Genomic DNA, 115343 nt, shown 5'->3' with positions numbered 1-115343 from the left:
CGCGTCAGCAGTATGTTCTCCTGATTGTGTGTTTGGTGGCACTGGCTACGCTTATTCTGCTTGGCTTAGGGAGCTATACTACTGCTTTCCTGGGCGCGGGCATTCTGTTTGTGGTGTTTCGGCCGTGGTTCAATGCCCTTGTGCACCGCCGCCGCTGGAACCGCCAGGTAGTATCTATCGGGCTGCTCGTTTTTGCTTTTGTAGTTATCATCCTCCCCTTCTCGGCGCTCAGCCTGATGCTCGTAGACCGCATTCGGCACTACGGGCAGGACACCAGCCAGATCATGGCCGTTCTGCACACCATTGAGCAAAAAACCGGCTACCGGTTCTCCACTGAGCCCAATGTGCGGTCGTTGTTGCAGCAGAGCGTAAGCTGGATCAGTCAGCGGCTTCCTTCGCTGGCCAGTGGCCTCCTGCATTTTACCGTAGTTATTGGCCTGATGCTGTTTACCCTGTACTTCATGTTCACGCAGGAAGCGGGTTTCCTGCGCGGGCTGCGGCGCTACCTGCCGTTCCGCACCAATACCCTGCATGAGCTAGGCGAGTCGCTGAGAAACACGGTGAATGCCAATGTGCTGGGGCAGGCGCTTATTTCACTGGTGCAGGCCACCCTCACCGGCTTGGCCCTCTGGTTTTTTCAGGTTCCCGATGCGCTGTTTTGGGGCGTAGTGGCTTTTTTCATGGCCTTTATTCCCGTGCTTGGTACGCCCCTGGTTTGGGGACCGGCAGCCATTATCAAGCTCACCCAGGGGCACACGGGCCAGGGTGTGGGCATCCTCATTGTGGGCCTGGTAGTTATCATGAATATTGACAATCTCCTGCGCATTGTGCTGGCCAGGCGCATCGGCAATATCCACCCCCTCATTACTCTGGCCGGCGTAGTGCTGGGCGTGGAAATATTCGGCATTCTAGGCCTTGTGCTAGGCCCCCTGCTGCTCTCCTACTTCATTGTACTAATGCAGGTGTTTGAACGCGAAAACCGCCTGCACCCCAAACTCAAGGCCAAACGCACCCATACCCTACCCCACACTGACCCCGCCGCCGACGAGAATACGGCCGCACCCGCTGCTACCTAGTCATTTAGTGCCATCAAACAGCAGCACCAGACAAGTCTGGCGCTGCTGTTTGATGGCACTAAAACGCACTGCATGGCCTAGGTTTCCGTCAGCACGGTTTTGAAACCTGCCAGCTGGCCATCCTCGGTTTTGCCCAAGGCCAGCACGGGTACCTGCGGGCCGCTGCCGAAGCGGTATACCTGCACGTCTTCCAGCTCCTGCTTCAGAAACATTTGGAGCGCCTTGAAGCGGTTTGCCAACGCCGGGTCGCCGAGCACGCCGTTGTCGGCGGTGTGGTTGCGCAGGAAGTAGGTCAGTTCCTGCTTTTCAACTTTTGTATCTGCGGGTTGCCCGGCTAAGTTGGCCAGCGCCTCATCCGTCAGGTTACCGTCAGGCGCGGGAAAGCTCACGGCCTCCAGCGGCGCATCTGCCTCACTCATAAAATACAGGCCCTTGGTCATTTGCTGCAACTGGCCTAGAGCTGCTCCTTGGTCCTGGGTGGTTGCTGCGGTGGCAGCTGGCTTGTTAGCTTCCTGCGTTTCGCGGCCACCTTTGGTATCCAGCGCCGCAATAGGCGCCTCCGTTGCGCCGCCGGGCACCTGGGCGCTAATAGCGGCGGCCAGTTCTTTCATGCGCGCTTCGGCCACCTTAATCTTGGGGTTGGCGAAGTTCATGTCCGACACATTATTCATCGGAATGAGGTGGATGTGCGCGTGCGGCACCTCCAGGCCTATCACGGCCACCCCAATGCGCCGGCACGTTACGGCGGCCTTCACGCCTTTGGCCACCCGCTGGGCAAACTGGTGCAGCGCGGCCAGCTCGGCGGGGGGAAGATCAAAAATGTAATCTACTTCCTTCTTTGGAATTACCAGCGTATGGCCCTCTACCAATGGCGTAATGTCCAGGAAAGCCAAATGGTGCTCGTCCTCGGCCACTTTAAAGGCGGGCAGCTCGCCGGAAACTATACGGGAGAAAATAGAAGGCATAAGGTGAATTTGTGAAGTGGTGAAAGGGTGAGCTTCGCTTAGCTAGGCCACCAGCTTACGCTGAAGTACGCCAGTAACTGGCCTGACGGAGGGAAAGCCAGCGCTCCAAAGTACGAGGCAAAACGCAAAAGGGCGAAGCCGGTGGCTTCGCCCTTTTGCGTACTACAAGTCAGTGGAACGGTTAACTCACCATTTCACCACTTTGCAACTTCACCGTTACCGGCTGATTTCCAGAATCTGGAACTGCAGCTTGCCCGCAGGCACCGTGATTTCGGCCGTATCGCCGGCCGATAGGCCCAGCAGGCCCTTGCCGATTGGCGACTTCACTGAGATTTTACCGGCAGCCAGGTTGGCCTCCTCTTCGGCTACGAGGGTGTAGTCGAGGACCATGTTATTCTTCAGGTTCTTCAGCTTCACCTTGCTCATAATGAGCACCTTGGTGAGGTCCAGGTTCGTTTCGTCGAGGATGCGGGCATTGCCCACGATTTCTTCCAGCTTGGAAATCTTGAGTTCCAGCAAACCCTGCGCTTCCTTGGCCGCGTCGTACTCCGCATTTTCGCTCAGGTCGCCTTTGTCGCGGGCTTCGCGCAGATCCTCGGCAGCCTTGGCGCGGCCGCGGATTTTGAGGTCCTGCAGCTCATCCTTCAGCTTCTGAAGACCTTCCGGAGTGTAGTAGTTGATAGTAGACATGGTGGGGTGATGGTAAGCTCAAAAAACAAGGAGAACGGCCAGCATGGCTGGCCGTTCTCCCCGAACAGGTTTAGGCAAATATACGAAACGTGGTTGGATTTGTCTAGTGCTTACTTGGGCTACACAAGGTGAGAGGCCCTTCTTTTCCTGGCTTTTTACTGAGAATTACGGTTTTCATGCTGCTCACCGTAGTCACTGGCGCCATGCCTAATCAGCGACTGGCCTAGGCAAGTAAGCGCTTGAGCAAGGGGCATCTGCCGCGGCATTGCTTCAGGCCAGGCCACCTTGCTAGTCGCGCACTACGGTGCCCGTAATGTAGCCGAAGGGGGCATCGGTGGCCACGAAGATTTCATTCTTGTTCTCCAGCCCAAACTGCTCCAGATTGAAGGGAATATGGTGCTTGTTAGGCATGATCATACTAACGTCTTTCACTACCTCATGCTCCTGCAGAATCTTCTCGCCTATAGCGTATAGAGTGTGCTGCAGGGAGAGGCTTTTGTGCTCCGAGAAAGTGCGAAGCAGGGAGGTCCGGATTTGCTGGTACAGAGCCTCAAAATCCAGGGCAGTGGCCGTGTATTCCCAGCTGGCTTCGCATTGGGTCGCCAGTATCCGGTCCGCAGTTTCCTGCAGCACCGTGTATTCATCCTTGAGGAAGTTTTCGAAGCCGGAATCTGTGGTTTTGAGCAGCAGCAGGTCTTTGAGGCCCGATACCACCACCGGACCATCAGCATCCTGGGTAACTACCGTGGTGCGCTTTTCGGTGCTGCCGCCCGTGAAGGCGTGGGTGTGCGGCTGCCCATTGAAGCTCATGCGCTGCCAGCTGTGCTCCTCAATGGCAATGCGCGCCTTACTGATCTGGGGGTTACGGGTCACGAAGTAATGCGCCAAGTACAGCCCGAACTCTTCAATGCTGCCCGTGAAGTGCTCTTTGGCCAGCACATACACCGTATTTTTCTGGGTATCGGTAGGCAGAATCTGAGAGTTGTCGCCGTGGGTATGGGCCGTATCAAAGTCGCCGGTTAGCAGCACGCTCACCGACACTTGCCGAAATTCGTGATGGTCGGCATGTCGGATAATTTTGGATAGATTAACTGCATTTTTGCCGTACGCATTGATTCCTAATTTCATACTATCTCGCTTGTTTTTTTGTGAAAGATATTGAATTTGGCAGAAAATACCGGCGGCAAATGCTCGATTTAGCGATAAAAAGTAAGAATATCATAATTGACAAAAGCAACTATAACGGCCTGCTCCTGGTGCAAGATGGGCGCATCGCCGACGTGGTACCTGCCGATACTGCCGTTGCGTGCCCGGTTCTGGAAGTGGGCGACCGAGCCGTGCTGCCTGGCGTAATTGACCCTCACGTGCACATCAATGAGCCCGGCCGCACCGAGTGGGAAGGCTTCGATACGGCTACCCGGGCGGCGTTGTCGGGGGGAGTTACCACGCTGGTAGACATGCCCTTAAACTCGGCCCCCGTTACCACCACCGTAGCTAACTTCGAGCAGAAGCTGCGGGCTACGGAAAGCCAGCTGCACACCAACTGTGGGTTCTGGGGTGGTATCATTCCCGGCAATAGAAGTGAGATAGAAGGCCTCATTGCGCGCGGGATAATGGGGTTCAAGGCCTTCCTGACGCATTCCGGCATTGATGATTTTCCGAATGCTACCGAGGCCGATTTGCGTCAGGCCATGCCCATTCTGGCCCGCCACGGCCTGCCCCTGCTGGTGCATTGTGAGCTGACTACCAATGACGATGCCTGGAAGCAGCACGACAAACGCTCTTACGCCAATTACCTGGCCTCCAGGCCTAAAAGCTGGGAAGACAAGGCCGTAGCGCTCATGATTAGGCTGTGCGAGGAAACCGGCTGCCGCACCCACATCGTGCACCTGTCTTCGGCCGATTCACTTCCGCAGATTGCCGCGGCCAAGCGGCGGGGGCTTCCTCTTACAGTAGAAACCGGACAGCACTACCTGCACTTTGCCGCCGAAGATATTGCCGATGGCCAGACCCAGTTTAAATGCGCGCCGCCGATCCGGGAGCGGGCCAACAACGAGCGGCTCTGGCAGGCCCTGCAAGCCGGCATCATCGATTTTGTTGCCACTGACCACTCCCCCGCCCCCCCCGTCCTCAAGCAGATTGCTTCCGGCGACTTCACCACCGCCTGGGGCGGCATTGCCTCGCTGCAGCTGGCCTTGCCCGTGCTCTGGACGGCTGCCCAGCGGCGCGGCGCCACCCTCCCCGACCTCGTGCGCTGGCTGAGCACCAACCCGGCTCAGCTGATAGGCCTAGGCCACCGCAAGGGCAGAATTGCCAAAGGGTATGATGCTGACTTGCTGGTGCTGGACGCCGAAAACACCTTCCGCGTGACGGAGAGTGGCCTACACCACCGCCACAAGGTGTCGCCGTACGTGGGGCTGGAGCTGCGCGGCGTGGTGGAGCAAACCTTTCTGGCGGGCCGGCTCGTGTACCAGCGCCCGGAGTTTCTGCAGCTGAATCAAGGCCAACTTTTAACCCGCTAACTGGGTGGAACACTACACTACACGTGCCGCCCGCATCATGCGGCGCATTGAAGAACTGGCCGCCATCAGCGAAGATACTGAAGGGGTTACGCGCACCTTCGGCACACCGGCCTTTCTGGCGGGCAGCGCCCTGGTGCGCTCCTGGATGGAAAATAGCGGTCTGGAAACCCGCCTCGACAACATCGGCAACGTGCGCGGGCGGCTGGTGAGCCACAACCCCAACGCCAAAACCTTCGTGCTGGCCTCGCACATTGATACGGTGGTGAATGCCGGCAAATACGACGGTCCGCTGGGCGTGCTGCTGGGTCTGGATATGCTGGAGCAACTGATTGCGCAACAAGTAGAGCTGCCATTTCACATTGAGCTCATTGCCTTCAGCGACGAGGAAGGCGTACGCTTTCACACTACCTACCTGGGCAGCAAAGTGGTAGCGGGCAGTTTCGATCCGGGCCTGTTAGCGAAGCAAGACGACAACGGCCTCACCCTGGCCGATGCCATTAGCATGATGGGCGGCCACCTAGGCCACCTCGCCGCCGACGCCATTCCGGCCCCCAACTGGCTGGGCTACTTTGAAGTGCACATTGAGCAGGGCCCGGTGCTGTGGGAGCGCCAGATTCCGGTAGCGCTGGTCACGGCCATTGCCGGACAGCAGCGCATAGAGCTTACCTGGTGCGGCATGGCCGGCCACGCTGGCACCGTACCCATGGGCATGCGCCGCGATGCGCTGGCCGGCGTCGCCGAGTTTGTGCTGCTGGTGGAAGAGTTCGGGCGGAAGCACCAGCACGAGCTGGTAGCCACCGTGGGCAAGCTCGACGTGCGCCATGCGGCCAGCAACGTGATTCCCGGCGAAGTGGTATGCAGCCTGGACCTGCGCAGCGCCGATGCAGCCCGCCTGCAGGTGGCCTACGAGGAGCTGCGCGCCCTAACGGAAGCCCTGGCCGCCCGCCGGGGGCTGGAGCTGCACTGGCACCTGATTCAGTACACGCCCCCAGTGGCCTGCGATGCCGGAATGAATACCTTGCTAGCCCAGGCTATTGCTGACTCGGGGCATGAAGTGGTGGCTCTGGTCAGCGGCGCGGGCCACGACGCCGTACCTATTTCGGCCGTGGCACCCGCTACCATGTTGTTTGTGCGGTGCTTTGAGGGCATCAGCCACAACCCGCTGGAGCGGGTAGAGCTGGCTGACCTGGCCGCTACACTGCCGGTAACTGACCGGTTTCTTTCATTACTTATCGCTTCGCATTAAACTGTCATTCCGACTGTAAAGAGGGATCTAGGTTACCCTCCTCACGACTTGACCCAGATTCCTCCCTAGAGCCGGAATGACAACTACATCACCACACTCCATGGAAATATCTGCCCTCACCCGCTCCGTTGTAAAGCGCAACCACGCCATTATTGCCCCCGATGGCTACATCAACAGCAACGTACCGGGCTGGACGAACTGCACCGTCAACGTTATTATCAATGAGCAGATGGGGGCCCGCCTGTGTCAAACCCTTGTAACGATGCGAGCAGAGGGGCGCCTGGATGGGCAGACGCTGGCTTCCCAGATTTTCTTTTACGTAGTAGAGGGTGAAGTGCGCGCCACAGTGGGCGGTGAGACCCGCACGCTGTGCACCAATCAGTTTGTGTACGTGCCCATTGGGCAGGCCTACGTATTTGAGCAGGCAACCGAAGGCACCCAACTGCTCACCTTCCATAAGGTATATGAGCCGCAGGTTAGCTACGCTACTCCCGGCGTACTGTTTGGGGAGAAAGACGACAGCAAGGCCCCCATCTATATGAACGATGAGGCCCTGCGCATCCAGGAGCTGCTCCCGAATGACCTGAGCTTCGATATGGCCGTGAACATTTTCACCTATGACCCCGGTGGGCACCTACCCATGGTAGAAACTCACATCATGGAACACGGCCTGCTCTACCTGCAAGGCCAGGCCATTTATATGCTTGACCAGGAGTGGTACCCGGTCAAGAAAGGCGACGCCATCTGGATGGCCCCCTACTGCCAGCAGTGGGCCACCACCATGGGCAAAGAACCGTCGGTATACATCTACTACAAGAACGTAAACCGCTTCCCCACGGTAATTTAATCAGCTACCTACTGCCGGGGTAGAGCCCTACACTGGTGCCTGCTCGTTGCTAACGTTGTTTTCCAAGGCTGCTCCAGGCCAGTTGTTGGCGCCACCGAAATGTCGTTTGACTACGAGACATTCCCCATCAGCACCCTAAGCCCTCAGCACTATCAACCTCCTCAGCAATGACCATAGCCGAACTAAACCACCTCCCCCCAACTGGCCTAGCGGATGCCCTGCAGAAATGCTGTGGCTCCTCGGCTTGGGTGGAAGCCATGCGCGGCATCTTTCCGGTGGCTGATGCTGAAGCGCTGTTGCAAAAAGCCACTACTATCTGGAACAGCCTCTCGGAAGCTGACTGGCGCGAGGCCTTCACGCACCATCCCAAAATTGGCGACGTCAACTCTCTGAAGCAGAAGTTTGCCAGCACCAGCGCCTGGGCCGCCGGTGAGCAAGGTGCCGTGAAAGAAGCGCCACAACAGGTATTGGAAGCACTGGCCGCCGGCAATGAGGCCTACGAGCAGAAATTCGGCTACATTTTCATTGTGTGTGCCACTGGCAAATCGGCGGAGGAAATGCTGGCTCTACTGCAGGCCCGCCTGCCAAACCCACCGCAGCAGGAAATCCTGATAGCCAGGGCCGAGCAGGATAAAATCACCCGTATTCGTCTGGAAAAGCTCTTAGCCGCATGAGTCAGCTCACTACCCACATTCTGGATACCACGCGGGGCAAGCCCGCCGCGGGCGTATCCATCACCCTTTACCGCCAACAGGCCCAAAGCTGGACGACACTAGCCACCGGCACTACCAACTCCGACGGCCGTATCAGTGATCTGCTGCCCAAAGATGAGGTCCTGCCTTCGGGCACCTATAAACTAAAGTTTCTGACCCAGGAGTACTTCGATCAGCAAGGCGTCGTGACGTTCTATCCCTTCGTGGAGATTGTCTTCGCGATTACTACTTCCGAGCATTACCACGTGCCGCTGCTACTAAACCCATTTGGGTATTCTACTTACCGCGGCTCGTGAATTACACATTCATGGCCGTCCTGCTGAGCGGGGTCGAAGCATTTCTACCGCTTCGTTGAATTAGCATTTCAACATCAGCACGCGAGATGTTTCAACTCCGCTCAGCAGGACATGTACTTTGGCAACGTAAGCACGATGGGGTTTATTAATATTGGCCCATCCCACTCCCACTTCTCCACTCCCTCGCATGAAGCTCAGCCTCCAGGATTCCGATAAAGCCCAACTCTTAGACCAGCTCGGCGAGGCCAACCGCCGCTTCCAGCACACCTATCCCGGCGACAAGCCCGACCGCCAGCCCGTGCACACGGTGTATGGCGGTGCTAACCTGTTTAAGGCCGACACCTGCGTGCGGATGGGCGATATTGCCCTCAACAACCTGCACACGTACGCTCCAAACTTCGTGGAGCTGGCCCGGGTGCTGCAGCTCAAGGGGCACGAGCATTTACCCACGCTGGCCCAGGATATCAAGGCGCTAACGGCCCGGCTGGAGGGTATGTCGGCGGAGGAGCGCAAGCACGAGCACGCTTGGCTGGCCTACTCCGTGTACAACAAGATGGTGCGGAAGCTGCAAACGGAGGCCGTGGAGGATTTCCGCATCGACTTTGAAGATGGCTTTGGCAACCGGCCTGATGCCGAAGAGGACGCCACCGCCGTGCAGGCCGCCACTGAACTGGCGCTGGGCATGCAAAAAGGCACCGTGTCGCCGTTTATTGGCATCCGCATCAAGCCATTCACGGAGGACATGAAGGCCCGCGGCATCCGCACACTGGACATATTCCTGACGACGCTTCTGGAGAAAACCGGCGGCAAACTGCCCGACAATTTCGTGGTGATGCTGCCCAAAGTGACCATCCCGGAGCAGATGACTACCATGGTGCGCTTTTTTGAGCTGCTGGAGAAGGCTAATGGCCTGGAGCCCGGCACCCTGAAAATGGAAACGATGGTAGAGGCCACCCAGATTATTATGGATGAGGAAGGCCGCAACCCGCTCATGCGCATCATCAGGGCCAGCGAGGGCCGGTGCGTAGCGGCTCACTTCGGCACCTACGACTATACCGCCTCGGCGGGTATCACGGCCAAGTATCAGACCATGGCTCACCCCGTCTGCGACTTCGCCCACCACATGACCAAAGTAGCGCTGGGCGGCACCGGCATCTTCCTCTCCGACGGCGCCACCAACGTGATGCCCATTGGCCCGCACCGCGGCGAAAACCTCTCGTATGAGCAGCTCCGCGAGAACCGCGAATCGGTGCATAATGCCTGGCGGCAGGGTTTCCAGCATACCACCCACTCGCTCATCAACGGTCTCTACCAGGGCTGGGACCTGAACCCTGCCCAACTGCCCATGCGGTACGCGGCCACCTACAACTTTTTCCTCAGCAGCTACGACGACGCAGTCCATCGCCTGAAAACCTTCGTGGAGCGCGCCGCCATCTCTACCCTCACCGGCGACATTTTCGACGATGCCGCCACCGGTCAGGGCCTGCTCAACTTCTTCCTGAAAGCCCTGAACTGCGGCGCCATTACGGAAGAGGAAATCAAAGCCACCGGCCTCACCACCGCCGAAATTCACACTCGCTCCTTTTTCCGCATCCTGGAAGGCCGCCGCGCCCAGAAAGCCTAGGCCACTTGCTTTACAATCAGCCCATTCTTTTATAGCAAGCCCGTCATGCTGAGCGGAGGCGCAGCCGCAGTCGAAGCATCTCTACCTCTGGCTAATCAAGTGGCCTAGGCCTCTGCAACGAAACAATAGAGATGCTTCGACTCCGCTCAGCATGACGTACAAATGTGGTAGCCGTCACGCAGTTAATTTCAGCTGTTTGCTCAGCTATTGGCTCCTTCTGACACTGTATCAACCGCCCCAAGCCCGACCGCACTAGACCAGTCAAATCCAAAGAATTACCTTTTTAAATCAATAATAGATAGCAGCTTAGAAATCGTAGAACTGGCCTGGCGCGGTATAGACGCTTGGTGGAGGGAAATATCTTGCTAATTCGGCCTAGTACGCCGAGGTGAATTCCTCTTTAACCACGACGCCACACTCCGATGACACCTGACAACCCGCAGGGCCTCTACCGCCCCGAGTTTGAACATGATGCTTGTGGTACTGGGTTTATAGCCTACCTCAACGGCCGCAAATCGCACCAGATTATTACCGATGCTCTGACCATGCTCGAAAACATGGAGCACCGCGGCGCCTGTGGCTGCGACTCCGATTCGGGCGATGGGGCCGGTCTGCTGCTGCAATTGCCCCACTGGTTTTTCCTGGAAGAGTGCACCGCGCTCAACATCCGCCTGCCAGAGCCCGGCTACTATGGCGTGGGCATGCTGTTTCTGCCTAAAGACACGGCTGCACAAGCCGCTTGTCGGGCCGTAATTAAGGCCGCCGGAGATAAGCTTGGCCTCTCGGTGCTGGGCTACCGGCCGGTGCCGGTTAACCCGGCGGGCATCGGCCCTACGGCGCTGGCGGCGGAGCCCGGCATAGAACAGGTGTTTGTGGCGCGCCCCACTGACCTAGCCACTGCCGAAGACTTCGAGCGGAAGCTGTACGTGCTGCGGCGCTACATCACCAAGCTGGTGCAGGAGCAAGTACCCGCCGCCGCTGAGGACTTCTACTTCACCTCGCTCTCCTGCAAAGTCATTGTATACAAAGGCCAGCTGACCACCTATCAGGTGCGCGGCTACTTCCCCGATCTGTCGGATGAGCGCGTGACCTCGACGTTTGGGATGGTGCACTCACGCTTCTCTACCAATACGTTTCCGTCGTGGCGCCTGGCCCAGCCCTTCCGGCTGCTGGCCCACAACGGCGAGATCAACACGCTACGGGGCAATTTGAACTGGTTTTACGCCGGGGTGCGCAGCTATATGTCGCCGTACTTCTCGGCGGAGGAGATGGACATGCTGCTGCCCGTCATCGACAGCCACCAGTCGGATTCAGCTTGCCTCGACAACATTGTGGAGATTCTGCTGCACTCGGGCCGCTCCCTGCCGCACGTGATGATGATGCTGGTGCCAGAGGCCTGGGACGGCAACACGCAGATGGACCCACTGAAAAAGGCCTTCTACGAGTTCCACGCCACCTTTATGGCTCCCTGGGACGGCCCGGCGGCGCTGCTGTTTACTGACGGCCAGATGCTGGGGGCCATGCTCGACCGCAATGGTCTGCGGCCCCTACGCTACATCGTGACCAATGATGGCCGCGTGATGGTGGCCTCCGAAACCGGCGTGCTTACCATCCCCGATTCCATCGTGGAGAGGAAAGGCCGCCTGCAGCCCGGCAAAATGCTTCTCCTGGATACCGTGGCCGGCCAGATTATCACCGATGAGGAGCTAAAGGCACAGGCTGCCGCCCGGCAGCCCTACGGTCAGTGGCTCGATGAGTATCAGATCCGGCTGGAGGAGCTGCCTGAGCCCCGCCAGGTATTCTCCGACCTGGCCGCCGACGCCGTGTTCAAGTACCATCAGGTATTCGGCTACACCCGCGAGGATATTGACACGCTGATTACGCCCATGGCGCTGGAAGGCAAGGAGCCCATCGGCTCGATGGGGGTAGATGTGCCCCTGGCCGTGCTTTCCGACCAGCCCCAGCACCTGAGCAGCTACTTCAAGCAGTTCTTCGCGCAGGTAACCAACCCGCCCATCGACCCCATTCGGGAGCGGCTGGTGATGAGCCTGGCCACGTTCATTGGCAACAACGGCAACATCCTCGATGAGGACAAAATGCACTGCCACTGCGTAGCCTTGCATCAGCCCATTCTCACCAACCACGAGTTGGAAAAGCTGCGCAGCATTGATACGGGCATGTTCAACGCCAAAACGCTGCTTTCCTACTTCAAAGCCGACGGCAAACCCGGCTCCATGGCCGCTGGCCTCAACCGCCTCTGCCGCTACGCCGAAGATGCCGTGAACGATGGGTTTGAGGTGCTGATTTTGTCGGACCGTGGCCTAGACTCCAAGCACGCGCCCATCCCGTCTTTGCTGGCGGTGTCGGCTGTGCACCACCACCTCATTCGGAAAGGTTACCGTGGCTCCGTAGGCCTGGTAGTAGAAGCCGGCGACGTGTGGGAAGTACACCATTTTGCCTGCTTGCTGGCCTTTGGCGCCACAGCCATTAACCCCTACCTAGCGCTTTCCACGGTGCAGACCATGCACGCCGGCGGCCAGTTCAACACTTCCCACGACTATCCGCAGCTCGCCAAAAACTACATCAAAGCGGTGTGTGATGGGCTGCTGAAGATCTTCTCCAAGATGGGTATCTCCACACTGCAGTCATACCACGGCGCGCAGGTGTTCGAGATTCTGGGCATCAACCAGGAGGTAGTCGACAAGTACTTCACCGGAGCCGTGACCCGTATTGGTGGCCTAGGGCTCGATGAAATTGCCCGCGAAACGCTGTATAAGCAATTTCAGGGCTTTAAGAGTAGCACCCTGGAAGAGCAGCAGCTCCTGCCAGAAGGTGGTGTGTACCAGTGGCGACGCCGCGGTGAAGCCCACATGTTCAACCCCGAAACGGTACACTTGCTTCAGCACGCTACGCGCACGGGCAACTACGAGGTGTATCAGCGCTACGCTCGCCTGCTGAATGAGCAGCCGGAGCGCATGTTCACCCTGCGCGGACTATTGGACTTTGCCCATCACCGCCCGGCCATTGCGCTGGAAGAGGTGGAGCCCGCCGAAAGCATCATGAAGCGGTTTGCTACCGGGGCTATGTCGTTTGGCTCGATTTCGCACGAGGCGCACAGCACCCTGGCCATTGCCATGAACCGCATTGGGGGCAAGAGCAACACCGGTGAGGGCGGCGAGGACCCCATGCGCTACGAGCACCTGCCCAACGGCGACTCCATGCGCTCAGCCATCAAGCAGATTGCCTCGGCCCGCTTTGGCGTTACGGCCCACTACCTAACCAATGCCGACGAGCTGCAAATCAAGATGGCCCAGGGCGCCAAGCCTGGCGAGGGCGGCCAGCTCCCTGGCCACAAGGTAGATGAGTGGATTGCGAAGGTGCGCCACGCCACGCCCGGCGTAGGCCTCATTTCGCCCCCACCCCACCACGATATCTATTCCATTGAAGACCTGGCCCAACTCATCTTTGACCTGAAAAACGCCAACCGCGCCGCCCGCATCAACGTGAAGCTGGTGAGCAAAGCCGGCGTGGGTACCATTGCCGCCGGCGTTGCCAAAGCCCACGCCGATGTTATCCTGATTGCTGGCTACGACGGCGGCACCGGCGCTTCGCCCATGAGCTCCATCAAGCACGCGGGCCTGCCCTGGGAGCTAGGCCTCTCGGAGGCCCACCAGACGCTGGTGCGCAACCAGCTGCGCAGCCGCGTAGTGCTGCAGGCCGATGGCCAAATTAAAACCGGCCGCGACTTAGCCGTAGCGGCGCTGCTGGGTGCCGAAGAATGGGGCGTGGCCACCGCGGCCCTCATTGCGGGCGGCTGCATTCTGATGCGCAAATGCCACCTGAATACCTGCCCGGTAGGCGTAGCTACCCAAGACCCGGAGCTGCGCAAGCTGTTCACGGGCCAGCCGGAGCACATCGTGAACCTGTTCCGCTTTCTGGCCGAAGAATTGCGCGAGATTATGGCTGAGCTAGGCTTCCGGACGGTAAACGAAATGGTAGGCCGCACGCAGTTCCTGAAGGTGCGGGAAGGCATCACGCACTGGAAAGCCCGCACCCTCGACCTCTCTGACTTGCTACAAGCCGTAGCCAACCCCTCCAAGGGCACCTTATACAACAGCGAGCAGCAGGACCACGGCTTGGCGAACATTCTGGATTGGCAACTACTCCACCACGCCCAACCGGCGCTGGAGGAGCGTATTCCGGTGTTTGCTTCCTTCGAGGTGCACAACACTGACCGCACCATCGGGACGCTGCTCTCCAATGAAATAGCCAAGCGCTACCACGGGCCCGGCCTCCCCGACAATACCATTAACTATACCTTCCGTGGCTCAGCGGGCCAGAGCTTCGGCGCTTTCAGCGCAAAGGGGCTTTCGTTTGGGCTGGAAGGAGAGGCCAACGACTACGTGGGCAAGGGCCTCTCGGGCGCCCAGATAGCCATCTACCCATCTCCTGACGGCCAGTTTGTGCCGGAGCAGAACATCATTATCGGCAACGTAGCTCTATACGGCGCCACATCTGGTGAGCTGTTTGTGCGGGGGCAGGCCGGCGAGCGGTTCGCGGTGCGCAACTCCGGAGCCACGGCCGTGGTGGAAGGCGTAGGCGACCATGGATGCGAGTACATGACCGGTGGCCGTGCCCTCATTCTGGGCAACACCGGCCGCAACTTCGCCGCCGGTATGAGCGGGGGCATTGCTTGGGTTTACGACCCCGAAGGCAACTTCCGCGACAACTGCAACACCGAAATGGTGGAGCTGGACCCACTGGATATCGACGACGAAGACCAGATTCAAACGCTTCTCCGCAAGCACCAGCAGCTCACCGGCAGCCAGCTAGCGGCTTACCTGTTAGGTAACTGGAATGAAGAAGCCGGCCGCTTCGTGAAGGTCTTCCCTTCCGAATACAAAAAGGTGCTGCAAGCCGCCCAATACGAGCCAGCCGAACGATAGTGGCCTAGAATAACCAAATCAGAACGTCCTGCTTGATCTGGCGTCCGCGCAGCCGAAGCATCTCTCCCGCTGGCTAACCAACTGGCCTAGCACAGTAATGAAGCGGTAGAGATGCTTTAACTCCGCTCAGCATGACAGATAGCACCACAATAGTAGCAAGCGAGATGCTTCGGCAAGCTCAGCATGATGCCCACACGAAATTGACTACCACGCATGGGACATATCACCGGATTCAAAGAATTTGAGCGCGAGCTGCCGGCTAAAGCGGCCCCACAAGAGCGCGTGGCGCACAACCGCGAGTTTGTAGGCCTATATTCCGAAGACCAGCTCACCAAGCAGGCGGCGCGCTGTATGGATTGCGGTATTCCGTTTTGCCACTCCGGCTGTCCCTTGGGCAACATCATCCCAGAGTTCAACGACGCCGTGTACCAGCAGGACTGGGAAGAGGCCTACCGCATTCTATCCTCCACAAACAACTTTCCCGAGTTCACGGGCCGTATTTGTCCGGCTCCCTGCGAGTCGGCTTGCGTGCTGAGCATCAACCGGGCGCCGGTGGCCATTGAGGAAATCGAAAAGCACATCATTGAAATTGCCTTCTCCAAAGGCTACGTGCAGCCCACGGCACCGGTCCTGAAGTCGGGCAAAACGGTGGCCGTGGTGGGCTCGGGGCCGGCTGGACTGGCCGCCGCAGCGCAGCTCACGAAAGCCGGCCACTCAGTTACGGTGTTTGAGCGCGACGACCTGCCGGGTGGCCTACTGCGCTACGGCGTGCCCGATTTTAAGCTGGAGAAATGGGTAATCGACCGGCGTATTCAGCTGCTGGAGGAAGATGGCGTAGTATTCCGATGCAATACCGAGATAGGCAAGGATCTGTCGGCTGATGTTTTAAAGAACTCCTTCGATGCGGTAGTACTTTCAGGCGGCGCCACGGTGCCGCGCGACTTGCCTATTCCCGGCCGGGAGCTCAGCGGAATTCACTTCGCCATGCCATACCTCACCCAGCACAACCGCCGGGTGAGCAGCCTGCCCCTCACGGAGGCTGAGGTGCTAGCGACTGGCCTGGACGTAGTGGTAATTGGGAGTGGCGACACTGGCTCCGACTGCGTGGGCACGGCCAACCGTCAGCAGGCACGCTCCGTCACGCAGTTTGCCATGATGCACCAGCCCGGCACGGAACGGCCCGCGCACACGCCCTGGCCGCAGGAGCCGGCCATCTTCCGCACTAGCACCTCCCACGAAGAAGGCTGCCACCGCTACTGGGGTATCCACACCAAAGCCTTCCTCGGTGATGAGCAAGGCCAGGTGCGCGCCCTGCTGGTCACCGACGTAACCTGGGAAACCGATGTACTGGGCCGCCGCCTGCGCTTCGAAGAAATTGCCGAGTCCGAGCGCGAAATCCCCTGCCAGCTAGTGCTGCTGGCAGTAGGCTTTGCTTCGCCTCAATACGCGGGCTTGCTGGAGCAACTAGGCGTGACGGTAGATGAGCGCGGCAACGTGTGCGCTGCAGACAGCTCCTACCAGACAAGCGTACCCAACGTGTTTGTAGCCGGCGACATGCGCCGTGGTCAGTCGTTGGTGGTGTGGGCTATTTCGGAGGGCCGCGAAGCCGCCCGTAACGTTGATCTGTTCTTGACCGGAAAAACCGCGCTGCCCAGTAAGAATGCGGTGGGCATGTTTACCTAAAACTGGGTAAGCGTTCAGAATAGCAGGCCACTCTCCATAACGTCATGCTTGATCTGGCGTCCGCGCAGCCGAAGCATCTCTACCTCTGGCTAATCTACTAGCCTAGAAAGTCAGCAACAAAGCGGTAGAGATGCTTCGGCTCCGCGGACGCCAGATCAAGCACGACGTTCAACAGGTACCAACGAACACACGCCTAGGCTACTTCCTGGGCACCTAAAAATGCTTTTAGCTTCCGGGCCAGCACCTCATTAATCCGCCGATACGACTGGAAACTCCAGCCACCGATGTGGGGCGACAGAAGTACACTAGGCGCTGAAGACAAATAGTCGAAGCGCGCTTGCTGCTCAGGGTTTAGGGTTCCAAGCTTCTCATTCTCCAACACATCCAGGGCCGCTCCCCTAATCTGCCCATCCCGCAGGCCCTGTACCAGCGCTGCGTGGTCGAGTACTTCGCCGCGGGCCGTGTTGAGCAGCCACAGCGGGTTTTTGAAAGCCCGCAGGAAATCTTCGTTTACGAAATGATGATTGGCCGCTGAATACGGAATGTGCAGGCTCAGCACCTCGGCCCGGGCCTGTAGCTCCGGTAGGCTCACGAGCGTGGCGTGGTGGTTGGCTTCGCAGTTCGGGTCATGGTCGTAGGCCAGTACGGTGCAGTCGAAAGCCTGCAGGCGGCGGGCAAAGGCCTTGCCCATGTGTCCGTAGCCTACCAGTCCAATGGTCTTTCCTCCTATTTCCTCGCCTCGGTTGGCTTCGCGCCGCCACTGTCCCGCGTGCACTTCCTGATCGGCCCGCACAATGTTGCGAAACAGCGCCAGTAACAGGCCTACGGTATACTCACCCACCGCATCACGGTTGCCTTCGGGGGCATTCAGCAGCGTGACGCCCGCGGCAGCCAGCGCTTCCTCGTCAATATTATCGACCCCGGCTCCGGCCCGGCACACGTAGCGCAACTGTGGCCCGTAGGCCAGCAACTCGGCCGTGATGCGCAGCTTCGAGCGCACCATCAGGCCATCATACGGGTGAGCAGCCAGCGCGGCAGGCACCTCCGCGGCTTTCAGATCAGGACGGTAGTGCAGCTGCACCCCAATTTCCTGCATGTAGTCGGGCAGGCTCGGGTGCATATCGTCGATGACGAGGCAGAGGGACATGGTTGTGGAGGGGAGAGATGGGTTAGAATACAGGGAGCACCGCAAAAGCTAGGCCACCACTCTGTTCTGCTCTACTCGATTAGTCAACCCCACAAAGTCAGCCACGCTTAGCTGCTCGGCTCGCTTATCGAAGATGGGGTCTGTGGTGGTTTCAGCGGGCATTCCGAAGGGCTTCAGGGCATTGCGCAGCGTTTTGCGGCGGGTTTGGAAGGCCTGCTTGACTACTTTAAAGAATAGCTTCTCGTCGCAGGCCAGCTTCTCCGTGTTGTTGCGCGTCAGGCGGATAACGGCCGACTGCACTTTGGGCGGCGGGTTGAAGACGTGCGGAGGCACCGTGAACAGATACTCAATGGTGTAAAATGCCTGCAGCAGCACGCTTAGAATGCCGTAGGTTTTGGTGCCGGGCCCCTCAGCGAGGCGGTCGGCTACCTCCTTTTGAATCATGCCCACGCACTCACGAACCTGCTGGCGGTGAGCCAGCACCTGGAAGTAAATCTGGCTGCTGATGTTGTAAGGAAAGTTGCCGATGATGGTCAGGGGCTGATTATCGTACAGCTTGCCCAGATCCATCTTCAGGAAGTCCTGGGAATAAATCCGGTCTTCCAGAGCCGGAAAATGCTTTTGCAGATACGCCACCGACTCCCGGTCAATTTCAACCACCGAGGTCCGGTACTCCGGGTGCTGGAGTAGCGTTTCAGTAAGTACGCCCATGCCGGGCCCAATCTCCAACACTTCCGTTACGCCATCGGGCAGTCGCAGGGCCTCCACAATGTTGCGAGCAATGTTCGGATCAGCCAGAAAGTGCTGCCCGAGGTGTTTTTTGGCTTTAACGGAATCCATGGTCTGCAGGTAAGGGCGAGGGAAGATACAATCCACATGCAGCCAGTGGCTCAGGTAAGCATCACTGACCTTGAATACGCACCGAACTTCTCGGTTAGCTGTATTCGCTTCTACAAAAGGACTACCTTCACGCCCAAAGATACGCCAGCGGCTGCCGTTTCTCCGCCTCCCGCCCCTGAAGCAGGAGCAGCCACTGGCCTAACGGACCCGTCTTATGCCCCTATCCCTCGCCTACTCCGCCGATTTTCCCTCGTTTGCGGATACCGTATTTATTTTACCCGCCGGCACCCTGGAACTTCCCATTAGCGCCGCCGCCGACCTGCCTCAGCCCATTCGTCAATACGTCAGCGACCAGCTTGCCGCGGGCGAAAAGCTGATCTGCGTCAACCAATACACCCACCACCATTACTACGTAGTGGCGGAGGAGAAGAAAACCGCCGACTTGCAGGCCGAGTCGCTGCGCCGAGCGGGCCATAAGCTTCACGCTCAGCTGAAAGCCGATAAGGTTCCGGAGCTATTCATCAACGACCTGACGCCGAACGGCGCTCTGGCACTTGCCGAAGGAATTGCTCTCACCGCTTATCAGTTTGAAGGCTACAAAACAGACGAGAAGTCGAAAAAACAGCCCGACCTACAGCTCCTCACGCTGGTTGGCCCTGAGCTTAGCACCGAGAAAGTACAGGAGCTGAATGGCGTGCTGCAAGGCGTATACCTGGCCCGCAACCTGGTAAATATGCCTTATAGCCACCTCAACGCTACCCAGCTGGCTAACCAGATAGAAGCTGCGGGCGCAGAGGCTGGTTTTAACACCGAAATCCTAGATTTTGTGCGTATTGAGGCCTTGCGTATGGGTGGCCTACTGGCCGTGAACCAAGGCAGCCCCGAGCCACCTACATTCACCATCATGGAGTACAAACCGGAGGGTGCCACTAACGCCAAGCCCTACGTGCTGGTGGGGAAAGGGGTGGTGTTCGATACCGGTGGACTCAGCCTGAAGCCCACGCCCAACAGCATGGACCTGATGAAGTGCGACATGGCTGGCGCCGCCGTAGTAACCGGTGTGCTTACGGCCCTGGCCAAAAACAAGGTTCCGCTGCACGTAATTGGCCTCGTGCCTGCTACTGATAACCGCCCCGGCGGCCCCGCCCTAGCGCCCAGCGACGTCATTACCATGTACAGCGGCCTGACCGTGGAAGTGCTGAATACCGATGCTGAGGGCCGCCTGATTCTGGCTGACGCGCTGGCTTTCGCCAAAAAGTATGACCCCGAGTTGGTGCTGGACTACGCCACGCTAACGGGCTCCGCCGCCCGCGCCATTGGTATAGAGGGCATTGTGTGCATGGGCACCGCTGATGAGCAAGTGCTGACGGAACTTAAGCAAGCCGGCAACCGCACGCATGAGCGCCTGGTAGAGTTTCCGCTCTGGGATGAATACGCCGACCATATCAAGAGCAGCGTAGCCGATATCACCAATCTGGGCAAAGCCGAAGCCGGCGCTATATCGGCGGGCAAATTCCTGGAGCGCTTCATTGAAGGCTACCCTTGGGTGCACTTTGATATTGCTGGCCCGGCCTTCCTCACCGCCCCCGACTCGTACCGGGGCAAGGGTGGTACCGGCACTGCCGTGCGCCTCACCTACGATTTCCTGAAGCGTAAAGCCTAACTCCTGCCGGAAAAAGCCGTGGCCTAGCCGTGTAGTTAGCTCGGTTAGGCCACGGCTTTCCCCTACGCAGCAGCGCATTTGCTTATCCATTCATCAGCACGCACTAGAATGCTTCCACGCATTGGTATATCCGTCGGCGACCTGGCCGGCATCGGCCCGGAAATCATCTACAAAACTTTCCTTGATCAGCGGCTGCTCAAGTTTTGTACGCCCGTGGTCTACGGCACCGCCACCGTACTCTTTGATGAGTTTCCGGTTGACCCGCAGGCGGAGCCCCTTACCTTCCGGCAGGTACGTGAAGCCGCAGACATTGCCCCCGGCAAGCACAACGCCGTAACCTGCTGGGACGATGACTTCCACCTCACGCCCGGCCAGCCTACCCAGGCCAGCGGCACCGCGGCCCGCCAGAGTCTGCTCGCCGCCGCCCGCGACCTGAAAGCCGGATTGCTCGACGCCCTCGTTACGGCCCCCATCAGCAAAGAGAATACGCAGGCTGATGACTTCCGCTACCCTGGCCACACCGAGTTTCTGACCACTTTCTTCGAGGCCCCCGAAAGCCTCATGCTCCTGGCCACCGAAGACCTGCGCGTAGCTACCGTCACGGGCCATATTCCCCTCAAGGAGGTGCCTACTCGCCTCACGCAGGAGCTGCTTACCACTAAACTGCGCATCCTGATTAACTCCCTGAAGCAGGATTTTGGCATTGAGAAGCCGCGCGTAGCCGTGCTGGGCCTCAACCCGCACGCCGGCGAAAATGGCCTGCTGGGCAGTGAAGAAGCCGACGTAGTAACGCCCGTGCTTCAGCAGTTTCAGCAGGAAGGTCATCTGGCCTACGGGCCATTCCCGGCCGATGGCTACTTTGGCACCCGCCAGTTCCGCCAGTTCGATGCTACGCTGTCGCTCTATCATGACCAGGGCCTGATTCCCTTCAAAACCATTGCCTTTGAGCGCGGCGTGAACTTCACGGCGGGCTTGCCGGTAATTCGCACCTCGCCTGATCATGGCACAGCCTACGGTATAGCGGGCCAGTACAAAGCTGATCCCACTTCCTTCCGTGAAGCCCTCTACATGGCCTGTGAGATGGTAAAGCAGCGGAAAGCACTAGCCGAAATCAAGCCCTTGATTCCGGGTCCGGCACCCCGTAGCAGTCGCTACGAGTAAGCCGCTGATTAACCAGAATTCGTTTTTTAAATACAATGGCTAACCATCTTTTTTTTTAAGGTCAGCCGTTGTGTTTAAGCTAGTTATAGATTCAACGCTGACCGTAGCCATTATAACCATAAACAAAACATTGTTTCCAAAAACGAAACTTTGTTTGCGGTTTTAAAACATACGCAGTAAGTTTGCACCCTCTTACTTCATAGTGCCTCTCTCAATCCAGACTTTCTCACCTCCTTTAATGACGCTGCACACTCCCGCTGACTACCGCACTGCCTTGCGCCGACTTGACGCACTGGTAGCTGCTGGCTTCGAGGGTAATGCGGTATTGGAGGCAGAATTTCAGGAATTGGTGGTGGCTCTTGATACCTATGAGGGCAAGCTAGGCCTATTGCCTATTCCGAACCTGCCCACCTCTCTGGCAGAGATGATTGAGCTGAAGCGCCAGCAAATGCGCCTCAAGCAGAAGGAGCTAGCCCAGTTGTTAGAAGTGCCTGCGGGTCGGCTTTCGCAGATTTTGAGCGGCAAACGCCGTGTGACGTTGGACTTAGCGAAACGGCTGTATGAGCGGCTTGGTATTCCGCCAGATTTCATTCTGAAGAACGCCTAACCCCTCCCTCAACCGTTTAGCTGCTTTTATATAACGGGGAAAACTTTCTACTTTTGCCCCCTGCTACAAACTCACCCTGTGAAAAAGGATTCTCAATACGACCTCAATATCGCCAAGCTGGCTGATAAAACGCACCATTTTGCGTTTGAGCTCGACCGTGCCTTTTTTGAGCAGTTTGACCAGGAGCTCATTCCGGATGGCAAAGTACATGCGGATGTAACGCTCACTAAAACGGACCGTTTGCTGACCCTGGACTTTGACCTGCACGGCACCGTGCGCCAGATCTGCGACCGGAGCCTTGACGAGTACGATCAGGAGGTGGATGCTCAGGAGCAGCTGCTGGTGCGCTACGGCGACCAGAATCTGGAGCTGGATGATAACGTGCTGCAAATCACTCCCGACACCCAGACCCTGCCCATTGCGCAGCACCTGTTTGACTACATCGGTCTGGCCCTTCCCATGAAGAAGCTGCACCCGCGCTTCCAGAATGAGCCCGATGAAAACCCCGATGCCGATGCCAAGCTCATCTTCACCACCCGCCAGGATGGCGACGATGACGATGACAGCGATGACACGGACCCGCGTTGGAATGCGCTACGCAACTTGAACTAAGCGCCCTGGGTCGCTTGAACCCTTCAGTAATAACTTTCAACACTCAACATTACCTAACCCATGGCACATCCTAAGCGCCGGCAATCCTCAACCCGCCGCGACAAGCGTCGCACCCACGATAAGCTGCACCCCAAGGCTATCAGCATCTGCTCTAACACGGGCGAGCTGCACCTGCGTCACAAAGCGTACGTTGTTGACGGCGACCTGTATCTGAATGGCAAAGTTGCTATCAAAGATTACGCTCCCGTAGCAGCTGCTGTTGCTACCGACAACGACGAAGAATAGTAGCGCACTAGCGCTTATCTCCCCTCGGACACGCTCCCGTAGTTGCTCAGCTTCTCGCGGCTAGGTTTAGGCCACTGCGAGAAGCTGAGTGACGAGAGTGGCCCAGGGAATTCTCCCGGACCTCTTTGATACCTCTTTCATGAAGATAGCCCTGGACGCAATGGGGGGTGATTTTGCCCCTCAAGCTGCCGTCGATGGTGCTGTGCTGGCGGCAAAAGCGCTGGCGGGCAAGGCACAAATTGTGCTCATCGGCCAGGAAGATGCTGTACGCCCTCTGCTTCAGCAACACGGCGCCGATGCCGAAAACCTGATTCTGGTGTCTGCTTCGCAGATTATCGAAATGGGTGAGCACCCGGCTAAAGCCTACCAGCAAAAGCAGGATTCCAGTATTGCCGTGGGCTACCGGATGCTGCATGCCGGAGAGGTAGAAGCTTTCTGCTCCGCCGGCAACACGGGCGCCATGCTTGTGGGTGCCATGTTTAGCGTGAAACCAGTACCCGGCGTGATGCGCCCTGCCATTGCCAACTTCGTTCCGAAGCTGCATGGTGGCCTAGGCATTTTGCTGGACGTGGGCGCTAACGCAGAATGCAAGCCCGAAATGCTGGAGCAATTCGGCGAACTGGGCTCCCTGTACGCACAGTACGTATTGGGCATTGAGCGTCCGAAAGTTGGCCTTATGAATTTGGGCGAAGAGGAAGGTAAAGGCACTGCCATTACCCAAGCCACGCATCAGCTGCTGAAAGTGAACCCACACATTCACTTCATTGGCAATATTGAAGGCCGGGATCTGTTCAACGACAAGGCCGACGTGATTGTGTGCGACGGCTATACGGGCAACGTGATGCTGAAAATGGCCGAGTCGATTTACGACATCATGGCTGAGAAACAGATGTTGCTGGACCCATTCTTCAACAAATTCAACTACGAAGCCGTGGGTGGTTCCCCCATCCTGGGCATCAACGACAACGCCATTATCGGGCATGGAGTAAGCACGCCTACTGCTATCTGCAATATGCTGCACCAAGGTTACCAGATGGCTAGCTCTGGCATTTCCGACCAGATAAAAAATACCTTTAAGTCCTAAGCGACAAAGTCCGGCCAAGAGCCGGACTTTTCTTTGCCGCGCTTTTTTGTCTCCTCTCTAATGAAGATTACCGCTGCCATTACTGGAGTGGGCTCTTATGTGCCCGACTACGTGCTCACAAATCAGGAACTTGAAACGATGGTTGACACAACCGACGAGTGGATTATGAGCCGAACCGGGATTCAGGAGCGACATATTCTGAAAGGTGAAGATCAGGGCACTTCCGTGATGGGCATTAAAGCCGTAGAGCGGCTACTGGCTAAAACCGGCGTAGCCGCCTCGGATATAGACCTGCTCATCTGCGCCACTACCACGCCTGATCTGGTTTTTCCGGCAACTGCCAACATCATCTCGGCTGCTATTGGCGCTACAAAAGCATTTAGCTTCGATATGCAGGCCGCCTGTTCAGGCTTCATGTATGCGCTGGCCACCGGCTCTCAATTTATAGCCACGGGCACTTACAAAAAGGTAGTAGTAGTTGGCGCCGACAAAATGTCGAGCATCATTGACTACACTGACCGCTCCACCTGCATCATCTTCGGTGATGGCGCGGGTGCAGTGCTCTTGGAGCCCAACACTGAGGGTCTGGGGCTCCTGGACCAGGAACTCCATTCCGATGGTAATGGCGAGCAGTACCTGCACCAGAAAGCCGGCGGCTCCCGCCGGCCGCCCTCTGCCGAGACCGTAGCCAAGCGCGAACATTACGTGTATCAGGAAGGAGCCGCTGTGTTCAAGTTTGCCGTGAAAAATATGGCCGACGTAGCAGCGCAGGTTTCCGAGCGCAACGGGCTCACCGCCGATACCATTGACTGGCTGGTACCTCACCAGGCCAATAAGCGTATTATTGATGCTACGGCTAACCGCGTAGGCATCGGCCCCGAGAAAGTGATGTTAAATATTCACCGGTACGGTAACACCACCAACGGTACCATTCCGTTGTGCCTGGCTGATTATGAGCAAAAGCTCCGCAAGGGCGACAACCTGATTATTGCTGCATTTGGTGGCGGCTTTACCTGGGGTTCCCTGTACCTGAAATGGGCCTACGACCCCAAGCCCGACCCTTCCGCTGCGTAATTCCAGCGGCGCGAAACCAGAAAACCTCTATACTTGCACTCCCGACGTGCCGCCCCGCCATCTTTCCGGGGCGGCACGTTGCGTTTCCACCCTGTTTACTCATTTACTGAACGTTGAAGATATAGGCTCAGCACAGCCGTTTCCGGTATTTTTCAGCCTAGTTTTCCTCTCTTAACACCTTCTTCCCACCATGGCCACGACCGCAGATTTTCGCAACGGGCTCGTTTTGAATTACAACGGCGAGTTGCACGTCATCACCGAATTTCAGCACGTGAAGCCCGGCAAAGGCCCGGCCTTCGTACGCACCAAACTCCGCAACATCAAAACCGGCCGTGTGCTTGACAACACGTTCAATGCCGGCGTAAAAGTTGAAACGGCTCGCGTAGAGCAACGCCCGCACCAGTACCTGTTCAAAGACGAGTATGGCTACACGTTCATGGACAATGAGACGTTTGAGCAGGTAGTGTTGCCCGAAGCTATGGTGCCCTTCGCCGACCTAATGAAGGAAGGCCAGGTAGCCACCATCCTGTTCCACGCTGAAACCGAGCAGCCTCTCACCGCCGAGCTGCCTACTACGGTTGAACTAGTTGTAACCTACACCGAGCCCGGCCTGAAAGGCGACACAGCTACTAACACGCTGAAGCCCGCTATTGTAGAAACGGGAGCCCGCATTCAGGTGCCACTGTTCATTGATACCGACACCAAAATTCGCATCAAGACCAGCGACTACTCCTATGTCGAAAGAGTCAAATAAGCCGTCCAGCAACCCCTCTCCCGCCGCCATGAAAGCCAAAGAATTACAGGAACTGATCGACTTTATTGCGAAGTCGGGTCTGAACAAAGTGAACATTGAAACGGAGGAGTTTAAAATCTCCGTTCAGCGCGACCCCAGCTACAAGCCCGTAGTGAGCATGTCGGCTCCCGCGGCAGCGCCAGCTCCGGCCGCAGCGCCCGCTGCTGCTCCAGCTCAGGCGGCCCCGGCAGCAGCTCCCGCTACGGCGGCGGCCTCAGCTACGGAAGCTGCCAGCGGCGGCAACCATGTTCCGCTGAAGTCGCCCATGATTGGCACGTTCTACCGCAGCAGCGGCCCCGACGCCCCTGCCTTTGTGCAAGTTGGAGACTTAGTTGAGAAGGGTCAAGTGATTTGCATTATCGAAGCCATGAAGCTGTTCAACGAAATTGAGGCTGAGCAATCAGGCCGCATCGTGAAAGCCATGGTGGAAAATGCTTCGCCGGTTGAGTACGACCAGCCATTGTTCCTCATTGAGCCAATGTAATTTGAGAACCGAGAAGTGAGAGCTTAGAATTCAGAAGAGCAACGCCGTACAGGCCTAGCCTGAGTTCTAGGCTCTCACTTCTCACTTCTACCCCAGCGCTGTGTTCAAGAAAATATTGATTGCCAACCGGGGCGAAATTGCATTGCGCATTATTCGTACCTGCAAGGAAATGGGCATTAAAACGGTGGCCGTTTATTCTACTGCCGATAAGGAAAGCCTCCACGTACGCTTTGCCGACGAAGCCGTCTGCATTGGTCCGCCCTCCTCCGCTCAGAGCTACCTGAGTATTCCCACCCTGATTGCTGCGGCCGAGATTACCAACGCCGACGCTATTCATCCGGGCTATGGTTTCCTCTCGGAAAACGCTGAATTTTCTCGCGTATGCCAGGAGAACGGTATCAAGTTCATCGGGGCTTCGCCCGAGATGATCAATCAGATGGGTGATAAGGCCTCGGCCAAAGCCACGATGATTGCCGCTGGCGTGCCCTGCATTCCTGGCTCCGTAGGCCTGCTCGACTCAGTGGAGCAAGGCAAGAAAGTTGCCGCTAAAATTAAGTACCCCGTTATTCTGAAGGCAACCGCTGGTGGCGGTGGCCGCGGTATGCGCATCATCAACTCCGAAGAGGACTTTGAGAAGGCATGGAACGATGCGCGCACCGAGGCCAAAGCAGCATTCGGTAACGATGGCGTGTATCTAGAGAAATTTGTGGAAGAACCTCGCCACATCGAGATTCAGGTGTGCGGCGACCAGTTCGGCCGCGTGTGCCACCTCTCTGAGCGTGACTGCTCCATCCAGCGCCGCCACCAGAAGCTAGTCGAAGAAGCACCTTCACCGTTCATGACGGATGAGCTACGGGAGAAGATGGGCAAGGCCGCCATTGCGGGCGCCTCGGCTATTGGTTACGAAGGCGTGGGCACCATTGAATTCCTGGTTGACAAAAACCGTGACTTCTATTTCATGGAGATGAACACCCGTATTCAGGTGGAGCACCCCGTGACGGAGGAAATCATCAACTATGACCTCATCAAAGAGCAAATAAAGGTAGCAGCTGGCATCCCGATTTCGGGCAGCAACTACTACCCCAAAATGCACGCTATGGAGTGCCGCATTAATGCCGAGGATCCAACCAAGGATTTCCGTCCTTCGCCCGGCAAAATCACGGTGCTACACATTCCTGGCGGCCACGGTGTACGCGTAGATACCCACGTATATGCGGGCTACCAGATTCCGTCTAACTACGACTCCATGATTGCTAAGCTCATCACCGTGGCGCAAACCCGTGAGGAGTGTATCGTGAAGATGAAGCGGGCCCTGTCAGAATTCGTAGTCGAAGGTGTGAAGACTACCATTCCCTTCCATTTGAAGTTGATGGACAACGCCAAGTTCAAGGACGGTGACTTTACCACGAAGTTCTTGGAAACTTCATTCGACTTTTCAGAGCTATAGGCCACTTACTCCCAGCACAAAAAAGCTCAACCCTCACAGGTTGGGCTTTTTTATTTGGCAAAGTATCACGCACCTGGATTATAGACACTCTAAAGGTGAGTACTCACTCATCTTTAAGGTCAGATGCTATGTTAAGTGAAAGCACTGCCTACTAAATAGAAAACCTATCATTATAGCACCACTAAGGAGTCAATACAGCATATGATTAACAAAATGTTATTGAATAATACCGTGAAAAAGCCAGTACTATTGTAACGTTCTCATTACCCCACAACCAAAATTCCCACTACATGACTACACTGCTACAGCGGCCTTTGCTAGGCCTGCTGCTAGGTGGAGCTTTGCTTACCGCATCGTGCTCCAAAGACAACCTAGCCCCTTCCGCACCTGCTCCAGTTGCAACCCCTGCTCCCCAAAATGCTACTGCCGTTAACGGGGTTATGCTCCAGGGCTTTTACTGGGATGTACCCCTGAGTAACACGCAAGGCACTTGGTGGCAAGTGCTCGGTAGCAAGGCCACCGAGTTTAGCACGGCAGGTTTTACAGCAGTATGGTTGCCCCCGGCATACAAGGGCGGCAGCGTGTACGATGTGGGCTACGGCGTTTATGACCGCTACGATTTGGGTGAGTTTAACCAAAAAGGCACTGTTGCCACCCGTTACGGCACTCTGGCCCAACTACAGTCAGCCATTACGGCGCTACATGGCAAGGGCATTCAGGTGTACGAAGACATGGTAATGAACCACCTGACGTCGGCGGATGCTCAGGAGCAATTCAACTATAACGGCACGAACTACAATGTGTATACCAGCTTCACTTATCCGGGGCGAGGCAACACGTACAGCTCGTTTAAGTGGCATTACTATAATTTCAACGGTACGCAGCAAGCACCTAATAATGGCTGGTACCAATGGAATGCCTGGGACTTCCAGCCCTACGCCAACGGTGATGCCTATGACAACCTGCTCGGATCTGAAATCCGCTACGCCGACGTTAACCAACGCACCGAAACCAAGAACTGGGGCAACTGGATTACCACGAAGCTAGGACTTGATGGATACCGGCTTGATGCCACCAAACACATTCAAACTTCCTTCGTGAATGAATGGCTGGATGCGGTAAAGGGCACCAGCGGTCGTTTCGCGGTGAGTGAAGCATGGTTCCGCAACCTCTCTGACATGAACAACTACGCAGCAGCTACCGGCGGGCGTACTAGTCTGTTTGATGTGCCTTTGCACTACACCTTTCAGAGCATGAGCAGTGGCAACGGGGCCTGGGACATGCGGGGCCTGCAGTTTGCCGGCTTCACCGAAGCTAATGGCCCTCTCTCGGTATCCTTTGTTGATAACCACGATACTGACCAGCAAGGTGGTGGATTGTACTCGCCTGTGGTTAACCTTAAGATGCTGGCCTACGCCTATATTCTGACGCGTGAGAAAGGCTACCCCTGCGTGTTCTACAAAGACTACTACAACTATAACCTGGGCACGCAAATCAGTAAGCTGATGCAAATTAGAAAGGCAAATGCTTATGGCTCTGCCTATGAGTATACCAGCGTTGATGACGCCGACTACTACGCATATTCTCGCTCCGGCGACAGCACACACAAGGGCCTTATGCTGGTGCTCAACGATGGCGGCAGCGCCCGTACGAAAGGCATCACCTCCCCCTTCAAGAGTGCCACGCTAACCGACAAAACCGGCAATTACGGCGGCACCATCACCACCGACGCCAACGGTTACGGCAACTTCCCGGTGCAGGCGCGCAGCTATTCCGTGTGGGTGCCTAACTAAGCAGGCCACTTCTAAAACAGGCTGAAGCTTTCAACAACAAGAAAGGCTGCCCTAGTAGGCAGCCTTTCTTGTTGTGTAGCCAGTTGTGCTAGTGCAACATAGTTATGCTGGCGTACCGTGCTCGATTTCGTGCACAAGCTCGCCATACCACTCTTCGCCATACTTGCGCACCAGCGGTTCCTTAAGGAACTGATAGATCCGGACGCCCAGATTAGCGCCAAAGGAACAGGCTGGGTTGCAGATGTTCCAACGGTCATAGTTCAGTGCGTCGAAGTCTTCGTACTTGGTGATGCGGATGGGGTATAAGTGGCAGCTGATGGGCTTTTTGAAGCTGGTAGCGCCGGCCAGGTAGGCCTGCTCAATGCCGCATTTCAGGATGCCTCGCTCGTCGTAGAGCGCATAGGCACACTCCCGGTCATTAATGGTGGTGGTGCTGTAATCCCCCTCCCAGTCTTTTATATAAAGGCCTTGCTGCTCAATGGCCTGCTGGCCGGCTTCGGTCAGGAAAGGTTTGATGGCCGCGTATTCCTGTTCCAGAATCTGCAGCTCACCTGCTTCCAGAGGAGCGCCCAAATCACCCTCAACGCAACAGGCACCTTTACAGGCCTCCAGGTTACAGACGAAAAAATTGTCGCGCACGTCATCGGAGATGACGGTGTTTTGTATAATGATCATGGTATGATTTGCTCGCCGAGTGGTGCCTGCTGTTTCTCAATAAGTAGCGAAGCGACTCAGCCAACACCTATGCCACCAGCCCGGTTCACTGTGAGAAACAAAGCGACAAAGATACCGGAATTAGACCAGCGCCAGCAAAACCTGCTCCGTTAGCTCGCATTGCCGCACGTGGGAATATTCAGCCTGTGCCCGGCGGCTCGCCGACTGGCCTAGCTCCTGCCGGAGGGCTGGCTGCTGCAGGCACTTAAGCACCTGCTGCACGCAGGCTTGCACATCGCGCAGGGGGTAAAGCAGGCCGGTTTGCCCGTCCTGCACAATTTCCAGGGTGCCGCCGGTAGCACTGGCTACCACTGGCAGGCCCGATGCCATAGCCTCAATGGTTACCATGCCATACGTTTCGCTCACCGAGGCCAGCACAAACACATCAATGGCGCGGTAAAACACTTCCGTCTGGGAGCTGAAGGGCCGGATGTGTACTTGCTGCTCCAGACCAAGCCGTGTGATTTGCGCCTGCAGCTGCTGCCAATAGGCGTCGCCCTCGTTGCGGGTCAGCTCGCCCATGAGTACCAGCTCTACTGCCTGCTGATGTTGGGTGCGGAGCTGGTGCAGCACTTCAAGCACAAAGTCCTGCCCTTTGCCATCATCAAAGCGGCCCAGCACTCCCAGCAGCGCGGTTTCGGCAGGTAGCTGGAGCTGCTCCCGCGCCTGAGCTTGGGTAACACCTGGGGTCACAAAGCGGTGCAAATCAATTCCCAACGGTACCACGTGCACCCGGCCCGGTTCAAAGCGCGTCATTTCTGCTACTTGTCGGGCCAGGCCAGGCAAAGGTGAAAGCCAGGCATCCAGCAGGGCAAAACGCTTGGTGTGAAACCAGTCGCGCTTAGGAATCCCTATTTGCATGTGCTGCTGGTACACAATGCGTAGCTCATTGCCCATGAGCAGCTTAAGTAGCATTACAAAGCCCAGATCTTTATTCTGCGTGACTAAAAGCAACCTGATGCTATGTGCCCGCAGGTACTGTGCCAGCCGCCAGGCGGTAGTGAAGGCCAAGGACTTCCGGCGGGCCGCTACGGTTATGTAAGCCAAGTGCTCACGTGCGGCCCACTCAGCAAGGGGTGATTCAGGCGGCACCAGCAGCGTAATGGGCCAGCCCCGTTCCCGCATCCAGCCAGAAAACTTGATTGTGTTAATCTCTAGGCCACCCAAACTTTCAGAAAGACACAGAACAGCCATTGCGGCGCGCGACTCAGCCCTATGGTTGGCTGGGGTACTTGCGTGGGTGCGGGCTGCTTCTGGCTGGCTTTCTACTCCTTTCCCTGTGCTCATTGATGACAACTGCTTGCTGAAACCGAATGCGAAGTAACAGTGTGGCGAGGTAGGACCGGTAAAAGATTTTGGGCTGGCCCCAACCAAAACTCCTTATACGGCCTCTGCTGGCCCGATGGGATGTCAGCGAAAAACAGGTATTTGGAAGTTTCCTTGCCAGCGCATTACCTTCGCCCTACCAATTCTTTTCGACCAAAGGATTGTTTTTATACAGAGGCGTGGAGAGACAGGCTCTATGAAACGCCGGCAACCCCCAGTTACTGGAACGGTGCCAAGTCCTGACCATATAAAAACAAGTTGCCGTGGCTACTACCAACAACTTCCTCGCTTTCTCTGCTGCTCACGTTGCTCCGCAATCGGTTAACCGACCTATGGGCGTTTTGTCCGTTGCTCTGGTTTTGGCAGGCCCCTGTTGTTGTTGGTAAACACATTTTTGCCCTAGGCCACTTCCGGCCTGGTTTGCGGCTTGCTGCCGCCTCCTCTTCCTGCTTTTTAGATCCTGCAAGCCCTTCTGCTCTACAGTTTCTAAAGTCATGTTAAGCACATATATACCAAGTGCTTACCCGTGAATACACTGCTTCTTACAGACTGCAGGAAGACACCATTTGCAGCTGTCAGCTGTTCATTCAATCAGTGCATTTCCAGGTAGCCTACTTACCGCCTAAGAGGCTATGCTGCGCTTATTATCTCGGGGCCGCTGGGTTCCCGTACCCTCCTCTCATACTTCATTCTTTCCTTTTCTGATGGCTCACGCTGCAAAGCCGATTGGCATTTATTTCGAACATCCTGAGTGGTTTAAGCCCCTTTTCGCCGAGCTAGACCGCCGCGGACTGGCCTACGAGAAAATCGACGCCGCCCACCACCTCTTCGACCCGTCTGAGAAAGAGAGCCGCTACTCGCTCGTGGTCAACCGCATGAGTTCCTCAGCTTACCTGCGCGGCCACGGGCAGGGTATCTTCCACACGGCTGGCTATGCTACGCATCTGGAGCGTATCGGCACCCGCATCATCAATGGTTCGGCAGCTACGGCCATTGAAACCAATAAGGCCCGCCAGCTCTCCCTGTTTGCTTCACTGGGCCTGAAGTTTCCGAAGTCGTTTGTTATCAACCACGCTTCTCGCGTGCCAGATGCGGCCCGGCAGCTTCAATTTCCTATTGTGGTGAAAGTGAACATTGGCGGGAGCGGTGCGGGTATTATTCGCTTTGATACCATTGAAGGAGTAGAGGCTGCCGTAGCCGCTGGCCAGATTGACTTGGGCATCGACCAGACCGCTTTGGTGCAGGAGTACGTGACGCCCCGCGGTGGCAACATTCACCGGGTAGAAACCCTTGATGGCAAGTTCCTGTACGCCATGAAAGTGTACACTACCGGTGAAAGCTTCAACCTGTGCCCCGCCGAAATCTGCCAAATTCCGGAGGAGCAGTCGGCGGAGTTCTGTCTCACCGAAGCGCCCAAGAAGGGCATTCAGGTAGAAGCTTTCACGCCCCCGGCCGAAGTTATTGCAGCAGTGGAGCGCATTGTGGCCGCTGCCAAGATTGACGTAGGCGGCATTGAGTACCTCATTGATGACCGCACCGGCGACGTGCTGTTCTACGACATCAACGCCCTCTCAAACTTCGTGGCCGACGCCGTGAACGTGGTAGGCTTTGACCCTTACGCCCGCTTCGTAGACTACCTCGAAACGCAGCTACCCGGTGCTACGTCGGGCACAGAACTAGCTACCGCTGACGAATTAACTTCTTCACCCGCTGACCTAATCGCGCAATAATGAGATACGGATATTGGATGCCCGTTTTTGGCGGGTGGTTGCGCAATGTGGAGGACGAAAACATGCGCGCCGACTGGGACTACGTGAAAACGCTGGCCCAACGCAGTGAGGAGTTAGGCTACGACCTTTCCCTTATTGCGGAGTTGAACCTCAACGACATCAAGGGTGAAGAAGCTCCTTCCCTGGATGCCTGGAGTACGGCGGCGGCCTTAGCGGCCGTTACCAAGAAACTAGAGCTCATGGTGGCCGTGCGGCCTACCTTTCACTCCCCTGCTCTGCTAGCTAAGCAAGCCGCCAACATCGACCATATCAGTGGCGGCCGTTTGTCGCTGAACGTAGTGTCATCATGGTGGCAGGATGAGGCCAAGAAGTACGGCGTGCACTTTGAGCAGCACGACGACCGGTATGCCCGCACCGCCGAGTGGCTGCACGTAGTAGACAACCTCTGGAAGCAGGACCATTTTACCTTCGAGGGCAAGTTCTACAAGGTAACTGACTCCATTCTGCAGCCCAAGCCCGTCTCGCGCCCGCGGCCATTCATTTACGCCGGCGGCGAATCCGAGGCAGCCAAAAATCTCATTGCGGCCCAGTGCGACGGTTACGTAATGCACGGCGACGAGCCGGAGGCCATTGGCCGCCGCATTCAGGATCTGAGCCAGCGCCGTGAGAAGCTAGGCCTGCCCCCTATGAAGTTTGGGGTGGCGGCGTACTCCATTGTGCGCAACACCGAGCAGGAAGTGAAGAAAGAGCTGGAGCGCATTACCAATGTGAATGGCTCGGCCGCAGGCTACAAAAACTACCAGCAGTGGCTGGCCGGCACGCAGCTGGAAAACCAGGTATCGCTGCAGGATTACTCCGTATCAAACCGCGGCCTGCGTTCCGGCCTCACCGGCACCCCCGACCAGGTAGCCGAGCGCATTGCGGCCTTTGAGGCGGTGGGTGTAGATCTTTTCTTGCTTCAGTGCAGCCCGCAGCTAGAGGAAATGGAGCGCTTCTCCGAAGCTGTCATTCAAGTACTGGCCTAGGCCACTTGCAAGAACGATAGGCTTTAGAACAGTCATTCCGAGCGGAGTGAGGAATCTGAGTTTGCTGCTTAGGAGCAACTTTGATTTCTTTCCTTGCTCGGAATGACTGTTTCAAGCTACCGCTACCAGCTGCTTGTTCTTATTCTTGCTTACTCTTACCAGATAGAATCAGCTATACCAGCTGCTCAGCTTGCAACAATATTTGCAGAACCGGTGTCTTTCCGGGAAGCCGGGCGCTTCTGACTAAAGCTGGTTTTCATCAGCTTTAGTGGGCCAACAGGCCAGATTATCATCATGCACGAGTACGTGGTGGAGCGCCGTCGTTAGCTGCAAGAAGAGCGCACCCGCCAAGATGCTCGGGTTACTGCTGCTCTGAGCGTAGTGACTGGCGCCGTGGTAGGTGTAGTCCTCAACCTAAGTAGTTACCTGGGGCGGGCCGTAGTATGGCCCCAGGGAATTCAAGCGGCTCCCGATTGGTTTAGCTTGGTATGGGTAGCGCTATAAATAGTGGCGCTGCGTGAGGGCAAAGTCAATTTGATTTTATGGATTGGCCTGAGTGCTCTGATGGGACTGGTGTACTCCTGGCTTTTCTAGACCAAGGCACATCACTCAGTACCGCAAATCGGCCTCGGCTTTCCCCTCTCAAAGCCCTACCTTTGCTAACAAGCCAACAAGCTTAGTTTCCGATTAACTGACCGAATGGGACTCGATTATCTCTCTTTATTGAACCCCTCGCAGGCCGCCGCCGTGATGCAAATCGATGGCCCCTGCATGATTATAGCCGGTGCCGGCTCGGGCAAAACCCGGGTACTCACTTACCGCATTGCTAACCTGCTGGAAAAAGGGGTTGATCCGTACAATATACTGGCTCTCACCTTTACCAATAAGGCGGCCAAGGAAATGCGCGCCCGTATTGAGAAGGTAGTGGGTCCCAACGCCAAAAATCTGTGGATGGGTACCTTCCACAGCATCTTTGCCCGCATTCTGCGCTCCGAAGCCGACAAAATCGGTTTTCCTCGCTCCTTCACCATTTATGATACCCAGGACTCTAAAACCCTGATTACGCAGATTGTGAAGGAACTGGAGCTCGATGATAAGCTCTACAAGCCCGGTTTGGTGCTGGGGCGAATTTCAGCGGCAAAGAACAAGCTGATTTCGGTGCAGCAATACCTTAACGACCCGGTAATTAAGCAGGACGACGAGGCAGCGCTCCGGCCCAAGATTGGTGTGCTGTATCAGCAGTATCAGCAGCGTTGCTTCAAGGCCGGCGCCATGGACTTCGACGACCTGCTTTACCAGACTAACGTCCTGTTCAAAGACCACCCCGATGTGCTGAACAAGTACCAGAACATCTTCAAGTATGTGATGGTAGATGAGTATCAGGATACCAACTACTCGCAGTATCTTATTGCGCGGAAGCTGGCGGCTAAGGAGCGGAACATCTGCGTGGTAGGCGATGATGCGCAAAGCATTTACGCCTTCCGGGGCGCCGATATTCAGAACATTCTCAACTTCGAGAAAGACTACCCTGAGCTGCAGGTGTTTAAGCTAGAGCAGAACTACCGCTCCACCAAGAACATTGTGTGGGCGGCTAACTCGGTTATCAAAAACAACCAGGCTCAGCTGCGCAAAGACGTGTTCTCCGACAACGAAGACGGCCCGCTGATTGAAGTATTAAAGGCGGCTTCTGATAACGAGGAGGGCAAGCTGGTGGCCCAAAGCATCTACGAGGACAAGATGAACCACCATCTATCCTACGATGACTTTGCCATTCTGTACCGCACCAACGCCCAGAGCCGGGCCATGGAAGAATCGTTGCGCAAGCTCAATATCAAGTATAAGATTGTTGGCGGCCTGAGCTTCTACCAGCGCAAGGAAATTAAGGACTTAGTGGCCTACCTGCGCCTCACGGTGAACCCCAACGACGAGCAGGCCCTGCGCCGCGTCATCAACTACCCCAAGCGCGGCATCGGCGACACCACGCTGGCCAAGCTTATTAATGCGGCCGAGGAGTCGAACCATACCATTTGGGAGGTGGTCAGCAACGCCGACAAGTTTCTACCGGCTCGCACGGCCAACCCAATTGTTGATTTCGCGGAAAAGATTAAGGCTTACACTGCCGTAGCAGCTAAAGAAGACGCCTTTGAAGCCGCGAAATTTATTGCCAAGAACTCGGGCATGATTGAGGAGCTCTATGCTGATAAAAGCATCGAGGGCCTTTCCCGCTACGAGAACATTCAGGAACTCCTGAACGGCGTGAAGGCCTACACCGAGGACCCCGAGCGCGAAGACAAATCATTGGGCGCTTTCCTGCAGGACATTGCCTTGGTTACGGACGCCGACACGAAAGACGCCCAGAGCGAAGGTGAGCAGGTGACGCTCATGACGATTCACTCGGCTAAAGGTCTGGAGTTCCGCAACGTGTACATCGTGGGTATGGAGGAAAACCTCTTCCCTTCCCAGATGATGATTACCTCCCGCGCCGACCTGGAAGAAGAACGCCGCTTGTTTTACGTGGCCATCACGCGGGCCGAGAAGAAGCTGACGCTAAGCTACGCTACTTCGCGCTATCAGTGGGGCAACCTGCGCAGTTGCGAGAAGAGCCGCTTCCTGGATGAAATCGACCCTCAATACGTTGATTTCAAGTTTTCTGCCAGCCCCGCTGGCGGTGCCATGGATTCGCCTTTCGGCCACGTGCTGGAGCGCCGCAGCAACCTGGTGCCCCCCGCCCCCCGCAAAACCGTAGCCACCAAATATGTTGCTCCCTCCGACTTCCAGCCTTCTGATACCTCTAACCTGCAGCACGGGCAGCGCGTGGAGCACCCAAAGTTCGGGTTCGGCCAAGTAACTAAGCTGGAAAACCAGAATGGCTCCGTTAAGGCCATCATCCAGTTTGAGGAAGTGGGCGAGAAAACCTTGCTGTTGAGCTTCGCTAAGCTGCGGATTGTATAGCGTGCTTTAAAGCTTATCTGGATCAGGCGAGGAGTATAGGGTAGTGCTAGGCCACTCCTATGTTCCTCGCCTTGCTTCAGTTGACCTATCTAGCTTCCCGAACAAATTTGGCGTACCTGCGTCTTACGGTACAGGAAGTTGGTTGTGCAGAGGTATCTGGGCCTGTTCTTAAGTCTGCACCCGGTACTCAAATAGTGGCCTAGCGCGTGATTTTGGTCTCTCTGCATCGGCAGCTTAAGAATAAAGACTACGTAAGTCTTAAAAATTATTCAATTTCACCTCCACAATTCCCCTCTTCACCTGCTGAGCTTAGCTGCGCTTTCACGCAGATAGGCCTACGGGTGCGGATTGGCGTATATTTGTTCGGCAGAATCTTTCTGCCTTTGCTTCACTATGACTCTTCCTTCTCTTCATAAACACGAACTCCTCCAGCGTGAGTACGGTCAGAGCACCTTTCAGCTCGTCCAGCAGCTCCGCGACATCGAGGACCGCGCCGAGCGTACGCGCCGGGCGCAGCAAATCGTGCAACTTATCTTCCGGCTGCAACCCAGCCTCCGCGACCAGCCCGACGGCCAGCAAAAGGTGTGGAACCATCTGTTTGAAATGGCCGATGGTGAGCTTGACGTAGATAGCCCCTTTCCACTGGCTGCCCCGGCTAACCAGACCAAACCCGCCCGGGTGGCCTACCCCAGCAAGGGGCCCAAACTGCGGGCGTATGGCCGCGCCGTGGAGCAGCTCATAGAGCAAGCCATTGCCCTGGAAGACCCCACCGAGCGTGAGCAAGCTACTATTGTGATTGGGCGGACTATGAAGTTTCTGTACCGCTCCCACAACAAGGAAAATGCCAAGGATGTCACCATTCTGAAACATTTAAAAGAGCTCTCGGCGGGCAAGCTTGCACTCGACCCCGCTCAGGTGGATGCGCAGAATCTCTTTGAGTTTACTACTTCCCCCGGTGGCCGCCCTGCGCCATTTATCGTACCTCAGCCTCGCCAAGAGCGTGAAAACCGACGCGGTAGCTCCGGCGGTAACAATAACCGGCGCGATAAGCAGCGCCGTGGTGGCAAAAAAGGCCGCCAGGAACCACAACAACCTCCGCAGTAATTTTTCTTTGCAGGAGCTGTAAGGTAGCACCACGACGCTGGAATGAACGAACCCAAACGTATTCTAGTCTCTTGCTGCTACCTCTTGGCTTCTAACACCTCTCCTACATGGCCTCTTTTGAAGTAATTGGCGGTAAAGCGCTGAAAGGCGAAATCGTGCCCCAGGGCGCCAAAAACGAAGCGCTCCAGATTTTATGTGCCGTTCTGCTCACCGATGAGCCCGTCACTATCAGCAATATCCCTGATATCCGCGACGTCAATAAGCTCATTGAGCTGCTGCGCGATATGGGCGTAAAGGTGGGCAAGCTGTCAACAGACACCTACCGCTTTCAGGCTGACGCCGTAAATCTGGACTATCTCGATACCCCCGAGTTTGTTGCACAGGGCCGCTCGTTGCGTGGCTCGGTTATGATTCTGGGGCCGATGTTGTCGCGCTTTGGCAAATGCCAGCTTCCTAAGCCCGGCGGCGACAAAATCGGCCGTCGTCCCCTGGATACTCACTTTGTAGGCCTGGAGAAATTGGGCGGTAAGCTCACCCTGGAAGGCAAGGACTTCTACCGCATCAGCACGCAGGGCCGCTTACACGGCGCTTATATGCTGCTGGATGAAGCTTCCGTAACCGGTACTGCCAACATTGTAATGGGCGCGGTATTGGCCGAAGGCACTACTACCATTTACAATGCTGCCTGTGAACCTTATTTGCAGCAGCTTTGCAAAATGCTGGTGCGCATGGGCGCCAAAATCAGCGGTATTGGCTCTAACCTGCTCACTATTGAAGGCGTGGAGCGCCTGGGAGGCACTGAGCACCGCATGCTGCCCGATATGATTGAAATCGGCTCCTTTATTGGCCTGGCGGCCATGACGGGCTCCGAAATTACGATTAAAGACTGTCAGATTCAGGAGCTAGGCCTCATCCCGGATACCTTCCGGAAGCTGGGTATTCAGTTAGAGTTCCGTGGCGACGATATCTTCATACCGGCCCAAGAGCACTACGAGATTGATACGTACCTCGACGGCAGCATCCTGACCATTTCCGACCACACCTGGCCGGGCCTTACGCCCGACCTACTGAGCGTAATTTTGGTGGTAGCTACTCAGGCCAAAGGCACGGTGCTCATTCACCAAAAAATGTTCGAGTCGCGCCTGTTCTTTGTGGATAAGCTCATTGATATGGGCGCGCAGATTATCCTCTGCGACCCGCACCGCGCTACCGTTATCGGCCTCGACCAGCGTAACCGCTTGCACGGCATCACCATGACCTCCCCCGACATTCGGGCGGGTGTGGCCCTACTAATTGCGGCCCTCTCCGCCGAGGGCCGAAGCGTAATCGAAAACGTGGAGCAAATCGACCGGGGTTATCAGTACATCGATAAGCGCCTAACGGCGCTAGGTGCCCAGATTCGTCGCTTGTAATATTAGTCCTATAATTCAGTAAAAGCCTGCCTTCAACCGAGGGCAGGCTTTTTCTTTGCTTGTATACAGATACTTCTATACTTGACGTTACATCTATAAGGAGCATTAGTGGAGTTGGCATCTCATTTTTATACACTACGCTTATGAAAATTGCCGCATGTAATGTATTTGCTATCAGCATCTTGCTTTTTAGCGCTTGTAGTAAGCAGCAGGAGCCTGGCACGGAGGATAAAGCACTTCATGCAATTGAATTGATGGAGGCTCCTCAGCTTGATGCATCAGCTCCGCCGCCCCCCGAAGCGCCACCTGCTCCGGAAGCGCCACAACCTGGCCTACCAACCGATGGCTCTGTTCCCACGGCTGCCCCCGCTTCTGCTCGCAAAATCATCTACCACGCGGAGGTGCGTGTGAAAGTAGACGACCTGGTGAAGACCAACGCCCGGATGGACAGCCTCACCCATGCCTATGGCGCTTATATCTCGGATGCCTCGGAGGAGCGGCAGGAAGGCCAGTGGGAACACCAAATGAAAATACGGGTGTTACCAGGCCAATTTCAGAAGCTGCTAAACAGCCTTAATGGCCTAGGCATTCTCCAATCAAAAACGCTCAGCACTGACGATGTTACTTCAGAACATGCTGATGTGTCAGCTCGACTACGGACCAAACGAGCCGTTGAGCAGCGCTATGTAGCATTGCTCGCGCAGGCCAAGAAGATTGCTGATATTCTGGCTATTGAAGAAAAGATTGGGCAAGTGCGCGAGGAGATAGAATCCACGGAAAGCCGACTCAAAACACTCAACGACCAGATCGGCTACTCTACCATTACTCTTACCTATTTCCAGACGCTACCCCTCAACCGTCCCGATGCCCCCATTCTTTCCTTTGCCAGCCGCTTTACCCAAGCATTTTACAACGGCTGGGAATTGCTGACTGGACTAGTGTTGGCCTTGGTGACAGCCTGGCCGCTGCTGTTGCTGGGAGCCGTAAGCCTGTTTGCCATGCGCAGTTGGCGGCAGCGCCAGCGCCGCCGGGCACAGTTGGCAGCAGATGAAGGTTAGGCCACTTACAGTCAAATAAAAAGTCCCGCCGGTAGCTACCGGCGGGACTTTTTATTTGACTGTAAGTGGCCTAATCAAAAATCAGGTCAATGACGGCAGTAACCAGGGAGAGCACGACACTGAATATCAACGCCGACACAAAGCCATCTACTTCAAACCCTGTAAGCAGGTAGCTGGCCATCATCACAATCAACGCATTAATAACCAGCAGGAACAGGCCTAGCGTTAAGATGGTGATTGGGAAACCAATGATTTTGAGAATGGGCTTAACAACCGCGTTCAGAATAGCCAGTACGATGACTAGGATAATGGCATCACTGAAGCCGCCAATGTGAGAGCCTGGCAGGAATTTAGCCAACACATAGGTAATGATGGCTGAGAGCAGAAACTTGAGAATAAATCCCATGATTGGTGTAGGGGTTGAGTTGAGGAGAGAGTTGCTAAGCCCATAGGAATAAGACTATACTCCGATACGCAAAAACCCCGCATGCGTTGGGTTCTGGCTACTTCTCCGTAGGCCGAGCCTTTAACCGGCCCTGCGAAACACCCATCCAGTTGGCCATATGGTAGAGCAGGCGGGCTCCTACAATGGCGTTCCACTCCGTGTCGCCGGGCGCCACCTCGTTCAGGTCGCAGCCGATGATGATACGGCCTGAGCGTACTACCATGCGCAACAGATATAAGGCCTGCTCAAACTCCAGGCCACCCGGTACGGGCGTGCCCGTGCCGGGGCACAGTTTGGGGTCGAGCCCATCTATATCAAAGCTCAGGTAGACCTTCTGGGGTAGTTGAGCAATAATCTTCTTGCACTCCTTCTTCCAGGATTTCCCACCCAGCATCTCGGCCTGCAGGAAACGGTCGGCGAAGAGGGCTACGCGGCCATTGCTTTGCTCAATGTACTCGGCCTCCTGCTGGCAGTAGTCGCGGATGCCAACCTGCACCAGCTTCTTTACCTGCGGGAGCTTGAGAGCGTTATACATGATAGAAGCATGGGAGTATTCAAAGCCCTCGTAAGCGGGGCGCAGGTCGCAGTGAGCATCAATCTGCAGAATGCCAAACTCTTCATGGCGCTCTGCCAAAGCGTGCATATAGCCCAGGGGGGTGCTATGGTCGCCGCCCAGCACTACCACGCCTTTACCGGCATCGAGTAAGGCCCCAGTTTTGGCTTTCAGCCACTCCAGCAAGGCTAAGCCTTTAACCCCAATGCGTGCAGGGACATCTGAGAACTGGGCATGCGCCTCCTCCGGCTCGCCGTCTTCCAGCCAGCCAATATATTCTTCGGCGGTTGGGCGTAGCTCCAGGCTTTGCGCTGCAATTTGCTCATCGGGCTCTTCCATGGCCAGGCCCATGCGCCAGGCGTCGGGCAAGTCTGGGTCATAGAGGTCAACCTGCAGGGAGGCCTCCCGAATGGCGGCGGGTCCTTCGGCGGTACCCGCGCGGTACGACACGGTAACTTCCCATGGTACGGGCACTACTACAACCTGGGCTTCTTCGGGTGTAAAGGGCAAACCAAAGATACCACCGGCGGAGTCGCCGAGGGCATTTGGGTCGAAGCTGGCAAGTTTCTGTTCCAGAGAAGATTTGGTCGAATCAGTCATAGGAAGGAAAAAGTGAGGGTAGGTAAAGCAAGAAAGGCCGCGGCCTCCGCTGCACTAGCCCAGAGCCAAGTAGCTCTGCCCCAGCACCGGAGGCCACAAGAACGAAAATAGAGGCCTGGCGGCCCGTAAAAGCATTAGTTAGGCTGTTGCCCGCCCATGAAGTCATAGGTACGAATGATTTCCAGAATCTTCTCAAACGTATCGCGGTCGAAGAAGATCATGAGCGGCAACTCCACGGAGTTTGCCTTATCTGAAAACTGCGTGATAACGCTAAAAATCAGTGGCTGCACCATGGGCCGATCCAGCATTAGGCTTTGCAGTGCCTTGGCCATATCATCGTGCGGATTCACGGGCGGGGCGCCGTATATATTAGCCTTCAAAATATTGGCCAGCTGCGTTACCAGCGCGCCGGTAATGATGTTACTGATTTCCAATAGCAACGACTCCTGCATCTCATCAATCTTAATGGAGTCAGAAGTGGTCATGCGGAGGCACACGCGCGAAAGACGCTGCACATGCTGGCCAGAAAAGAACATGAGCGTAGTGCCATTGAACTCCCCCCGAATGTCAGACTGGATAATGACATGCTGCTCCTGCAGTTCCCGCACCTTCTCCAGGATGCTTCGGCCCGAAACAATGTTTAGGTTAGGAACCTCAAGCAGCACCTTTTCCTGGGCAATAACCGCGAACGAATCGGCGGCGCGAGCCAACCCGATGTTCAGGATTTCGCGGATAATGTCCCGCTCCAGTTCCGTCATGTGCAAATCCATAGGGAGTCTTTCAATTGGTGAGGCTACTGGCCTAGGCTAGTAACCGGAGGTCTGCAATAGGGTTGTTAAGGTCGGCGGGCTAAAAACAAACGGGTAAGCGCCGGTACATCAAGCACCAGGCATACTTGTCCGCTGCCAAGCAGCGTAACACCACCAAACAAATCAATGGTATCCAGCGGTTTGCTCATGGGTTTAATCACGATGTCTTGCTGACGCAGGAAACGATCAACGATAAGGCCCAGTTTGCGGTTGCTGTAATTTACGATAATGATGTCTTGACGCCCGCTCAGTTCTGCTTTGCTGGCCGGCGGCAACGGCCCATCACCGTTATGAAGCAGGCGGCGCAACGGCACCACCGCTAAGTTTTCATCCTGCACGCGGGCCAGCAGCATGCCGCCCACCACATGGAAATCATCCGGCATCAACGACACTACGGAGTCGGTGTGCATAAGCGGAATAGCGTAGTTGCGCTCCTCAAGCACAAACAAGAGTGCGCCCTTTACTGCAATTGAGGTGGGAAGAACCAGCGTGAACGTAGTACCCTGGCCTAGCACCGAATCTACGCGCAACTGCCCGCCCAACGAGTCGATTGCCAACTTCACCACATCGAGGCCCACGCCCCGACCTGATATTTCCGTGACTTCCTTCGCCATTGAAAAGCCGGGCTCAAACAGGAAAGCTCGGACGGCATCATCGTCAAGCGTAGCAGCAGCTTCGGCTCCAATTAGGCCCCGCTCTACGGCTTTGCGGCGCACACTTTCTACGTCAATACCACGCCCGTCATCAATCACCTGAATCAGTACGTCGTCGCGTTCCGTTTGAGCAGAAAGGGTGAGGTTTGCCTGCGCTGCTTTACCAGCGGCTATTCGCTCTTCTGAAGTTTCTAAGCCGTGCCCTATAGCATTGCGCACCAGATGCAGCAAAGAGTCAGTGATGATTTGCAGAATGTTGCGGTCAATCTGGATGTCCTCACCAATAACTGTCAGCTCCACATCCTTCTGCTCGGCGGTAGCTACGTCACGCACTACCCGCGGGAACTTGTTGAACAGTGAGCCTACTCCCACCAGGCGCGCATCCATCACGCTGTACTGTAGGTCATCGGCGATGCGTGAGAAGTGTGCTGCCGCGGCCACCAGGGCCGGGTTACCAATCTCCTGGCTAAGCGTCAGGATTCGGTCGCGGTCAATAATTAATTCGCCCACCAAGTTGAGCAAGTGGTCAAGCTTCTTGATTTGGATGTATACCAGATCAGACAGCTCAAGCTTGCGGTTGGCTTCCTCTTCCTCCTCTTCTTCCTCGTCCAGAATGGGCGCTTCGCCTTTGCTCAGGCGGTCCAGGTTTTCAAGCAGGCGGGAAATATCCGGTGTTTCCTGCTCGGCCCCCACAGCGCGCACCATTTCTCCAATGGTGTCAATACCATCGAACAGCACAGGTACCACGGGCCCTGTGAAGGCCATATCCTTGCTTCGGATCAGTCCGAAGATGGTCTCCATATGGTGGGCAGCCTCCCCAATTTGGGTGTAGCCCATTGCCCGGGCGTTAGATTTCAGGTTGTGCATGAGCCGGAAAAGCTCATTCAGGGCGGGCTCATCAGAAGGGTTGCGTTCCAGCTCACTGATGTGGCGGCTCATGGCGTCGTAATACTCGAGCGCCTCCGCCATAAATATCTCGCGGTACTCCTGTTCCCTCGACTTCATCGTGACAAAGCTTGGGAAGGAGCGGAAGCAAAACTAATGCGGCTGGTAGCCTGGGTGCGCACGTGACCTAACACGAGGTCAGCGATGGCAGCCAATGGCGCTACAGCCGTAACATAACCGGCTTGAATCGCCGACTTAGGCATGCCAAATACAGCTGAGGTGGCTTCATCCTGGGCCAGCACAGCACCTCCTTTTTCCCGTATGGATCGGGCACCCGCAGTGCCATCGTAACCTAAGCCAGTTAAAATTACGCCCAGCACATTGCGCCCTACACTCTGGGCTGCTGATTGCATAAGAATATCAACTGAAGGTATTTCCAGGCTGGCTTCCTGCACGAAATTTACCTGCCACCCCAGCCATGGATAATTACCACTCGCCTTAATGGCACAGTTAAAGCCGCCGGGAGCAACTAATACCTTGCCGGCCTCCAAGATTGCACCTTCGGTGGCGGCCTGCACGGGCATCATTGATGCCCGGCGTAGCCTTTCAACCAGCGTTTGGGTGAAAGAAACGGGCAAATGCACGGCTACTAAAACTGCCCATTCAAAATCAGCAGGCAATGCCCGCAGCACCTGCTCAACGGCAGTAGCTGCCCCGGTAGAACCGCCAATTACTACCACACCTTGGGGCGGTAACGGAGTAGCCTGCCGGCGTAGCACACTACTTGCAGCAACAGAAGCTGTAGTCTTGGGCAGGGCAGCCTGCACTTTCCGCCTGACCTGGCGTCCCCATTCTGCAATTTTTGACCCATCGTGCAAGGGTGCTGCCGAGAGGTAATCATTCACGCCAAAGCGAGCCACTTCCCTCAGCATACCCGGCAAGGGTGCCTGAGTAGTATACAGCAACACGGGACCATTGTAATGGCGGCGTAGTTGCTCTAAACCCAATAGTTGGCTTTCCCCTACCACCACTAAGCTTGGCTGCAAGCGCCGCGCCTGGCGGGCCAGTTCATCTGCACTCACGGCTGTGCCCACTACCCGCATAGAGGGGGCAGCATGCAACAGCCGCGTGAGCTCTGCCGACACAAAAGTGGGCAGGTTGCCGAGCAATAAGGTGAAAGAGGGAGTTGTGTTGAGCACGGAAAAAAGTGCGGATTATGTAGATCAGCTACCAAAATGGGTAGCTAAGCAGGCGTAAGCAGCCTGAGCTAAGCTTGACTCGACTCTGAATCCTGCAAGGCGCTTCCTACAATTTCCAGCACTTTCTCCTCGGAGAAAGGCTTTACAATGTAGGCAGTTGCACCGCTCTCTAGGGCCTCGTTTACAATTACCTCCTGGCCTACGGCGGAACACATAACCACTTTTACGTCAGGCTGCTCCTGCCGAATACCTTTCAGTACGTCTAGGCCAGTGTTATCGGGCAGAATAACGTCAAGCGTAATCAGGTCGGGTTTAGTTTGGGTTGCAAGTTCCAGAGCCTGCTGGCCATTAGCCGCCTCTCCTACCACATCATAGCCGGCATCGGTGAGCATGTTCTTGAGCATCGTGCGCATGTAGAAAGAATCGTCGACGATGAGAATGCGGTTTTTCATAAGAGAAGAGGTATTTCAGAAGAAAAGGAAGGAAGCTGGACAATGCCTTTGGTTAGGCCTTTGTACGCGTAGCTGCAGCGGAAGATTCTGCTTTTGGCTGCAACTGCATTATTTCCGCGGGGGTGAGCAGCTTTAGCATATCCAAGACCACCACTATGCGGCCGTTGATCTTGGCAATTCCTTCAATGTATTTGTCGTGGATGTTAATGTCTTGGATGAACTCGGGAGCCTTTTCAATAATTGACACCGGAATTGATAGGGGCTGTGGCACCTCCCGCACCATAATGCCAATGGTGTAGTCCTTGGCTTCAATAGCCAGGGTATAGGTAATTCCGGCTGGTTCAGCGGTGGCGGCCCGCAACTGAAACCGCTCCTCCAGGTCAATTATGGTGATGATATCACCCCGCAAATTGGCAATACCCTTCACGAAGGAGGGGGTTTTGGGCATGCGAGCAATTTCGGGGGTAATGGTTACCTCCTTCACTTGCTCAATACGAATACCATACTCTTCATCTCCCAATCGGAAAACGATAAGCTGGATAACCGCTTCTTGTTTGGCGTTCTTATCGGCGTCGGGCATACCTAAAATGAGGGAGCAGCACCCCAAACTATCTTAGGATAGATGGGGGCCGCGTCCAAGACAAGTAGTAGGGTTATTTTGCTTTACTTTTCGACTTACGGGTCTTTGCCTCGGGAACTGCAGCCCCGTTTTCCGTTGAGTCAGGCGTATTTGCCTTTCGAGACGAATTCCGGCGTGGCTTAGCCTCCTGTGCTGCTTTAGCTTCCGCTGCCTCTGCGGCTTCCGCTCCTTTACGGCGCGAAGCTGCCCGGCGCACCGCCGATTTGGGCTCTGGCTCCGGCTCAGGTTGCACGGCAACACCAGTGCGGCGCATTGGCCGCGAAGCGGTTGCGGCTGGGGCAGCAGTAGCAGGGGCCGTACTCCGACGGGTAACCCGCCGGATGGGCTCAGGTTCCGGCTCCGGCTCCAGATCTTCCATCAGCTGGAAGGCTGAGAGGCCTAGCTGCAGGTCATCGGCAATATCAGTCAGATTCTGGCTGCTGGTGGTAAGCTCCTGCATAGAAGTAGAGAGCTGTTTAGCAGTACCGGCCACCTGCTGGGTACCGGTAGCAGTTTGCTCCGCAATGGCTACTACTTCTTCTACGTACTTTACTACGTCGCCAATCGAGGTCTTTTGGATCTCGGTTGCCGTCAGAATGTCGCGGGAAGTGCGCAGGGTTTCGCCGCTGCTGGTGGCAATGTTCTTAAAGGCCGAGCTAGCTTCAAACGTAGCGTTCTTGCCTTTGAGTACCCGGCCTTCCATGGTTGAAATTGCGGTGGCGGCGGAGGTGGTGTCCTTGCGAACGTCCTCTACCAGCGTGGCAATTTCGTTGGCCGACTTGCGGGACCCTTCAGCCAGCTTCCGGATTTCTTCAGCTACTACCGCAAAACCACGGCCAGCTTCCCCGGCGCGGGCCGCTTCAATGGCCGCGTTCAAAGCCAGCAGGTTGGTTTGCGCAGCAATGTCGGTGATAACGCCCAGTGACTTGCTGATTTCCCCAGAGCGGGTGCTCAGAACTTCAATGGTTTTAGAGGTTTGAGCAGCAGCACTGCTGATTTCCTCCATGTTCTTCACCACTTCCGCTACCGTTTTCAAACCCAGCTGCGAGGTTTGCTCACCCAGGATTGCGGCTTTAATACCCACATCGGCCTTGCCAGCTGTTTCCTTGGTGGCCTGCATGATTTCTTCAATCAGCTTGAAGGCCTGGTCAGTTTTGAGAGCCTGGTTCTGAGCACCTTCTGCCATTTGTTGCATGGCTAAGGCCACATCAACAGTAACACGGCTCATCTCCTGCCCTTTCACCACCATCTCCTCCGACGACTCCCCCACAATCTGCGACGACTCATTGATTTCGCCGAGTAGCTCATTGAGGTTGTCTACGGCCAAGTTCAAGGCGTTCGACATAGCCAGAATATCACCGGCAGTCTGAATTTCTACCTGTTGGGTAAGGTCACCTTCTGAGATGGCCCGAACCACGCGGCTTACTTCCAGTACCGGCGAGGCAATCGACTCAATCAGGGCATTCAGCGTGTCAACGAGCTCTTTCCAGGAGCCGCTCACGTCACTCACAGTTGCCCGCTCGGTCAGCTTGCCTTCTACCCCGGCTACTTTTGCCACGCGGCTAACCTCTACGGCCAGACGGTTCAGGTCATCTACCATTCGGTTGATGGTCTCGGCCAGATCAGCTACTTCGCCTTTGGCGTCCAGCGTCAGCTTCTGGGTCAAGTCACCCTGCGATACGGCCGTTACTACTTTCACTAGGCCCCGTACCTGAGTGGTCAGGTTGGCCGCCATAGTGTTTACGTTGTCAGTCAGGTCTTTCCATACCCCTGATACGTTTGGCACGTTGGCCTGGCCGCCGAGGCGGCCTTCAGTACCTACTTCCTGAGCCACGCGGGTTACCTCGCCAGCAAAGATGTTGAGCGAGTCCACCATTCGGTTGATGTTGTCTTTCAGGTCGAGCAGCTCGCCTTTAACATCAACGGATACTTTCTGGCTTAGATCACCGCGGGCTACGGCGGTGGTTACGTTGGCAATATCTCGCACCTGAGAGGTGAGCGAAGCTGCCATGGTATTTACGTTATCCGTCAGGTCTTTCCAGGTACCGCGCACGTTTGGCACTACGGCCTGACCACCGAGGCGGCCTTCCGTGCCTACTTCACGGGCCACGCGGGTTACTTCGTCGCCGAATGTGTTCAGCGAGTCCACCATCTGGTTGAGGTTTTCCTTCAGCTGCAACAGCTCGCCGCGTACGTTTACTGTCACCTTCTGGCTTAGGTCGCCGCGGGCTACGGCAGTGGCCACGTTAGCAATGTCTCGTACCTGAGAGGTCAGGTTCGAGGCCATCGTATTTACGTTGTCGGTCAGGTCTTTCCAGGTACCTGATACACTCGGCACATTGGCCTGACCGCCCAGGATACCCTCGGTACCTACTTCACGGGCCACCCGGGTTACCTCGCCAGCAAAGATGTTGAGCGAGTCTACCATCTGATTCAGGATGTTTTTCAAGTCGAGAATCTCGCCTTTCACATCTACTGTCATCTTCTGGGTTAGGTCACCTTTGGCTACGGCCGTGGCTACATTAGCAATGTCTCGCACCTGCAACGTCAGGTTCGAGGCCATCGTATTTACGTTGTCCGTCAGTTCCTTCCAGGTACCACCTACGCGGGGCACGTTAGCCTGGCCACCCAGTTTACCTTCGGTACCTACTTCGCGAGCTACGCGGGTTACTTCATCACCGAAGATGTTGAGCGAGTCCACCATCTGATTCAGGATGTTCTTCAGCTCCAGGATTTCTCCTTTTACATCTACAGTCATCTTCTGACTCAAGTCGCCGCGAGCAACCGCGGTAGCCACGTTGGCAATGTCTCGTACCTGCAACGTCAGGTTCGAGGCCATGTAGTTTACGTTGTCCGTCAACTCCTTCCATACGCCGGCCACGTTTGGTACAGAGGCCTGCCCACCCAGCTTTCCTTCGGTACCTACCTCAAGTGCTACGCGGGTTACCTCGCCGGCGAACAGGTTGAGCGAGTCCACCATCTGGTTCAGGTTCTGCTTCAACTGCAGCAGTTCCCCTTTCACGTCCACCGTAATCTTTTGGCTTAGGTCACCTTTGGCTACGGCCGTGGCCACGTTGGCAATGTCTCGCACCTGCAGCGTCAGGTTCGAGGCCATGTAGTTTACGTTGTCCGTCAACTCCTTCCATACGCCGGCTACGTTTGGTACCACAGCTTGGCCGCCAAGGCGGCCTTCGGTACCTACTTCCTGGGCCACGCGGGTTACCTCGCCGGCGAACAGGTTAAGCGAGTCCACCATCTGGTTCAGGTTCTGCTTCAACTGCAGCAGTTCCCCTTTCACGTCCACCGTGATTTTCTGCGTCAGGTCGCCCTTCGCAACCGCGGTGGCCACGTTGGCAATGTCTCGTACCTGCAACGTCAGGTTCGAGGCCATGGTGTTTACGTTATCGGTGAGTTGTTTCCACACGCCACCTACATTCGGAACGGAAGCTTGTCCACCCAGCTTTCCTTCGGTACCCACTTCCTGGGCCACGCGGGTTACCTCGCCGGCGAACAGGTTGAGCGAGTCCACCATCTGGTTCAGGTTCTGCTTCAACTGCAGCAGTTCCCCTTTCACGTCCACCGTGATTTTCTGCGTCAGGTCGCCCTTCGCAACCGCGGTGGCCACATTGGCAATGTCTCGTACCTGAGAGGTCAGGTTCGAGGCCATGTAGTTTACGTTGTCCGTCAACTCCTTCCAGATACCCCCTACGTTTGGCACAGAAGCTTGTCCACCCAGCTTTCCTTCGGTACCTACTTCCTGAGCTACCCGGGTTACCTCGCCGGCAAACAGGTTCAGGTTGTCAATGGTCTTGTTGATGGTTTCGGCCATCACCTTAAAGTCGCCGGATACGGGAATCTGGAAGGTTTCATCCAGGTTGCCCTTGCTGATGTTCTTCAACACCTTGCCCACCTCAAGTACCGGAACAGCAATACTATCAACCAGACCGTTGATGTTATTGATCATGTCACGCCAGAAGCCAGCGGCATTGTCGGCCGAGGCACGGGCCTTGAGGTTACCCTCTACCCCTGCTACCTTCGAGATGCGCGACACCTCGCCACCTACGCCGCCAATCATCTCCACCATGGAATTGTAGGCCTCGGCTATTTCCGCGAAGATGTCATCGTTCTGCTTGGTGAGTCGCACCGATACGTCGCCTTTTTTGAAGGCATCGAGGGCATACAGCACCCGGTTCAGCTGTTCATTCACGTAATCAGAATCAGCAGTCGAGCTTATGTTCGGACTGCTGCCACGCTTGCGCGTTGAATTATCTGAAGTGCGCGAAGGAGGCATCGAACCGTTGGTAGCGGGCGCAGAGGCCAACGTATCTAGCGTTTCCGGGGTATCGGCTTCCGGACGGGTGTTCTTGGGCATCTTAGCTGAGGCCATAAACGAGGAGTAGTGGCGAAACCTCTGTGATGAGGCGGTGCACAAACGGAACTACTGATGGACGAGTTCCAAGACTGACAAAGGTAGCAAATGCAGCTTTGCAGCCATCTAAACAGCAAAAAACTTCCTTAAAAATACTAAGTAGCGGATCCTTAACCTATTGCGTTACCGCAGCCTTTGAACCAACCCCACCTTTTACTCCTTATAGTATACACTCACAAAGCATTTTACTTTAACGGCAGCGTTGCAACGGATTATTCCAGCATCTTTGCGGCAAAATTCAACTTTACGCCGTGGCTGCCGTTTTCCTATAATAAACAGCTTTAGCCTTAGCAGTCACTTGCTCTTTGTATGGTCAAAAATTTAGTCATAGTAGAGTCCCCGGCCAAGGCCAAAACCATTGAAGGTTACCTGGGCAAGGACTTCATAGTCAAATCTAGTTTCGGCCACGTCCGCGACTTACCCAAGGATAATAATGCCATTGATATTGCCAATGGGTTTAAACCTACGTACGTCGTTTCAGCTGATAAGCGGGAAATAATCAGCCAGCTGAAGAAGCTAGCGAAGGAGGCCGAAATGGTTTGGCTAGCTAGTGACGATGACCGTGAAGGGGAAGCCATTTCGTGGCACTTGTCGGAAACGCTTAACCTGAGCAACGACAAGACCCGCCGCATTGTGTTCCGGGAAATCACCAAGAACGCTATTCTGCATGCTATTGACACGCCCCGGGAAATTAACCTGGATCTAGTGAATGCGCAGCAGGCTCGCCGGGTGCTTGACCGCTTAGTGGGCTTTGAGCTTTCGCCGGTACTCTGGAAGAAAGTGAAGGCCGGGCTTTCGGCGGGGCGGGTACAATCGGTTGCGGTACGCCTAGTGGTGGAGCGTGAGCGAGAAATCAACCAGTTTAAAACTTCCTCTGCTTACCGCGTTGTGGCCAAGTTTGATGCTGGCCGAGGCGCAGTACTGGAGGCGGAACTGCCCACTCGTTTTAAGACCAATGATGAAGCACAGGCTTTCCTAGAGCGCTGCATAGGTGCTTCCTATTCAATTGAGAACCTGGAGAAGAAGCCCGGCAAACGGAGCCCGGCGCCACCCTTCACTACCTCCACTCTGCAACAGGAGGCCTCGCGCAAACTTGGTTTCTCGGTAGCGCAGACCATGAGCGTAGCTCAGAAGCTCTACGAAGCCGGTAAGATCAGCTACATGCGGACTGACTCGGTGAACCTCTCGCAGGATGCGCTGGCCGCCGCCAAAGACGAAATCAGCCGGTCTTATGGCCCTGAGTACGCCCAGACCCGTCAGTTCAAAACCAAATCAGCCTCGGCCCAGGAAGCCCACGAAGCCATTCGGCCAACTGACTTTTCTTTGGTAAAAGCCGGCTCTGACTCGCAGGAGCAACGCCTGTACGACCTGATACGAAAGCGGGCCATGGCCTCGCAGATGGCCGATGCGGTGATTGAGCGCACAGTGGCCTCCATCAGCATCAGCACCCAGCCCGGCACTATGCTAACTGCGACCGGGGAAGTTATCACCTTTGAAGGCTTCTTGAAGGCCTACTCCGAGTCGAAGGACGAGGAGGTGCAGGACGAAACCCCCACGGAGTCAACGTTCTCGCGGGGGCTGCCACCCCTGTCGGTAGGCCAGGCGCTGCCGCTACAGCAGCTACGGGCTACGGAACGCTTTGCTTCGCCGGCTGCCCGCTACACTGAGGCTTCGCTGGTGAAGAAGATGGAGGAAATGGGTATCGGCCGGCCCTCTACCTATGCCCCCACCATCAGCACCATTCAGAAGCGGGGCTACGTGGAGAAAGACTCCCGCGAAGGCAAGGAACGCAAGTTCCGGGTACTCACGCTGGAAGGTGAGACAGTGAACACGGAGGTGAAAACGGAAACCTACGGAGCCGATAAAGCCAAGCTGTTCCCGACGGACACCGCCATGGTAGTGAACGACTTTTTGGTGGAGCACTTTCCAGTGATTGTGGATTACCAGTTCACGGCCAAGGTAGAAGATGAATTCGACCAGATTGCCAATGGCCACGAGCAGTGGACTGATATGCTGGCGGGCTTCTACGGCACTTTCCATGAAACCGTGGAACGAGGCCAGGATATTGAGCGCAGCACACTGGGCAGCACCCGCGTCATTGGTACCCATCCCGAAACAGGCCAGAAGCTAACGGCTCGTTTGGGCCGGTTTGGCCCTTATGTACAGATTGAACCCCTGGAAGGTTCAGAGGAAAAAGCCGTGTACGCCAGCTTGCGCAAGGGACAATTCATCGAGAACATTACCCTCGAAGAAGCTCTTGATTTATTTAAGCTGCCACGTATTGTAGGCCAGTTTGAGGATAAAGACATGACGGCAGCCCTCGGGCGCTTCGGCCCTTATATCCGTCATGATAGCAAGTTCTACTCGCTCACGAAGGAGCAGGACCCCCACACCATTACGGCGCAGGAAGCAATTGACCTGATTGAGGCGAAGCGCAAAGCTGATGCTGAACGCCTGATCAAGGACTTCCCCGAGAACCCGGAAGTTCAGGTGCTTAATGGTCGTTTTGGGCCATACATTGTGGCGGGCAAGAAGAATGTAAAAATCCCTAAAGGTGAGGAGCCCGCGGCGCTTACGCTGGAACGCTGTTTGGAGTTGGCTGCTGCCACCCCGGATAAGCCTGCAAAAGGTGGCCGCTTCGGTGCTAAAAAAGCACCTGCTACATCAGCTGAAGATGCCGCTGATAAACCCGCCAAAAAGGCCCCAGCAGCTAAAAAAACTGCTGCTAAGAAACCAGCGGCCAAAAAAGCTACCGGTACTGCTACCAAGAAGGCAGCCACAAAGGCTAAGTAAGCTTTTACCAATGGCTTGATAAAGTGTAAGGCCTCAACCGTACTGGTTGGGGCCTTTTCTTGTTGCTGATATAGTAACTATAGACTATCGTTGCAGAGTGAAGTAATTATCCTTTATCCATGAATTCAGTGTTTGCTTTTGTAGGCCTATTAGGCGTATACTGCGCTTTTACCGCTGTTACACTTGATATACCAAGCAGCAATCTGGAGGTGCCGCCAGAAAGCAGCGTAGGCCAGTACCGATGGCTGCCACAGGGCAAGTACGATGCAAAACAAAGCCTAGTGGCCCGCTTTCCTGCTCCAGCCGGCTATGAGCGGGTGCAAGTGGCGCCGGGCAGCTTTGGAGGGTGGCTACGGCATTTGCCACTACTACCGGCGGGCACACCTGTACACTTGTATACTGGGCAGCTCAAACACCGCCAGGATGTGCATGCGGCGGTGCTAAACCTCGACACGGGTACCCGTGATTTGCAACAGTGCGCCGACGCAGTTATTCGGTTGCGGGGAGAATACCAGTTCAGCCAAGATGCCGACCAAGTGCATTTCCACCTCACCAGCGGGCACGATATCCGGTTTCAGGATTGGTACAGTGGGCGTACCTTCCGGGTAGTAGGCGACGATGTAGAACCGGCTACAAAGCCCATGGAGGCCCCTACTCACCCAGTTTTTAGGCGCTACCTGGATCAGATTTTCACCTACGCCGGCACGCTTTCCCTGAGCCGGGAGCTGATGGCGGTACCCCTAAGCCAGGTACTACCCGGTGATGTTCTGATCAGGGGTGGGTCGCCGGGGCATGCGGTGCTGGTACTGGATGTAGCCGTGCAGGCGGGCACAGGGCGGCGCAAAGCGTTGCTGGCGCAGAGTTACATGCCCGCCCAGCAGGTTCACGTGTTAAAAGCGGGGCCCCAGGCAAGCTCCGGCGCGTGGTTTAGCTTAGACCCCAGCCGAGAACAGGTGTTTACCCCGGAGTGGACATTTCGGCGAGATGAGCTGAAACGGTTTGAGTAGGCCACCTTTCTAGGCCAGTTAGAGGGTCGGTTTTCCTTTGGCAGCGAAGTTTACACAACCGCTCACCTCGCAACGCGAGGCATCAAAGCCTCGTCTCTACTGCATTCACCAGCAACCAAGGCTATGAAAAAGAAACTAGTTGTACTCACGGGGGCGGGCATAAGCGCCGAGAGTGGCCTAGCAACCTTTAGGGGTTCCGATGGGCTTTGGGAGGGCCACCGCGTAGAAGATGTAGCCTCACCCGAAGGCTGGGCCCGCAACCCTGAGCTAGTACTAGACTTTTACAATCAGCGGCGTAAAGCTGCCCGGCAGGCCCAGCCTAACGCCGGCCACCAGGCATTAGTTGACCTGGAACAGGCCTACGAAGTGGTGATAGTAACCCAAAACGTTGATGACCTGCACGAGCGCGCCGGCAGCACCAACGTGATTCACCTGCATGGTAAGCTGATGGAGTCACGCAGCACTCAACACGAGGACCTGGTGTACTCCCTCACTTCCGACTCGCTGCACCTAGGCGACATGTGTGAGAAAGGTCACCAACTGCGGCCCAACATAGTGTGGTTTGGTGAGCAGGTACCCCTGATGGAGCGCGCTATTGAGGAGGTAGCCACTGCCGATGTGTTCTTAGTAGTGGGCACTTCGCTGCAGGTATACCCAGCGGCGGGTTTAGTGCATTACACTAGCGCAAACTGCCCAGTGTATATCATTGACCCGCACCAGCCCCCGGTCTCGCCTAGGCCTAACCTGCATTTTGTGCTAGAGCCGGCAACAACGGGTGTCCCCCGCGTGGCTCGGGAGCTATTAACTAACTCCTAGGCATACGATATCCAGCAATACCCATATTTGCGGCATGGCTTCCATATTCGGACATACAGTAGTTGGCACAACTCTGGGCAAGCTCTTACTGCCGGAGCAGCGTTATTGGCGGTGGTGGCTGGTAGCTGCAGCTTGTGCCTTTCTGCCCGATGCCGATGTACTCGGCTTTAAATGGCACGTAGCGTATGGCAGCCTGTGGGGTCACCGCGGCCTCACCCATTCTGTACTTGCGGCACTAGTTGTGGCTACTTGCCTGACTAGCCTGGCAGCTCTGCGCGCCCGAAACGACGCCTCCTACCCGGCCGGCCGGCTGTGGCTGCTCCTATCTATGGCTACGGCCTCGCACGGCATACTCGATGCCATGACGACGGGTGGCCTGGGAGTAGCCTTTTTCAGCCCCTTCGACACGGAACGATACTTTTTGAACTTTCGGCCAATTGCCGTTTCTCCAATTGGGGTAAAGAATTTTGCCGGAGAATGGGCCGGCCGAGTGCTACGAAGTGAGGTAAAATGGGTTGCGCTGCCCTGTGCTGCCGTGCTCCTAATGCAGTGGGTTGAGAGGCACAGACGGGCCAAGAGTTGAGGCTGGTTTCACTTATTCGACCAGAAATTAAAACCTGGTTAAATCGTTGAGACTTATTCTGCGTAGAACAGGCTCTCATACATTCTTTCTATGCCTCTACGCTATACCCGTGTGCTCCTGACCAGCCTTGGTTTGGCAGCCACTTTCTCAGCATTTTCGCAGTCGGCGCCACCGACTCATACTGTATTCCTGCTTGGCAACACAGCCACAGCAGAGCTGCCCACCGGGCATTTGCAAGCCTTGCGCCGCACCCTGGAGCAGCAGCAGGGCACCTTTACCGTGGTTCACCTCGGCGACGTTGTTGGCAACGAAGGTCTGGGCAGCAAGAAAGATACCACGCAAGCCAGCCAAACGGCTCGGGCCGATGCCTTAATTGCCTTAGTGCAGGGCTTGCCAAACGGAAAGCTGTATTTCGTTCCCGGTGATAAAGATTGGGCTAACTCCGGGCCCGATGGTCTGAAGCGCGTCCGGCGCTTAGAGAAGTACATTGAGGACAAGTTGCCTGGCCAAAATGCCTTTGTGCCCACTGGTGGCTGCCCTGGCCCCGAAGTAGTAGACGTAGCTCCCACCGTACGCCTGGTGGCCATTAACTCCCCCTGGTGGACGCACCCCTACAGCCGTCCCGAAGCGCCTGACACGGACTGCAAGACCATGACTAAGGAGGAATTCCGGGAGCAGTTACAAGATGTGCTGGATGAAACCAAGGGCCGTAATGTGCTGCTGGTAGGCCACCAGCCGGTGCTTAGTAATGGCGTGTACGGCGGCCATATGCCCCTTAGTCGGCACTTGCTGCCCCCAGTGGCCGGCACTGTATATGCCGCTTACCGCCAAAATGTGGGTTCCCCGCGCGACCTAGCTAACCCTGCTTATCAGGAGTTTCAGAAGGAAATGCTGAATACGCTGCGCGAGAACCCCGGTGCTGTGTACGCCGCCTCGCACGACTTCAGCCTGCAGCTCACTCGCAAAGACGATAACTACCACGTAGTGTCGGGTTCCTTCGCAGAAAAGCAGCACGTGGCCACCAACCGAGACTCTCAATTCAACGAGTCAGAGGAAGGCTTCACGCGGCTTGACTATTACAGTGATGGCACGGTTAAGACGGTGTTTTACACCTTCGATGGCACTGGTTCCGCTGCTAAAGAGGCCTACACCGCTACACTCTTCCAGTCGGCGTGCCAGGAGCCGCGCCTACCCAACATACCAGTAAATAGCTTTATTCCGGAGTGCCCTACTGCTCCCAAGGGCGTAGCAGAAATCAAACCCGATGCTCTCTTTCAAGCCACGCAAACCTTAGCGCCTGGCCCTCAGTATCGGGGCACGGGCTCGTCGCGCTTTTGGCTTGGCAACTTATACCGTACTTCCTGGACTCAGCCGGTGCAAGTACGCACCCTTAACTTGAACACTGAGAAGGGTGGCCTACGCCCCTTTGGCCGTGGCGGCGGACGCCAGACTACCTCGCTCAAACTTATTGCCGCCGACTCCTCCGAGTACGTATTTCGGTCAGTAGACAAAGATGTAACGCGCATTCTGCCGCCGGAACTACGCAACTCGTTTGCAGCTGATGTGCTGCGCGACATAACCCCCACGGCTCACCCTTATTCGGCGCTGGTTATCAGCTCCATGCTTGATAAAACGGACATTTTGCACGCCCGGCCCCGGCTGTTCGTGCTGCCCGATAACAACCAGCTAGGCCCCTATCGCGAGGAGTATGCTGGCCTGTTGGGCACGCTGGAAGACCGGCCCGCAGACCCCAAGCCCAACCTCCCCGGCTTTGGCGGCGCCGATGATGTGCGCCGCTCCTTCAGCTTCTTCCGCCAACTGTACAAAGACAACGACAACCGCATCGACGCCATGGCATTAGGCCGGGCCCGGGCGTTTGATATGCTGGTAGCCGACTTCGGCAAGCACGAAGACAACTGGAAGTGGGCCGGCTACAAAGACGGCAAAAAGACTGTTTTTAAACCCATCCCCCGCGACCGGGACCAAGCGTTTACCCTCTGGAACGGCAAGCTCACATACCTGGCTAACCGCGAATGGGCTGTGCCTAGTATCGAAGACTTTCAGGCGGAGTTCCATGACATGAAAAGCCTGAACTGGCCCGCCCGTCACCTCGACCGGTTCCTGCTGCAGTCGCTCAACCGCGAGCAGTGGCAGGAAATTGCCCGTTACCTGCAGGCGCAGATTACGCCCGCCGCTATCGATGAGGCTACAGCTCAACTCCCGCCGGAAATGATGCCCCTCTCGGGTAATGAGCTAAACCGCAAGCTAAAAGCCCGCATTCAGGAGCTACCACAGGCACTAGATGAGTACTACCTGCTGCTTGCGAAGCGAGTAGATGTAGTAGGTTCTAATAAAGCCGAGGTGTTCCAGGTAGACCGCCTGCCCGATGGCAACATGCGCGTGCGCATGTATGACAAAGCCAAAGAGGGCGATGGCCCCAATGGCCAGCCGCTCTTCGACCGCACTTTCTCCCCGAAAGAAACCGATGAGGTGAGCCTCTATGGCCTAGATGGCAAGGATGTATTCTCGGTCACGGGCTCTGCGAAGAAAAGCGTGCTCCTGCGCATAATTGGTGGCGAGGGCAAAGACCAGATGTCTGATGACTCCCGCGTGAGTGGCCTACGCACACTCACCAAGGTATATGATGTGCCAAACACTGAGCTGAAAGCAGGTCCCGAAACGGACAACCATTTCTCCTCCCGCCCCAACATCAATCTCTACGACCGCGAGCAGTTTGAGTACGATAGCTACAAGCCGCGTGCTACCCTTATCTACAACCGCAACGATGGTGTTGGCGTGGGAGCTGGCGTAGATCTGGTGCACCAGGGCTTTCGGAAACCCGGCTTTAAAACGCTGTACTCCTTTGATATACGGGGCTCTAGCAACGGCAACTTCCAAACTTCATTAGCCTCCCGCTACCGCCACGCCTTTGGCAAATGGGATATTGGCGCCCGCACTGAGTACGGTAATTTTTTCTCTTACTACAACTTCTTTGGTCTGGGCAATAACACCATCAAAGACCAGGACCTCTACAACGACAACTTTTACCGGGCCCGCTACAAAGGCTTCACGCTGGGGGCCTTCACTGAGCGCGTTTTTCTGCAGCGTAGCGTGTTCCGCATTGGGCCTACTTATGAGCACTACACCTCTAACTACAGCAACAACAGCTACCTGGGCCAGTTAGAAAGCGGTGGCGGCAACCCGGAAATCATTACCCCCAACACCAACTTCCAGCGGCTCATTGGCCTGAATGCTCTGCTAGATCTGGACCTGCGTGACCGGCAGTCGTTTGCCCGGCGAGGGGTGCGCCTGCTGGTGCAGCATGACAGCTACCACCAGCTCAACCGCGGCAAAGGGAACTTTGGCCTTACCCAGGGCTTCGCAGCATACTATGGAACTGCCCGTTTAGGCATTCCGGTAACACTGGTGCTAAAGGGTGGCGGGGCCAAAAACTACGGCAACGACCGCGAAATACCCTTCTACAAATTCACCAGCATAGGCCTACGCGAAGGCTTGCGGGGTTACTACCGCAACCGCTTCACCGGCGACGCCAGCCTTTACTTTAACTCTGAGTTGCGGCTGGCACTAGGCCACGTTTCTACCTCCTTCCTCCCCTTCTCGTACGGCGTATTTGGTTTCTACGACCGCGGGCGGGTTTACTTCAATGGCTCGTCGCCGGGAGGCTGGCACGATGGCTACGGTGCCGGTTTTTACATAGCCCCCGTTTCTGACCAGTTTGCTTTGTCGGTCTCGTACCAGAAGTCGCCGGAGAATGGCCTCATCCAATTTGGCCTCGGCTTCCGCATTGATAATTGATTGAGCGAGTAAGCTTGCCGGCGCAGTGGTAGCACGGCGTTGGCAGGTTGCCGCCACCCACGTTTCTCTTCTTCAGCTTATATGGAGCACAAAAACGCCTATTCCCGCTTTTTCTTGATGTTGGGCACCTCGCTGGTGGCCATGTACGCAGTCATGTACCTCAATGTGTACGAGTGGGACCATGTGTACTTTAGTCTTACCCGAGTGTATATGGCCCTCCTGATGCTGGTACCCATGACGCTGATCATGCTGGGCTTCATGTGGAAAATGTACCCTAACAAACAGCGCAATGCCCTCATTATAGGCGGTAGCCTGGTGGTGTTTGTACTGGTTACCATCATGGTACGCTCGCAAACACTCGTAAATGATCAGCTCTGGATGAAGGCCATGATTCCGCATCACTCTATTGCCATCATGGTCAGCAGGCGCGCCGATATTAAGGATCCTGAGGTGCGCCAGTTGGCTGATAGCATCATCGCGGCCCAGGAGCGTGAAATAAAGCAGATGCAACAAATTCTGGCCCGCATGAAGCAAGCGCGCACAGCCCGGTAGCTAGCTTCTTAGGTTAAGCCTTTATTCTGCAGTAGAGGTATTGCAGGGTGGGAAGCTAGAATTATTCTGGCCGCAGCCAGCATAATCGTCCCACACATGTCTACCTCCGGGTATACATCATGCTACCTCTCTCAACTTCCTGATTTCGTTCTGGTTGGCACGCCTTACTCTTATTTAGAGTAAGGCGTACTGCTTTCAGCCAGGTGTTTACAAACTGCGGTACCCACTTGTAAAGGCTATATTTGATCCATCTTCTTCCTCATCCCTTCTGCCGATGGAATATCCGCTTCTGAAATTAGCTGCCATTGATATTGGGTCGAATGCCGTGCGCTGCCAGATTTCGGCGGTGCTACACTACGGCGACCGGTATCGCCTCAAGCGTGTGGAATATGTACGCTACCCTCTTCGGCTTGGCGAAGATGTGTTTGCCACCGGCGAGATTTCAGAGAAAAAGCAACAGAAGTTTATCAAGTTCCTGCACGCCCTGCGCCTCCTCATGGAGGTGCACGACGTAGCTCCCAACCACTATTTGGTGTGTGCTACCTCTGCCATGCGCACTGCCCGCAACGGCCAAGAGGTAGCCGAGCGTATTCAGCAGGAGCTGGGCATGACGGTGCAGGTAATTGATGGCCAGGCCGAGGCCGCGTACATCAACCGCGTAATTGAGCATCTCCTCGAAGACAACAAGCACTATCTCCACATTGATGTGGGCGGCGGTAGCACCGAGTTCAACATTTACCATAACCGGCGCAAAGTAGCCTCGCAGTCATTTGAGGTTGGCTCTATCCGGCGCATGCAGCAGGCAGAATCTGGCCTGGCCAGCACTGAGGCTCAGAACGAAACCTGGCAGCGCATGGAAGACTGGGTGAAGGAAAATGGCCGCCGCTACCACGTGTCGAGGGCCATTGGTACCGGTGGCAACATTAATAAGCTCTACAGCATGGCCCAGCCCTCGGTAGATAAACCCGTCACGCGGCGGCGCATAGCTACCATTCTGGAGCAGCTCACCAGCATGACCATGGATGAGCGCGTGAACGTAGCTCTCCTTAACCCCGACCGTGCTGATGTGATTGTACCTGCCGGCCAGATTTATCTCTCGGCTATGGAGTGGGCCAACATCAGCCAAATGATTGTTCCAGATATAGGCCTAAAGGATGGTATGCTACAAACGCTGTTTGAAGACCATTTCGAGGACTTCCGGCCCAAGAATGACCATACACCGGGCTTTCCCCATCCCACCGTCCAGGCTCGGCCCACCGAAATAGAGTAGCCTTAGTCGCCTAGAGCTAAAAAAGTCCTCCCATAACTGGGAGGACTTTTTTAGCTCTATTGCTCTGACTGGCCTAGGCGCCCAGGGGCAGCTCTTCGCCACCTAAATCAACTGGCACGGGTTGCTCCGGCTCGGTGTCGGCGGGGTCGGGGGCATTGGGGCGGTCATCTGCTGGCACCGATTCCTGCCCATCGCCGGTACCCCGGATTGCGGATACCTCTGCCCGGCACAAGTATTCGTCGTAGAGCGCCGTTTCGGCTACCATCCCAAAGTTGCGTTGGTAGAACTCCTTGTGCACGTTGAACACGGGCTCATCTTCGGTGGGCTGGCGCCGGATGTAAGCCCCGTCCTCGCGCATGAGGTAAGTATTCTGATTGTCTTTGAGGTTGAAGTACAGGATATTGATAGCCTCGCGCTTTAGCTGCGGGTTCACAATCAGGAACAAGGCCTCAATGCGCCGGTCAAAGGAGCGCACCATCAGGTCGGCGGAGCCAGCGTACACCTTTGGGTCGCCGGCCTGGTGGAAGTAGAACATGCGGGAGTGCTCCAGGAAGTCGCCCACAATGCTGCGCACTTCAATGTTCTCACTCAGACCGGGCCTACCGGGCCGCAGGCAGCAGATGCCGCGCACAATGAAGCGAATGGGCACCCCTGCCTTAGAGGCGCGGTAAAACTCATCCATCATCTCCCGGTCTTCCAGGGAGTTCATCTTCATCACAATGCCGCTGGGGAGCCCCTTCTTGGCGTTGCGTACTTCTTCCCTAATCAGTGAGATAAGTTGCTGGCGCATATCCTTTGGCGCCGTTATCAGGTACTCGTAATCATCGGGTTGTGAGTGACCCGTGATTACGTTGAAGAACTCCGACACGTCGTGGCCATACACATCATTAGTGGTAAGCAGGCTCACATCGGTGTAGATGCGGGAGGTTTGCTCATTGTAGTTTCCCGACCCGATATGCACGTAACGCGTTACCTTCTCGCCTTCCTTCCGGATGATCATGAGCATTTTGGTGTGCGTCTTGTATTTGCTCACCCCATAAATCACGAAGCAGCCCGCCTTTTCCAGTCGGGCACCTTCCCGGATGTTGCGCTCCTCATCAAAACGCGCTTTTACCTCAAACAGCACCGAGACGTGTTTGCCATTCTCGGCAGCCTTCAGCAGGGCCGCCGTCACGCGGGAATCGTCGGCCAGCCGATAGATAGTCTGCTTAATCCCCAGCACGTGGGGGTCTTCGGCGGCTTTCTCCAGCAGGGCCACCACGGGCTCAATGCTGTTGTAGGGGTGGTGCAGGAGTACATCATGCGTTTTGAGGTACTCAAACATGTTTTCCTCCACCCCTTCCGGTAAGCTCAGGGGTAGCACCGGCGCAGGCATCTTAGCTCCCTTGCCGCGGAAGTTCGGGTGCTTCAGAATCTGCAATAGCCCCTTCAAATCGATGAGGGAGTTGATAACGAAAACGTTGCCGTTATCAATGTTCCAGCGCTCCTTCAGCACCCCCGTTAGGGCCGCTGAGGAATTGGGCTCCACTTCCAGGCGCACCACGCGGCCCTTCTTGCGGGTTTTTAGCCCCAGCTGAATTTCCTTGATAAAGTCAACATCGATATCATCGGACTCTTCCAGCGTAAAGTCCCCGTTTCGGGTAATTCGGAACAGATCAGCTGATACTATTTCAACGTTGCGGAAAAGCTTAGGCAAGTTGGCGCGCACGATTTCCTCAATCGGCACAAAGATGACCTTATCCTTACGCGTTAGCTCAAAAAACCTGGATAAGTTCTGGGGAATCTGCACAAAGGTGAGGCGCTCCTGCCCTTTCTCCGCCTCGGCATCACCTCCACCTGAGCGCGTCACCACCCCAAAGATGAGCATAGAGTTCATCATCAGCGGGAAGCCATGATATGAGTCGTAGACCATGGGCGTGAGCAGCGGGAAGATGGTATTCTTGAAGTAGCCATCAGCCTTCTTCAGCTCCAGCTCCGTCAGCTCCGACATCTTGAGCACATTAAAGCCGTTCTTCTCAAACAAGGGCTTCAACTCGTTCAAGTAAGTCATTGACTGATCGTTCACGAAACGGTGCGCGAAGTCCAGCAGCTTCCGGCGGAAGGGCAACTCACGTAGGCCTGAGTAATCTACGCGCTCCTTACCGTAATCGAGATAATTATATAACGAGCCCACCCGAATCATGAAGAATTCGTCGAGGTTCGAAGAGGTAATGGCCATGAACCGCAACCGGTCAAACAACGACCGGCCAGCGTCCTTGGCCTGGTCTAGCACGCGGTAATTAAACCGCAGCCAGCTCAGGTCGCGGCTGATGTACTTGCTTTTGCGAATAAGGTCGGCAGACTTGAAGAGTTTCATAGAGCGAAGGAAAGGCCAAACAAAATACGAGCAAATGGCCTCAGTAGTAAATCTATTCTGGAATAATAGCGGTGGCTTCTATCTCCACCAACAAGCGCGGATCAATTAAGGCTTTCACTGCCAGCATGGTGGAGGTTGGCCGAATGGAGTGGAATACTTCTCCGTGAGCTTTTCCTACCGCCTCCCAGCTGGCAATATCGGTCAGGTAAATTCGGGTCCGGACCACGTGTTCGAAGTCGGCCCCGGCTTCCTGCAGAGCCAAGCCTATTTTCTCCAGTACACGCTTGGCCTGCGTGTACGCATCATCCCCCGTAATGGTATCTCCGTCCTGAGCAGTGGTGCCCGCCACCTCTACCACATTGCCAACACGCACAGCCCGAGAGTAACCCACTATGGGTTCCCAGGGGGCCCCGGAAGAAATTAGTTGTCGCAGCATGATGCGGCCCAAGGAAATAAAAAAGGCCCGCTTTGCAGCGGGCCTTTTCGTGCTTACACGTCGAGTTTCGCGTATTTAGCGTTTTTCTCGATGAAGTCGCGTCGGGGGGCAACTTCATCGCCCATTAGCATGGAGAACAGGTGGTCAGCTTCGGCTGCCGACTCTACCGTTACTTGCTTCAGAGAACGAGTAGCGGGCTGCATAGTAGTGCTCCAAAGCTGCTCAGCGTTCATCTCGCCCAACCCTTTGTAGCGCTGCACGTTCACCGTCTCTGGCTTGCCGCGGCCCATATCTTCCTGCGCCTGCTGGCGCTCAGCTTCGGTCCAGCAGTAGCGCTCCTCTTTACCACGCTTCACGAGGTAGAGCGGCGGCAGGGCAATGTAGATATAGCCGTTGTCAACCAGCTCCCGCATGTAGCGGAAGAAGAAGGTCAGGATCAAGGTCCGGATGTGCGAGCCGTCGATGTCGGCGTCGGTCATGATGATGATCTTGTGGTAGCGCAGCTTAGCCGTGTTCAGGGCTTTTGCGTCGGCTTCGATCCCTTTCTCCGGATCAGCATTCACGCCGAAGGTCACGCCCAACGCCGTAATCATGTTCCGAATTTCTTCGTTCTCCAGGATACGGTGCTCCTGAGCTTTCTCCACGTTCAGGATCTTACCGCGGAGCGGCAGAATTGCCTGAAACGCCCGGTTCCGGCCCTGCTTAGCAGTACCGCCGGCCGAGTCACCTTCGACCAGGTACAGCTCGCAGATTTCAGGGTCTGACTCAGAGCAGTCGGCTAGCTTACCCGGCAGCGAGGTTGAGCCCAGCACCGTTTTGCGCTGCACCATTTCGCGGGCTTTGCGAGCGGCAATCCGGGCTTTGGCAGCCAGAATTACTTTCTCCACGATGATACCAGCCTCCTTGGGGTTTTCCTCCAGGTACTGCGCCAAAATTTCACCTACAGCCGTATTCACGGCGCCGCTTACCTCGTTGTTGCCCAGCTTGGTTTTAGTCTGACCTTCAAACTGAGGCTCGGCTACTTTCACCGAAATAACGGCCGTAAGCCCCTCGCGGAAGTCTTCACCCGAAATTTCCACCTTGGCCTTCTCCAGCTTGCCTGACTTGTCGGCGTAGGCCTTCAGGGTACGGGTAAGCGCCGAGCGGAAGCCCGCCACGTGCGTGCCACCTTCGTGGGTGTTGATGTTATTAACGTAACTGAAGATATTCTCCTGGTACGAATCGTTGTACTGCAGAGCTACCTCTACCGGGGTGTTGCCTTTCTCGCTCACCACGTGGATGGGCGTAGGCATAAGCGCATGGCGCTCTGAGCCATCGAGGTACTGCACAAACTCGGCTAGGCCACCCTCGGAGAAAAACTCTTCGCCCAGGAACTCAGCGCCGTTCTCGCCCTTCTCCCGACGGTCGGTGAGGGTAATGCGAATGCCTTTGTTCAGGTAGGACAGTTCGCGCAAACGCGAAGCGATGGTAGCGTATTTGTAAACCGACTCTGAGAAGATGGTATCATCAGGCAGAAACTCTACCTGGGTACCGTGCTCTTCCGTTTCGCCAATTTCCTTTACAGGGTATTGTGGAGCACCAATTTTGTACTCCTGCTGGTATACTTTGCCGTTGCGGCGCACTGTTACTTTCAGGTCCTGGCTGAGTGCGTTAACGCAGCTCACGCCCACACCGTGTAGGCCACCAGATACTTTGTAGCTGTCCTTATCGAACTTGCCACCGGCGTGCAGCACCGTCATTACCACTTCCAGGGCCGAGCGGCCTTCTTTCTGGTGGAAATCAACGGGAATACCGCGGCCGTTATCCCGGACAGTAATAGAGTTATTCTCGTTGATGGTAACGTGAATCGTGTCGCAGTGGCCGGCGAGGGCTTCGTCGATGGAATTATCAACTACCTCCCACACTAGGTGGTGCAGGCCCTTGATGCCGGTGTCCCCAATGTACATGGATGGACGCTTGCGCACGGCTTCAAGCCCTTCGAGTACTTGAATGCTATTCGCGGAATACTCGGCGGGGGCTTTTTTCTCTTTCGTTTCGCTCATATTTCGGGAGGTTCAGCGCTGACAGTCTAAGTAGGCAAATATACCGGAAATATCCGGTTTTTGCCACCGTTTGCCCGGTTTCGGGCATTCTTGTTTCAACAAAGGCCAAGCCCACAAAGTGCCCGAAATGTTAGGTAGTATAAGTTCACCTATAAGGTTTCTACCGCCTATTTGACCTAGGTGTGAGACTACGTTAATTGCATATTACTAGGCCACTGTGCTGAACTACGCTGAAGTAGTAGTTTCAACTGTGTAGCCAATGTTGATAGCTGAGTCACTAGTATCAATAAATAAGTATAAAGTGCCGGTAATCATATTGCAAGCTGGCATGCCGTAGTATGTATACTGCGCTAGCCAACGGAAGCGGTTAGCTGCTACACATCAAACCCACTAACTGGGGTTTGAGTATTCAACCGACAGAAAGAAGGGCTAAGCATACAGAATATTACTACAGATTACAGTTCACAACCGTACAAAAAGCGAGAAACGCTTGCATACTGCAAGAAGCTTTACCCCCGGATTAAGTCTTTTATAACGTCCTACGTTTCCTTGTTACGTGATGGTAATTGAAAAGTCCTGACTATTTGCTGTGGTCAGGACTTTTACTATTCTAACATCGAGCAATTTCTTAAGCGTGCTACAATGCTTCAATTTTGTTCTTAACCCAAGGTTGAAAGCGTTTGTCAAGCCAGTAGCCAACAGCGAAGGCTAGAGGTATATATAGAGTTGCACGCACGATAAATGACGCGGGAGTTCCAGCAAAGAAAGGTATGTTGTGAAAGGCAACTAAGATCGGGAAGTGAATCACATACAGCCCGTAAGAAAAGGCGCCCAAGAAGGCCAAGCACTGTACCGTAGTGCGGGAAAACGCTGGGAGTACTCGATCGGGCAAAAAGTAAAACACTAAACTGACTAAATAAAACAGGCAGGGCAGTAAAGAACTATGGACTCCCGGATCAGCCCAATACCGAATAGTGTTGATAACGCCAACTAGAGGCAGAATTTGAAGTAAAAGCGAAGCCACTCGCAACCCAGGACTGAGGCGGCTGGCCGCAACTACAACAATCAGAGCCGCATAGGGTAAGGAAGCGTAATCAATTGCCCTGATAAGAAAGGTCATCCAGTTAGTGGTATCAGTTATTTGATGCACTTGTAACCAGAGTACTATTCTGCTTGCGACAGTAGTTAATGGATTTAGGTACTCAATGCCGAGCATCAGTAGGAATGCGCTTAACAAGCGGGGAGATGGCGCAGGCACTTCCGTACATGTTAGCGTAGACAGTGTCCACCCCGTGGCCCAGAAAGCAAAGCCAATTAGGTATTGCGCTACAGCTGCTCCTGCTCCATCAGGGTTGAGTATAAGCAGAAATAAGCTGAGTGCTGCTGAAACAAGGGCGACAACCCACGGGCGTGCGCTGTAGATGGAGAGCGGTATAAATGCTAGGTAAAAAAGCACTTCATGCTGCAGGCTCCAGAGAGGATTGTTTTCGAATATAACAGGAGCGCCCCACCCCTGTAAAAACAGCATGTGCTGCCCAATTGTAATCAGAGGCACCCGAAACCCTGCTGCCACAACCCCAGCCAATATGGCTAGTAAATAGATGGGATAGAGACGTACAAACCGCTTCCGCAAATACGTAGCGACCCCAGTACGTTGCAAAGGTTCAGGCTGACTCTTACCAATCACAAACCCTGAGAGTAGGAAGAAGATTAATACAGCAAAGTGTCCGGGGGCATTAAAAGCAGCTACTCCCGTTGGAATATAGACGGGATCTAATTGCTGCGGGTGAACGATAACATGATGCCAAACAACCATGCTGGCAGCGAGGCCTCGCAAAGCTTCTAAATTGTAATTGATTGAAGCTCTCTCCTTGCTATTGAGCACCATTTAGTCAGTAATAATGATGTTATAAAAGGCATATATAGCATACTTACACCGGTAATGAGTAAAAAATAGCCGTCATAGGGAGTCATATATTTATATTAGACTTATTACAGCCTGAATAATCAATCCAATTTGGCGTATTGCAAGGACTGCATATTACCATGATATTGCTGTTGCTGATAGCGGTACCCTATCCCATAATGAACTGGCTCACAGAATAGTAAAACACTACTAATAGTTACCTATACTAGCTATAACCATTCATAGTAGTGCACATCCGAGTGCCAACTGATTAACAGATATAGCGTAATTTTTATTTACATGGCGCTATTAAAATACAGCCCATATGGTAGAGGCAACTTTACCATCTCAGTAATAGATCATGAGAAATTCACAGCTATTTTTCCAGCGTAAGATACTCTCTCGCACTCTACATGATGTCTATATACTTCAGCCTTATCACCGCTTTGGCGTATATGATTGGCCAATACTTCACCGATTTTTGGAATGGTTTTGACAAAGGCTTAAACTGCTCGAAAATCGTTCAACCGTTTTGGTTCTAAATCCATTATAGCCGAGTGAATTGCTCCTCCACAGAGCTTTGTCTAAGCCAATGGCATCCTGTAACGCAATAGCGTCTTGCCTAGCTTGTACGTCACTAACTGCATTGAGTAGCACTACTCCAGTAGTCAGGAGAAGCACGGCAACTGCCGGTACATTTTTCATTACTCCCATATCTTATACTACTTCTATTCTGTGGTAAGCGAGTTAATGTGGTTGCGGCTTCACTTCTGGCAACAGACCTACCTTAAGGTAACAGGTTCCAAGTATCGCGCAGTTAGCTTCCGGAGTATAAGCCCAGAATCTGAGCTGATCAATCGCGTATCCATAGCAACCCGTCCGGTCTGTCTAGCGCCGGGCGGGTTCTTCTGGGGCTAATAGGGAAAAGAAATCGTGAACGTGGAGCCTCGCCCTGCTTGGCTCTCGACGGCGAGAGTACCGCCATGGCCCTGGGTGATGATGTCGTGGCTCAAGGACAAGCCCAGGCCGGTGCCCTCCCCTGTGGGCTTGGTCGTGAAGAAGGGCTGGAAGATCTTTTGCTGCACCTCTGGGCTCATGCCCGTGCCATTGTCCTGCACCCGGATGGCCAGGCGCCCGTTCACCCGCTGCGTCGACACCCGAACGGTGGGCGCGAAACCGGCCTCCCCCGCTTGCTGGCGCTGCTGCACGGCGTAGAAGGCGTTGTTGAACAGGTTGAGCAGCACCCGCCCCACGTCGCCGGCCACAGCCTCGACCAGCGGCAGCCCAGGGGCGAAGTCCGTGTGCAGGGCGGCGTTGAAGCTCTTGTCCTTGGCCCGCAGGCCCTGGTAGGCCAGGCGCAGGTACTCATCGGCCAACGCGTTCAGGTCCGTTGGGGCCCGCTCGCCGGTGCTGGCGCGCGAATGTTCCAACATGCCCCGCACAATACCGGACGCCCGCCGGCCGTGGTGCTGAATTTTGCCCAGATTCTGCGCCAAATCCTCGGCCAGGGCGCTAACCTCTTCGCTGTCGCCTCCCGCTTGCGCTTCCTGGAGTTCAGCTACCAGCTCAGCGGATACCTCGGAGAAGTTGTTGACAAAATTGAGCGGGTTCTGAATCTCGTGGGCGATGCCCGCGGTGAGCTCGCCCAGGCTCGCCATTTTCTCTTTCTGAATTAGTTGGGCCTGGGTGGCACGCAGGTCCGTGAGGGAGCGTTGCAGCTCGCCGGTGCGCTGCGCGACTTGGGTTTCCAGCGTTTCGTTCTGGCGCGCCAGCAGGGTCTGCTTTTCCTCGGCCTGGGCCAGGGTCTGAGCCGAGAGGCGCTGCACTTCAGCCAGCTGCACTTGCAGCTCCTGCGCGTCGAGGGCAAACTCGCGGGCCAGAAAGAGGGAGATGCCCAGCCCGGGCAGCAGGACGCCAAACAGCAGCAGCAGGTTATTAGCCAGCACAGGCAAGCGCACGTCCAGCGTTTGCAAGCCCAGGCAGAGCAAGACGACGAGCAGCCCCCCGGCGTAGCCCCCAGCGATAACGCGCGCCCCCCGCCGCCGCTGCCGCAGCGCCTGGACGGTTAGGCGCAGCTCTTCGGCCAGCACCAGGACTGCAAACAGCAGGTAGGGCAGTAGGTACCACGGCGAAATCAGGGTCAGCTCCTGGGCCAGCAGCAGCAGCGCCCCGCTCACGACCAAACCCGCGAAAACGCGGCCAGGCCGAAAGCCGAACAAGCGGTACACGGCCCGCACATTGCACAGGTGCCCGAGAAATATCAGCGAAAACTGAACCACCGACACGGCGAGGCCCCACTTCCACGAGGGCAGCTCCCCGTTGCTTTGGGCTTGAAAGTTTACGCACAAAAGGCCCAGACAAGAGCATAGGGCGTAGCGGGCAAAATCGCGGTTGGCCGGCTGGCCGGGGTTGTAGAGGTAAAACGTGTAGTGCAGCAGCGCCAGCAGCAAGAACACCGTCGCCACCACCCAGTAGCTGGTATCGAGCTGCGCGTACAACTTTTCCTGCTGCTCCCGCTCCGGCAGCGACATCAACCGCAACGATAAGGGCGGCAGCCGGTCGGTCCCCAGCAGCAGGGGCAGCCGCCGGGGCTCGAAGCGTACGGCCAGCACTTGCTCGGCGGGCCCATTGCGGGGCACTTCCAGCAGGCCGGGCACGAAGAAAAAACCTCGGGAGCGGGCGCGTTGGGTGCTGTCGGTGAGCAAGCGGCCGTTGAGGTAGATGTCGACCGCGCCCTGGCGGTAGCACCGCAGCACCAGGGTTTGCTGGCGCAGGCTGTCGCTGAGCTGAAAGCGCCGCCGCAGCCAGTACACGCCCGCCCGGGTGGCCGGCGGCAGTTCGCGCCCCGGCCGGGTCGGGTTGAGGGTATCCCAGGCGCTGGCGTCGAAGTCAGGCCGGGCCCATGCCGGGTTGTCGCCGACATGGTAACGCCAGGCGTTACCGAGCGGCAAACCCGTGCGCGTGAGGCGGGGCGCGGCGGTGTCGGGGTGCAGCGGGGCCGCCGCCACGGGGTGAACCAGCAACCACAGGGCCGCGAGCAGTAGAAAGTAGGGCATAGCAGCAGAAGGCAGGAGCACGCCGCAAGCGACGTCCCGTAGTTGACCGGAAGGGAGGTGAGCAAGCTAACAATTTGCGCGGTCCTGTTTCCAGGAAATTTCTACCTCTTTCACGCCAAGCGCAGCCCGCCTAATTTTGGCGGGAGAAGGAGACGCGGCAGTACTTGACCCACAAACTGGCTGGGCTCTACAACCTTGAGCGTCCTTCCCTGTTCCGACTAGGCCAAGCAATCGGCGCTTTCCAAGGGTTTCCCGCCGACTCAGGAAAACCTGATTCTCATCTTTCACAGACGGCAAAGGAAAGGCATTGTAGGCACCATCGTGGGCACCGGACACAAAAAAACCACTCAGCGCTCTTGCTAAGTGGTTGATTCTGAGAGTGGCCCCGATTGGATTCGAACCAATGACCGTCTGCTTAGAAGGCAGATGCTCTATCCAGCTGAGCTACGGGGTCAAAAACAAATAGCCGCCCGCCCAGTGGTGGGCTGACGGCTATCAGTGTGTCGGGGTGGCAGGATTCGAACCTGCGGCCTCCTGCTCCCAAAGCAGGCGCGATACCGGGCTACGCTACACCCCGAAAAAAATGTTGAATTCTGAAAGATGATATAGAATGAACACAGGATTCACCAATCAAAATTCAACATGCAAAGTGGAGAGGGGGGGATTCGAACCCCCGGTAACCTTTAGAGCTACGGCAGTTTAGCAAACTACTGGTTTAAGCCACTCACCCACCTCTCCAGTGGGAAACCCTTTCCGTCTAAAAGGTGTGCAAATATACACCTAGAATGGAAAAACAAACCCTTTTCAGAAAAAATATCTTCCTTGGCACCTCCGCAGCTGCTGGCCCACCTTGGGCGCAGGCCCGTATATTTGTCGGGTTGACGAGGGCAGTTTTCTCGCTTTATCTATGATTCGTAACCACTTACCGCAATGCTAAACTGGGCCTACACACTGGGGTGGCCGGAGGTACTAGCCGCGGTAATTTTTTTATTTTTTTACATCGGCTACGGCTTGCGCACACGCCGCTTGGGTGCCCCGCTAGGCCAAAGAGGGTGGCCGCTGAGCTGGAAGCTAGTGCTGCGCCTGCTGTATTTTAGCTTGCTACTGGTTGCTTTGCTAGGGCCAGCCTACGGTTTAACGCAAAAGCCCGTGCGTACCGCGGGTAAAGATGTGTGGCTGCTCGTGGACCTTTCCCGCTCCATGGATGCCCCAGACGTGTCGCCAACCCGCCTGCAAAAGACGAAAGCTGAGCTAGCCAATTTGGTTAATCGGTTTCAGGCCGACCGGTTAGGGCTTATCATTTTCGCCGGAGAGGCTTTTGTGCAGTGCCCTTTGACGTACGACCAAGCGGCTCTGCAGCTTTTTCTGAGCACCCTGCAAACTTCTCTGGTCCCGGCTGGCAGCACAGATCTAGTGCCGCCGCTGGAGTTGGTGTTGACCAGACTAGGCAGTAGTGCTCCGGCGGCGGGAAATCTCCCCCGTGCTACGGCCATCGTGTTGGTAACAGACGGGGAAGACTTTGGTGGCAATCTGGAGCCTACAGTGCGGGTGCTGGCTCGCTCTGGCGCCCGCGTGTTTACTATGGGAGTAGGCACCACGGAAGGCAGCCGCATTCCACAATCGGGCGGACGCTACGTGCGCGATGCCCGGGGCCGGGAAGCCATCAGCAGGCTAGCTCCTACTCCCCTGCGCCGCCTGGCGGAGCAAACCGGCGGACAATATTTCGAACTTACTGATCGGCGCAATGAGTTTCCCTTACTGGTAAATGCCCTCAACCGCGTAGAAGGTCAGGCTGAACAGGTCCGGACGGTATCAGTGGCTGACAACCGCTACCGTTACCCATTGGTAGTAGCTTTGCTATTGATGGTACTGGACATTTTAGTAACTGTAAAAGTGATTCGCCCATGAGAACCCTGTTGCTAAGTAGCATACTACTGCTAAGTTCTTGGGGCGGCCTCTCGCGCATTCATGACCGCAACGCTGCCATTGCTCGGGGGGAACAGGCCTACGCCCGGCAAGAGTACCGCCTCGCAGCACAGGCCTACAAAGAAGCAGCTATACGTTTGGGCAGCCAAGATGATAAGGTGTGGCTCAATTTGGCCCACGCTACCGCCCGCATGGGGCGTAGTGCCGAAGCGCGCGGCTACTATGGGCATTTGCTTACTAGCTCCACTCCCGCTATCCGGAGTGTAGCCTTGCAACAGCTGGCTAATTTGGCCACTCAAAAAAGTGACTATGCCCATGCCATAGCCTTATTACGGCAGTCTTTGGTTGCTAACCCTCGAAACGCGGATGCGCGATTTAATTACGAGGTATTGCGGGACTATCTCGCCCGGCGGGCCAATGATCCACAGATACCACCTCCCGGCTCCGATGGCAGCCCCGATGTAAACGAGCACCGTACGCCTGACCCGCAGAACCCAGAGCAGCGGCCTCGCCCTAAGCCCGGCGCTGACCAGCAGGGGCAACTCAATGACCCTACAAGGCCACAAGACCCACGCACTGCGCCTCAATCACAGCCCAATGCTCAGGGCAAGCCAGCCTCTGACCAACCCTCCAGCAATGCGGGTAATTCTGCCCCCAACGGCTTTATGCCTGGCCGCGGCGAGCAGCGAGAAGTGGCGCGCGGCAACCAACCGGGCTCAGTGCGGGGGCTTAGCGACGAAGCTACAGGACCCGAAGCGCCAGGAGGCACCAGCTCCCGGGGTGGTACTGAGCAGGCGGCACTGGATGAAGCCCAGCTCCAAACGCAACGGGCGCGGCTGCAGCAAATGAATTTAAGCTCCGGCCAGGCCCGTCAGCTGCTCGAGGCTATGCACGCCGCAGAGCAGCAATACCTGCAGCAACTACCACGTAAGAGCACGCGCCCTACCGATAAAACCAAACCCGGCTGGTAGGTAGCAACTTACAGCTAACTGCTGAAACTCCGGGTACAGGCAAGCTCTTAGGCCTCGGCAAGCAGGCCCTGCAAAACCGGGAAGTGATTTTACGTGTAGTATTCAACGGGCTGCAACAGGATTGCTACTACGCCGGCTCTGTCTGGTTCCATGCTCTCAATTCTTAGTTCTACCTTTAGCCCACAAATCCACCTAACCCACCCCACGTAGTATATGCAAACCAAAGAAGTGGTAATTGTTGCCGCGGTGCGCACACCTATCGGCTCTTTCGGCGGCAGCCTGTCGTCGCTTTCCGCAACTGATCTGGGCGGCATTGCCCTAAAAGGTGCGCTGGAAAAAGCTGGCATCGACCCAAAAGAAGTTCAACAGGTAATTATGGGCAACGTCATTTCGGCCAACCTAGGCCAGGCGCCCGCCCGTCAGGCTGCAAAAAAGGCTGGCCTACCTGATACTGTTGAGTGCACTACGGTGAATAAAGTGTGTGCTTCAGGCACAAAAGCCATCATGTTTGCCTCCCAGGCTATTATGCTGGGTCAGGCCGATGTGATTCTGGCCGGCGGTATGGAAAGCATGTCGAACGTTCCGTACTACCTTGATAAAGCCCGCTTTGGTGCCAAGTACGGCCACGGCCAAATGATTGACGGCCTGATGAAGGATGGCCTTTGGGACCCCTACAACGATTACGCTATGGGCAACGCCGCCGACGCTACCGCAGCGCACTACGGCATTACCCGCGAAGAGCAGGATGCTTTTGCGCAGCAGTCGTATGAGCGGAGCGCTCAGGCCGCCAAAGCCGGCAAGAAGAAGGACGAAATCATTCCCGTAACGATTACCGTGCGCGGAAAGAGCACCGTGGTCGAAGACGACGAGGAGTACACTAAGGTTGACTTCACGAAGTTTTCCGGCCTGAAGGCGGCCTTCACCAAAGAAGGAACGGTAACCGCCGCCAACGCCTCTACCCTCAACGATGGTGCCGCTGCGGTACTGCTGATGAGCCGCGAAAAGGCAGAAGAGCTGGGCGTAACGCCGCTGGCCCGCATCCGCGGCTTCGCCGATGCTGAGCAGGCCCCTGAGTGGTTCACCACCACTCCTTCCCTGGCCATCCCGAAGGCACTTAAACACGCCGGCCTGGAGGCGAAAGATGTAGACTTCTACGAAATCAACGAGGCTTTCTCGGTGGTATCACTAGCTAACAACAAGCTGCTGAACCTAGAAGGCGCGAAAGTGAACGTGTATGGTGGTGCCGTTAGCCTGGGCCACCCTCTCGGGGCTTCGGGGGCGCGCATCATGACTACGCTGCTAAACGTGCTGCAGAATGAAGGCGGCAAAATTGGCGTAACCGGTATTTGCAACGGCGGCGGCGGTGCTTCAAGCATCGTGGTAGAAAAGCTGTAATTTCGCCACTCGCGCTGCCTCTCCAAATTATCAATAACCGAAAGCCTCACCGCAAATGCGGTGGGGCTTTTGTTTTGCCTCCTAGGCACGAAGGTTGCTAGCGGGGCACCGTGCTGATGCTTGTCATTTGCACTTTTCTGGAGCAATCTTTCGTTCTTGCAGCTATGAAACGTTTTTTTTTGATGCTGCCCCTGGGGCTGTTAGCCATTACAACGGCTAAAGCCCAGAAACTTAGGCGCTTCACTACTTACTATGATTCCACAAACACCCGTAAGCACGAAGTCTACTCGGCAGTAGTAGCCAGTGATACGGTGATGGAAGGCCCCTACAAACGCTTTTACCGCTCGGGTAAGCTGGAGGCCCAAACCCGCTACACCGCCGGCAAGCGCGATTCTGCCTACGTGGAGTTTCACCCGAATGGCGGGCGGCGCATAGAGGTTACTTACCAAGATGGAGTACGCCAAGGTCCCTTCAAAACGTACTATGAAACTGGTAAAATAGCCCAGGAGGGCACGTATGAAAATGATCAGCCCACGGGCCAGTTACGGTTTTACCACCCCAATGGCGAGATAAAGCTGGAAACTACGCTATTGGGCGGGCAGCCCGCCGGCCCCATCCGGGAGCTGTATCCATCGGGTAAAACGCGGGCTGAAATCACTTACCAGAATGGGCAGGCGAATGGCTCTGCTAAGACCTATTACGAGAACGGCCAGCTGCAAAGCGAAGGCACCTACAACCGAGGCCTATTGGCCGGGCCATACAAAACGTATTATGACAACGGCCAGATAGAAACCGATGTGCAGGCTGACAAATCGGGGCGCGGGAGTTACCATAGCTACTACCGCTCCGGCAAGCTACGCACTGAGGGCACCTATGTACCGGCCACGTTGGCGGGGAGGGCCGTGAAAAACCCTCTGGCCGACGACCTTACCTCCCAGGCCAAGAACCTGGCCGGCGGCACCAGCAACCTCGACGGGCCCGCCAAATCGTACTACGAAAGCGGAGCCATCAAGAGCACCCAGACCTACCGGCAGGGCGTATTGGTGGGCACCCAGCAAGACTACTACGAGTCGGGGAAAGTAGAGCAGAAAATTGATTACGCGAATCAGGGCCGTGACCGGAAAGTCACGACGTTCTTTGAGGACGGCTTTCCGCACGAGGAGCAGGGGTACAAGAACAATCAGCCCGCGGGGGTTTGGCGGGTCTTTTATCCGGGGGGCAAGGAGGTGCAGAAGCAGGAAACCTACGTGAACGGTAAACTCACGGGAGAGCAGACTACCTTCTACCCCACGGGCAGCATCAAAAGCAAACTAGTGTATGAAGGCGGCCGCGCTACTGGCCTAGGCCAGGAATATTACCCATCGGGCAAGCTGAAATCAGAATCTACCTACGTGAAAGGCCTGAAGACCGGCCCATACCGGCAGCTGCGTGAAGATGGCACTACCGAGGTTTCCGGCCTTTTCCGCAACGGAAAGGAAAGCGGCGTTTGGAGCTACTTTGAGGCCGATGGCACTACGGTGAAGGAGAAGAAAAACTTCCGCAATGGGCAGGTAGTAGCTGACGCTAAACCCGGTGCGGCCAAACCTGCCGCTAAGAAGCCGGCCGCACCCGTAAAAAGAAAATAGCTGCCGGCTGTGGCCTAGGCCTAGTGGCGTGCTACACTCCGATCTGGTGAATCTGCCGTTCTTGTAATGAGCAGCCACTGGGTCGGAGTTTTCTTATGCATTATGATACAGCCTGGCATTAAAACCGGATGCTAAAGGCCGTCCGGCCGTTGCTCCTAGTTTCGAGACCGAAGCTGAATTCATGCTGCAGCAGTATGTCGCGGATGAGAGTGAGGCCGATGCCTTGCCCGTCGCGCTTGGTGCTGAAGAAGGGTGTAAATAGGCGGCGTTGCACATCAGGTGGAATACCGGGCCCATCATTTTCAATGATGACCTGCGCTGGGTTTGCCGTAGTGCGCACCCACACGTTGCCCTGTTCGCCGATGGCCTCGAGAGCGTTTTTGCAGATGTTCAGTAACGCTTGCTCCAGTTGCAGAGGGTCCAAGTCAACTATTAACGGCTCGGGTGCCAGCTCCCAGTGCCAGCAAATCTGGCGGCGCTCTACCTGCACATGCAGCAGACGCTCGGTGGTGCGCAGCAGCTCGTGTACATCGGTGGGCTGGCGCTGCGGCAAGGGCAGACGCACCAGGTTGGCAAAGTTGGCAATGAAGTTCGCCAGGTGGGTATTGCGGTTAATGGACACATCGAGGGCCTCTATGAAGTCGGGCTGGTCGGTGAGTTGCAGCTGGGGGGCATAGTAATGGAAGCTTTGCAGAATGGAGTTGATGGCGCCGATGGAGTTGTTGATTTCATGCGACATCATCCGGATCAATTTCCCGTAGGCCTGTTTTTCCTGCCGAATCAGGTCTTGGGTTAGCTCCTCCAGCATAATAAACCGCCGCGTGAAACCACGGTCTACAAATCGGGAGCAGTGGGCCCGGTAGGTTTGAATACCCGAGAGCTGTACCACTTGGGGCTCCTGCTCTGAGAGGTTAGCCAGCGCGGGGCCCCAGTCGCCGGGTAATTGATCGGGCCTTTCTCCTAACAGCTGCTTAGTTGACAGGCCTAGCATATGCTCAGCGGCCGGATTCACTCCCTCAATGCGGCCATCAAACGTGAGCAAGAGCACCCCAGCGGGCGAGGCCTGAATAAGGCTTTCAAGGAGGTAGCTTTTCTCGTGCTGGGTTACGCGCTCGTTGCGCAGCTCATCAATCATGTGGTTATACACATCAATGAGCTGGTCCATTTCACGCTGGCCTACGGGCACAAATTTCATAGAGAAATCTTTGGCCCGAATGGCTTCCGTGCCAGCGGCAATCAGTTGGAAAGGCCGCACAAAGCCTTTATACAGCCGAACGGTTAGGTAAATACTGACTCCCAGCAGCGCCTCAAGCCCCAGGAAAAGAGGGGCATTCGTCCGCATTATTTGCGCTGCCAGCACAATAAGTACTGCATGAATCAGCACTACAAACAGCAGAAATTGTACGCGGAGAGTCATGCAGGGAGACTATGGGCTGTGAGTAAAATGGAGAACGTCATGCTCTTGGGATAAAGCATGACGTTCGTGGTAAAGATGGGATTCGCTGGCATCTATTCCGCATCAAACGGAATGGCGTATTTCTCCAGTCGGCGGTAAAGAGCGCCGCGGCTTAAACCCAAGGCTTTAGCCACGCGGCTGATGTTGCCGCTGTAGTGCTCCAGCGTGCGGCGAATCATTTGAGCCTCTAGTTCATCGAGGGTGATGGTGCCTGGTTCGGGCAGCTCGCCGGGCTCAGGCTGCCGGGTGGGCACACGCTGAAACTGCGCCTGAAAGTCTTCGGGGCCCAGCTCATCTTTGCCGCTCACCAGCACGGCCCGCTCTACCAGGTTTTTCAACTCCCGAATATTGCCCGGCAACGGCTGCTCCTGCAGCCAGTGCTGGGCGCGGGTGCTCACCTTCAGGGCAGGGCGGTTGTAAGTGGCGCGCAGGCCATCTACAAAGTGCTGCACCAGCAGCGGAATATCCTGCGGACGCTCACGCAGAGCGGGCAGGCGCACGGTTATCAGGTTGATGCGGTAGAACAGATCCTCGCGGAAGCGGCCTTGTTGCACCATCTCGGCCAGGTTGCGGTTGGTGGCGCAAATCACCCGAATATCGAGGCGGCGGGGCTTGCTGTCGCCGAGCACCTCGTAGGTGCGGTCTTGCAGCACCCGCAGCAGCTTTACCTGGGAGCCCAGATCCAGCTCGCCAATCTCATCCAGAAAAATAGTACCACCATTGGCAAGCTCAAAGCGGCCTACGCGGTCGGTTTTAGCATCGGTAAAGGCGCCGCGCCGGTGCCCAAACATCTCGCTCTCAAACAAGGAGGCCGAAATACCGCCCAGGTTTACCTTCACAAATGGCTGTCGGTGGCGGTGGCTGTTCTGGTGCACCGCCTCGGCAATGAGCTCTTTGCCGGTGCCCGATTCACCCTCGATTAGCACGGAGGCATCGGTGGCGGCTACTTGGCCTACGTTGCGCAGCACCTGCAACAGACGCGCATCCTGGCCTACTATCCCCTTGAAGTTATACTGCTTGTCCAGCTGCCGGCGAGTGAGGGCACCCGCGTCTGTTTCTGGTTCTGCCTCGTGCAGGCTCAGAATTGTCCGGATAGTTTGCAGCAGGGAGTCGTTGTTCCAGGGCTTGGTCACGAACTCAGCGGCTCCGGCTTTCATGCCCTCCACGGCCAGTGCAATAGAGCCCCACCCAGTAATCAAAATCACGGGTACCTGCGGGGCCAGCTGTTTTACCTGGCCTAGCAGCCGTAACCCGTCAAGGCCACTGGTCTCGAGTGAGAAATTCATGTCCATCAGGATCAGGGAGGGCACTGTTTCTTGCACGTGGCGCAAGGCTTCTTCGGGCGTGGCCACCCCCTTGGTTACGTAGCCCGCCTGCTTTAGTAATAACCCTAGCGAAGTCCGGACGGCTAAGTCGTCGTCAATTATGAGAATCATACGTGGTTGCGAAGGACGGAAAAGCTACAGAGAAAATCGAGAGGTAGGAGTGCTTTTGCCGGCTGTGAGCAGCAGGCGTAAATGGCTTACCCCATCACCCGTAGCCCAGCCCGAAAGGCCGAGCTACGAGCCCTTCTACACTACTCCTCCCGCAACGACACTGCTGGGTGAATACCAGCCGCAATACGGCTGGGCTGCAGGGCGCAAATGGCCGTCAGCAAGTAGATAAGCACCGTTGCCAGCAGCATAGCCTGCACATACACCTGAGAAGCTAATCCAAACACCCCGAGTAGCGGAAACTGCACGGCCAGCAACAAGCCCCCAGCCACTCCCAGGGTGGTGACTACCAGCATTTCTCCCAAAAATTGCCGGCTGATGCCGTTACCAGTGGCGCCCAGGGCCCTGCGCAACCCAATTTCGGCTTTGCGCTGGTTGATGTTGTACCATAGTACACCAAACAGGCCTAGCGCCACATTGATGATTAAGAACAGGCCTACCAGCCCCAAGGCTACCAAGGGCGTGAGCATGAACTTCATCTTATCTTGGCGGTTTTCAGCGAGGGTGTTCACGTTGGCATCCCAGCCCTTGGTTACCCGCTTGATTTTGCGCACTAGCTGCTGCTCTAGCACGGCGCCACTCCCGGGCTGCACGCGCACCAGCAGTATTGGTTGCTCATGGTTGCCAATCTGCGCGGTATCCTGCACCACGCGCCGGTCGAAAATGGCGGGTTCGTTGGCCGCAAAGTCGTTGCCTGAGCGGTAGGCCTCTATCACGCCTACAATCTGCCACTCCTGGTCGTGCTTATCGTTGGTGAGCACCTTACCAACGGCAGACTCCTGCCCGAATACCTCCTCCGCAAACTTCTGGTTGACGACCACGGGCGGGCGGGTGGAAGCATCATCGCGGCGGTCAAACCACCGGCCGGCTACTACCTTCTGCCCCAGCACGCGCACCATGTCATCATCAACATCATAGCGCTCCGTCAGGGGGCCCTGCTTGTCTTTGTAGTGATACTGGTCGGTGTTCATGTTGCTGAACGAGAAGGGCGTGTTGGAGCTGGTCCAGGTGACGGCTGCCACACCGGGGGTGGCTTGCAGCTCCTGTACAAGCAGGCGCAAAGTGCCTTTGCGGTCGGTGGTATCCAAGCCGGGGTCCACATCAAACTCCCACACATTATCGGGCACAAACCCCAACGGCTGACGGTAGTTGTAGAAGTTGTTCACGAGCAGCACGCTCACAACAAACAGCACGAAGAACGACAGCAGAATTTCGGCCATGAGCAGAAAATTCGAGCGTTTGCGGTTCCAAATCAGGGTAAACAGGTGACGTATCATGATTTTTCAGCTTAATATTTCTGAGGTACCCCCACTCTATTTGGCTCCGCCTTTCAGAGCCTGCACGGGCAACAGCCGCGACATTTTAAAGGCTGGATATACCCCCGATAGTACACCGAAGAACAACGTCACGGCTAGGGCCCAGCTGAAAATCCGCCAGTTCAATTCAAAGTGGGCGTAGGCCATAATTTGCGCTCCGCCAATCAGCTGTAGTGCCACGTAGGCTAGTAGTAAGCCTAGTAAGCCACCAATACTGGTCAGAAAAATATTTTCTACCAGAAACTGTCCTATCAGGGTGCCGCTGGTGGCTCCGAAGGCCTTCCGGACGCCAATTTCTGAGGAGCGTTCCATGATGCGGCTCACGTTGATGTTCACCAGGTTTAGGGCCGGTAGCAGCATGAAGAGCAAGGCAATGCCCGAAAGAATTGTGTAGAGGAGAGCCGTACCGTCGGAGCTGTAATCAGTAAGGGGGCTCATCAGCTGCCGAGAATAGGAGGCCAGTAGTTGATCGGCATGCAGATCAAGGTGGTCCATTTCTTTGGGGTTGGGCAGCGGAACGCGCTTCACCATCTGATCAAACTCGGCTTGCACGGCTGCTTTATCGGCCGCAGACTTGGCCAGAATAATAGCGGAGTACTCACCATCAAGCCTAACCTGGTTTAGATTATTGGAGCTCGTGGAGATGGGCACCCACACATCGGCGTAGGAGGATATGCGCATTACCGGTACATCCTCTACCACGCCCATCACCCGGTAGGCGCTCTGGTTGATTTCAATGGTACGACCTACCACACCCGTAGCGGTACCAAAGTATTTGCGGGCGGTGGTCTGGTTGATAACTGCCACGTGAGCCGCCGACTTCATCTCTGACTCGCCGAAGGGCTTACCCTCTTTGAAATCGAAGTCCAGCACCTGCCAAAAAACATTGTCGGTATACTTGAGGTCCAGGTCAATGCGGTTGTTGCCTACGTAGCTGGGCGTAGAGTGAAACATAGAGTGCACGGCTACTTTTTCCGGCGTCTTGAGCGGGCGCACGTACCGGTCAAGCAAGTAATAGCTGGCGGGGGAGTTCTGGTTGCCCCCGTTCTTGTACTTGATGTGCAGGAAGTTCACGAACAGCATTCGGTTAAGCCGCGTTTCGGGGGCGTGGGCTCCTACCACGTGGTCAAACATGGCCACCACCACGAGCAGTACCATGAGCGTGAACGAGATGCCAAACAGGCTGATGAAGGTGAAGAACTTGCGGCGCAGCAAGACTTTCCAGGCAATTTTGAGGTAGCTAAGCAACATGAGCGTGGGCGTAGGAAGTAGAGAGAGAAGAATGAAGCGCGGCCACCTGCCGCTGCAGCACGGCCCGGGCCTTACTAAGCTGTGATTTGCTGGTGCCCTCCGAAATACCGAGCATCTCGGCCACTTCGGGGTGGGTATAGCCCTCCAGCGCACATAGGTTGAACACGGCCCGGTAGCCCGCGGGCAGTTCCTGCACTAGCCGCAACAAATCGGCGGCTTGCAGTTCCACCTCGGCGCTGGGCAGTTCAGTAGCCAAGTGGCCCGTATAGCAGTCTTCGATGCTCAGCGTCAGTGACTCGCGGCGGCGCAAGCAGTTTAGGGCTTCGCGCACCATAATACAGCGGACCCACCCTTCCAGGCTGCCCTTGCCCTCAAACTGGCCTAGGCACCGAAATACTTTCACGAAGCCCCGAGCCAAGGCATCCTCCGCATCAAACTGGTGGCGCAGGTAGCGCAAGCATAGGCCTAGCATTTTGGGGGCAAAACGACGGTATAGCTGTTCCTGAGCAGCTGCACTACCTTGGCGGCAAGCGGCTACTAACTCAGTATCGGGCAGGGAAAGGGTGAGCGTTTTCATAACTCAGAAGTGAAAACTGTCAACTACTGCTGGCTTCTGTGGATTAGCTTACTTGGCTGCCGTCGAAGAAGCGGATAAGACGTTGGGTTTTGTGGGCTTGCTGCTCGTCGTGGGTTACCATCACAATGGTGACGCCCTCCTGCTGGTTTAGGCCCAGCAACAGATCCATAATCTCCTCCCCCATCACAGAATCGAGGTTACCGGTGGGTTCGTCGGCCAGAATGATTTCGGGACGACCAGCCAGGGCTCTGGCAATGGCCACCCGCTGGCGCTGCCCACCCGAGAGCTGGCTGGGGAAGTGGTTGGTGCGGGCACTCAGACCCACCTTATCAAGGGCAGCATAAGCGCGCTCCCGCCGCTCCTTCCCGCCTACCCCGGCGCGGTAGAGCAGGGGCAGCTCCACGTTATCCAACACCGACAGATCGTTGATGAGGTGGTAGCTCTGGAAAACGAACCCGATTTTCTGGTTGCGTAGGTAGGCCAGTTCCTTGTCGGAGTACGACTGCACTGGGCGACCATCTAACTCGATTACGCCGCTGGTGGGCTCATCAAGCAGGCCAATAATGCTGAGCAGCGTAGACTTGCCGCAACCCGACGGCCCCATGATGGACACAAACTCGCCTTGGTTAATAGTGAGATTAACTCGGTTAAGCGCTACCGTCTCAATTGTTTTGGTCTGGTAGACCTTCTCAATGTCGCGGAGCTGGATGACGGGTTTAGTAGCAGTACTTGCGGCGCTACCAGTAGCTTGAGGCCGAGCGGCAGTTTGGGCGAGAATGTTTTCCATGGGATGGCGAAGTAGAAATGAGGAAGGCGTTCTAAGTAGATGTCCGGTTTTGGGCACTAGGCCACCCGGGGTGTAGTAGAATAGCCAAGCAGCGTGCCAAACCCACAATTATCTATAAATCATTTGTTTATGATAAATATTAAAACTATTGAATTATTAGAATATGTCCGATACCGAACAGAGTGTTCAGTAATGTTGAATGCACCAGACACTTTGTAGAATGCCCATATACAACACAGCGGCGTAGGGTTGCCCCCACGCCGCTGTGTGTACCGTGCTTGTAGTATGGCTACTGTGCCGCCAAAGGCAATTGGCGCTCAAAGTCATAGAGCGTAAGCGCCCGTAATCGGTAATGGGCCACCCAGGCCGCTCTAAGCGCCAGAATGTAGGCCCGCCGGGCCTGGTCCTTTTCATTAGAGGCAATAGTGAGGTCGGTGAGGCTGATGCGCCCCACTTTATAGGTGGCCTGAGCAATATCATAGCGCTGCTGAGCCAAAGAATCGGCGCGGGCGGCCAGGTCTAGTTGCTGGCTTAGCGTGCTCAGTTGAGCTGCTTGCACCTGCACATTCTGCTCAAACGTAGCTTCCTCCTGTGCAATATCGGTCTGCGCCTGTTGCCGGGTCAGTTCAGCAGTTTTCACAATAGAGCGTTGCTTGCCCCAGTCTACCAGCGGCAGTGAGAACGTAAGGCGTACCTGCTGCTGATTTTGCAGCGCAGCATAGGTATCCCACAGGTTACCAGCTTGGTTTACGTAGCCCAAGTTGGCAGAGAGAGAGGCTTGTAGGCCAGTAGTACCTCTGGCCAGAGCAACTTCCCGCTCGGCCTGCAGCAAACGCCGCTGGAAGGCCAGTACCACGCTCCTATTTTGCCGGGCCTGAGCCAGAGCCAATTCTGCTGGCACCACCAAGCGCGGAGCCGCTGCCGGAATCGTCAGGTATAGTTCGGCGGCCCGTAGGCCAGTGTAGCTCTGCAAGCTCACGGCTGCATTTTCTGCATCAAGCTGCCCTTGGGCCATAGCCTGCCGGGCATTGAGCAAGTTAAGCTCTAAGCGCAGTAAGTCGCTTTGCGAAAGGCGCCCTAGTTGGTAGCGCTCCTTCCCTATTCGTAGGAGCTCCTCGTTGGCTCGCACGTTTTGGCTGGCCACCTCGGCATTTACTTGCTGCTGCAACACGTCGAAATACAGTTCTGTGATGCGCTGGGCAATACCTTCGTGCTCCTCCACGTACTGGCGCTGACTTTCTTGATAGCGTAGTGGCTCAATTTGCCGGGCCCACTTCAGGCCGTTGAACATCCCAATGGGCTGCGTCACTCCTATGGCCACGGGCTGGTTGTTGTAGCGTTTCAGCCGCCCATTGAAATCATCAAAGCGTTGCACTTCAGAAGCCACGAATAACTGCCCACCAGTCAGGCCAATATTTTGCGTGACCGTCATGGCCAGGTTGGAGTTGTTGATGCGCACGGCCCGGAAATCGGTGGTACCATCAGGCTGCACAACGGGCGTGACGGCGCGGCTGAACCCAGGTAGCGTGCCCTGCAGACCCAGCTGCGGCTTGTAGTTGGCCTGGTATGTACGCCACTCCCAGTAGCTTTTGTCGCGGGTGGTTTGCGTTTGTTTTGCCACCGCCGACTGGCCTAGGGCCGAGTTGATCACCTGTTGCAGGGTTACGGTGTTAGAAGATTGAGCCGCGGCCGGGGTACCCGCCAGCAGCGCCAGTAAAGGTAGAATCCGTTTCATACAGCCGCTAGTCCTTAATAGTGAGTTCGGGCGTATCCAGGTAGTCTTTAGTGTCGGAGAGTATGATCTGCTCACCAGCGGCTAGGCCACTTGTTACCTGCACGTAGTCAAAATTGCTCTCCCCAAACTGCACCGTCCGGCGCACGGCTTTGCCGTCTTTCACTACAAACACTGGCTGCTCTTTACCGCCTTGGTAGAAGGGGCCGTTTTTCACGCGCACCACATTATGCAGCGCTTTCGTCACCACAAACACATCGGCCCGCAGGTTAGAGCGCAGCGCCGGATGGTTGTCCTGGGCCAGTGCCGCATAAAACGTGACTACGCCCTTCTCCACCGCCGGACTCACCGTACTAATAGTGCCGCGCAGGTCGGTGCCATTGATACGAACTATCACTGCGTCGCCGAGGTGCAGAGCGTCGGCATAGGAGTCGGCTATGGTAGCCCGCACCCGAAAATGACTGAGGTCGGCTACTCGGGCTAGGGCGTCGCCGGCCTGCACGGTGGTACCCAGGTCGTCTTTTACCCAGGTAAGCACGCCGGGCTGCTGGCTACTAATGTTGGCCTGGGCCAACTTGCCGGCCAGCTCCGCAATACTGCGGTCTTGAATTTGCATGGTGAAGCCTAGCTCCCGTACATCGGCAGCGTTGGCGGCCTGCTGGTTCCGGATTTGCTCACCTAGGCGCTGCAGCTCCAGCTGGGCCACTTTTAGGTTCAGCTCCGCCTGACGTACACTTTCTGAAGTGCCGCCTCCAATTTTGAGCATGTACTGCTCATCACGAAGCGCCGACTGCAGGCTACGCACTTTCACTTGCTGCACCTGCTCCTGGGAGCGGAGGTCATTAAGCGCCTTTTCCAGGGTGAGCTGGAGCTGGTTGTTCTTGTTGCGGTTTTGCTGCTGCTCATCCTGCAGCTTTGCCAGGGCGGTGGTAGTCAGCTCGCGGTCTAGCTCCAGAATAGTTTGCCCCGGTTGCACCTTGCTGCCTACGGGCACCATTACCCGCCTAATGGTGCTCTGAATGGGGCTGGTAATAACTGCCTCATGCGCCGGAATAATGACGCCAGCGGCCGTTAGCGCGGCCTCAACATCTCCGGTTTCGGTGGTAGCCAGCAGAATAGCGCTGCGGTCTAGGCTAGGCTTCAGAATACTGCGGAATGCAACCAGGCCTAACACTAGTAATGCTAAGATACCCGCCCCCGTTAACCAGCGCTGGCGCTGGCGACGCTGTTGGGTGGCGGCAGGAATGGATCTGTCCATTTTCGTACAGGAAGGAAAGGGGTTCCAGTACGATCAGCCAACGGTCATGCCACTTTTATAAATACTTTATTATCAGCAAGTTATTGTTTCTAATGTTTAGATAACCTCACCTGAATGTGTCCACTATTGGACACGCTGTTCGATATTATAAACTCAAAGGACTTAAAAAAAATAATGCCCCAATGAGTAATTGCTCATCGGGGCATTTAGAAACTGCGTGCGCCTATTTAGTAGCTTAGCGCTGATTACGAATGGTAAAGCTGTTGAAAGCCACCGTTGCCGAGTCGAGGCCTTGCGCTAACAGGCCTACCCGTACGCCACGGTCCCAGGGCGGCAGATATTCACCATTGAGGGCAAAACTATCAAGCACAATAGGCTGCCAGGAGTTGCCATCAAGGTTATAGGTGAAGCGGAAACGCTGTCCACCCCAGGCTTCAAGGCGCAGGTTTAGGGTCAGGCCGGCGGGCAAATCTAGCTTGGCCAGCGTCTGGTGCTGGCCGCCCTTCACGTGCCACACTTGTAAAGAATCAGCGCCAGCCACCAGAGCCAGCGCATTATCAGGGTCGCCAATGGCGCAGAGGCCCGCAAACGTATCAGCCTCCAACGACGAAACAGCCAGCGAGGTAGTAGCTTTGTAAGTAGCCGTGAACGTGCGCTGAGCTACAATGGCGCCAATGCCCAGCGGATTTGCCGTCAGCAGCAGTTGCCCATCACTGACTCCTACCTCAGGCTGCTTTCCGATAGGCCACTGCCAGCTGCCGGCCAAGGCGTTGCCAGCAAAGTTTTCGGTAATGTTAAGCACGCTCACATCCTTGAGGGGCGCCGCTTGTGGGCTGTTGCCCTCAAACTCAGGCCAGCCTTCCTCATTAAACGTGAACTCGCTGAGAATACCCTGGCGCCCCACAAACTCGTGGCTCTGGTTGTAGTACGCATGATGCAGCAAAAACCAGCGGCCCTCATACTGCGCCACGGTGCCGTGACCGGGGCATTTCCAGGTGGCGTTTTTCTTGAGAATGGGGTTCTGCGGGCACTTCTCCCAGGGGCCAAGCAGGCTCTTGGCACGTGCTACGCCAGTGGCATAGGTGCAGCACTTACCGCAACAGCCATTGCCAGCATAAAACATGTAGAAGTACTCTTGGTGCCGAATGATGGCTGAGCCTTCTACCAGGCAACCTTCCCAAGTGGTAGGGTCGTTGCGGAAAAGCTCTACCTTCTTGCCCACCAGAGCAGTATGCGTGGCATTTACACGCTGGGCAAAAATGGGCGTAGGCTTTCTGAATGCGTTGCCGTCTTCCTTCCAAACAAGGTAGAGCTTACCATGCTCATCGCGCATCGGGAAACCATCAATGGAGCCGTTGCGCTGAGCCACTAAAAACCCGTGGTCAGTGTAAGGACCGGCAGGATTGTCGGCGCTGGCTACGCCAATAGCCAAACGGCCCTTTTTGCCCTTTTGGCGGGCCGTGTAATACACGTACGTTTTACCGTTCTCGTGGAATATCTCCGGAGCCCAGAAGTTGGAACCCGCCCACTCCGGCACAGAGTCGGTGGTAGGGAAAACGTGGCTCACCAGCTCCCAATCAACCAGGTTGGTAGACTTGAACAGCGGGAACACGGGCCCCCATTCTGCTGAGGTAGCGCTGGCCCAGTAGGTATCGCCGATTTGAGCGATGGTTGGGTCGGGGAAGTCGCCGGGCAGGACAACGTTAGCGTAAGAGGTAAGAGGCTGCGAAGTTACCGGCGGCGCCACGTGCACGGCCGTATTAGTAGCTTCAGATGCAGCAGCACAAGGAGTGCTGAGGGTAGAGGCCTCCTGGAAGGCCTTAGTTTCTACTGTGAAAGACACAACAGAGGAAATTGAGAGAACAGGTAGAGCAAAACGTCCTAAACAGAAGCCGACTTTCCAGAAGGAAAATCAACTCCTTCGCCAAGGCCACAACAGGCAGTGGGGCCTTAGAAATGGGGAGCTAACCCGACTACCGCAGTCGAGCTACGAGAAGAAACCAACAATTGCAATATTTCTACATTGACCACCGCACCCGTCTGCACAGTGCCCTTACCGCTTGAGGACCGCCTGCCAAGCGAATTCCTATCCCAAAGGTGTAATTAATTTGAATTAAATCCTTTGATGCAGGTATCAGAGACTACCCAACACCAATTCGATGAAGCATATTCCGGGCCATTCATGTAGCTTGACAGAATGATTATACCTATAATTAATTATAATTTTTCCTATAACAGAACTCGATTTTTAATTTTTCCATTGCTCAGCTATACTATTCAAATCTCGGCGGTTTCAGGCGTGGCTGTTAGTAGGTTAAATAAAAAAATAGGGAGGGAAACATTTTTTTCTGAAACCCCTCAAAAAAGCCCCTTCAGCTAGCTTATGAGGCTCGGCTCAGTGAAGTTTTTAGCACTTGCAGTACCAGCCAGGCAACGCTTGTGAGAACAGCAGCATCTGAATTTTAGAAAAGAGCAGATCCATTCCCGGTCCCAGACTTACTGGCTCCACTTACCGCATCCCTCACTATCTATTTCGCTTATGTATAGCGGCGGTTCAAAACCACTGAGTGAAAATAAATTTTAAAGGTACCTTGCGTTACATAGTACCTTATCCTATATTTGTCACAGTGATTGAATGAACTCTGTCGTCGGCCCTACCGGCCCCACCCGACGCACGCTTACCTACCGGTACCAAACGGGCACCGGAGCTACTCTGGTCCCGCGTGGCACAGGTCACGGAGCCCAGAGGGCACGGCTAAGCTTGGGCCCCTACTAGGCCTTCTCTCTACTTTCTAGCAACGAGCATCCGGCGGAACCGCGGCCACCGGACACAGCTCCTCTTTGCCCGAAACTTCCACTATTCCTCCTTCGTGATGACTTCTTATCTGCCTTCTGACCAGATCCTTAAAGGTCTGGGGTTCCTCGCTATGCTCTTTCCGCTGGCCGCCGCCGCTCAGCAACAACCCACTGGCTCGCTGCACGGCAGCCTGCTCGACCAGGCCAACAATCAGCCCGTTCCCTTTGCTAACGTAGTGGTACTGCGGGCCCAGGATTCTACGTTTGTAGCAGGGGCTGAGTCTGCCGAAAACGGCACATTCTCTCTGGAAAAGCTAGGTCTGGGGTCTTATATAGTGAAGGCCTCAGCGGTGGGCTACCAAGGGCTGCGCCGCGCAGTTTCGCTAACTACAGCCGCCCCTAACCTGCGAATGGGCACACTGAAGCTGGTTCCCACGGCTACCCAACTAGCAGGGGTAACGGTGCAAGGTGAGCGCGCTACCGTGCAGGAAAGCCTCGATAAGAAAGTAATCAACGTTGAAAAAGACCTTAGCAGCGTAGGTGGCACGGCCGTGAACGTGCTGCAGAATGTGCCCTCCGTAACGGTAGCCGCCGATGGTACCGTGAGCATGCGCGGCAGCTCAAACATTACCATTCTGATTGATGGTAAGCCCAGCAACTCCGCCAACAGCGGCGCCGGTGGCAACCGCTTGGAGCAGATTCCGGCCAGCGCCATTGAACGCGTGGAAGTGGTAACTAACCCCTCAGCCCGATATGACGCGGCGGGCGCGGGTGGGGTGCTCAACATCATCCTTAAGAAGCAGAAGAAAGATGGATGGAACGGGCAGGCCATGCTAAATGTGGGTACCCGCAACAAGTACAACCCCAGCCTGAGTCTGAACCGCCGCATGGGCAAGCTTAACCTATTTGGCTCTGCTGATTTGCGCGATGATACCTACCACATCCGCATGTGGAGCGACCAATATGCGCTACTGGAAGGCCAGCAGCTGCGCACGTACCAGCAGGGCACCAATGTGCGCCACACCAAAAACTCCAGTGGCCGCGTGGGTTTCGATTACACCTTGTCCGCCAACCAGACTATCACCGTAACGGTGGAGCCTAATATCAACCGCTCGAATAACACCGGCGTGCAGCTGGCCACCCTGAGTGGGGCCACTAATGCACGTATCGGGAGCAACTTTGGAGTTTCAGAGAAGGTTGATAACATTGAAAGCTCTGTGGACTACCGCCGGACCTGGGAAGCACACAAGGGCCGTGAGCTAACCGCCAATGTATACCACACCTACCTGAACGCCAATGTGGTGGTAGCTCAGCGCAACACGGAGGGCAGCCCCGATCTGCAGGAATGGCGCCAAGACCTACAGGTTGATCTGGATGCAGTGGGTGGCCAGCTAGATTACGCGCATCCACTAGGCGAAAAAGCCCGCTTTGATGTTGGTCTCAAAGGCCAATGGCAGAAAAATAACGGCACCGACGACTTCCTGCGCCAAAACACCGATAATGCTGGCTTTTACCGCCTCCCCGACCGCTCTTATGCCTATGACTTCAAGGAATACACCCAGGCTGGCTATGCTACGTTTCAGCGGGAAACCGGCAACTGGACCATGCAAGGTGGCCTACGCGCTGAGTACACCAATACCAGCGGCCAGGTAGTTGGCGGAAATGGCCCCTTCAAGCTGGAATATCTGAACCTGTTCCCCTCGGCTACGGTAGCCCGGAAGCTCTCCAGCGCCGACCAGCGCGTGCAGGTCAGCTACTCCCGGCGCCTCAACCGCCCCGGCTTTATGCAGCTGCTGGCCTTCCCACTGTACCAAGATCAGCGCTTCTACCGCATCGGAGACCCTACGCTACGGCCCGAGTACATCAATGCCTTTGAGCTAGGCCACCAGGTAACCATGGGGCAGGCTTCTCTCACCTCCACCCTGTTTTATCGCCAGACCAACAATGCCATTCAGCGCCTGCTGCGGGTAGATACCACTGCTACCCGCCTCTACGGAGCTGGCGCGGTGGTTACCGCTCAGTACAGCGACAATTTTGGGCAGGCCACCACGTACGGGGCTGAAGTATCCTTGAACCAGCCACTTGCTAAATGGTGGCGCCTAACGGCTAGTGGCTCGCTGTTTCAGAACACCGTAACGGCCGCCACGGGCAATGAGGCCAACCGCCGGGTAGTATCGGGCACAGCCCGCCTGATGAACTCCTTCACTCCCACGCCCAAGCTTGATATTCAGCTAACGGGCAGCTACCGCGCTGCTGCCGTTACGGCCCAAGGCCGTATTGCACCGGTAGGCTCCATGGATATAGCGTTGCGCCAGCGCCTGTTCAACGACCGTGGCGCGGTTACCCTGCGCGTTTCTGATGTCTTTAACACCCAGCGCAACCTCACCGAATCATTCACGGAGAACTTCCGCGCCACTTACTACAACAAGTGGGAGTCGCGGGTGGCCTACCTGGGTTTCTCCTGGTACATGGGTTCAAACAAGCCCCCGAAAAAGATTGAAGGCCAACCCCAGGGTGGCGGCGGGGGCTTTGGTGGCTAAGCGAGGCTAGGCCACTCCAAAAATAAATTTTCACACGGCTGTAACTTTTCACAAAAAACGCGGTGTCCACAGCAGAAGCCGCCCTTTAGAGTATCAGCTACCACCCGGTTCGCCACTCTTTATTCACTAGCAAAAATATTTTCTATCGCTCAAGCATCCCTTTCCCTGCGGCTCACATCTACTAGATAGCTGCAGTTCTTCCGGCAGATAGGTAGCTACTTCTGCTGTTGTTTACCGCTCCTGTTTTGGCCCGCGGAGACTTCTCTTCCCAGAGCGGTCATGGCCACCCGCCCGCCAAACGTGCTCTGCCGCACCAGGTAGAGTTGCCCCGAGTAACTAGCATTTGTACTAGCCATTGTGCTGAAGCTGGTAGCTCCTCCCCCTTATAGTTCTTCTGTTTTTTCGGTTTGCCTGCGGGTGCGGGCAGGTCGGCGGGTACTTCCTTGTCTGTTAATTTCTCCAAAAACCATGAAAACTTCCCTGATTTCCCGTCTGAGTGTATTAGGCCTGGCCCTTGTTTGTTCCACCACGGTGGCTCTCGCCGATCCAATAGTATACAGCGAAGCCCCTGTGGTGGCCAAAACCGGCTACTGGACCATCGTTACCGACACGCAGGTGCGGGACTGCTCCACCGTGCGCTTCTACAACGACCAGCACGAACTGCTATATGAAGAGAAACTGGCTGGTGTTTACCTTGACCCCAGCAAGAGCGTAGCGGCTCACCGGCGCATTTCTAAAATGCTGGGCACGGCCCTGCAGCAAGTACAGCGCATGCAAACCAACTGCGTAGTTTCTACCAACATGGTTGCCCTGAACCGCCACACGCAGCGCCTGTACGCGGTACGCTAAAAACCAGCCGGCGTGGCTAGGCCAGTCGCGCGGGGTGTTATCGGCCATCTACTCTATCATTAGTTTATATTATAAGGCCTGCCAGCTTAGTACAGCTGGTCCGCCGGTTACTGAGTGTCCTAGCTAAGGCCTTGTTACCTGGTCTCCGCTCCTGCCGCGGGGCCTCGCCCCACCTGGCACGTGGCTCGCCACGGCCCCTCTGGGCTCGACTCCTTTCACTTGTTGGCTATCCCTGGGCATGTCCCAGACCTTACTGCGGCTGCCTGTTGTGCGCCGGGGATGGCCGTGCCTTTGTCTTTCAATTCCTTCTTCAGTCATGAAAACTTCCTTTGCCTCCTGCGCTCTTGCTGTTTTTTCGTTCTGCGTTGCCCTGGGCACCCTGCCGGCCCAAGCCCAGTCGGGGCAGCGTGGTTCACTGAGCGGACGCCTCTTCGATGGCCAAACCCAGGAGCCTATTCCGCACGCCAACGTAATACTGCTGCGAGCTTCCGACAACCAGTTTGTAAAGTCAGTGGAGACGGATGCCAAGGGCCATTTTACGGCTGGCAACCTGCCCCTGGGCCAGTACAAGTTCAAAACCACTGTGCTAGGGTATCAGGAGGCAAACCCGAAGGTGTCTTTGCATGCCCGCCAAACTCACCTGGCTCTTGGCTCCGTGGTGCTAGTGCCCCTTCGTACGCCACGTGCTTCGCAAGCCAGCAAGCTTGCCTGGGCCCGCCGGACCAGTCCGGTAGTCGCGCTGGAGCCCCTGCGCCCCGCCGTGCGCGTTCGGTCGTAGCGGATCCGCGCCGCAGAGCCGTGCGCCTGGCCTATTGATTTTTGCGTGGTGCCTACGCGCCTATTCTTTCGCCCGCCGGGCGGCTCAGTGCAGCCGCCCGGCGGGCGAGTGGTTTTTTAGTGGAGCAGTGAGGAAGTTTTTCAGACAAGGCCTACCCCGTGGCAGGCTTTGTTGTTTTTGGGCTTTGTGATAGGCATAGAAGGAGATGTCAGAACGGCCCGTATCTTGAGGACCTATGAAGAAACTATTCTATATGGTGGGCTGCTGGCTAGTGCTCAGCAGCTCCTCTGCTTTAGCGCAAGGCGAGCAACCCAGAGTTATCGTGGTAAGGACGGTGGAGTCAGTCAACAAGTTCTATATCTACACCTCCCGTGGTGAAGAGAAGGCCGCACGGCAAGAGTTCAAGTTCAAATTCGGCGATACGTATGAGCAAGCAACACCCCAGTATCAAAAGATCATCGCCACCTACATTGAGCAGGGCTACGTGCTGCAAAGCTCGACGGCGTTGGATAAAACGAATCCGAATAATATGTTCATCTTCATTAAGGCCCCAAAACTCTAGGCCTTCCGAAACAGCTGTTCTATATAATGGGCTAGCTGGGGCCTGTCATGCGGCGTATACAGGAGTATCTTGCCCAATCAAGGTACTCCTCTGATGGCGTCCCCTTCTCTCCGCCGAATTGGCCTTAGATGTATGCAGGCTCTGCTCGCGCTTATTGCATTTCTACTCACGGGCACCCTTGTGCCCGTAAACCACAGCTTCCGTCAATCACCTGATGGTATTCCTATTTATGTAGTGTCAAACGGATTTCATACTGATGTTGTGCTGCCCCTACACGAGGTCCAAACTAATACTAACTGGCTACAGGAGCTGCACCAACCCACCCTCACAGCCCAGTTTGCGCGTTACCAGTACGTAGCTTTTGGTTGGGGCAATGAACGATTTTATCTGGAGTCGAGGGGGGATAATTTTCCGGGCCCGAAAGCCATTCTAGGAGCCGTGTTTCCGTCGAGCACCCTCATGCACGTTGATTTCTACCGGAGCGCTCCAAAGGCCAGTGCACGGGTGGTGCCCTTGCGCATTTCTGAGGCGCAGTACCTTCGCTTAGCGGCCTACGTGCGTAGCTCCTTCAGCCCCCTGATAGCCTGGGCCAGTACCAGTTACGTGTTCCGACCGGGTATACCCCCGAAGATTTTTTCTTTCGCGCTCAAGGACATTATTCGGCATGGCGCACGTGTAACGACTGGACCAACCAAGCCCTGAAAAAGACCGGCATCAGGGCCGCGCTAAAAGCTCCGCTGGCCGCCTCGGTCCTATTTCAGGCCCGGCGAGCAGAACCTGATTTGGAGAAGAATTCTCCTTAGTCAGCTATTTTCAGTGTTATTTACTATTTATACTTATTTCGTTTACACAACCTTGGCTCTGTTTATGCGCTATTAGAAAAGTCTAAGAAGCTTTTCAATTTACAGTTCGGGTGATGTTGGATGTATACCGGGAAGTACTGCCGAATGGATTCCTTTTGATTTTGTCTCCTGAGGCGTCTCCCACAGATGAAATAAAGCTCAGTCGAGCCCTGCACCGGGCTACTCGGAGCGATAAGCAGGCAATCCTGATTGATTTTGGATTGGTTGACCATATCTCTGAAGAGGCTATTGAGTTGCTCCTGGCCTACGCCTACATGTTGCACTCGCAAGAACGCCGCCTGATCTTATGTCATGTGCCTCAGCCAGTTCAGCATAATTTCATCTTCCTCGATGCCGCATCTCAACCGTTGTTGGTGCCGTCTTTGCTGGATGCTATTCATGAAATAGAGCTTGACCTAGGTAAGAACCTGATTCGTAACCCTGATCAGTCCAATCAGTTACAGTAGCAGGCAAAACGCCGGATTCCCGTCGGTTAAGCGTACCTTCGCGGCCGTATTTCCGCACCCCTCCTGACTGTCTGATGAGCGCACAGAAGCCTAGCATCCCCCGTGGCACCCGCGACTTTGGCCCGGCCGTAGTGGCCCGCCGCAACTATATATTTGGCATTATCCGCCGCACCTTCGAGAAATTTGGGTACGCCCCCCTCGAAACGCCTACCCTGGAGAACCTCTCGGTGCTTACCGGCAAGTACGGCGAAGAAGGCGACCAGCTCTTGTTTAAAGTGCTGAACTCCGGCGACTTTGCCAAGGAGGTAACCTCTGAGGACCTGGCGGCCGAGAACCGCAGCAAGCGCATTCTGCCTAAAGTAGCCGAAAAGGGCTTGCGGTATGACCTCACCGTGCCCTTTGCGCGTTACGTGGTAATGAACCGTAACACGCTGGTTTTCCCTTTCAAGCGTTACCAGATACAGCCCGTGTGGCGTGCCGACCGCCCCCAGCGCGGCCGCTACCGCGAGTTTTACCAGTGCGACGCCGACGTGGTAGGTACCGACTCGCTGCTGTGCGAGGCAGAAATTGTGCTCATGATGTCGGAGGTACTCACGCAGTTGGGCCTCACGGAGCACACCATCAAAATCAACCACCGCCGCGTGTTGGGGGCCTTTTACCAGGCATTGGGTGGCGAGGGTACCGAGGTAGACCTGTTTACAGCCATTGACAAGCTCGATAAGATAGGGCGTGAGGGCGTAGAAAAGGAACTGGTGGGGCGGGGCTTCTCTGCTGATGCTACTGAGCGCCTCTTTGACCTGCTGAGCGTGGGCGGCGACTTTGCCGAGAAGCTGGAGCGCCTGCTGGCCGCCTTCGTGACGGCCGGCGTAGAGCCCGATAATGCCGAGGGCTACAAGGGCCTGCAAGACCTGAAGCGGGTGTATGATTACCTCGTAAGCTTTGGGTTTGATAAGTTTGAGAACCTGGAGTTTGACGTGACGCTGGCCCGTGGCCTGAGCTACTACACGGGGTGCATCTTCGAAATCAAGATCAACAACGTGAACATGGGTAGCGTGAGTGGCGGGGGCCGCTACGACAACCTCACCGGTGCCTTTGGGCTGCCAGGGGTCTCGGGCGTGGGCTTTTCCTTCGGTGTTGACCGGCTCTACGACTGCCTGGATGAACTGAACCTGTTCCCGCCCGATGCGGCCACTACCACGCGCTGCCTAGTAGCCAACTTTGATGCGGAAAGCGAGGCGGCGGTGCTACCCGTGCTGCGCCAGTTGCGGGAGGCCGGCATCCCGAGTGAGCTGTTCCCGGAGGCGGGTAAGCTGAAAAAGCAATTTCAATACGCTGATCAAAAGGGCATTCCGTACGTGCTGCTGCAGGGTTCAGAGGAAAGGGCCGCCGGCCAGTTCAAGCTCAAGAACCTGGGCACCGGCACAGAACGCGCCCTTTCGCTGGCGGAGGTGCTGACCGAGTTGGTTAAGTAGTCTGCTCCAATAATCTGTTTTGAACGTCATGCTGCGCTAGCCGTGGCATGACGTTCTATTTTTTGGTTCCGCCGGAAACACTCACTTTTGGGAGTTCCTGCGGCTCCACCCGCCGCGCCTCATACGTTTCCCCCTCATGGCTCAGGATTTCGCTCTCACCCCCACCACCCATCTTGATCTGGCTACGCTAGGCCACCTGCTGAGCACTAACGCCCGCGTGGTGTTGAGCGAGGAAGCCAGCCAGCGTATCGAGGACTGCCACCGCTACCTGCACAACCGCCTGGAAGCTACCCCCGATGCGCCCATTTACGGCATCAACACGGGGTTTGGCGCTTTGTGCAACACGGCTATTGCCCCTGAGCAGCGCCAGCAGCTGCAGGTAAACCTGATGATGTCGCACGCCTGCGGAACCGGGGAGGAAGTGCCAGCAGAACTGGTGCGCCTGATGCTGCTACTCAAAGCCCAGAGCCTAAGCTACGGCCACAGCGGCGTACAACTCAGTACCGTGCAGCGTCTGCTTGACTTTTATAACCGCGAAATGCTGCCGATAGTGTATCAGCAGGGTTCCCTGGGGGCCAGCGGCGACCTGGCCCCCTTGGCTCATTTATGCCTGCCGCTGCTAGGCTTAGGGGAAGTGAACTACATGGGCTACCGACTGTCAGCGGCTGACGCGCAAAGCCTCTTCAGTTGGCAGCCCCTTACCCTCAAGGCCAAAGAAGGACTGGCCTTGCTGAACGGTACACAGTTTATGCTGGCCTATGGGGTACACACGCTATTGCGGGCACGGCGCCTGGCAGCAGCTGCCGATGTTATCGGAGCCCTGTCTCTGGAGGCGTTTGGGGGGCGCAGCGAGCCGTTTGATGAGCGCCTGCACCGCATCAGGCCTCACGCCGGGCAGCTTACGGTAGCCCAGCGGGTGCGTGAGCTCCTGGTGAGTAGCGAGCTGCAGCTGCAACCGCGTTTGGCCGTGCAAGACCCCTACTCCTTCCGGTGCATGCCCCAAGTGCACGGTGCCTCCCGTGATGCCCTGGCCTACGTGCAACAAGTAGTGGAAACGGAGTGCAACGCAGTAACCGACAACCCCAACATTTTCCCCGATGACGATGCCATTCTCAGTGGCGGCAATTTTCATGGGCAGCCGCTGGCATTGGCGCTGGATATGCTGGCTATGGCCGTAGCGGAGCTGGGCAGCATATCGGAGCGCCGTACGTATCAGCTTATTAGTGGCCAGCGGGGCCTGCCGCCCTTTTTGGTGGCTGAGCCTGGGCTAAACTCGGGCCTGATGATTCCGCAGTACACGGCGGCCGGTATTGTGAGCCAGAACAAACAACTGTGCACCCCATCGTCAGTTGACAGCATTGTGAGCAGCAACGGCCAGGAAGACCACGTGAGCATGGGCGCCAACGCTGCCACCAAGGCCCGCCGCGTAGTCGAGAACGTAGAGCAGGTGCTGGGCATCGAGCTTTTCACGGCCACCCAGGCGCTGGCCTTCCGCCACCCGGGCCGCACCTCAGCGGCGCTGGAGGAAGTAGTAGCTGCTTTCCGCGAGAAAGTGCCCTTTGTGAGCCAAGACCGCATCCTGTATCCTGACTTGCACGCGGCGGCGGCCTTCGTGCGGGCTTATGCGTGGCAGTAAGCCGCGCGTAATCTGATACTTGCTGCTATTTTTAAGCACTAGGCAAGCATAACTGCCTACTTCAACCGTTAAGGCATGATGAAAAGGATAGTACCGGCCCTGCTTTTCCTGTTTACCCTTTCCCTGCTCCCCACTACCCTCGTGTGGGCGCAATGCACCCCAACGGTTCCCGTAGGCCCCGAATTCAACTTTCAGTTTGTAGATGCCCTCACCAAGCAACCCATTACGGGCCGCTTTTTGTGCTTAGGGCGCAAAGTGCGCATTGTAGACCGTAGCGTACCGAAACCCGCTAACCGGCGAAACTTCTATAAAATTGCCAACCCCTCTGCTGCCTGTAGCTTCGCGGAGGGCGATACCTCCGTTTTCTTCACTCCGGAACGGGAAGGCCCGTTGGTAGTTTCTATTAATGTGAATGCTAATGCCGGCTCCGGAAGCTCATCGGGGGCTTTGGTGGTACCTCCGGCCTTTGAAGTTAAGGCCTCTCCCCCGCCTACCTTCACGCTCCAGGCCTGCGGTCCCGGCACCGTGCAGGTAACCGTAACGGACCGCACCTATGACAGCTATACCGTTCAAGTAGGCTCCGGGCCGGCTGTAGCCGTTCGCTCTGGTACGCAAACCACCTTTCCGGTTACTGGCGTAACAACGGTGACCGTGGCGGGGAGCTATGTATCGGCTGAGTTATGCACCAACTCGGCCCAGCAGTCGTTTACGCCGCTGCCAGCCCCGCAGCAGCCAGTCATGCAGCGGCTGGCGGTGAGTGGGTCCAACACGTTGCAGTTTCAGTTTGCGGCCCTGCAGCCGGCTTACACCTATAGCCTGCAGGTAGCCGATGGCGCCGCCCCCACCGGCTACCGCACTGTGGCTACGGTTCCGGCAGCTGCTACCAGCTACACCCTGGCCGCTACCACCCCCACCGGCTGCTACCGCTTGCTCCTGACCGATGCCTGCCAGCCATCTACCACAGCTCTTAGCTCTACCAATATCTGCGCCGTGGCGTTGACAGCCACCTCGCTGGATGGGCGAAACCGCCTCACGTGGGCCACCAGCCAGCCGGGTAGCTTTGTGCTTACCCGCAACGGCCAAACCCTGCGCACCCTACCCGCCGGCACTACTCAGTACGAAGACCCCGACGTAACGTGCGGAGAGGCCTACACCTACCAGCTTACGGCGGTATCTGGTTCCGTAGCCTCCGTTTCTAATGAGGCCACCGTCACCACCGTTTCTACCCTGGCACCTCCTGCCCCGCGCCTCAGTGCGTCATTTAACCTGCGTAATCAGGTAGAGTTAACGGCTGTAGTACCGGGCACGCCTACCGGGGGGCAGCTCACCTACCTGCGTAACGGCTCAGAGCTGCGCACCACCCCAAACCGCACCCTCCGCGACTCTATCAATACCCTTACTGGTTCGCTGTGCTATTCGGCGCTGTTCCAGAATGCCTGCGGCAACCGCTCAAGTAGCAGCCCCACCACCTGCCCGGTTTTGCTTACTGCCAGCAGTGCAAACCAGGAGGGTACGCTAGTTAGTTTAACTTGGACGGCTTTTCAGGGACCTGATCCGGCGGTGCCGGTCAGCTACCGGGTAGTCGGCCTCGGGGCCGATGGTGCCGCTTTGGGCACCATTGCTGCGGGCACTAGCTTAGCCATTTCGGATCTTGCTCCCTTAATTAGCCAGCAGAACCAGCAGGTACTTCGCTACCGCATTGAGGTAACGGGAGGTGGCCTAGCAAGCCCCAGCTACTCAAACATTGCTACCGTAGCACGCGCCCTCAAGCTTTTTGTGCCCACTGCCTTCACTCCCAACGGCGACGGCCTGAATGATGTGCTGGAGCTCAAAGGTAGTTACCTTGATAATTTCCGGTTTGTGGTGATTGACCGCAACGGACAAGAAGTATTCAAGGCTACCACCCGCAACCAAACCTGGGACGGCCGGATTGGCACCGCCGCGCCGGTACCCGGCGCTTACGTGTGGCGCTTTGAGGCCAACGACCAAGCCAACCAGCATGTGGTGCGACAGGGCACTGTTACCATTTTGCGTTAAGCACTTACCAGACCTGCGCAGGCAGTTCCCAAGCTCTTATTAATTACCGGCGAACTGACCAGGAAATTCACCCAAAATCAATAACCCCCTAGTGGCAGTAAATTCTGCTAGCGGTGTGCTCAGGTAGCTGCAGCGCACACTTTGCCGCACAGTCGTTATGAGTACTGAGCCCGTCAGGCAAGACGCCTGATGACTGTTTCGTGCTTCTCAGGACACCGTTACTCTCCCACTAACACGGGCCTCAGTTTCTGACTCTGAGCTGCGCTAGCCTTCCACGTAGTTATGTTCACTCCCTTAAGGAGTAACCACAGGCACAAGCACAACTCCCCGAGGAACGGCACCAGCAATAGTGCTGGTAGCAGCATCTCCGCCAAGGCCGGGGCAAACAGTGCGGCCAGGCAACTCGCCACATAGCTGCCCCCCGCAGCTTGCATCCCCACGCCCAGGACTTTGGGCAAGTAGCCTGAGTGGAAAATCAGGTAGCCATTTACCAGGCAGGTGAGGCCGAAAAACAGTAAGGCGACATTAAACGCCACACCGTGCGCATGCAATAGCAGGTGCGCCAACATAGCCACCTGCTGCGGACCCAGGGTGTGCATATACTGTGTGTTTTCCAGCGTTGGCAGCACGAGGAGCATAAACACTTTGCTCACTGATTCTACCGACAGCGACACCAGGTTTAGCACTAAGGCCAGCAGGGCGAGGCGGTGATGAACGGGCCGAAGGAGTACATACTCAATCCATTGCAGGGGCACGGCACACAAGACGAGCAGCACATTAAGCAGTACGGCGCATTGCCACAGCCCTGGGGCCGCCAGGATGTTGCGCGCCGTAGCCGCGGCATCGCCCGATACCACCAACTGGCTCATTACAAACCCTTCTGAGAAAGCTCCACATACGATGATGGCTAAATACAAGGCCCCACCCAGACGGGCAAGTGTCTGTGGCGTGGTGTTTGGGAAGAGAGGAGTCATGGAGAGTGAACTAGGGTTAAGCACGAGCCTCTACTGCTTCCTGTGCAGTATAGCGCGCAACGGACAACTGCTGCCGTTGCACGGGAAGGTGAATAAGTGAGGGGAGCACAGCCAGCAGATGCTGCCAGGACCGAGACAGTTGCCTGACTAAAGCAGAATGCACCTACTTAGTCGCGGCAGCGGCATAGGAAGTAAGTATATGGCAACCTACCGCTGATGTGCTTGCACTAAACCTCGCTTCTCTGAAAAACAAAGACCTTGCTCCTTTAGTGGAAAGTACTCATCAGATGCCTCCAAAGGCGTCTTTATCCGGCACGGGCGGCAGAATAGCCGCCAAGTGCTGAGGCTTCCGGCCCTACACTTGGCGAGGCGGGGTAGCATCTATCAAGGCCAACTGCCCGCTTGGTATGCTGAACCTGCTAGAACTTACCACGTAGGCCACAGTGGGCATGGGCATACCGGCGGCCAGCAGGGTTAAGCGGTAGTCTTCCAGCGAAATGGGCACGTAGGTAATGGGCTAGCCAACAACTACCGTCAGCTCGACGGTCAGTTCAGGGGAACTATAGGCCCGCGGCCGGTGAGAGCGAACGTCTAGTTCAGGAGCGCGGTGGGGTAAGCCCCACCCGGCCTAGTGCGTCGGCCAGGTTTTCCCAGGCCGTTAGGCTGGCGGTGGCACCCTCGCCGGGGTAGGGCTACTGCCCGGTCACTTCGAAGGCGCTGGCACGCCGCTCTACCATTACGTAATGCGTATGCTTTACGTAAATTGCGCCACTGGCTTTTTCCTTGAGGAGCCGGTGGCACAGACTTATTGTGGATATATCCTAGAGCCTGGTGAGATGCTCCTCCCGGGCTCAACAGAGGCGAAGTCCTGTAGCAAGCTGTAGCAAAACAATTTTAAAAACCCTTCCATTTAGCTGGAAACAACGATTCTAAAAGATGTTTGATGTAATGGGGATGATGGGCAAAATGAAAGAGCTTCAGGACAAGATGAAGCAGGCCCAAGATGAACTGCAACACATTACCGCCACCGCCGAGTCGGGGGGCGGCTTGGTGAAGGCCACTGCTAACGGCCAGCGCCGCCTGCTAAAGCTGGAAATCGACGAATCCCTGCTCCAACCCCAAGACCGTGACATGCTTGCCGACCTAGTGGTAGCGGCCGTGAACAAGGTGATGGAAGAAGCCGGCGAAAAGGCCAAGGAAGAAATGAAGAGCAAGACGTCGGGCCTCATCCCCAATATTCCCGGCCTCGACCTCGGTGGCTTTGGCCTCTAACAGTGGCCTAGCTCCCAGCCCCTGCGCCGATGTAGCGGTGGTAATACTCAACTGGAACGGCCAGGATTTCCTGCGCCGCTTCCTGCCATCGGTGCTGGCCTACTCCGATGGGGCCACCGTTTTTGTGGCCGATAACGCCTCTACTGATGACTCGGTAGCCATGCTTGAGCAGGAGTTTCCGCAGGTGCGGGTAATTAGGCTGGCGCACAATCTAGGCTTCTGCAAAGGGTATAATGCGGCCCTTGATGATGTACGATGGACCGGACCACTGACAAATGCGCCCAAAAACCCGCGGCCACAGGCAGCGCGTGGCCAAGACTGGACTGACACGTTTGGATTCCGGTACTACGTGCTGCTTAACTCTGATGTGGAGGTAACACCCAGTTGGCTGCGCCCCCAGCGAGAATTGCTGGAGCAACGCCCCCAAATAGCTGCCTGTCAACCCAAAATCAGGCAGTATAGCCGCAATGAGACCGAGCGGCAGCTTCTGGAATACGCCGGTGCCGGCGGCGGCTACCTCGACCGCCTGGGTTATCCCTTCTGCCGCGGCCGCCTCTTTGACACCCTCGAGACCGACCAAGGCCAGTACAACGATGCTAGGCCAGTAGCGTGGGCCACCGGCGCCTGCATGCTCGTGCGGGCTACTGCCTGGCACCAACTAGGTGGCCTAGAGCCCAGGTTTTTTGCGCACATGGAAGAAATTGACCTCTGCTGGCGCCTGCAAAACGCTGGCTTTGAGGTGTGGTACCAGGGCGTCAGTATGGTGTACCATGTGGGGGGCGGCACCTTGCATAAATCAAACCCACGTAAAACCTTCCTGAACTTCCGCAACGGGTTAGCCCTGGTGTACATGAACACCCATGGCAGTGAGCTACTTGGTACCGTAACCACCCGCCTGCTGCTTGACTGGGTAGCTGCCCTGCGCCTGCTCACCCAAGGCAACACTCCCGAGTTTCGAGCTATTTTGCGGGCGCACTGGCAATTCTGGCGGCAACTGGCCTACTGGCGCCAACGGCGACAGAAATTTCCGCCGCTACGGCGTACCGCCGAGCGGGCAGGCCTGTACCGAGGTAGTTTGGTTTGGGCCTACTTTGGCAAAGGCAAGAAGCATTTCTCAGAATTAGAGCCTGACTTGCTTACCTAGTAGCCTGGCAAAAGCCCTTATATAAAAGCCCGCGCTGCAGAAGGCAACGCGGGCTTTTCAAAAATTTTGTAACTCGAAGCTGAAACGATTACAAATCCCAAACTGTGCTGCGCTGCCGCCGCATAGCCCGCCGAACGTTCATCCAGAAGGCCAAAGCAAAATACAGCACAATAGGCGAGCCGAAAGTAAAGAAAGAGGCATACACGAAGGATAGCCGCACACTGCTGGAGGAGAAGCCTAACCGGTTGCCCAGGGCGTTGCAGACGCCAAAGCTCTGCTTTTCTATAAAGTCGGTTAGTCGTTTCATATGTACTGAAGTAGAAGCTGCCTTCGGTGGCTAACCTATTGACCAAAATATACTAATTCACGGAGTGTATCAAGCACTTACGGTAAAATGGCTCCGCAAGATACGTCTGTGGTGGGCAGTTTTACGTTTGTTGTCTGGATTTCCGCCCCACCCCCGCTCCTGTTGCTTATGCAAAGTACGTTGCCCCGTCTGTTTTCGTTGGTTGTTTTAGCTGGTGCCGCGGGGTTTCTGCCCGCCTGCTCGCCCCTCTCCAAGGTGCTAAAGTCAGCTCAATCTGGCCAGCAAATCACCGTAGAGCCAACCGTACTGGAAAGCAACGGCGAAAATGTGCTGTTTGAGGTAACGGCCAAAGTGCCCGTCAAGCACCTTAAAAAAGGCGTGGCTTACAACCTGGGGCTCAGCTACCGCTATGAAAACGGCCTGCGCGAAGACACCGTCGGGCGCATGACGTTCATGTCGGGCGAGTACATCTACGACGAGGAGCAGAAGGACAAACTTCTCATTCGCAAGCAGTTTGCCTTCCCTTACTCCCCGCGCAAAAGCCCCGGCGAATTGGTAGCTCTCCCCGACGTGCACGAGCTCAAACCTAACGGTAAGCGCGTGAAGGGCAAGGAAATCAAGCTGGCCCGCGGCATTGTGACTACCAGCCGCCTGGTAGTGCGCCAAGATACCGCCCTGAACCTGCTGCCTGAGTCGGTGAGCAATAACATGAGTGGTACCCGGGTGCTGCCTTTCTTCTTTGATGCCGGCAAAGCCGAAATCCGTAACTACCTGGGCACCAATGTGGCCGCCCTGGAAGATTTCATTGAGGCGAACCAGCGTACCGAGAAAGTGATGATTGTAGCGGGCCACTCTCCCGACTCGCTTGACCGGCACGACCCGCGCCTGGCCGACAAGCGCGTGCAGGCCTTGTTGAGGTACTACAAGAAGCAGGTAGATACCGACTCCTACCTCAACAAAGTTCGCGACATTGACTTCGAAACAGAGGCCTACCACCGCCGCTGGGACCTGTTCCTGAACAAGGTACAGGAGTCGGCGCTGCGGCCGGCCCAGGTAGATTCCGTGTTGCTGCTCATCAACGACACGCCCGGCACGTATGCGACCAAAGAGAAAAGCCTGCACGCATTGTCGTTTTACGACTACCTGGAGCAGTACATCTACCCAGTTATGCGCTTTGGCACCGTGGCCGTGCGCTACACCGCGCCCAAGCGCTACGACTCTGAGATTTATGTACTCTCCAAGAAGATTGTAGAAAAGCAGACCGAGGCTGATGCCCTCACGCCGGAAGAGCTGCGCTATTCGGCCACACTCACGCCCTTACTGGCCGAAAAGCAGCGCATTTATGAAACCTCAGTGGCTACTACGGGCCTCTGGCAGGCCTATCACAACTTGGCAGTGGTGCTGCTGTTGCGCTCTGAGAAAGAAGTAAACCCGAAGGTGCAAAAGGCCTACCTGCGCCGCGCCGCTGTCAACTTCACACTGGCCGCCCACCGCAACCCTACCGCTGAGTCGTTCTACCACGTGGCTACCGCTTACCACCGCGCCGGCGACAAGCTGGAAGCCCTGCAGAACTACGATTACGCCATTAAGCTTGGGGGCTCTAGGCCTATGCTGAACAAGGTTTTCTCGGATAAAGCCGCCCTCGAAATTGAAGTTGGCCAGCTCGATGATGCCCTACGCAGCCTTAGTTACAGCGGCAAGAGCTACCAGAATATCATGAACCGCGCCCTGATTTACGTACTGAAGGGCAATTACCAAGGTGCCGCCAACATCTACCAAGAGGCCATTGCCCTGCGCCCCGATGACCCACTCTTGGCCTACTGCCTGGCCGTGGTAGCCGCCCGCCAACAAAACGAACCCGCCATGGCCATGCACCTGCGCCACGCCGTTGCCCTCGACCGCACCTACGCTAACCGCGCCGTAGAGGACCTAGAGTTCCGGGATTTCGCGAAGGGCAAAGCGTTTCTGGAAGCGCTGCGGTAAGCCTCCTGTCATTGCGAGGACGCAGGACGAAGCAATCTTTCCTTCCCGGTCGCGCCATTTGCTGGTCTACAAAAAAGCCCCTACTTCCATACAGGATGTAAGGACTTTTCAATGGGTTGGCAAGTGACGCGGGCGGAAGGAAGGATTGCTTCGTCCTGCGTCCTCGCAATGACACGCTCTAGGTCACTCGCGCCTCTAGAACGGCAAACTCACTATCTCACTATTTCACCATCTCACCGCTTCGTTGTAGCTTTACGCGCCGGATAGCCTCCGGCTTTTTGATTCTGAACAGTTCTTTCGTCTTTCCTTACGATTATGCGGACCATCCAATTCCGGGAAGCCCTGCGTGAAGCCATGTCTGAAGAAATGCGCCGCGACCCGCGCGTATTTCTGATGGGTGAAGAAGTAGCCGAGTACAACGGCGCCTACAAAGTGAGCCAGGGTATGCTCGACGAATTCGGCCCGGAGCGCGTGATTGACACGCCGATTGCTGAGCTGGGCTTCGCTGGTATCGGGGTGGGCGCGGCCGCCAATGGTCTGCTGCCCATCATCGAGTTCATGACCTTCAACTTCTCGTTGGTGGCAATCGACCAGGTGATTAACTCCGCCGCCAAAATCTATTCGATGTCGGGTGGGCAGTACTCCTGCCCCATCGTGTTCCGCGGCCCTACCGGCAACGCCGGCATGCTGTCGTCGCAGCACTCCCAGAACTTCGAGAACTGGTACGCTAACACGCCCGGTCTGAAAGTGGTAGTTCCTTCTACCCCCTACGACGCTAAAGGCCTGCTGAAGAGCGCCATCCGCGACGCTGACCCGGTTATCTTCATGGAGTCGGAGCTGATGTACGGAGACAAGGGCGAGGTTCCTGAGGAAGAGTACCTCATTCCGATTGGCAAAGCCAACGTAGTACGCCCCGGTGAGAACGTAACCATCGTGAGCTTCGGCAAAATGATGAAAGTGGCCCTGGGTGCCGCCGATGAGCTGGCCAAAGAGGGCATCAGCGCCGAGGTTATTGACCTGCGCTCGGTTCGCCCCATCGACTACGATACCCTTATCGAGTCGGTAAAGAAAACCAACCGCATGGTGGTAGTAGAAGAAGCTTGGCCTCTGGCCAGCATCAGCTCGGAGCTGTCGTACATGGTACAGCGCCGCGCCTTCGACTACCTCGACGCTCCCGTCCTGCGCATCACTAACATGGACGTGCCCCTGCCCTACGCACCGACGCTCATTGATGCTGCTCTGCCCAACGTGGAGCGCACGGTGAAGGCAGTGAAAGAAGTGCTGTACGTGAACAAGTAATTCGTTTGGGGCTAGCAACACTCTGCTACTCAATACGCACAACAGACCAGTTGCCTTAGGGGTGGCTGGTCTGTTTGTTTTTGGCCCAGTTATAGCGGGGAAGCCTGGTGGCTTAGCCTGGCACAGGCATTCCGTTTACTAGCTCCACAGCAGCCTGAATTTTACGTACCTTTTTGGCTATTGCCACTCTCCCACCCACTGTTTCTCCCCAATGAACAATCGGTTACACCTTCGTTTAGAGCAGCTTGAACAGGCCACTACCCGTATGCTAAATTCCGTGGCCGAGCTGGGCGATAAAGCTTATCAATCCCCGGGGGCAAACACGTGGTCGGCGGCGCAGGTAGTGCAGCACTTGGTTATATCAGAAACAGCCATTGGCCAGTACTTAGAGAAGAAGCTGCTACAGGAAGAGGGCCACCAAAAAGCAGGCATCGGGACCTTTCTGAAATCTAAACTGCTGCGCCTGGCCTTACGCCTCCCCTTCACGCGTTTTAAAGCCCCCACGTATCTGGCCAACTTAATGCCTGCCACAGCGCCCCCAATCTCGGAGCTGCGCGCGGAATGGGAAGCAGTGCGCCGCCGCCTGGAGCGCCTGCTCAACGAGTTTCCGGGCAAGCTGGTAAATCATGCCATCTTTAAGCACCCCCGCTCAGGCATGCTCACCATCAACCAAACCTTGGATTTCATGCTCGACCACATCCTGCATCATCAGCAGCAGATTGAGCGCATCAAGAAAGCCGTAAGCTAGCTGCAGCTTCCTTACACGAACGCCTCACCGCCAACGGAATCAATGCTTCTGCTGGCGGTGAGGCGTTTGTGTAAGGAGTAACAGTAAGTTACCCCTCCGGATAAGTGGCCTAGCGTTATACCTTCGGCTCGCGCACGATGTCGGCGTAGCTCTCGTGGCGGGGCAGGTTGCGCATAATGTCCGTGATTTCAGCGGGTGGCACCATGAGCTTACGGGCGCGCAAATCAAGCCAGGCCCCATCTACGGTAACGGTGGCGGCGGGGCGGCCATCTGCTTTAAACAGGGTGTGCACTATGCGCCAACGGGAGCCGTCTTCGTTCAGGCCAGCTAGTTCCCCGTTTACCCGCAGTGGCTCACTGATGTGCATTTCCTTCAGGAAACGGGTGTCCTCGCGGAACAGAATAGGACCTATTCCTAACTGAGCAAAACGTTGTAATGAGAAGCCCTGAGCCGCCAGATACTCAATGCGGAGCTGGGCAGCATAATCGGTGTAGGCGGAGTGGCGCATGTGCCCATTGGGGTCCATATCAGCCCACCGAACGGTGTAGGTTTTTTCGTAGGGAGTAGTCATTCAAAAATAGTAAAAGCGAAAAGTGAGGGGCTAGACCAGTTTTGGTAACTCTCGAGCCATACCAGGGGTTGCCGGAACTGGCCTAGGCTATGTAGACAGTAAGGCCTTTAAATAACAAAAAGAACTTCCTGTCCCGGCTGCGCTCAGCGTGATGTCCTTTGCGCGTACTGTCCAAAACGCCCAGGATGTGCTAGCCTTTTAGCGTCAGCCGCACGAGGTACTGCTGCTGGTCGTCTTCGTCGAGAAACTCAACCTGATAGCCGGCGGCCTCGGCGCAGTTCTGGAGTAAGCTGGGGTCGGCGAAGATCCAGTGGAAGGTGGCACCGGCCTCGTTCTCATACTGCATAGTGTATTCTACCTCGCCGTAGTAGGGTCCGTTGAGGTCAAACACTAGGGCGCCATCTTCATCCTCGTAGAGGTAGCTGATATCAGAGGAGGTAGCCAGGATTTGGCCGCCGGGAGCCAGCAGCTGGTGGGCATGCTGCAGGAAACGCTCCAGGCCTTCGAGGGTGCCGGCCAAGCCAATGCCATTCATAAGCATCAATACGGTGTCGTATTTTTCCTGGGTGAGGGCCTGATCGTAGATATCGTGGCAGGCTACCTGGCCTACGCCCCGCTCCTGCATCACCTGCGTTGCTCCGGGCGAAATATCCACGGCCTTCACCTCAAAACCCCGGCTTTGCAGCTCAAGGGCATGGCAGCCGGCTCCGGCCCCTAGATCGAGCACACGACCGCGACATTCGTTGAGGGCAGTACGCTCCAGCTCGGGCATCTCCCAGAGCGTGCGGAAGAAGTAGGCGGCGGGGAGCGGCTCTTCATCCGCTACATTGCTGTACACGGTAATGGTGGCGTTTTGCTGTCCGCGCTGGTAGGCCAGTAAGGCGTGGCCGAGCGGATCCTGAGAGGTAAGGGCAGATGGCGACATGGCTCAAAGATACGGGCAGCAGCTTTGGCAGGATACCTGAAAACTATGGTGGCCATGTGCGGTTCAGTTCACGTAAGCCCTAGGCCACCCCGGCCATTGTTCCCTCCTGCCATGCCGCCCTCTGCCTCCAAGCTCCCTGCGCGCCTCACCAAAGGCAACCTGCCCACCAAAATTTGCCTGACCTGCGGCCGCCCCTTTGAGTACCGCAAGAAGTGGCGTAACTGTTGGGAGGAGGTGAAGTACTGCGGTGAGAAGTGCCAGCGCAACAAGCCCAAACCACTGGCAGCCAGCTAAGCTCCATTCTTTTGCCTAGTAGTATACTTTAGGCTTGTAATATCTACCTGAAGCTGCCTGCATCCTTCTACGCTCGGGTTTCGTTCTGAGAACTAGTAACTCCTTATTTCTCCCTACCAAACCCAGCATGGCCAGCAACCTCAACTACCTCGATCCATCCCTGAAACCCCTCGAAGAGAAAATACAGGCCTACCTGGATGCCGAGAAAGAATTACAGCGGGCAGTAGCCGAGCAGGCCTCACTAACGCACCCGGCGCCGCAGCCAGATGCCACTACCGGACCTGCCGCCGCGGCAGCGGCCCATTCTGGCACGCCCCCTACTTCTGATGGTATCTTTGAGCAGCGCCCTCCCACCGGCAGCTATGACCAGGCCGGCGACGAGATGCACCACCGCCTTCAGAACCTTCACGATGATCTTGACCTGCTGCGCCAAGAAATAATTAACATGCTTCCTGTGCGCGATGAGTGGATCAAAGTCAACCTTGGCTACGGTCCTAGCCGTGTGGGTGCCTTTAAGGAAGCCGCCACGGAAGAGGGTGCCACCCCTACCTATCAGTTGCGTGTAGTATTTTAGGCTGTTTCAGGACCCAACTCTTTGGAATCCGAAAACCCAGTTCACGACGAGGGCAGCGTATTCTTCTGCGTTTTTGCAGAAGAATACGCTGCCCTCGTCGTGAACTGGGTTTTGTGTCAGAGCTGAAGGCTACTATTATGCACCCGAAACGGGGGGTACTTCTTGAGGTTAGCTTACGCGCCTAGCGGTTCTAGGCTTACATATTAACTCCCAGCAGCTCGGCACACTGTTTGGCAATTTCCAGCTCCTCGTTCGTCGGAATTATCAGAAGTTTCACTCGTGATTCTGGGTGGTTGATTTCACGCAGGCCAGGTGCTCGTAACGCATTCACCGATTCATCGAGTTGGATACCCAAGAAGCCAAGGTCTTGGCAGGCCAGGCGGCGCACCAGAGCATCGTTCTCCCCTACGCCGGCCGTGAAGATAAGGGCGTCGAGGCCGCCCAGCACAGCGGCGTAGGCCCCAATGTATTTTTTGATTCGATAGGCATACATCTCGTAGGCCAGCGCAGCGCGTGGGTCGCCCGCTTCCAGGGCGTGGCCGATATCGCGCATGTCACTGTTGCCGGTCAGGCCCAGCATACCACTATGCTTGTTGAGCAGGTCAGCCACCTGCTCCGCATCGTAGCCCAGCTGCCCCATGAGATGAAAGATAACGGAGGGGTCAATGTCGCCGGAACGGGTACCCATCACCAGCCCCGCCAGCGGTCCGAAGCCCATGCTGGTATCTACTGATACGCCACCTCGCACGGCCGCTATGCTGCAGCCGTTACCCAAGTGTACCGTAATCAACCGGGCCTCAGACTGGCCGAGGTACGCAGCGGCGCGGGCGGCTACATACCTATGGCTGGTACCATGAAACCCATACACTCGTATGCCTTGCTCGCGGTATAGCTCCTCGGGCAGCGCGTAGCGGAAGGCGTGTTCGGGCAGGGTTTGGTGGAAAGCCGTATCGAACACCGCCACTTGCCGGGCCTGCGGAAATATTTGCTCCGCCACTTCAATACCAAGGTAATTAGCTGGGTTGTGCAAGGGCGCCAATGGAAACAACCGCCTGATTTCGTGCTTTACCTCGGGCGTAATAATGGTAGTGGCGGCAAAACTCTCCCCCCCATGCACCACGCGGTGCCCTACTACTTCCACCTCACCTGGGGCACGCAGGATGCCTATTTCAGCATCGGTGAGCAGTTGCAGCACCTGCTGCAGCCCGGCACGGTGGTCGGGTAGTGCCAGCGTGCGGCGCACTACCTGCTCCTCTTCGGTGGCCGGAAACACTTTGTGGGTGATGATAGAATTCTCGAGCCCGATACGTTCTACCAAACCACTACAAAGAGGCTGCTCGGCAGGAAAGCGAAACAACTGGTATTTCAGCGAGCTGCTACCGGAGTTGATGACGAAGATGTTCATAGGCGGCTTCCCTTCTTAGGCCGCTTCTGCTGCAAAGCAAGCCTAATTGGGGTACTGATTGGGTTGTACGTGGTGCAAAAAATGAAGTATAGGAATACTCTTTTACGTAGGCCTGGCAGGTAACAGCTCAGAGGCCTACACCATTTCCTGCACCAGAGTGGGTGTATGGTTTCCTGCCGCCGCCTCAATGCGGCTGGGCAGTATGCCTAGCTCACTATGAGAATAGAAATGCAGTTTAGTGGCTCTAGTGGTCAGTAATACACTAACTCGCGGCTTGCCACGAGTTGAGAAATGGCTATACGCTAGGCCACATAAATAGAGAAGCCGATTGATATTTCTTGTTATTTTTTGCAAAATCACAAGCTCATTTCTCTTTCCCTACCACCGCATCACTGTACCAGCCACAATGAAAGGCATTATCTTGTTTTTCTGTCTTTTGTTTTCATTATCAGGGTTTGCCCAAACTCTAACCGTACGGCAGCTCTATGATGAATATCGAGCAAACAAGTACACCTTCAGCACGAAGTACAGTGGCCAGACAATAACCGTTACGGGAAAAATCAGAAGCATTAGCCCCGCAAGTGAATTTTGGAAAGATCAAGATGTCCACCGAATCCATTTAACTGCCACTGATTATGAAAATTTCGTGGTGTGCCAGATTCCGTATAAAGATTCAGCCATTCTCGGTCGTTTCAAGGTGGGTGAGTATGTAACCGTAACCGGCAAGGCTGCCTCAAACATCAATGATGCAGTTTTCTTAACCGACTGCACATTTGCCACTGCTCAACCTGTTGCCAGGAAAAGCAACGCACCAGATAATGCTCCTTTGGGAAAGTATAATGTGTATCAAAATGACGGCACAGGATTCAACTACCAATACACGTTTTATCTTAAATCGTACAGCTCATATACGCTTAATAGTAAGCCCGGAAATTGCATCTACGACCCCAAAACCAAAACTATCCGATTTACTGCCGGTCCGCTGAAAGGATTTGCCGGCCTATATCGGGCCTCAACTGACAACGAAAAGGATCCGCCTAATTTTCTGCTTTCCGCAGATGGCACCCTTCCCAACGCAAATTCCTCTCACCAGGGCTACCAAGTAGGCTATTCCCAAGCTAAATAAACAAGGCGCACTGGTCAACCAGCCTTGACAAGGTTATAGCGGTTAGCTGAACAGAGTGCAATCTGATGCCTTTGCTTTTAGCAGTAAGATAGCAAGGAAACCTCCTGCTTACGCTGTCTGTGAGGCTGCTGGTGCCAAGCAACTACCAGCGCATAACCTGCTGACAGCTACAATGGGACATCAACCCACCAGCAGCAACCAACTTACTTAAGTAAACTACTGCGGGCCCAAGCCCTAATGGAAGCGTTAGTTTCGGGCGACTGTATTCAGCCTTTAATTGCTGCCAGGCCACGCCTTCTTTACCAGACTTACCACCTTATCAACTAAGAACCCCAGTATAAGCCCGGCAATGCCACAAGCAAGAGCCTTGGCGAGCCATGCCACTAATGGTACAGTAGCTAAGGCGTGTTCCAGCTCATGTAGCAAGTGGCTGGTATACGGTATACCATGGGCAATGATTTCGGCCCCAACCCAGAGCATGGCAGCCGTACCCACATAGCCCAGAATACGCAGGAAATGTGGCATAAACCTTACCATGCCACGCCCGAAGCCTTGGATGGCAGCACTATAGTCCCCTTGGGCCAGGTGCACGCCAATGTCATCCATCTTCACAATCAGCCCTACAAACCCATATACCCCCACTGTGATTACAACAGCTACCGCCAACATCACCAGAATCTGGTTCACGATGGGCTGCCCGGTTACCTGGCTGTAGGCAATAGCCATAATCTCCGCCGACAGAATAATATCTGTGCGCAC

90 protein-coding genes, 3 tRNA genes, 1 pseudogene and 1 riboswitch (2 of these 95 running past the window's edge) are annotated in these 115343 nt (G+C 55.9%); of the genes and pseudogenes, 55 read left to right on the top strand and 39 right to left on the bottom strand.

Annotation, left to right across the window (positions count from 1 at the left end):
- A protein-coding gene (locus HMJ29_RS15985; RefSeq protein ID WP_171592425.1) for an AI-2E family transporter crosses the window boundary here: on the top strand, positions 1 to 1076 show its 3' portion. 34 nt of this gene lie to the left of the window's left edge; 1076 of the gene's 1110 nt are visible here — the last part of the coding sequence; its start codon lies beyond the left edge, outside the window; it ends in the stop codon at positions 1074 to 1076.
- A gap of 77 nt (positions 1077 to 1153) precedes the next feature.
- Here the strand turns inward: HMJ29_RS15985 and HMJ29_RS20720 are convergent, their stop codons facing one another.
- The 3 genes from HMJ29_RS20720 to pucL form a co-directional block, all read right to left on the bottom strand.
- A complete protein-coding gene (locus tag HMJ29_RS20720) occupies positions 1154 to 2041 on the bottom strand; it encodes a nuclease A inhibitor family protein (RefSeq protein ID WP_171592424.1) in 888 nt (295 codons plus the stop codon).
- Positions 2042 to 2257: 216 nt separating this feature from the next.
- Positions 2258 to 2731 carry a transcription elongation factor GreA gene (gene greA, locus HMJ29_RS15975; RefSeq protein ID WP_171592423.1) on the bottom strand — a complete coding sequence of 158 codons (474 nt, stop codon included), beginning with the start codon at positions 2729 to 2731 and terminating at the stop codon, positions 2258 to 2260.
- Positions 2732 to 3019: 288 nt separating this feature from the next.
- On the bottom strand, positions 3020 to 3859 hold the full coding sequence (gene pucL / locus HMJ29_RS15970) for a factor-independent urate hydroxylase (RefSeq protein ID WP_171592422.1): 840 nt from the start codon (positions 3857 to 3859) through the stop codon (positions 3020 to 3022).
- Positions 3860 to 3918: 59 nt separating this feature from the next.
- Between pucL and allB the strand changes: the two genes are divergently transcribed.
- The 8 genes from allB to HMJ29_RS15930 all read left to right on the top strand — a co-directional run bounded on the left by allB (position 3919) and on the right by HMJ29_RS15930 (position 16608).
- On the top strand, positions 3919 to 5253 hold the full coding sequence (allB, locus tag HMJ29_RS15965; protein WP_171592421.1) for an allantoinase AllB: 1335 nt from the start codon (positions 3919 to 3921) through the stop codon (positions 5251 to 5253).
- Between the two features lie 4 nt (positions 5254 to 5257).
- Positions 5258 to 6499: a Zn-dependent hydrolase gene (locus tag HMJ29_RS15960; protein WP_244679156.1), complete on the top strand. Its 1242-nt coding sequence runs from the start codon at positions 5258 to 5260 to the stop codon at positions 6497 to 6499.
- A gap of 100 nt (positions 6500 to 6599) precedes the next feature.
- Complete coding sequence (allE, locus tag HMJ29_RS15955; RefSeq protein ID WP_171592420.1) at positions 6600 to 7346, top strand: (S)-ureidoglycine aminohydrolase; 747 nt, start codon at positions 6600 to 6602, stop codon at positions 7344 to 7346.
- Positions 7347 to 7513: 167 nt separating this feature from the next.
- A complete protein-coding gene (uraD, locus tag HMJ29_RS15950; protein ID WP_171592419.1) occupies positions 7514 to 8020 on the top strand; it encodes a 2-oxo-4-hydroxy-4-carboxy-5-ureidoimidazoline decarboxylase in 507 nt (168 codons plus the stop codon).
- Positions 8017 to 8355, top strand: a complete 339-nt coding sequence (uraH, locus tag HMJ29_RS15945; protein ID WP_171592418.1) for a hydroxyisourate hydrolase — start codon at positions 8017 to 8019, stop codon at positions 8353 to 8355. Before uraD ends, uraH begins: the two co-directional genes overlap by 4 nt.
- 187 nt (positions 8356 to 8542) lie before the next feature.
- On the top strand, positions 8543 to 9979 hold the full coding sequence (locus tag HMJ29_RS15940; RefSeq protein WP_171592417.1) for a DUF6986 family protein: 1437 nt from the start codon (positions 8543 to 8545) through the stop codon (positions 9977 to 9979).
- Positions 9980 to 10401: 422 nt separating this feature from the next.
- Positions 10402 to 14925, top strand: a complete 4524-nt coding sequence (gltB, locus tag HMJ29_RS15935) for a glutamate synthase large subunit (protein ID WP_171592416.1) — start codon at positions 10402 to 10404, stop codon at positions 14923 to 14925.
- A gap of 213 nt (positions 14926 to 15138) precedes the next feature.
- Positions 15139 to 16608 carry a glutamate synthase subunit beta gene (locus HMJ29_RS15930; protein ID WP_171592415.1) on the top strand — a complete coding sequence of 490 codons (1470 nt, stop codon included), beginning with the start codon at positions 15139 to 15141 and terminating at the stop codon, positions 16606 to 16608.
- 193 nt (positions 16609 to 16801) lie between these two features.
- Here the strand turns inward: HMJ29_RS15930 and HMJ29_RS15925 are convergent, their stop codons facing one another.
- Entirely contained in the window at positions 16802 to 17755 is a 954-nt protein-coding gene (locus HMJ29_RS15925) for an NAD(P)-dependent oxidoreductase (RefSeq protein ID WP_171592414.1), read from the bottom strand.
- 48 nt (positions 17756 to 17803) lie between these two features.
- The gene (rsmA, locus tag HMJ29_RS15920) at positions 17804 to 18595 is read right to left on the bottom strand and encodes a 16S rRNA (adenine(1518)-N(6)/adenine(1519)-N(6))-dimethyltransferase RsmA (RefSeq protein WP_171592413.1); all 792 of its coding nucleotides are present in this window, start codon (positions 18593 to 18595) and stop codon (positions 17804 to 17806) included.
- Positions 18596 to 18809: 214 nt separating this feature from the next.
- On the opposite strand from rsmA, the gene HMJ29_RS15915 reads away from it, so the two are divergent.
- The 11 genes from HMJ29_RS15915 (at position 18810) to HMJ29_RS15865 (ending at position 29598) form a co-directional block, all read left to right on the top strand.
- A complete protein-coding gene (locus HMJ29_RS15915; protein WP_171592412.1) occupies positions 18810 to 20258 on the top strand; it encodes a leucyl aminopeptidase family protein in 1449 nt (482 codons plus the stop codon).
- Between the two features lie 108 nt (positions 20259 to 20366).
- Positions 20367 to 21419, top strand: coding sequence for a 4-hydroxythreonine-4-phosphate dehydrogenase PdxA (pdxA, locus tag HMJ29_RS15910; RefSeq protein WP_171592411.1), 1053 nt, complete (start codon positions 20367 to 20369; stop codon positions 21417 to 21419).
- Positions 21420 to 21657: 238 nt separating this feature from the next.
- Positions 21658 to 22026 (top strand): helix-turn-helix domain-containing protein, encoded by a 369-nt coding sequence (locus HMJ29_RS15905; RefSeq protein WP_171592410.1) that lies wholly within the window; start codon positions 21658 to 21660, stop codon positions 22024 to 22026.
- Positions 22027 to 22104: 78 nt separating this feature from the next.
- Positions 22105 to 22638: a YceD family protein gene (locus HMJ29_RS15900; protein WP_171592409.1), complete on the top strand. Its 534-nt coding sequence runs from the start codon at positions 22105 to 22107 to the stop codon at positions 22636 to 22638.
- Positions 22639 to 22698: 60 nt separating this feature from the next.
- Positions 22699 to 22923 (top strand): 50S ribosomal protein L32, encoded by a 225-nt coding sequence (gene rpmF / locus HMJ29_RS15895; RefSeq protein ID WP_171592408.1) that lies wholly within the window; start codon positions 22699 to 22701, stop codon positions 22921 to 22923.
- Between the two features lie 139 nt (positions 22924 to 23062).
- Positions 23063 to 24007 carry a phosphate acyltransferase PlsX gene (plsX, locus tag HMJ29_RS15890; protein WP_171592407.1) on the top strand — a complete coding sequence of 315 codons (945 nt, stop codon included), beginning with the start codon at positions 23063 to 23065 and terminating at the stop codon, positions 24005 to 24007.
- Positions 24008 to 24067: 60 nt separating this feature from the next.
- The gene (locus HMJ29_RS15885) at positions 24068 to 25081 is read left to right on the top strand and encodes a beta-ketoacyl-ACP synthase III (RefSeq protein WP_171592406.1); all 1014 of its coding nucleotides are present in this window, start codon (positions 24068 to 24070) and stop codon (positions 25079 to 25081) included.
- Between the two features lie 190 nt (positions 25082 to 25271).
- The gene (gene efp, locus HMJ29_RS15880) at positions 25272 to 25835 is read left to right on the top strand and encodes an elongation factor P (RefSeq protein WP_088842420.1); all 564 of its coding nucleotides are present in this window, start codon (positions 25272 to 25274) and stop codon (positions 25833 to 25835) included.
- Positions 25836 to 25863: 28 nt separating this feature from the next.
- Entirely contained in the window at positions 25864 to 26358 is a 495-nt protein-coding gene (gene accB, locus HMJ29_RS15875) for an acetyl-CoA carboxylase biotin carboxyl carrier protein (RefSeq protein WP_171593372.1), read from the top strand.
- A 100-nt stretch (positions 26359 to 26458) separates the two neighbouring features.
- Complete coding sequence (accC, locus tag HMJ29_RS15870) at positions 26459 to 27805, top strand: acetyl-CoA carboxylase biotin carboxylase subunit (RefSeq protein ID WP_171592405.1); 1347 nt, start codon at positions 26459 to 26461, stop codon at positions 27803 to 27805.
- Positions 27806 to 28095: 290 nt separating this feature from the next.
- Entirely contained in the window at positions 28096 to 29598 is a 1503-nt protein-coding gene (locus HMJ29_RS15865; RefSeq protein WP_171592404.1) for an alpha-amylase, read from the top strand.
- Positions 29599 to 29700: 102 nt separating this feature from the next.
- Here HMJ29_RS15865 and HMJ29_RS15860 read toward each other — a convergent pair whose 3' ends face one another.
- The gene (locus HMJ29_RS15860) at positions 29701 to 30273 is read right to left on the bottom strand and encodes a DUF3109 family protein (RefSeq protein ID WP_171592403.1); all 573 of its coding nucleotides are present in this window, start codon (positions 30271 to 30273) and stop codon (positions 29701 to 29703) included.
- 120 nt (positions 30274 to 30393) lie between these two features.
- Positions 30394 to 31599, bottom strand: a complete 1206-nt coding sequence (locus HMJ29_RS15855) for a glycosyltransferase family 4 protein (protein WP_171592402.1) — start codon at positions 31597 to 31599, stop codon at positions 30394 to 30396.
- Between the two features lie 203 nt (positions 31600 to 31802).
- A riboswitch (SAM riboswitch) is annotated at positions 31803 to 31892 on the top strand.
- A 450-nt stretch (positions 31893 to 32342) separates the two neighbouring features.
- Here HMJ29_RS15855 and HMJ29_RS15850 point away from each other — a divergent pair.
- From HMJ29_RS15850 to HMJ29_RS15825, 6 genes are all read left to right on the top strand, one after another.
- Entirely contained in the window at positions 32343 to 33368 is a 1026-nt protein-coding gene (locus HMJ29_RS15850) for an ATP-grasp domain-containing protein (RefSeq protein WP_171592401.1), read from the top strand.
- On the top strand, positions 33368 to 34393 hold the full coding sequence (locus HMJ29_RS15845; protein ID WP_171592400.1) for an LLM class flavin-dependent oxidoreductase: 1026 nt from the start codon (positions 33368 to 33370) through the stop codon (positions 34391 to 34393). Before HMJ29_RS15850 ends, HMJ29_RS15845 begins: the two co-directional genes overlap by 1 nt.
- Positions 34394 to 35092: 699 nt before the next feature.
- Positions 35093 to 37345: an ATP-dependent helicase gene (locus tag HMJ29_RS15840; protein WP_171592399.1), complete on the top strand. Its 2253-nt coding sequence runs from the start codon at positions 35093 to 35095 to the stop codon at positions 37343 to 37345.
- A gap of 393 nt (positions 37346 to 37738) precedes the next feature.
- A complete protein-coding gene (locus tag HMJ29_RS15835) occupies positions 37739 to 38449 on the top strand; it encodes a DUF4290 domain-containing protein (protein ID WP_171592398.1) in 711 nt (236 codons plus the stop codon).
- 107 nt (positions 38450 to 38556) lie between these two features.
- The gene (gene murA, locus HMJ29_RS15830) at positions 38557 to 39861 is read left to right on the top strand and encodes a UDP-N-acetylglucosamine 1-carboxyvinyltransferase (RefSeq protein ID WP_171592397.1); all 1305 of its coding nucleotides are present in this window, start codon (positions 38557 to 38559) and stop codon (positions 39859 to 39861) included.
- A 143-nt stretch (positions 39862 to 40004) separates the two neighbouring features.
- Positions 40005 to 40919: a DUF4349 domain-containing protein gene (locus HMJ29_RS15825; protein WP_171592396.1), complete on the top strand. Its 915-nt coding sequence runs from the start codon at positions 40005 to 40007 to the stop codon at positions 40917 to 40919.
- A gap of 70 nt (positions 40920 to 40989) precedes the next feature.
- Here HMJ29_RS15825 and HMJ29_RS15820 read toward each other — a convergent pair whose 3' ends face one another.
- The 8 genes from HMJ29_RS15820 to HMJ29_RS15785 all read right to left on the bottom strand — a co-directional run bounded on the left by HMJ29_RS15820 (position 40990) and on the right by HMJ29_RS15785 (position 51521).
- Positions 40990 to 41325, bottom strand: coding sequence for a phage holin family protein (locus tag HMJ29_RS15820; protein WP_171592395.1), 336 nt, complete (start codon positions 41323 to 41325; stop codon positions 40990 to 40992).
- Between the two features lie 97 nt (positions 41326 to 41422).
- Positions 41423 to 42517 (bottom strand): agmatinase, encoded by a 1095-nt coding sequence (speB, locus tag HMJ29_RS15815; RefSeq protein ID WP_171592394.1) that lies wholly within the window; start codon positions 42515 to 42517, stop codon positions 41423 to 41425.
- Positions 42518 to 42651: 134 nt separating this feature from the next.
- Positions 42652 to 43287: a chemotaxis protein CheC gene (locus tag HMJ29_RS15810; RefSeq protein WP_244679158.1), complete on the bottom strand. Its 636-nt coding sequence runs from the start codon at positions 43285 to 43287 to the stop codon at positions 42652 to 42654.
- Positions 43288 to 43352: 65 nt separating this feature from the next.
- On the bottom strand, positions 43353 to 44984 hold the full coding sequence (locus HMJ29_RS15805; RefSeq protein WP_171592393.1) for a chemotaxis protein CheA: 1632 nt from the start codon (positions 44982 to 44984) through the stop codon (positions 43353 to 43355).
- On the bottom strand, positions 44981 to 46063 hold the full coding sequence (locus HMJ29_RS15800; protein WP_171592392.1) for a chemotaxis protein CheB: 1083 nt from the start codon (positions 46061 to 46063) through the stop codon (positions 44981 to 44983). The genes HMJ29_RS15805 and HMJ29_RS15800 overlap by 4 nt, the downstream gene beginning before the upstream one ends.
- Positions 46064 to 46131: 68 nt before the next feature.
- Complete coding sequence (locus tag HMJ29_RS15795; protein ID WP_171592391.1) at positions 46132 to 46515, bottom strand: response regulator; 384 nt, start codon at positions 46513 to 46515, stop codon at positions 46132 to 46134.
- 52 nt (positions 46516 to 46567) lie between these two features.
- Positions 46568 to 47095, bottom strand: a complete 528-nt coding sequence (locus HMJ29_RS15790) for a chemotaxis protein CheW (RefSeq protein WP_171592390.1) — start codon at positions 47093 to 47095, stop codon at positions 46568 to 46570.
- Positions 47096 to 47168: 73 nt separating this feature from the next.
- Complete coding sequence (locus HMJ29_RS15785) at positions 47169 to 51521, bottom strand: methyl-accepting chemotaxis protein (RefSeq protein ID WP_171592389.1); 4353 nt, start codon at positions 51519 to 51521, stop codon at positions 47169 to 47171.
- 351 nt (positions 51522 to 51872) lie between these two features.
- Between HMJ29_RS15785 and topA the strand changes: the two genes are divergently transcribed.
- The 7 genes from topA (at position 51873) to HMJ29_RS15750 (ending at position 62400) form a co-directional block, all read left to right on the top strand.
- A complete protein-coding gene (gene topA, locus HMJ29_RS15780) occupies positions 51873 to 54356 on the top strand; it encodes a type I DNA topoisomerase (protein ID WP_171592388.1) in 2484 nt (827 codons plus the stop codon).
- Positions 54357 to 54475: 119 nt separating this feature from the next.
- Positions 54476 to 55363: a DUF4846 domain-containing protein gene (locus HMJ29_RS15775; RefSeq protein ID WP_171592387.1), complete on the top strand. Its 888-nt coding sequence runs from the start codon at positions 54476 to 54478 to the stop codon at positions 55361 to 55363.
- 123 nt (positions 55364 to 55486) lie between these two features.
- A complete protein-coding gene (locus HMJ29_RS15770) occupies positions 55487 to 56179 on the top strand; it encodes an SIR2 family NAD-dependent protein deacylase (protein WP_171592386.1) in 693 nt (230 codons plus the stop codon).
- 34 nt (positions 56180 to 56213) lie between these two features.
- On the top strand, positions 56214 to 56762 hold the full coding sequence (locus HMJ29_RS15765) for a metal-dependent hydrolase (RefSeq protein ID WP_171592385.1): 549 nt from the start codon (positions 56214 to 56216) through the stop codon (positions 56760 to 56762).
- Positions 56763 to 56852: 90 nt separating this feature from the next.
- A complete protein-coding gene (locus HMJ29_RS15760) occupies positions 56853 to 60578 on the top strand; it encodes a BamA/TamA family outer membrane protein (RefSeq protein WP_171592384.1) in 3726 nt (1241 codons plus the stop codon).
- 81 nt (positions 60579 to 60659) lie between these two features.
- A complete protein-coding gene (locus HMJ29_RS15755) occupies positions 60660 to 61130 on the top strand; it encodes a DUF305 domain-containing protein (protein WP_171592383.1) in 471 nt (156 codons plus the stop codon).
- Between the two features lie 274 nt (positions 61131 to 61404).
- Entirely contained in the window at positions 61405 to 62400 is a 996-nt protein-coding gene (locus HMJ29_RS15750) for a Ppx/GppA phosphatase family protein (RefSeq protein ID WP_171592382.1), read from the top strand.
- A 73-nt stretch (positions 62401 to 62473) separates the two neighbouring features.
- Here HMJ29_RS15750 and ppk1 read toward each other — a convergent pair whose 3' ends face one another.
- The 8 genes from ppk1 to HMJ29_RS15710 form a co-directional block, all read right to left on the bottom strand.
- Positions 62474 to 64756 (bottom strand): polyphosphate kinase 1, encoded by a 2283-nt coding sequence (ppk1, locus tag HMJ29_RS15745; RefSeq protein WP_171592381.1) that lies wholly within the window; start codon positions 64754 to 64756, stop codon positions 62474 to 62476.
- A gap of 52 nt (positions 64757 to 64808) precedes the next feature.
- The gene (locus tag HMJ29_RS15740; RefSeq protein ID WP_171592380.1) at positions 64809 to 65192 is read right to left on the bottom strand and encodes a RidA family protein; all 384 of its coding nucleotides are present in this window, start codon (positions 65190 to 65192) and stop codon (positions 64809 to 64811) included.
- Between the two features lie 53 nt (positions 65193 to 65245).
- A complete protein-coding gene (gyrB, locus tag HMJ29_RS15735; protein ID WP_171592379.1) occupies positions 65246 to 67234 on the bottom strand; it encodes a DNA topoisomerase (ATP-hydrolyzing) subunit B in 1989 nt (662 codons plus the stop codon).
- A 637-nt stretch (positions 67235 to 67871) separates the two neighbouring features.
- Positions 67872 to 69122, bottom strand: coding sequence for an acyltransferase family protein (locus tag HMJ29_RS15730; RefSeq protein ID WP_171592378.1), 1251 nt, complete (start codon positions 69120 to 69122; stop codon positions 67872 to 67874).
- A 932-nt stretch (positions 69123 to 70054) separates the two neighbouring features.
- Positions 70055 to 72196, bottom strand: a complete 2142-nt coding sequence (locus HMJ29_RS20370; protein WP_216634066.1) for a sensor histidine kinase — start codon at positions 72194 to 72196, stop codon at positions 70055 to 70057.
- Positions 72197 to 72576: 380 nt separating this feature from the next.
- Positions 72577 to 72650: transfer RNA gene (locus HMJ29_RS15720), tRNA-Arg, on the bottom strand.
- Between the two features lie 49 nt (positions 72651 to 72699).
- Positions 72700 to 72773, bottom strand: a tRNA-Pro gene (locus tag HMJ29_RS15715).
- Positions 72774 to 72846: 73 nt separating this feature from the next.
- Positions 72847 to 72934, bottom strand: a tRNA-Ser gene (locus HMJ29_RS15710).
- A gap of 192 nt (positions 72935 to 73126) precedes the next feature.
- On the opposite strand from HMJ29_RS15710, the gene HMJ29_RS15705 reads away from it, so the two are divergent.
- From HMJ29_RS15705 to HMJ29_RS15690, 4 genes are all read left to right on the top strand, one after another.
- Positions 73127 to 74104 (top strand): VWA domain-containing protein, encoded by a 978-nt coding sequence (locus tag HMJ29_RS15705; RefSeq protein ID WP_171592377.1) that lies wholly within the window; start codon positions 73127 to 73129, stop codon positions 74102 to 74104.
- Positions 74101 to 75093 (top strand): tetratricopeptide repeat protein, encoded by a 993-nt coding sequence (locus tag HMJ29_RS15700; RefSeq protein WP_171592376.1) that lies wholly within the window; start codon positions 74101 to 74103, stop codon positions 75091 to 75093. The genes HMJ29_RS15705 and HMJ29_RS15700 overlap by 4 nt, the downstream gene beginning before the upstream one ends.
- Before the next feature lie 213 nt (positions 75094 to 75306).
- Positions 75307 to 76488, top strand: a complete 1182-nt coding sequence (locus HMJ29_RS15695) for an acetyl-CoA C-acyltransferase (RefSeq protein WP_171592375.1) — start codon at positions 75307 to 75309, stop codon at positions 76486 to 76488.
- 164 nt (positions 76489 to 76652) lie between these two features.
- Positions 76653 to 78113 carry a toxin-antitoxin system YwqK family antitoxin gene (locus tag HMJ29_RS15690; RefSeq protein WP_171592374.1) on the top strand — a complete coding sequence of 487 codons (1461 nt, stop codon included), beginning with the start codon at positions 76653 to 76655 and terminating at the stop codon, positions 78111 to 78113.
- Positions 78114 to 78231: 118 nt separating this feature from the next.
- Here HMJ29_RS15690 and HMJ29_RS15685 read toward each other — a convergent pair whose 3' ends face one another.
- From HMJ29_RS15685 to HMJ29_RS15645, 9 genes are all read right to left on the bottom strand, one after another.
- A complete protein-coding gene (locus HMJ29_RS15685) occupies positions 78232 to 79530 on the bottom strand; it encodes a sensor histidine kinase (RefSeq protein ID WP_171592373.1) in 1299 nt (432 codons plus the stop codon).
- Positions 79531 to 79622: 92 nt separating this feature from the next.
- Entirely contained in the window at positions 79623 to 81005 is a 1383-nt protein-coding gene (locus tag HMJ29_RS15680) for a sigma-54-dependent transcriptional regulator (RefSeq protein ID WP_171592372.1), read from the bottom strand.
- A gap of 140 nt (positions 81006 to 81145) precedes the next feature.
- Positions 81146 to 82339 carry an ABC transporter permease gene (locus tag HMJ29_RS15675; RefSeq protein ID WP_171592371.1) on the bottom strand — a complete coding sequence of 398 codons (1194 nt, stop codon included), beginning with the start codon at positions 82337 to 82339 and terminating at the stop codon, positions 81146 to 81148.
- Between the two features lie 36 nt (positions 82340 to 82375).
- Positions 82376 to 83629: an ABC transporter permease gene (locus tag HMJ29_RS15670; RefSeq protein ID WP_171592370.1), complete on the bottom strand. Its 1254-nt coding sequence runs from the start codon at positions 83627 to 83629 to the stop codon at positions 82376 to 82378.
- Positions 83619 to 84206, bottom strand: a complete 588-nt coding sequence (locus HMJ29_RS15665; protein ID WP_244679165.1) for an RNA polymerase sigma factor — start codon at positions 84204 to 84206, stop codon at positions 83619 to 83621. The genes HMJ29_RS15670 and HMJ29_RS15665 overlap by 11 nt, the downstream gene beginning before the upstream one ends.
- Positions 84207 to 84249: 43 nt before the next feature.
- Entirely contained in the window at positions 84250 to 84993 is a 744-nt protein-coding gene (locus HMJ29_RS15660) for an ABC transporter ATP-binding protein (RefSeq protein ID WP_171592369.1), read from the bottom strand.
- A 289-nt stretch (positions 84994 to 85282) separates the two neighbouring features.
- A complete protein-coding gene (locus HMJ29_RS15655) occupies positions 85283 to 86728 on the bottom strand; it encodes a TolC family protein (RefSeq protein ID WP_171592368.1) in 1446 nt (481 codons plus the stop codon).
- Between the two features lie 7 nt (positions 86729 to 86735).
- Complete coding sequence (locus HMJ29_RS15650; protein ID WP_171592367.1) at positions 86736 to 87983, bottom strand: efflux RND transporter periplasmic adaptor subunit; 1248 nt, start codon at positions 87981 to 87983, stop codon at positions 86736 to 86738.
- A 235-nt stretch (positions 87984 to 88218) separates the two neighbouring features.
- Positions 88219 to 89826: a family 43 glycosylhydrolase gene (locus HMJ29_RS15645; protein WP_244679168.1), complete on the bottom strand. Its 1608-nt coding sequence runs from the start codon at positions 89824 to 89826 to the stop codon at positions 88219 to 88221.
- A gap of 1030 nt (positions 89827 to 90856) precedes the next feature.
- Here HMJ29_RS15645 and HMJ29_RS15640 point away from each other — a divergent pair.
- From HMJ29_RS15640 to HMJ29_RS15600, 10 genes and pseudogenes are all read left to right on the top strand, one after another.
- Positions 90857 to 93319: a TonB-dependent receptor gene (locus HMJ29_RS15640; RefSeq protein ID WP_171592366.1), complete on the top strand. Its 2463-nt coding sequence runs from the start codon at positions 90857 to 90859 to the stop codon at positions 93317 to 93319.
- Between the two features lie 468 nt (positions 93320 to 93787).
- The gene (locus tag HMJ29_RS15635; protein WP_171592365.1) at positions 93788 to 94168 is read left to right on the top strand and encodes a hypothetical protein; all 381 of its coding nucleotides are present in this window, start codon (positions 93788 to 93790) and stop codon (positions 94166 to 94168) included.
- 316 nt (positions 94169 to 94484) lie between these two features.
- Positions 94485 to 94946 carry a carboxypeptidase-like regulatory domain-containing protein gene (locus tag HMJ29_RS15630; protein ID WP_171592364.1) on the top strand — a complete coding sequence of 154 codons (462 nt, stop codon included), beginning with the start codon at positions 94485 to 94487 and terminating at the stop codon, positions 94944 to 94946.
- Positions 94947 to 95181: 235 nt separating this feature from the next.
- Positions 95182 to 95508 (top strand): hypothetical protein, encoded by a 327-nt coding sequence (locus HMJ29_RS15625; RefSeq protein ID WP_171592363.1) that lies wholly within the window; start codon positions 95182 to 95184, stop codon positions 95506 to 95508.
- A gap of 93 nt (positions 95509 to 95601) precedes the next feature.
- A pseudogene (locus HMJ29_RS15620) lies at positions 95602 to 96021 on the top strand (DUF2459 domain-containing protein); the annotation flags it as partial.
- A 71-nt stretch (positions 96022 to 96092) separates the two neighbouring features.
- A complete protein-coding gene (locus HMJ29_RS20715; protein ID WP_366671526.1) occupies positions 96093 to 96311 on the top strand; it encodes a DUF2459 domain-containing protein in 219 nt (72 codons plus the stop codon).
- Positions 96312 to 96424: 113 nt separating this feature from the next.
- Positions 96425 to 96817: an STAS domain-containing protein gene (locus HMJ29_RS15615; RefSeq protein WP_171592361.1), complete on the top strand. Its 393-nt coding sequence runs from the start codon at positions 96425 to 96427 to the stop codon at positions 96815 to 96817.
- Positions 96818 to 96891: 74 nt separating this feature from the next.
- Positions 96892 to 98289 carry a histidine--tRNA ligase gene (gene hisS / locus HMJ29_RS15610; RefSeq protein WP_171592360.1) on the top strand — a complete coding sequence of 466 codons (1398 nt, stop codon included), beginning with the start codon at positions 96892 to 96894 and terminating at the stop codon, positions 98287 to 98289.
- A 136-nt stretch (positions 98290 to 98425) separates the two neighbouring features.
- Complete coding sequence (hutH, locus tag HMJ29_RS15605; protein WP_171592359.1) at positions 98426 to 99925, top strand: histidine ammonia-lyase; 1500 nt, start codon at positions 98426 to 98428, stop codon at positions 99923 to 99925.
- A 75-nt stretch (positions 99926 to 100000) separates the two neighbouring features.
- A complete protein-coding gene (locus tag HMJ29_RS15600; protein WP_171592358.1) occupies positions 100001 to 101962 on the top strand; it encodes a T9SS type B sorting domain-containing protein in 1962 nt (653 codons plus the stop codon).
- A 218-nt stretch (positions 101963 to 102180) separates the two neighbouring features.
- On the opposite strand, the gene HMJ29_RS15595 is transcribed toward HMJ29_RS15600, so the two are convergent.
- Positions 102181 to 102936 (bottom strand): DUF4386 domain-containing protein, encoded by a 756-nt coding sequence (locus tag HMJ29_RS15595; protein ID WP_171592357.1) that lies wholly within the window; start codon positions 102934 to 102936, stop codon positions 102181 to 102183.
- Between the two features lie 355 nt (positions 102937 to 103291).
- Positions 103292 to 103441 carry a hypothetical protein gene (locus tag HMJ29_RS15590; RefSeq protein WP_171592356.1) on the bottom strand — a complete coding sequence of 50 codons (150 nt, stop codon included), beginning with the start codon at positions 103439 to 103441 and terminating at the stop codon, positions 103292 to 103294.
- 431 nt (positions 103442 to 103872) lie between these two features.
- Here HMJ29_RS15590 and HMJ29_RS15585 point away from each other — a divergent pair, with 431 nt between their 5' ends.
- Both HMJ29_RS15585 and HMJ29_RS15580 read left to right on the top strand, forming a co-directional pair.
- Entirely contained in the window at positions 103873 to 104208 is a 336-nt protein-coding gene (locus tag HMJ29_RS15585) for a YbaB/EbfC family nucleoid-associated protein (RefSeq protein WP_171592355.1), read from the top strand.
- Positions 104198 to 105352 (top strand): glycosyltransferase family 2 protein, encoded by a 1155-nt coding sequence (locus tag HMJ29_RS15580; protein WP_244679171.1) that lies wholly within the window; start codon positions 104198 to 104200, stop codon positions 105350 to 105352. The genes HMJ29_RS15585 and HMJ29_RS15580 overlap by 11 nt, the downstream gene beginning before the upstream one ends.
- An 88-nt stretch (positions 105353 to 105440) precedes the next feature.
- On the opposite strand, the gene HMJ29_RS15575 is transcribed toward HMJ29_RS15580, so the two are convergent.
- Entirely contained in the window at positions 105441 to 105659 is a 219-nt protein-coding gene (locus HMJ29_RS15575; RefSeq protein WP_171592354.1) for a PspC domain-containing protein, read from the bottom strand.
- 87 nt (positions 105660 to 105746) lie between these two features.
- Here HMJ29_RS15575 and HMJ29_RS15570 point away from each other — a divergent pair, with 87 nt between their 5' ends.
- From HMJ29_RS15570 to HMJ29_RS15560, 3 genes are all read left to right on the top strand, one after another.
- A complete protein-coding gene (locus tag HMJ29_RS15570) occupies positions 105747 to 107642 on the top strand; it encodes a tetratricopeptide repeat protein (protein ID WP_171592353.1) in 1896 nt (631 codons plus the stop codon).
- A 315-nt stretch (positions 107643 to 107957) separates the two neighbouring features.
- On the top strand, positions 107958 to 108941 hold the full coding sequence (locus HMJ29_RS15565; RefSeq protein WP_135530932.1) for a pyruvate dehydrogenase complex E1 component subunit beta: 984 nt from the start codon (positions 107958 to 107960) through the stop codon (positions 108939 to 108941).
- A gap of 265 nt (positions 108942 to 109206) precedes the next feature.
- Positions 109207 to 109689: a DinB family protein gene (locus tag HMJ29_RS15560; protein WP_244679172.1), complete on the top strand. Its 483-nt coding sequence runs from the start codon at positions 109207 to 109209 to the stop codon at positions 109687 to 109689.
- Between the two features lie 115 nt (positions 109690 to 109804).
- On the opposite strand, the gene HMJ29_RS15555 is transcribed toward HMJ29_RS15560, so the two are convergent.
- Both HMJ29_RS15555 and HMJ29_RS15550 read right to left on the bottom strand, forming a co-directional pair.
- Positions 109805 to 110260 (bottom strand): acyl-CoA thioesterase, encoded by a 456-nt coding sequence (locus HMJ29_RS15555; RefSeq protein ID WP_171592351.1) that lies wholly within the window; start codon positions 110258 to 110260, stop codon positions 109805 to 109807.
- A gap of 190 nt (positions 110261 to 110450) precedes the next feature.
- Positions 110451 to 111185: a class I SAM-dependent methyltransferase gene (locus HMJ29_RS15550; protein ID WP_171592350.1), complete on the bottom strand. Its 735-nt coding sequence runs from the start codon at positions 111183 to 111185 to the stop codon at positions 110451 to 110453.
- 111 nt (positions 111186 to 111296) lie between these two features.
- Between HMJ29_RS15550 and HMJ29_RS15545 the strand changes: the two genes are divergently transcribed.
- Both HMJ29_RS15545 and HMJ29_RS15540 read left to right on the top strand, forming a co-directional pair.
- Positions 111297 to 111479 (top strand): DUF2256 domain-containing protein, encoded by a 183-nt coding sequence (locus tag HMJ29_RS15545; RefSeq protein WP_171592349.1) that lies wholly within the window; start codon positions 111297 to 111299, stop codon positions 111477 to 111479.
- 127 nt (positions 111480 to 111606) lie between these two features.
- A complete protein-coding gene (locus HMJ29_RS15540) occupies positions 111607 to 112053 on the top strand; it encodes a hypothetical protein (RefSeq protein ID WP_171592348.1) in 447 nt (148 codons plus the stop codon).
- Between the two features lie 196 nt (positions 112054 to 112249).
- On the opposite strand, the gene HMJ29_RS15535 is transcribed toward HMJ29_RS15540, so the two are convergent.
- Positions 112250 to 113458 (bottom strand): acetate/propionate family kinase, encoded by a 1209-nt coding sequence (locus tag HMJ29_RS15535; RefSeq protein ID WP_171592347.1) that lies wholly within the window; start codon positions 113456 to 113458, stop codon positions 112250 to 112252.
- A gap of 406 nt (positions 113459 to 113864) precedes the next feature.
- Between HMJ29_RS15535 and HMJ29_RS15530 the strand changes: the two genes are divergently transcribed.
- A complete protein-coding gene (locus HMJ29_RS15530; RefSeq protein WP_171592346.1) occupies positions 113865 to 114584 on the top strand; it encodes an OB-fold protein in 720 nt (239 codons plus the stop codon).
- Positions 114585 to 114857: 273 nt separating this feature from the next.
- On the opposite strand, the gene HMJ29_RS15525 is transcribed toward HMJ29_RS15530, so the two are convergent.
- Positions 114858 to 115343: the 3' portion of a DUF808 domain-containing protein gene (locus HMJ29_RS15525; protein ID WP_171592345.1), read on the bottom strand. It continues 435 nt past the right edge of the window; only the last 486 of its 921 coding nucleotides appear in the window; the start codon falls outside the window, past its right edge; it ends in the stop codon at positions 114858 to 114860.

Source organism: Hymenobacter taeanensis, from assembly GCF_013137895.1.
GTDB classification, from domain to species: Bacteria; Bacteroidota; Bacteroidia; order Cytophagales; family Hymenobacteraceae; genus Hymenobacter; species Hymenobacter taeanensis.
This window is presented reverse-complemented; position numbering and strand designations above follow the sequence as displayed.

What these genes read in the sequence shown, in the direction of transcription:
- HMJ29_RS20720 (WP_171592424.1), bottom strand. Translation starts at nt 2,041, where the DNA reads ATGCCTTCTATTTTCTCCCGTATAGTTTCCGGCGAGCTGCCCGCCTTT.
- greA (WP_171592423.1), bottom strand. Translation starts at nt 2,731, where the DNA reads ATGTCTACTATCAACTACTACACTCCGGAAGGTCTTCAGAAGCTGAAG.
- pucL (WP_171592422.1), bottom strand. Translation starts at nt 3,859, where the DNA reads ATGAAATTAGGAATCAATGCGTACGGCAAAAATGCAGTTAATCTATCC.
- allB (WP_171592421.1), top strand. Translation starts at nt 3,919, where the DNA reads ATGCTCGATTTAGCGATAAAAAGTAAGAATATCATAATTGACAAAAGC.
- allE (WP_171592420.1), top strand. Translation starts at nt 6,600, where the DNA reads ATGGAAATATCTGCCCTCACCCGCTCCGTTGTAAAGCGCAACCACGCC.
- uraD (WP_171592419.1), top strand. Translation starts at nt 7,514, where the DNA reads ATGACCATAGCCGAACTAAACCACCTCCCCCCAACTGGCCTAGCGGAT.
- uraH (WP_171592418.1), top strand. Translation starts at nt 8,017, where the DNA reads ATGAGTCAGCTCACTACCCACATTCTGGATACCACGCGGGGCAAGCCC.
- HMJ29_RS15940 (WP_171592417.1), top strand. Translation starts at nt 8,543, where the DNA reads ATGAAGCTCAGCCTCCAGGATTCCGATAAAGCCCAACTCTTAGACCAG.
- gltB (WP_171592416.1), top strand. Translation starts at nt 10,402, where the DNA reads ATGACACCTGACAACCCGCAGGGCCTCTACCGCCCCGAGTTTGAACAT.
- HMJ29_RS15930 (WP_171592415.1), top strand. Translation starts at nt 15,139, where the DNA reads ATGGGACATATCACCGGATTCAAAGAATTTGAGCGCGAGCTGCCGGCT.
- HMJ29_RS15925 (WP_171592414.1), bottom strand. Translation starts at nt 17,755, where the DNA reads ATGTCCCTCTGCCTCGTCATCGACGATATGCACCCGAGCCTGCCCGAC.
- rsmA (WP_171592413.1), bottom strand. Translation starts at nt 18,595, where the DNA reads ATGGATTCCGTTAAAGCCAAAAAACACCTCGGGCAGCACTTTCTGGCT.
- HMJ29_RS15915 (WP_171592412.1), top strand. Translation starts at nt 18,810, where the DNA reads ATGCCCCTATCCCTCGCCTACTCCGCCGATTTTCCCTCGTTTGCGGAT.
- pdxA (WP_171592411.1), top strand. Translation starts at nt 20,367, where the DNA reads ATGCTTCCACGCATTGGTATATCCGTCGGCGACCTGGCCGGCATCGGC.
- HMJ29_RS15905 (WP_171592410.1), top strand. Translation starts at nt 21,658, where the DNA reads ATGACGCTGCACACTCCCGCTGACTACCGCACTGCCTTGCGCCGACTT.
- rpmF (WP_171592408.1), top strand. Translation starts at nt 22,699, where the DNA reads ATGGCACATCCTAAGCGCCGGCAATCCTCAACCCGCCGCGACAAGCGT.
- plsX (WP_171592407.1), top strand. Translation starts at nt 23,063, where the DNA reads ATGAAGATAGCCCTGGACGCAATGGGGGGTGATTTTGCCCCTCAAGCT.
- HMJ29_RS15885 (WP_171592406.1), top strand. Translation starts at nt 24,068, where the DNA reads ATGAAGATTACCGCTGCCATTACTGGAGTGGGCTCTTATGTGCCCGAC.
- efp (WP_088842420.1), top strand. Translation starts at nt 25,272, where the DNA reads ATGGCCACGACCGCAGATTTTCGCAACGGGCTCGTTTTGAATTACAAC.
- accB (WP_171593372.1), top strand. Translation starts at nt 25,864, where the DNA reads ATGAAAGCCAAAGAATTACAGGAACTGATCGACTTTATTGCGAAGTCG.
- HMJ29_RS15865 (WP_171592404.1), top strand. Translation starts at nt 28,096, where the DNA reads ATGACTACACTGCTACAGCGGCCTTTGCTAGGCCTGCTGCTAGGTGGA.
- HMJ29_RS15860 (WP_171592403.1), bottom strand. Translation starts at nt 30,273, where the DNA reads ATGATCATTATACAAAACACCGTCATCTCCGATGACGTGCGCGACAAT.
- HMJ29_RS15855 (WP_171592402.1), bottom strand. Translation starts at nt 31,599, where the DNA reads ATGAGCACAGGGAAAGGAGTAGAAAGCCAGCCAGAAGCAGCCCGCACC.
- HMJ29_RS15850 (WP_171592401.1), top strand. Translation starts at nt 32,343, where the DNA reads ATGGCTCACGCTGCAAAGCCGATTGGCATTTATTTCGAACATCCTGAG.
- HMJ29_RS15845 (WP_171592400.1), top strand. Translation starts at nt 33,368, where the DNA reads ATGAGATACGGATATTGGATGCCCGTTTTTGGCGGGTGGTTGCGCAAT.
- HMJ29_RS15840 (WP_171592399.1), top strand. Translation starts at nt 35,093, where the DNA reads ATGGGACTCGATTATCTCTCTTTATTGAACCCCTCGCAGGCCGCCGCC.
- HMJ29_RS15835 (WP_171592398.1), top strand. Translation starts at nt 37,739, where the DNA reads ATGACTCTTCCTTCTCTTCATAAACACGAACTCCTCCAGCGTGAGTAC.
- murA (WP_171592397.1), top strand. Translation starts at nt 38,557, where the DNA reads ATGGCCTCTTTTGAAGTAATTGGCGGTAAAGCGCTGAAAGGCGAAATC.
- HMJ29_RS15825 (WP_171592396.1), top strand. Translation starts at nt 40,005, where the DNA reads ATGAAAATTGCCGCATGTAATGTATTTGCTATCAGCATCTTGCTTTTT.
- HMJ29_RS15820 (WP_171592395.1), bottom strand. Translation starts at nt 41,325, where the DNA reads ATGGGATTTATTCTCAAGTTTCTGCTCTCAGCCATCATTACCTATGTG.
- speB (WP_171592394.1), bottom strand. Translation starts at nt 42,517, where the DNA reads ATGACTGATTCGACCAAATCTTCTCTGGAACAGAAACTTGCCAGCTTC.
- HMJ29_RS15810 (WP_244679158.1), bottom strand. Translation starts at nt 43,287, where the DNA reads ATGGATTTGCACATGACGGAACTGGAGCGGGACATTATCCGCGAAATC.
- HMJ29_RS15805 (WP_171592393.1), bottom strand. Translation starts at nt 44,984, where the DNA reads ATGAAGTCGAGGGAACAGGAGTACCGCGAGATATTTATGGCGGAGGCG.
- HMJ29_RS15795 (WP_171592391.1), bottom strand. Translation starts at nt 46,515, where the DNA reads ATGAAAAACCGCATTCTCATCGTCGACGATTCTTTCTACATGCGCACG.
- HMJ29_RS15790 (WP_171592390.1), bottom strand. Translation starts at nt 47,095, where the DNA reads ATGCCCGACGCCGATAAGAACGCCAAACAAGAAGCGGTTATCCAGCTT.
- HMJ29_RS15785 (WP_171592389.1), bottom strand. Translation starts at nt 51,521, where the DNA reads ATGGCCTCAGCTAAGATGCCCAAGAACACCCGTCCGGAAGCCGATACC.
- topA (WP_171592388.1), top strand. Translation starts at nt 51,873, where the DNA reads ATGGTCAAAAATTTAGTCATAGTAGAGTCCCCGGCCAAGGCCAAAACC.
- HMJ29_RS15775 (WP_171592387.1), top strand. Translation starts at nt 54,476, where the DNA reads ATGAATTCAGTGTTTGCTTTTGTAGGCCTATTAGGCGTATACTGCGCT.
- HMJ29_RS15770 (WP_171592386.1), top strand. Translation starts at nt 55,487, where the DNA reads ATGAAAAAGAAACTAGTTGTACTCACGGGGGCGGGCATAAGCGCCGAG.
- HMJ29_RS15765 (WP_171592385.1), top strand. Translation starts at nt 56,214, where the DNA reads ATGGCTTCCATATTCGGACATACAGTAGTTGGCACAACTCTGGGCAAG.
- HMJ29_RS15760 (WP_171592384.1), top strand. Translation starts at nt 56,853, where the DNA reads ATGCCTCTACGCTATACCCGTGTGCTCCTGACCAGCCTTGGTTTGGCA.
- HMJ29_RS15755 (WP_171592383.1), top strand. Translation starts at nt 60,660, where the DNA reads ATGGAGCACAAAAACGCCTATTCCCGCTTTTTCTTGATGTTGGGCACC.
- HMJ29_RS15750 (WP_171592382.1), top strand. Translation starts at nt 61,405, where the DNA reads ATGGAATATCCGCTTCTGAAATTAGCTGCCATTGATATTGGGTCGAAT.
- ppk1 (WP_171592381.1), bottom strand. Translation starts at nt 64,756, where the DNA reads ATGAAACTCTTCAAGTCTGCCGACCTTATTCGCAAAAGCAAGTACATC.
- HMJ29_RS15740 (WP_171592380.1), bottom strand. Translation starts at nt 65,192, where the DNA reads ATGCTGCGACAACTAATTTCTTCCGGGGCCCCCTGGGAACCCATAGTG.
- gyrB (WP_171592379.1), bottom strand. Translation starts at nt 67,234, where the DNA reads ATGAGCGAAACGAAAGAGAAAAAAGCCCCCGCCGAGTATTCCGCGAAT.
- HMJ29_RS15730 (WP_171592378.1), bottom strand. Translation starts at nt 69,122, where the DNA reads ATGGTGCTCAATAGCAAGGAGAGAGCTTCAATCAATTACAATTTAGAA.
- HMJ29_RS20370 (WP_216634066.1), bottom strand. Translation starts at nt 72,196, where the DNA reads ATGCCCTACTTTCTACTGCTCGCGGCCCTGTGGTTGCTGGTTCACCCC.
- HMJ29_RS15705 (WP_171592377.1), top strand. Translation starts at nt 73,127, where the DNA reads ATGCTAAACTGGGCCTACACACTGGGGTGGCCGGAGGTACTAGCCGCG.
- HMJ29_RS15700 (WP_171592376.1), top strand. Translation starts at nt 74,101, where the DNA reads ATGAGAACCCTGTTGCTAAGTAGCATACTACTGCTAAGTTCTTGGGGC.
- HMJ29_RS15695 (WP_171592375.1), top strand. Translation starts at nt 75,307, where the DNA reads ATGCAAACCAAAGAAGTGGTAATTGTTGCCGCGGTGCGCACACCTATC.
- HMJ29_RS15690 (WP_171592374.1), top strand. Translation starts at nt 76,653, where the DNA reads ATGAAACGTTTTTTTTTGATGCTGCCCCTGGGGCTGTTAGCCATTACA.
- HMJ29_RS15685 (WP_171592373.1), bottom strand. Translation starts at nt 79,530, where the DNA reads ATGACTCTCCGCGTACAATTTCTGCTGTTTGTAGTGCTGATTCATGCA.
- HMJ29_RS15680 (WP_171592372.1), bottom strand. Translation starts at nt 81,005, where the DNA reads ATGATTCTCATAATTGACGACGACTTAGCCGTCCGGACTTCGCTAGGG.
- HMJ29_RS15675 (WP_171592371.1), bottom strand. Translation starts at nt 82,339, where the DNA reads ATGATACGTCACCTGTTTACCCTGATTTGGAACCGCAAACGCTCGAAT.
- HMJ29_RS15670 (WP_171592370.1), bottom strand. Translation starts at nt 83,629, where the DNA reads ATGTTGCTTAGCTACCTCAAAATTGCCTGGAAAGTCTTGCTGCGCCGC.
- HMJ29_RS15665 (WP_244679165.1), bottom strand. Translation starts at nt 84,206, where the DNA reads ATGAAAACGCTCACCCTTTCCCTGCCCGATACTGAGTTAGTAGCCGCT.
- HMJ29_RS15660 (WP_171592369.1), bottom strand. Translation starts at nt 84,993, where the DNA reads ATGGAAAACATTCTCGCCCAAACTGCCGCTCGGCCTCAAGCTACTGGT.
- HMJ29_RS15655 (WP_171592368.1), bottom strand. Translation starts at nt 86,728, where the DNA reads ATGAAACGGATTCTACCTTTACTGGCGCTGCTGGCGGGTACCCCGGCC.
- HMJ29_RS15650 (WP_171592367.1), bottom strand. Translation starts at nt 87,983, where the DNA reads ATGGACAGATCCATTCCTGCCGCCACCCAACAGCGTCGCCAGCGCCAG.
- HMJ29_RS15640 (WP_171592366.1), top strand. Translation starts at nt 90,857, where the DNA reads ATGACTTCTTATCTGCCTTCTGACCAGATCCTTAAAGGTCTGGGGTTC.
- HMJ29_RS15635 (WP_171592365.1), top strand. Translation starts at nt 93,788, where the DNA reads ATGAAAACTTCCCTGATTTCCCGTCTGAGTGTATTAGGCCTGGCCCTT.
- HMJ29_RS15630 (WP_171592364.1), top strand. Translation starts at nt 94,485, where the DNA reads ATGAAAACTTCCTTTGCCTCCTGCGCTCTTGCTGTTTTTTCGTTCTGC.
- HMJ29_RS15625 (WP_171592363.1), top strand. Translation starts at nt 95,182, where the DNA reads ATGAAGAAACTATTCTATATGGTGGGCTGCTGGCTAGTGCTCAGCAGC.
- HMJ29_RS15615 (WP_171592361.1), top strand. Translation starts at nt 96,425, where the DNA reads ATGTTGGATGTATACCGGGAAGTACTGCCGAATGGATTCCTTTTGATT.
- hisS (WP_171592360.1), top strand. Translation starts at nt 96,892, where the DNA reads ATGAGCGCACAGAAGCCTAGCATCCCCCGTGGCACCCGCGACTTTGGC.
- hutH (WP_171592359.1), top strand. Translation starts at nt 98,426, where the DNA reads ATGGCTCAGGATTTCGCTCTCACCCCCACCACCCATCTTGATCTGGCT.
- HMJ29_RS15600 (WP_171592358.1), top strand. Translation starts at nt 100,001, where the DNA reads ATGATGAAAAGGATAGTACCGGCCCTGCTTTTCCTGTTTACCCTTTCC.
- HMJ29_RS15595 (WP_171592357.1), bottom strand. Translation starts at nt 102,936, where the DNA reads ATGACTCCTCTCTTCCCAAACACCACGCCACAGACACTTGCCCGTCTG.
- HMJ29_RS15585 (WP_171592355.1), top strand. Translation starts at nt 103,873, where the DNA reads ATGTTTGATGTAATGGGGATGATGGGCAAAATGAAAGAGCTTCAGGAC.
- HMJ29_RS15575 (WP_171592354.1), bottom strand. Translation starts at nt 105,659, where the DNA reads ATGAAACGACTAACCGACTTTATAGAAAAGCAGAGCTTTGGCGTCTGC.
- HMJ29_RS15570 (WP_171592353.1), top strand. Translation starts at nt 105,747, where the DNA reads ATGGCTCCGCAAGATACGTCTGTGGTGGGCAGTTTTACGTTTGTTGTC.
- HMJ29_RS15565 (WP_135530932.1), top strand. Translation starts at nt 107,958, where the DNA reads ATGCGGACCATCCAATTCCGGGAAGCCCTGCGTGAAGCCATGTCTGAA.
- HMJ29_RS15560 (WP_244679172.1), top strand. Translation starts at nt 109,207, where the DNA reads ATGCTAAATTCCGTGGCCGAGCTGGGCGATAAAGCTTATCAATCCCCG.
- HMJ29_RS15555 (WP_171592351.1), bottom strand. Translation starts at nt 110,260, where the DNA reads ATGACTACTCCCTACGAAAAAACCTACACCGTTCGGTGGGCTGATATG.
- HMJ29_RS15550 (WP_171592350.1), bottom strand. Translation starts at nt 111,185, where the DNA reads ATGTCGCCATCTGCCCTTACCTCTCAGGATCCGCTCGGCCACGCCTTA.
- HMJ29_RS15545 (WP_171592349.1), top strand. Translation starts at nt 111,297, where the DNA reads ATGCCGCCCTCTGCCTCCAAGCTCCCTGCGCGCCTCACCAAAGGCAAC.
- HMJ29_RS15540 (WP_171592348.1), top strand. Translation starts at nt 111,607, where the DNA reads ATGGCCAGCAACCTCAACTACCTCGATCCATCCCTGAAACCCCTCGAA.
- HMJ29_RS15535 (WP_171592347.1), bottom strand. Translation starts at nt 113,458, where the DNA reads ATGAACATCTTCGTCATCAACTCCGGTAGCAGCTCGCTGAAATACCAG.
- HMJ29_RS15530 (WP_171592346.1), top strand. Translation starts at nt 113,865, where the DNA reads ATGAAAGGCATTATCTTGTTTTTCTGTCTTTTGTTTTCATTATCAGGG.